This is a genomic window from Agromyces sp. NPDC127015 (assembly GCF_042725165.1).
GTDB lineage: Bacteria > Actinomycetota > Actinomycetes > Actinomycetales > Microbacteriaceae > Agromyces > Agromyces chromiiresistens.
Genome location: NZ_JBHXDI010000001.1, coordinates 674,841 through 789,455, shown reverse-complemented (window position 1 = coordinate 789,455; position 114,615 = coordinate 674,841). Strand labels below are relative to the sequence as shown.

Sequence of the window (114,615 nt, the reverse complement as noted above, 5' to 3'; positions counted from 1 at the left end):
CTCCAGGGTGACGACGGAGACCGGGCATCCCAGTCGGAAGCCGCTGTCGCTGACGATGGCCGTCAGCGTCTCGATCGCGGCGCGAACGGCCTTGCCCGCACCGCCCTCGGACCCTGCCGCCTCCACGATCAGCGTCTCGAACTGCTTCTCGGCGAGTTCGACCGCTGCGACCCCCAAGCCCTCCTTCCCGTCGGGGAAGTGGAAGTAGATCGAGCCCTTGGGGGCTGCAGCATGTTCAGTCACCGCGTTCAGGCCGGTGCCGCTATAGCCGTTGGTCTGGATGAGCTCGAGCATGGATGCTGCGAGCCGTGCCTTCGTCAGGTCTCCTTTGGATGCCATGACGTAAATAATAGACCGGTCTACATATTTTCTGCAATCGCCGAGAGAAGGCCCAGGAGTGCCGGACAGGTCGAGAGTGCTGCCAGACCGGTCGAGTCCGGCCGACCACCGCACCAGACGCACCACCATGGCGCGCTCGACCGAACACTCGGCGGACAAGCGCGAATGCCAGTCCCTCCCCTCTGTTCGAGGCAAGAAACCCTGATCATGTCGATTAAGGTAGGGCGGACGGGACTTGAACCCGTGACCGATGGATTATGAGTCCACTGCTCTGACCAGCTGAGCTACCGCCCCGCGCGCCGGATCACTCCGAGGATGCGGCCGGCGCGATGTCGGTGACCGGATCGGTCACCGGCCTCCCACGATACAGACTCTCGAACGTCGAGATGGTGCGCTGGATGTCATGCGCGGCGATGAGCCGGATCGACCCCTCTTTCAGGGCGCGGAACTCGGCCTCGGGCGCCTCCAGCACTTTCCGCAGCTTCGCCGCGAGGTCTTCGGGGCTCGACGGCTCGAACAGGTAGCCGTTCTCGCCGTCGTGCACGAGGTGCGGCAGGGCCATGGCGTTCGCGGCGACGACGGGCAGCGCCGAAGCCATCGCCTCCATCGTCACGATCGACTGCAGCTCGGCGATCGAGGGCATCGCGAGCACCGTGGCGCGGTGATACGCGTCGCGCAGCTCCTCATCGGTGACCCGACCCGTGAACGTGACGCGGTCGGCGATGCCGAGTTCCACGGCGAGGTGCTGCAGGTTCTTCAGCTGGTCGCCGCCGCCGACGATCTCGACCTTCACGTCGAGCTCTGCAGGCAGCAGCTTGGCCGCGCGCAGCAGCACGTCGATCTGCTTCTCGCCCGTCACGCGGCCGACGAAGAGGATGCGGTTCTCGGTGCGCGGCTCCCAGTTCGGCGAGTACTTGTGCGCGTCGATGCCGCACGAGATCGCGTGCACGCCCTCGAGGCCGGTGTGCTCCTCCAGGAAGCGCGCGGCCTTGCGGGTCGGCGTCGTGACCGCCTCGGCCCGCCCGAACGAACGTCGTGCCGCCCGCCAGGCGAGACCCGTCGCCCACTCCTGCCATGCCTTCGGCAGCATTGTGAACTCGAGCATGTTCTCGGGCATGAAGTGATTGGTGCCGATGATGCGGATGCCGCGCTTCTCGGCCTCGATCGAGAGCCCCCGGCCGACCACGATGTGCGACTGGAAGTGCACGACGTCGGGCTTCACCTCGTCGATGACCCGGGCGCTGTTCTGCTTGATGCGCCACGGCAGCGCGAACCGAAGCCAGTCGTGCGGGTACCAGCGCCAGCTGAGCAGGCGGTGCGCCGTGAGCTCCTGCCCCTCGTGCACCTCCTTCCAGGTGCCGTGCTTGCGGCTCGCGGCCGGCGCCATGACGTGCACCTCGTGCCCGCGCTCGACGAGCCCCGCAGCCAGGCGCTCGGCGAATCGCGCCGCACCGTTGACGTCGGGAGCGAACGTGTCGGCGCCGATCAGGATCTTGAGGGGGCGGTCGGGCGTGGCGCCAGCGGGCGTACTCGCACCGGGGGTGTCAGACACGGGTCGTGGTTCCTCACAGTTCTTGGGCAGGACGGTCGGTCCCGTCGAGTACCGCGGCGCAGGCGATGAGCGCGGCGGACTGAATCCGACCATAGTCTACGCAGCGCACCCTGACGGATGCCCGGCGGCGGGTCGGAAGTTCGGGTTGCGCGCGCCTCAGAGACGCGTCTGGGGGTGGTTCTTCGCGAGGCGGAACACGCCCCACACGGCGATCGCACCGGCGAGGACGTATACGACCATCGCCCACGGCGGCGCCTGCGAGGCCTCGCCGAGCACCGCGATGCCGATGACGACCGCGACGAGCGGGTCGACGACGGTGAGACCGGCGATGACGAGGTCGGGCGGGCCCGACGCGTAGGCGTTCTGCACGAAGTACGCGCCGAGCGCCGTCGCCGACAGCAGTCCGATGATGCAGAGCACCGTCAGCCAGCCGAACCCGCCCTGCTCGATCGCGCCGAGCACGACCTTCGCGAGCGTGGCGACGAAGCCGTAGAGCACGCCGGCCATGATCACGTAGTAGATCGCCCGGATCCGCTTTCGGAACCAGATGAACGTGACGAGTGCGACCAGGAGCACCACGAGCAGGATCAGCAGGATGATGATCAGCTGCGCGTCGGTCACGGGCTTGTCGACCGCGGTGAACGCGGCGACGCCGACGAACAGGAACACGCCGCCGACGCACATGATGATGGCGATCACCGACTTGTGATTGAGCTTCACGTGATTCACACGCGAGTTCACGATCGACGTGATCACGAGCCCGATCGCGCCGAGCGGCTGCACGACGATGATGGGCGCGAACTTGAGGCTCGCGAGCTGGAAGACGATCGCGAGCCCGAGCATGAGCGTGCCGAGCACCCACGACGGACGGGCGAGCAGCAGGCCGAGCTGCCGCAGGTCGAGCCCCTTGCCGAGCGTGTCGCTCGTGTGCGACTCGACCTTCACGACGCCCCGGTGCTGGAACTGCGCACCCAGCGAGAGGAAGACGGCGCCGATCAGCGCGAGCGGGATGCCGATGAACGTCTGAGGGTCGAGCGGGATCTGCTCCGCGAGGTCGCTCAGGTCGGGGTTCACGCAACGACCCTACCTGCTCACCGCCCGATATCCTTGCCGAATGGCCGTGCTCCCCATTCGAATCTCCGGTGATCCGGTGCTGCACTCCCCCGCGAAACCCGTCGAGACGATCGACGACGAGGTACGCCGCCTGGTGGCCGACATGTTCGAGACGATGGACGCGGCGCCCGGCGTCGGCCTCGCCGCACCGCAGGTCGGCGTCGGCCTCCGCCTCTTCACGTACGGCTGGGTCGACGAGGAGGGCAACCGCTGGCGGGGCGTCGCCATCAATCCCGAACTGCTCATCTCGCCGCCCCCTCCCGGCGACCCCGACCTCGACGAGGAGTCGGAGGGGTGCCTCTCGTTCCCCGGCGAGCGGTTCGGGCTGCGACGTGCCGATCGTGCACTGCTGCGCGCCACCGATCTCGACGGCGACGAGTTCGAGATCGACGCGCACGGATGGCTCGCCCGCATCTTCCAGCACGAGTACGACCACCTCGACGGAACCCTCTACACCGACCGGCTGTCGTACCCCGACCGCAAGATCGTGGCGAAGATCACGAAGAAGCTCGGATGGGGCCGGCCGGGCGTGTCCTGGATGCCCGGGGTCGACGATCTCGAGGGCTGAACGACGCGAGGGATGCCTCGTGCGGCATGCTGGTCGCGCACGCGGGCGTCGCCCGAGGCATCCCGTCAGGTGAACGCGCGGATGCCCGCCGCGACGGCCGCGGCGACGAACACGACGATCACGAACGGCACCCTGAGCGCGTAGAGCGCGGCCGCGACGATGAGCGCGGGGACGCGCGCGTCGACGACGATCTGCTGGCCCGCGCCGAGCGTCTGCACCGCGATGAGCGCGGCGAGGAGCGCCACCGTGAGGAGGTCGGCGATGCGCGCCGGACGCTCGCGCTCGAGGAAGCCCGCGGGCACGAGGTGCCCCGACAGCTTCAGGGCCAGGGTCGCTGCCGAGGCGATGAGGATGATGTGCCACGTGGTCATGCCGCCCGCTTCCTCGAGAAGAGGTCGAACCAGCCGACGACGACGGCGACGAGGGCCGCGACGAGCACCGGGAGCCCCGGCATGAGCACGGGGGTCGCGATCGTCGCGACCACCGCGGCGCCGACGGCGACGGCGCCGGCCTGCACCCGCTTCAGGCGCGGCCAGAGCAGGCCGAGGAACGCGGCTGCGGCCGCCGCATCGAGGCCGTAGGCGCTCGTGTCGCCGAGCGCGTCGCCGATGAGCGCGCCGAGGAAGGTCGTCAGGTTCCATCCGATGAAGATGACGATCCCCGTGACCCAGAATCCGACGCGCGCGGCGCGATCGTCGGTCTGCGCCAGCGCGACCGCCGTCGACTCGTCGATCGTGATCCACGCCGCGGCGATCGTGCGCCAGAGGCTCGAACGGTGCCCGTCGTGCGGTGCGTCGACGACCGGCTTCATGCGCATGCCGTAGACGACGTTGCGGATGCCGAGCATCGCCGCCGTCGCGATCGCCGACCCTCCGGCCGCGACGCCGCCGGAGGCGAGCACGCCCACGAGCGCGAACTGCGAGCCGCCCGTGAACATGACCAGGCTGAGGAAGCACGTCTGCCAGACGTCGAGCCCCGCGGCGACCGCGAGGGCTCCGAACGAGATGCCGTACACCGCCGTCGCGATGCCGACGGCGAAGCCGTCTCGGATCGCCCCGCGTCGAGCGGCGTCGACGGCCGCGGCAGCCGAAGCCTCCGCCCGCTCGTCCACGCCGCCTCCCGAAGAGAAGAAAGGCCGCCCGGACACCGGGCGGCCTTTCGCTTGCTCCCCCACTTGGACTCGAACCAAGAACCTATCGGTTAACAGCCGATTGCTCTGCCAATTGAGCTATGGAGGATCGCTTGTTCAGCACCGTTACTCTAGCAAACCGTCGGCCAGTCTCCCAATTCGAGGATGCCTCGGACCGGATGAAAGGGACGGGCGGGTCAGTACCCGGCATCGAGGTCGATGACCCCGTCGAATTCGCCCTCCCCGAGGAACGCGCGCACGTTGTGCTCGACGCGCTCGGCGAGCAGGGCGGGGGTCGTCGCGAGCGCGTCGGCCACGTGCGGCGTGATGAGGCAGTCGGGCGCGGACCACAGCGGGTGCCCGACCGGCAACGGCTCGGGATCGGTCACGTCGAGGCCCGCCCCGCCGAGGTGGCCCGAGGCGAGCGCGGTCACGAGCGCGTCGGTGTCGATGATCGGCCCGCGGCCGACGTTGACGACGACCGCACCGGGCGCCAGCGCCGCGAGCACGTCGGCGTCGACCAGCCCGCGGGTCTCGTCGGTGAGGGCCGCCGCCACGATGAGGACACCGGCGCCGGCCGCGACCTCGACGAGCCGATCGGTCGTCACGGTTCGCGCCGCACCCTCGAGGTCGCCGGCACGACGGCGCACGACCGACACCCGTGCCCCGAAGGGCACGAGCAGCCGCAGCAGCGCCGCGGTGATGCCGCCGGCGCCGATGACGACGACGTCCGCGCCGAACAGGCTCCGGCTCGATTCGTCGCGACGCCACTCGACGGCCCGGGCTCGCCGAGGAAGGCGTCGAAGCGCCGCGAGCGTCAGGGTCAGCGCGTGTTCGGCGACCGGTCGCGAGTAGACGCCCTTGCCGCTCGTCCAGGTGCGGCCGTCGCCGCGGACGGCCGCGAGCACGTCGGCGAATCCGTCGACCCCGGCCCACGGCAGCTGCACCCACTCGACGCCCGGCGCCCGGCGCAGCACCTCGGCCAGGTCGTCGCCGCCCGACGAGGCGCTCCACACGATGCCCCGGGTGCGCTCGTCGAGCGGCCCGACGACCCCGCCCGCGCGTTCGACGGCCGCGACGAGTTCGGGGGCCGCCTCGGGCACGACGGCGATCGACGTGCCCGAGCGGCGCGCGCCCGAGGCATCCGTCATGCCAGCGGCTCGGCCAGGTCGTCGGTGATCGCGTGACCGTCGTCGAGCGCGCCGGCCAACGCCATCACGTACGGATGCCGCGGATCGTCGAACACCTCGTCGATCGTGCCGATCGCGACGAGCTCGCCACGATCGAGCACGGCGATGCGATCCGCGGTGCTGCGCAGCACCGGCAGGTCGTGGCTGATGATCACCGCCGAGAAGGTGTGGTGGTCGCTGAGATCGCCGATGAGCTGAGCCACGACGTCGCGCACGCTGAGGTCGATGCCCGCCGTCGGCTCGTCGGCGATGAGCAGCGACGGACCGAGCACGAGCGCGCGGGCGAGTGCCACCCGCTGGCGCTGTCCGCTCGACAGCTCGAACGGGTACTTCTCGAGCATGCCGAGCGGCAGGCGCACCCCGTCGAGCATCGTCGCGACGCGCGTCGCGAGGGCCCTCCGGTTGTACCGGTGATCTCGTTCGAGGATGGGGCCGCCGATGATCTCCGCGACGCTGCGATCCGAGGGCAGCGTCGAGGAGGCGTCCTGAGCGAGATAGCCGACGTGGAACCGGAACTCCGAGACCTTGCGCTTGGGCAGGCGGCGCAGGCCGTGCCCGAGCACGGTCGCCTCGCCGCCCGTGATCACCGGCCGCACCTCGGCCGAGCGCGGCTCGAGGGCGACGCCGGAGAGCACCTTCGCGAGGGTCGACTTGCCGCTGCCCGCGCTGCCGAGGAGGCCGAGCACCTCCCCCGGCGCGACCGTCAGCGAGACGCCGTGCAACGCGACGTGCGCGGGACTCGCGCCGTGCGCCGGGTACTCGATCGACAGATCGCTCAGCACGACCGGATAGCCGTGCGCGTTGCGGTGCATCAGTCTGCCTCCCGGAGCCGGCGCAGTTCCTCTCGACGTTCGGCCTGGGCACCCGGATCGGGCACGGGCAGGGAGGCGAGCAACCGCTGCGTGTAGGGATCGCGCGGAGCGCCGAGCACCTCGGCGCCCGTCCCCTCTTCGACGAGTTCCCCACGATAGAGCACCGCGATGCGATCGGCCAGCAGGTCGACGACCGCGAGGTCGTGGCTGATGAAGAGCGACGCGAAGCCGAACTCGCGCTGCAGCTCGTCGAAGAGCTCGAGCACGCGCGCCTGCACCGAGACGTCGAGCGCGCTCGTCGGCTCGTCGGCGATGAGCAGCTCGGGTTCGAGTGCGAGCGCTCGAGCGAGGCTCGCGCGCTGGCGTTGTCCGCCCGAGAGCTCGTGCGGGTAGCGGTCGCCGTAGGCGCGCGGCAGCTGCACCGCCTCGAGCAGTTCGTCGACCCGGTGACGCGCGTCGGCCGCGTTCTGCGCGCGACCGTGCACGACGAGCGGTTCGGCCACGCACTCCGCGATCGTGAGCAGCGGGTTGAAGCTCGACGCCGGGTCCTGGAAGACGAAGCCGATGCGGCTGCGGACCTGCCGGAACTCGCGTTCGCGGATGCCGTTCATCTCGTGGCCGAGCACGCTGAGCGATCCGCCGGTGACCTTCGTCAGGCCGGCGATCGCGCGACCGATCGTCGTCTTGCCGGAGCCCGACTCGCCGACGAGGCCGAGCACCTCGCCCGGGCGGATCACGAAGTCGACGCCGTTGACCGCGCGGAACCCCTGGCGGCCGAATCGGCCCGGATACGCGATCTCGAGCCCCTTCGCCTCGACGACGGGCGTCCCCTCGGCCCAGCCCTCGGGCCGGGCCGCAGCGCGGGCCGCGGTCTTCGCGGTGCCGGTGCCGACGTACGGCACCGCCGCGAGCAGGGCCTTCGTGTAGTCGTCCTGCGGATCCGCGAACAGCTGCTCGGCGGTCGCCTGCTCGACGACCTTGCCCTGGTACATCACGGCGACGCGGTCGGCGAGGTCGGCCACGACGCCCATGTTGTGGGTGATCAGCACGATGCCCATGTCGAACTCGTCACGGCAGCGACGGAGCAGGTCGAGGATCTCGGCCTGCACGGTGACGTCGAGGGCCGTCGTCGGCTCGTCGGCCACGATGAGCCCGGGGTCGAGCACGAGCGCCATCGCGATGACGATGCGCTGCTTCTGACCGCCGGAGAACTGGTGCGGGTAGTGGTCGATGCGCGTCTCGGGGTCGGGGATGCCGACCCGGCGCAGCACGTCGATCGCCTTCGCACGCGCGTCCTTCTTCGAGATCTCGGAGTGGGCGCGCAGCCCCTCGATGATCTGCCAGCCGACCGTGTACACGGGGTTCAGCGCAGTCGACGGCTCCTGGAAGACCATGGCGACATCGGCGCCGCGGATGTCGCGGAGCTTGCGCTTCGACACCGACACGATGTCGTGCTTGCCCGTGCCGGCCTTGTTCGACAGGATCACCGCGCCGCTCGCGGTCGCCGTCTCGGGCAGCAGCCCGAGGATCGTCTTCGCGGTCACGGTCTTGCCGCTGCCGGACTCCCCGACGATTGCGAGCACCTCGCCGCGCTCGACGCTCAGCGTGACATCGTCGACCGCCTTCACGGCGCCCGCGTCGGTCGAGAACGAGACGCCGAGGCGCTCGATGCTGACGACCGTGTTCGTCGTGCTCATCGCTCGACCTCGATTCCGTGCTCGTCGAAGGTGGCTTCGTCTTCGAGTCCGCGCAGGCCGCCGGGGCCGGCGACGAGCGTGCCGCCCGGTACGACCGAGGTCTCGGCGACTTCGCCGGCGGACTGGGCGACTCGCCGACGGCCGCGCAGGCGCGGGTCGGCGAGATCGTTGAGGCTCTCGCCCACGAGCGTGATGCCGAGCACGGCGAGCACGATCGCGAGGCCGGGGAACAGGGCGGTCCACCAGATGCCGCTCGTCACGTCGGCCACGGCCTTGTTGAGGTCGTAGCCCCACTCGGCCGCTGCGGTCGGCTCGATGCCGAAGCCGAGGAAGCCGAGGCCGGCGAGCGTCAGGATCGCCTCCGAGGCGTTCAGCGTGAAGATGAGCGGCAGCGTTCGGGTCGCGTTGCGCAGCACGTGCCGGAACATGATGCGCGCGTGCGGCGCACCGAGCACCTTCGCCGACTCGACGTACGACTCGGCCTTGATGCGGACCGTCTCGGCCCTGATCACCCGGAAGTACTGCGGGATGAAGACGACGGTGATCGAGAGCGCAGCGGCGAGGATGCCACCCCAGAGGCTCGACTGACCGCCCGAGATCACGATCGAGAGCGAGATCGCGAGCAGCAGCGACGGGAAGGCGTAGATCGCGTCGCACACGACGACGAGCACTCGGTCGAACCAGCCGCCGAAGTAGCCCGAGACGAGGCCGAGCAGCACGCCGATGAACAGCGAGCACACGACGGCGACGATGATGACGAACAACGCCGTCTGGGCGCCCCAGAGCACGCGCGACAGGACGTCGAAGCCGCCCGAGGTGGTGCCCAGCAGGTGCTCGGCGGATGGCGGCTGCTGCGCGCCGAACCGGCCGTCGGGCCCACGCAGTTGCGCGAAGCCGTACGGCGAGATGACCGGTGCGAGCAGGGCCGTGAGCACGAACAGGGCCGTGATCACGAGGCCGGCGACGAGCATGCCGCGCTGCAGGCCGACGCTCTGCCGCAGCTGGTGGACGACCGGCAGGCGGTCGCGCAGGCGCCGCTTCGGCACCGCGGGAATGGAAGCCGTGGTCATCTCAGTACCTCACCCTCGGGTCGATGAAGGCTGCGATGATGTCGACGATGAAGTTCGTCAGCGCGACGATCACGGCGAGCAGCACGACGATGCCCTGCACCGCGACGAAGTCGCGCGCTTTCAGGAACTCGGCGAGCATGAAGCCCAGGCCCTTCCACTCGAAGGTCGTCTCGGTGAGCACCGCGCCGCCGAGGAGGAGCGCGATCTGCAGGCCGATGACCGTGATGATCGGGATGAGCGCCGGGCGGTACGCGTGCTTGCGCACGAGCCGGTACTCGCTCACACCGCGAGAACGCGCCGCGTCGACGTAATCGGTCGACAGGGTGCCGATGACGTTCGTGCGCACGAGCCGCAGGAAGATGCCGGCCGTCAGGAGTCCGAGCGCGATCGAGGGCAGGACGGCGTGCGCGAGCACGTCGCCGAGCACGGCCGGGTCGCCGGTCATGAGGGCGTCGATCGTGTAGAACCCGGTCGGATTCGGCAGCGTCTCGATCGCGATCGTCGCACCCGTCGAGGCGCGCCCGTTCACCGGGAGCACGCCGAGCCACACCGAGAACACGAGCTTCAGCAGGAGGCCCGAGAAGAACACGGGCGTCGCATAGCAGAGGATCGCGAAGACGCGGAGCGAGGCATCCTGCCCCTTGTCGCGGAAGTAGGCGGCGATGAGGCCGCCGGGGATGCCGATCAGGAAGGCGACGATGAGCGAGTAGAACGCGAGTTCCATCGTGGCGGCGCCGTAGGTGAAGAGCACCTCGGTGACGGGGCGGTTGTTCGTGAGCGTGGTGCCGAAGTCGCCCGTGAGCAACTGGCCGAGGTACTCGAAGTACTGCACGAAGAGCGGCCGGTCGAAGCCCGCGGCGTGGATGCGCTCGGCGAGCTGGTCGGGTGGCAGCTGCCCGCCGAACTTCGCGGTGATGGGGTCGCCGGTCGTGCGCATCAGCAGGAAGACCAGCGTCACGAGGATGAACACCGTCGGAATGATGAGCAGTGCCCGGATGATGATGTAGCGGCCGAGGCTGGGACCGCCCGAGGATCTCTTGGATCGCTTCGGTGCGGACTCGGCGCCGGTGGCGGGGGCCGTCGTCGTTGAGGTCAATGTTCGCCTATCGGGGGTGGGTCTCGAAGTCGGGTGGCCCGCTCACGCATGAGCGGGCCACCCGTTTCATCGCTGAAGCGACTCTATCCGGCGGTTCAGCCCTTGGTGAGGGGCGCGAACCGGAACTTGAACGAGCCGTCGAGGATGGCCCCGTCGATGTCGGTGCCCGTCACGACGACCTGCGCACCCTGGAGGAACGGCACGGTCGACAGGTCGGCCGCGACCTTGTTCTGGATCTCCTCGATGAGCGCGGTGCGTGCTGCCGGGTCGGGCGTCACGGCCTGCTCGAGGATGAGGTCGTTGACCTCCTGGTTGGCGTAGTGGTTGCTCAGGAAGTTCTCGATGAGGAAGAACGGCGTGAGGTAGTTGTCGGCGTCCGAGTAGTCGGGGAACCAGCCGAGCTGGTAGGCCGGGTACACATCGGCGACGCGGTCCTTCGAGTACTGCACGTACTCGGTGGACTGGAGGTCGACCTTGAACAGGCCGTCCGCCTCGAGCTGGTCCTTGATGAGCGCGTACTCGTCGCCGGAGCCGGGACCGTAGTGGTCGGTGTTGTACTGCAGGTGCAGCTCGACCGGGGTCTCGACTCCCGCCGCCTCGAGCGTCGCCTTCGCCTTCTCGGCGTCGGGGCCGCCCTGGCCGTCTCCGTAGAGGTCCTTCAGCGGCTCGATCGCGCCGGCCAGGCCCTCGGGGACGTACGAGTACAGCGGGGTGTAGGTGCCCTTGTAGACCTGCTCGCTCAGCGCGTCGCGGTCGATGAGGTCGGCGAGCGCCTGACGCACCGCGAGCGCCTTGGCCGGGTCGGCCTCGGCGGTCTTCGCACCGTACGGCTGGGTGTCGAAGTTGAAGACGATGTAGCGGATCTCACCGCCGGGGCCGTCGACGACCTTGACCTTGTCGTTGCCCTTGAGGTCGTCGATGTCGGTCGCCGAGAGGCTGCGGTAGGCGACGTCGATGCCGCCCTCCTGCACGTCGAGCTTCATGTTCGACGAGTCGGCGTAGTACTTCAGGTTGATCGTGTCGGTCGCCGCCGGGTCGAGCAGGCCCTTGTAGTTCGGGTTCTTCTCGAACGAGATCAGGTTGTTGAAGTCGTAGCTCTTGATCGCGTACGGGCCGCCGAACGCGTTCGCCGCGACGATGTCGTCGTCGCTCGTCAGCGCGTCGGCCGAGAACGACTCCTCGTCGACGATGGCGCCGGGGAAGCTCGTCAGGATCTGCGGGAAGACCTGGTCGTTCTCCGCCTTGAGGTGGAACACGACGGTGGTGTCGTCGGGCGTCTCGACCGAGTCGAGGTTGTAGAGCAGGCTCGATGCGCCGTTGGGGTCGGCGATCTTGAGCTGGCGGTCGAACGAGAACTTCACGTCGGACGACGTGAGGTCGTTGCCGTTGGCCCACTTGAGCCCCGCCGGAAGGGTGACCGTGTACTCCGTGGGCGCCGTGAACTCGGCGCTCTCGGCGAGGTCGGGCACGACGTCGGTGCTCTCGTAGTCGGTGTTCAGCAGGTACGGGAACACCTGCGTCTGCACCGCGAGCGAACCGTTGTCGTACGAGCCGGCCGGGTCGAGCGCGGTGACCTTGTCGGTGGTGCCGACGGTGATCGTGCTGCCCGAGGCGCCGTCGCCGTTGTCGCCGCCGCCGGCCGAGCAGCCGGCCAACGCGAGCGTGGCGACCGAGAGCCCGGCAGCCGCGATGAGCGCGCGGCGTCCGTTCTTGGATGCGGATGTCATATCCGTCTACCTCTTCCTGTCAGGACTGAAGCGCACCGCGGCGTCCACGGCGCGTTCTCGTATCCCAGAGTTAGCACACGGACCGGTCGCGGCGCATTGGCGGGCCTCCCTCGCCCGCAATGTTTATTGATCTGCAATCTTCCGCGCAACGGATCGGCGTGATGCCACTCAGGACGCCGGATTCCGCTGTTCCACGCGCATCGGCCGATGCATCCGCGGCACTCGGCACGACTCCACTGTTCGGGAATACCGATGCATAACCATCGGAATCTCCCATGCGTTGAAACGGTCGAATCCCTGTCGCGCGGGATCTCGTCGGTGAAAGGATCCGGGGAATCACCTAGCCGGCGGCTATGTGCCGCCTCCACACGTGATGCATGCGGGCTGCATCGTCCCGCGAGAGACACGATCTGGGAGGTTCACGTGTCACGACACCAACACCGACGCAGAATTGGGATCCGACGGGGCGGACTCGCCGTGGCCGCGGCCTTGGGCGTCATCACGCTCGCGACCGTCTCGAGCGGGGCCGCGATGGCGGCGCCGCCCGACTCGTTCGACCCAGCGGTGCTCGACCCCGTCGACCCGCAGCACTGGGAGAACATGGACGACATGACCTGGGACGACTACGTCGGCGTCCCCGGCACCGACTGGGCGAGCGACACCGAGGGGTCGGAGCGGCAGTTCAACGGCGCGATCGTGCTGCTCGACTTCGAGAACCAGCCGTTCCTCGTCACCCAGCCCGAGGGTTCGCACCCCTTCGGCGACCCGTCGGGGCTCGCGAACGGTCTCGACCGCGAGGACGTGCCGCAGTTCTACCTCGACCTGTTGAACACGCCCAATGAGCTCAACCACGGCCGCACCATCAACGACTACTGGATGGAGCAGTCGGGTGGTCGGCTCAGCGTGCAGATGGAGGCGTTCGGTCCGTACCAGCTCCCCGGCAACATCGAGGAGTACGGCCTGAACGACTCGTTCAACAAGCCGAATGCGGCGTACTGCCCGCAGGGCGAGTCGTGCGACAAGGTGCTGCGCACCGACGCGCTCGCGCTCTGGGGTGCCGACCTCGGCGTGCCGGACCCGCTCAAGGAGTTCGACCAGGTGTTCTACATCACGGCCGGGCACGACGAGTCGTCGACGTGGGAGGAGTTCGGGCAGATGCTGTTCGAGTCGCCCGAGGACGTCACCGACGACTTCGGCCCGCCGCGCGACGAGAACGGCCAGGCGCTCGACCAGAACGGGCAGCCGATGGCCAACTGGGCGAAGACCCGCTACATCCCGTGGACGTCGTGGCAGGCCGCGATCAACCACTGGCCGAACGCGAACTTCCCGTCCAACGGCCGCGCCGGCAACTCGACGCAGGCCGAGTCCTCGGGCATGGGCACCTTCGCGCACGAGTTCTCGCACATCCTCGGGATCTCCGACAACTACGGCAACCCGTACGGCACCGAGGCCGACGACGGCGGTCCGCTCCGTGACACGAGCGGCCCGTTCGACGTGCTCGCGCGCGGCTCGTTCAACGGTCCCGGCGGCACGCACGAGCGCTGGAGCGTTCCGTCGGTCGCCGGCGGCTCGCAGCCCGCGGGCGTCGCGCTGCGCAACCGCATCAAGCTCGGGATCATCGACCCGTCGAACTACCTGAACCTGCAGGAGTCCGAACTCGACGCGCTCGGTTCGGTGGTCACCGAGGTCACCTCGCGCGCGGTCATGCGGCCGGGCGAGCTCACCGGCATCAACCTCGTGTTCGACAAGCCCGACGCTGCGGCGGCCGACAACTCGACCGGCACGTGCACCCGACGGGCGCAGTTCGACTGCGACGGCGGCTCGTTCGACAACTACACCGTCGAGGTCATCGACCGGATGGGCACGGACTCGTTCCAGCCCGACCACGGCGTGATGATCGCGAAGACGAAGAACCAGGACCGCAACCCGTTCATCTGGACGGTCGACGCGAACCCGCAGAACATCGACACGGTCGACTACGTCCGCCCGGACGGCACGCCGATCATGATCACGCGTGGCGACCAGCGTCAGCTGAACGATGCGCTGTTCCATGCCGGCAACGACTCGGGCTCGGAGTACGAGTACGTCGACGAGGCCAACGGGCTGCACTTCTACATCCTGAACATGGAGCGCGACGACGACGGCATCCTGTCGTACGACGTGGCGGTGCGCTCGACGGTGAGCGCGGGCCCCCAGGCCCGCGGCGTCGATCTCGGAAAGGCGATCGTGAAGGGCGACCTCGCGTCCATGCACGGTCAGGCGCAGGCCAAGGGCGTCTCGATCGCGCAGTGCCAGGTGCCGCTGACCAACACGGGTGACGCCGTCGCCGACGCGAAGGCGAACAGCGACATCTACCGTCTCACGACGTCGATCGACGGCCGCGGCTGGTCGGTGAACACTCCGAGCAGCATCGTCTCCGCCGCCGCCGGCGAGACGATCACCGTTCCGGTCTACGCCTCCCGGGGTGCGGACGCCGCCCGTGACGCCACCGTGACGGTCACCGCGACGTCCGAGAACGACCCCTCGGTGACCGAGACGATCACCTGCGAACTCGACGCACCGGGCAACGCCCGCTGAGTCGAGCGCATCGATCGGCGGCCCGCGGAACCGGAACCCCTCGGTTCCGGTTCCGCGGGCGCACCGTCGGGGATCGTCCTCGACCGACCACGACCACGCCCGCCCGACCGCGGGCCGCAGGAGGCGACATGGCATTCCGACCGATCCCCCGCGCGACGCTGTGCGCCGCGCTCGCCCTGTCCGCCGCCGCGCTCGCCGGGTGCGCCTCCCCCGGTGACGCGGCCGGAGGCGAGGTCCAGCTCGTCGTTCGCGACGGCAGCCTTCGGGAACTCGGCGCCGTCTGCTCGGGCGCGAGGCCCTACCTCGGGTTCCACAAGGGCGCCGAGCTCGCACTCATCGACGTCGACGGCCGGGAGTCCTACCACGCGGTGCTCGGCGACGGCGAGGCGGTGAAGGTCGACGACATCGACTACGGCACCGCCCCGCGAATCCCGACCTTCTGCCGCTTCGTGCTCGATGCCGCGACTCTCGAGAGCGGCACGTACAGCGTGAGCATCGACGGCGACGTCGTCGCCGAGCACGTCGTGGACGGACCTGCGACCATGATCTTCGTGCCGGCCCTCGCGTCGGTCGACCCGTCCTCCGAAGGAGCAGAATGACGCCGCCCCGATCAGCCGCAGTGTTCACCGTCGTCGCCGCGCTCGTGCTCATGATGACCGCCTGCGCGTCAGGGCCAAGGGGCGGCGCCGACCGGCTCCCCGGGCAGCTCCCCGCCGACGCGTCGTTCGCTGCGGTCGACGGCGCCCCCGACGCGCCCGCGCTCGACGGCCGACTCGTCGACGACACCCGCGTCGACCTCGAGGCGCTCGCGGCCGGTCGACCGCTCATCGTGCAGTTCATGGCGAGTTGGTGCACGAGTTGCGCCGAGCAGCAGTCGGTGATCTCCACGATCGCCGACGAGTACGGCGACGCCATCGCGATCGTGCAGGTCTCGGGCGACCGCGACGTCGCGGAGCTCACGAGCTACCTCGATGAGCAGCAAGTCGACCAGCCCGTGATCGTCGACCCCGATCTCCAGATCTGGCGCTCCTTCGCCGTCACCGAACCGCCCATGACCGCGTTGATCGACGCGGAGGGCCACCTCGCCAAGCTCTGGCCCACGGGCGCCGACGCCGACACGATCCGCGAGCAGCTCGACGCGATCGTGCTCACCGCGGGCTGAGCGCTACTCGGCGCGAAGGGCCCGCCGCTCCTGCTCGAGCTCGACGAGCGCGCGCTGCAGTGCCGAGTACGTCGCCTGATCGGCCCGGTCGAGCCGCTGCAGGCGGCCGAGCAGCTCCGATTTCTGCCGTAGCAGCTCGCGGTCGACGAGCGCGCTGACGACGCCTTGCACATACGCCTCGAGCTCGGCGTCGCTGCGCTGCGGCACGGGCAGTACCGCGAGCTGCTGCACGACGCCGGCGAACGGCTGCGGCACCTCGGCGATGACCCGGTCGACGCGCACGACGGGGTCGGTGGAGCCGAGCACCGAGGCGATGCCGTCGCGCACGACGGCGAGCGTCGCGTCGCCGAAACGCGAGTCGACGGCATGGCGCAGCAGGTCGTCGCCCACGCGTTCGGGGAACTGCAGCATCACCTGCAGGGCGTCGCGCTCGAGCCTCGTCGACGGGTCGCGCGGCAGCGCGGTGATCGAGAACGGCCGGTCGTCGCCGTCGGTCGCGGCCACCCGGGGTGTGGATGCCTCGGCCCGCGCGGTCGCGCCGCGATCGCGGCCCGCAGCCGCGCGCACGGCGCGCGTCACCTCGCCGAGCTCCATGCCGAGCATGCGGGCGAGCTCTCGGGTGTAGCCGGGGCGGATCGACGCATCGCGGATGTCGGCGACGACCGGGGCCGCTGCGCGGAGCGCGCCGACCCGGCCCTCGACGGTCTCGAGATCGAAGCGGGCGAGCGTGTGCCGGATCACGAAGTCGAACATCGGGGTGCGCGACTCGACCAGGGCGCGCACGGCGGCGTCGCCGCGGGCGAGGCGCAGGTCGCACGGGTCGAGCCCGTCGGGGGCGACCGCGACGAAGGTCTGGGCGGCGAACCGCTGCTCTTCGGCGAACGCGCGCATGGCCGCCTTCTGCCCAGCCTCGTCGCCGTCGAACGTGAAGACGACCTCGCCGACGCCAGAGTCGTCGAGCACGCGCCGCAGCACCTTGATGTGATCGACGCCGAACGACGTGCCGCACGTCGCGATCGCGGTCGTCACCCCGGCCAGGTGGCAGGCCATCACGTCGGTGTACCCCTCGACGACGACCACCCGTTGCGACCGGGAGATCTCCCGCTTGGCGAGGTCGAGTCCGTACAGCACCTGCGCCTTGTGGTAGACCGCGGTCTCGGGGGTGTTGAGGTACTTGGGGCCCTTGTCGTCGTCGAGCAGGCGCCGCGCACCGAAGCCGACGGTCTGCCCGGTGACGTCGCGGATGGGCCAGACGAGCCGGCCGCGGAACCGGTCGTAGACGCCGCGGTCGCCCTGCGACACGAGTCCGGCCGCCGCGAGCTCCTCGGTCGAGTACCCGCGACCGCGCAGGTGGTTCGTGAGCGAGTCCCAGCTCTTCGGCGCGAACCCGACGCCGAACCGTCGGGCCGCCTCGGCGTCGAAGCCGCGCTCGCCGAGGAACCGCCGCCCGATGTCGGCCGCCGGCTCCACCAGCTGCTCGACGAAGAACTCGGCGGCCGCCTGGTTCGCGGCGAGCAGTCGCGCCCGGTTGCCGTGGTCGGCGGCGGGCCCGCCGTCTTCGTAGTGCAGTTCGAAGCCGATGCGACCGGCGAGGCGTTCGACCGCCTCGGTGAACGACACGTGATCGATCTTCTGGAGGAAGCTGTAGACGTCGCCCGACTCGCCGCAGCCGAAGCAGTGGTAGTAACCGACGCCGGGCCGCACGTTGAAGCTCGGGCTGCGCTCGTCGTGGAACGGGCAGAGGCCCTTCAGCGAACCGACGCCGGCCGACTTGAGGCTCACGTGCTCGCCGATGATGTCGGCGATGTTCGTGCGGGCCTTCACCTCTTCGACATCGCTCTGTCGAATCCGGCCCGCCATGCTCACATCCTATTCGTCCTCGGTCGTCGTGGTTCCGTCGTCGTGCGCAATCAGTGCCGCACGAGCCGTTCGTGCCAGCTCAGCGCCGACTGGTCGGTCAGGCTCGCGACCTGGTCGACGACGACGCGCCTGCGCGCCTGGTCGTCGTCGGCGGCGGCCCAGTCTTCGGCGAAGCCGGCGTCGAGATGCCGGTCACCCGTCGCGTAGAGCACGTCGGCGAGCGACGCGAGCACCTCGCGCTGCTGCACGTAGATCGGCTGCCGGGTGTTGCGCGACATCACGAACGCCGCGACGATGCCCTTCAGCACGGCGATCTCGGCCTGGATCTCGCGCGGCACGACGACGTCGGCGTCGAAGCGGATGAGGCTCGCGAGCGGGAACGCGGAGCGCGTCGCCGCCGTCGCGGCGTGCGCGAAGCGGCCGATGAGCTGGCTCGTGAGGTTCTTGAGCCGTGACTGGTCGCGCCTGCTGCCCGACCACTCGTCGAGCCAGACGTCGAGCGAGTCGAGCCGGTCGAACGCGGCGATGAGCTCGTCGTGCGGGATCGCCCCGCCGATCCACTCGTACATCGACGAGACGAGCTCGTCGTGGTCGACCCGGGCGCCGAGCGCTTCGACGTCGATGTACCCGTTGACGATGGCGTCCTCGAAGTCGTGCACGGAGTAGGCGATGTCGTCGGAGAGGTCCATCACCTGCGCCTCGATGCAGAGGCGCCGCTCGGGCGCCCCGGCGCGCAGCCACTCGAACACGGCGACGTCGTCGTGGTAGAACCCGAACTTCTGCCGCCCCGACGGGTCGGCGACGCCCGACGCCTCCGGCCACGGGTACTTGCAGCTCGCGTCGAGACTCGCCCGGGTGAGGTTGAGGCCGTAGCTTCGGCCGTCGGCGCCGAACACCTTCGGCTCGAGCCGGGTGAGCAGCCGCAGCGTCTGCGCGTTGCCCTCGAACCCGCCGATGTCGGCGGCCCAGGTGTTGAGCGCCTTCTCGCCGTTGTGCCCGAACGGAGGGTGGCCGAGGTCGTGCGCGAGGCACGCCGTGTCGACGACGTCGGGGTCGAGGCCGAGGTTGTCGGCGAGTTCGCGGCCGATCTGGGCCACCTCGAGCGAGTGGGTCAGCCGGTTGCGTGCGAAGTCGATGCCGGCCGTCGGACTCAGCACCTGGGTCTTCGCGGCGAGGCGGCGCAGGGCGCTCGAATGCAGCAGGCGCGCCCGGTCGCGCGCGAAGTCGCTGCGCCGGGAGTAGTGCTCCTCGGGCAGCATCCGCTCGCTGTCGGCGGCCTCGTAGCCGCCGAAGAGTCGCGCCGCCATCTCAGCCGCCGCTCGTGTCGAGCTCGGCGTCGACGAGGGTCACCCGATCGTGGCCCTCGAGCTCCTGCGAGGCGAGCCAGCCGTCGGGCAACGACGGGTTCTTCGGCGTGCCGGCCCGACCGCGCGGGCCCTCGGCGCCCTCGCCCGGGTACGGCATCGTCCAGTCGAGCGTGCCGAGCAGGTCGTCGAGCATCGCGAGCGACTCGACGGTCGCGAGGCGGGCGCGCAGGTCGCCGCCGACCGGGTACCCCTTGAAGTACCAGGCGACGTGCTTGCGGATGTCGCGGCAGCCGCGTTCTTCGCTGTCGAAGAAGTCGGTCAGCAGCTCGGCGTGCCGCCGGAACGTCTGCGCGACCTGCCCGAGCGACGGCCGGAAGAGCGCGTCGTCGCCGTCGGCGAGCTCGCCGCGGAAGCCCGCCGCGAGATCGCCGAAGAGCCACGGGCGACCGAGGCATCCGCGCCCCACCACGACGCCGTCGCACCCGGTCTCGTCGACCATGCGCAGGGCGTCGCCCGCCGACCAGATGTCGCCGTTGCCGAGCACGGGCACGCTCGTGACCGTCTCTTTGAGCTTCGTGATCGCCGACCAGTCGGCCTGGCCCGAGTAGAACTCGGCCGCGGTGCGCGCGTGCAGGGCGACGGCCGCGACGCCGGCGCCCTCGGCGATGCGGCCGGCCTCGAGGTAGGTCAGGTGGTCGGAGTCGATGCCCTTGCGCATCTTCACTGTGAGCGGGGTGTCGCCCGCCGCTTTCACCGCGCCTTCGACGATGTCGCGGAAGAGCCCGCTCTTCCACGGCAGGGCGGCACCGCCGCCCTTGCGGGTCACCTTCGGCACGGGGCACCCGAAGTTGAGGTCGATGTGGTCGGCCCGGTCTTCGGCGACGAGCATGGTGACCGCCTCGGCGACCGTCTTGGGATCGACGCCGTACAGCTGGATCGACCGCGGCGTCTCGGACTCGTGGTGCGTGATGAGCCGCATCGACTCGGGCGTGCGCTCGACGAGCGCGCGCGACGTGATCATCTCGGAGACGTAGAGGCCGGCGCCGAACTCGCGGCAGAGCCGCCGGAACGCGGTGTTCGTGATGCCGGCCATCGGCGCGAGCACGACGGGCACGTCGAGCTCGAGGTCGCCGATCGTGAGCGGACCGCGGGTGAGGGTGGTGGAAGACATCACCGACGATTCTCCCAGAGTTCTGCGCCGCCTCGCCCGCCGCGCCCGTGCGAGCCTAGGATTTCGAACAGACGAGCCACTGGGGAGGACGAGATGGCGGAACTCACGGGCGCCGAACGGGTGCGTGCCGACGCCGAGGCGCGCGGCCTCGAGGTCGAGATCATCGAGCGGCCCGCCGCGCGCAGCCTCGAGGAGGCGGCGGAGCTCATGGGCATCTCCCCCGGCGACATCGTGAAGTCGCTCGTCGTCAAGCGCAGCGACGGCAGCTTTCTGTTCGCGCTCGTGCCCGGCGGCCGCAAGATCAGCTGGCCGAAGCTGCGCGCCCTCGTCGGCGTCAACAAGCTGCAGCTGCCCGACGCGTCGCTCGCGCTCGCCGCGACGGGCTACGAGCGCGGCACCATCACCCCCCTCGGCTCGACCACCCCGTGGCCCGTGTACGTCGACGAGTCGGTCGCGGGCCGCCGCGTGTCGATGGGCGCCGGCGAGCACGGGCGGAGCCTCTTCGTCGATGCCGACGCCCTCATCGCCGCGTTCGATGCGACGGTCGCCGACCTCAGCGACCCCGAGTAACCGCCGTCGGCCATCGGCGGTGGCCGAACGGCGCGCACCGCGGTGGTCGAGGGGCGACGTGTGCCGAGCCCCGCCCGCGGGAATACCCCCTCCATCCGATGCGTTCGCATCCATCGTGAGTACTCCCATCAAGATCGACATCTGGTCCGACATCGCCTGCCCCTGGTGCTACATCGGCAAGCGCCACCTCGAAGCCGGCCTCGCCTCGCTCGGCGACGACGCGCCCGACGTCGAGATCGAGTACCACTCGTTCGAGCTCGCCCCCGACACGCCCGTCGACTTCGAAGGCAGCGAGGTCGACTTCCTCGCGAAGCACAAGGGCCTGCCGACCGAGCGCGTGCAGCAGATGCTGCAGCACGTCACCGGCGTCGCCGCGAACGCCGGCCTCGACTACGATTTCGACGCGCTCAAGCACACCAAGACGCTGAAGGCCCACGAGCTGCTGCACTTCGCGAAGTCGCAGGGTCGCCAGCTCGAGCTCTCCGAGATCCTCTTCAAGGCCTACTTCACCGACGGCCGCCACGTCGGCCGCGTCGACGAGCTCGTCGAGCTGGCCGCAGAAGCGGGTCTCGACGCCGACGCCGCGCGCGCGGCCCTCGAGTCGGGCCGCTACGCCGCCGACGTGCAGGCCGACATCGCCCAGGCGGGCGCCTACGGCATCAACGGCGTGCCGTTCTTCGTCTTCGAGGGCAAGTACGGCGTCTCGGGCGCACAGCCCTCCGAGGTCTTCGGCCAGGTGCTCACCCAGGTCGCGGGCGAGCGCGACGGCGCCGCCGCGTGAGCGTCGAGATCGAGGCGGATGCCACGGGAGCGGCGCCGCTCGCAGCGCCGGCGCAGGTCTTCCCGTCGGAGTCGCCTTCGGCCGAGGCATCCTCGCCCTTCACCATGGTGACCGGCGCCGCCGGGGCCATGGTCTGCGAGGGCGACGTCTGCTACGTTCCGGGGCTCTCCGCCGAGTAGTCCGAGTCGCTCGGCGCTCGTTACAGTGGTCGGATGCCGGACTCCCCCGCCGTACCGCGACGCATCCTCGTGGCCGGGGCGAGCGGCGCGGGCAAGTCGACGCTCGCACGACGCATCGCCGAGGCATCCGGTCTGCCCTACCAGGAGATCGATGCGCTGTTCCACGGTCCAGACTGGACCGCGCGGCCGAGCTTCGCCGATGACGTCGACAGGTTCACGGCTCAAGCAGCGTGGGTGACCGAGTGGCAGTACGGGCCCGTGCGCGAGCTGCTCGCCGACCGGGCGCAGGTGCTCGTCTTCCTCGACTATGCGCGTCCGCTCGTGATGCGACGGGTCATCGTGCGCACGGTGCGTCGCCGGCTGCGCCGCGAGGAGCTCTGGAACGGCAACACCGAGGGACCCTTGCGCACGTTCTTCACCGACCCCGAGCACATCGTGCGCTGGGCGTGGTCGACGCACGCCACTCGGGGCGCCCTCGTCGACGAGGCCGCAGCGCGGCGACCGCACCTCGAAGTGGTGCGCCTCCAGCGCCCGCGCGATGCCGAGGCATGGCTGGAGAAGACCTTCCGTTCTGCGCAGTAGCGATATATCGTTGAGTATCGTTCGCATGTCGCGGGAGGTCATCATGAATGGGAATCGTTCGACCGGCGGATTCGGCGGCCAGGGGTTCGGCGGAGCCGGAAACCCGGGCGCGGCGCTCTGGGAGGCGATGGAGCAGCTGCGCTCCTCGTTCGAACAGCGCCCCGGAATGAAGCGGATGTCGCGCGGCGACGTTCGCGCGGCCGTGCTGGCGCTCCTCTCCGAGCAGCCGATGCACGGCTACCAGATCATGCAGGAGATCGAGGAGCGCAGCGGCGGCTCGTGGAAGCCGAGCGCCGGTTCCGTGTACCCGACGTTGCAGCTCCTCGCCGACGAGGGCCTGATCACCGCCTCCGAGCTGCAGGGGCGCAAGACCTACTCGCTCACGGAAGCCGGCCGTGCCGAGGCGGCGGCCGCCGCCGACCGCCCGGCACCGTGGGAGTCGCCCACCGTCCACGGGGGCGCCCACCGGGCCCTCTCGAAGGCGGGTGTCGAACTCGCCGCCGCCGCCGCGCAGGTCGGCCGGAGCGGGTCGCCCGAGCAGATCCAACAGGCGGTGACGGCGCTCGACGAGACGCGGCGCCGCCTCTACGCGATCCTGGCCGAGGGCTGATCGGGTGCCGGCCGGGATGCCGTGTCCTCCGCAACGCGAGAGGATGACGGCATGACCGACGGTGCCCACCGCGCCCGCTCCCGCCGCATCCTCGGGTTCGCCGCGCGCCAGCTCGTGCAGCTCTGGTGGTACGAGCTCGTGCTGCCCAAGATCGGCCTCTCGAGCGTCGCCGATCGCACGCGCGAGCGGCGGATGCGCCGGCTGGCCGAACGGTTCCGCACGCTCGCCGTCGAACTCGGCGGACTCATGATCAAGGTCGGGCAGTTCCTCTCCTCGCGGCTCGACGTGCTGCCGCCCGAGATCACCTCCGAGCTCGAGGGCCTGCAGGACGAGGTGCCGCCCGTGCCGTTCCCGGCGATCCGCGAGCTCGCCGAGGCCGAGCTCGGGTCGCCGCTCGACCGCGTCTACGCATGGTTCGACGAGGCGCCCGTCGCGGCGGCCTCCCTCGGACAGGCGCACCGGGCGCGGCTCTCCCCCGTCGACGCTGAAGAGACCGGGCTCGACGAGGTCGTCGTGAAGGTGCAGCGTCCCGGCATCGAGCAGATCGTCGGCGTCGACCTCGCCGCGCTGCGTCGCATCGCGGGCTGGCTCCGGCGCGTACGCGTCGTCTCCGAGCACGTCGATGCGCCTGCGCTCGTCGAGGAGTTCGCGCAGACGAGCCTCGAGGAGATCGACTACCTGCACGAGGCGCAGAACGCCGAGCGCTTCGCCGAGTCGTTCGCGGGCGACCCGCGGGTCGACGCGCCCGCCGTGGTGTGGGAGCGAACCACCCGGCGCGTGCTGACCCTCGAAGATGTCACCGCGATCAAGATCAACGACGTCGAGGCGCTGCGCGCCGCCGGGATCCCTCCTGCCGAGGTGGCCCGCGTGTTCGCGGAGGTGATGTTCGACCAGGTGTTCACCCACGCCTTCGTGCACGCCGACCCGCACCCCGGCAACATCTTCGTCACTCCGCTCGCCGACGGCGACGACGGCGCGCGCGAACTCGGGGAGCGAGGCATCCCGTGGCGTCTCACCTTCGTCGACTTCGGCATGATGGCCGAGGTGCCCGCCGAGCTGCGAGCCGGGCTGCGGATGCTCGTGATCGCGGTCGCCGGACGCGACGGTCGCGCGATGATCGAGGCCGCGCACGAGATCGGAGTGCTCATGCCCTCGGCCGACACGGCCGAGCTGGAGCGGGCGCTCACGCAGCTCTTCGAGCGCTTCGGCGGTATGGGCTTCGCACAGCTCAAGCAGGTCGATCCGCGCGAGTTCCGCGACTTCGGCGTCGAGTTCGGCGACGTCGTGCGCTCGCTCCCGCTGCAGCTGCCCGAGCACCTGCTGCTGCTGATCCGCGCGATGGCACTCACCTCGGGCATGTGCAGCGGGCTCGACCCCGAGTTCAACGTCTGGGACGCGGTCGAGCCGTACGCGTCGCAGTTGCTGCAGGAGGAGGGCGGCAACCTCGTCGAGGACCTCACCGGGCAGGCACTCTCGAGCGCCCGCCTGCTCTGGGGGATGCCGCAGCGCGTCGACGCCCTCATCACGAAGGCCGACCAGGGCCGCATGTCGTTCGACACCTCGCGCCTCGAGCGACGGCTCGACCGGGTCGAGGGCGTCGCCCGCCGAGTCGTGTCGGCCGTGCTGTTCGCCGCGCTGCTCATCGGCGGGGCGCTGCTCACGGCGTCGAACCCCGCCCTCGGCACGACGCTCGTCGCGCTGTCGGTGCTGCCGCTGCTGCACGCCCTGTTCGCGGGTGTCGTCGGGCGGATCCGGCGGCGATAGCGGTCAGCCGCTGACCGTCGGCGCGTCGACCGCCCCGCCGAACCGGCGGTTGCGCCGCGCGTAGATCTCGATCGCATCCCACAGCTGGGTGCGCGAGAAGTCGGGCCACAGCGTGTCGAGGAACACCATCTCGGCGTACGCCGACTGCCAGAGCAGGAAGTTCGAGGTGCGCTGCTCCCCCGACGATCGCACGAACAGGTCGACGTCGGGCATGTCGGGCTGGTAGAGCCGCTTCGCGATCTGCTTCTCGCTCACCGCCGACGGCCGCAGCCGACCGGCAGCGACGTCATCGGCGATCCGCCGCACCGCGTCGGTGATCTCGTTGCGACCGCCGTAGTTCACGCACATGGTCAGCGTCAGCACGTCGTTGCCGGCCGTGAGCCGCTCGGCGAACTGCAGTTCCTCGATGACCGACTTCCACAGCCGCGGCTTGCGCCCGGCCCAGCGGATGCGCACCCCCCACTCGTTGAGCTGGTCGCGACGGCGGTGCAGCACGTCTCGGTTGTAGCCCATGAGGAAGCGCACCTCGTCGGGCGACCGCTTCCAGTTCTCGGTCGAGAACGCGTACACCGACAGGTGCTTCACACCCGCCTGGATCGCCCCCGCAACGACGTCGAGGAGCGCGGCCTCGCCGGCCTTGTGACCCTCGATGCGGGTGAGGCCGCGCTGGTTCGCCCAGCGCCCGTTGCCGTCCATGACGATTGCGACGTGGCCGGGCACCGCCCCCTTCGGGAACGCCGGCGGGTGGATGCCCGTCCAGTCGATCGGCCGGTAGGGCACGGCGTCGCGGTGGGTGTACGGCTTGGGACTCACGTGGTGGCCATTCCTGGTTCGGCGGGTCGGGTGGGGCGGTCGTGCGGTTCGGTCGCGTCGTGCGGGGCGACGCGAGGTGCCGGCGCGGATGCCTCGCGGCTGACGTGCGGCAACGAGCGGAGACCCCGCTCGAGATGCCACTGCGTGTACGCGGCGACGATGCCCGACGCCTGGTTGCGGTCGCGCTCGGGTGCGGCCTCGGCCACCGTCCAGTCGCCCGACAGCAGCGCCCCGAGCAGTTCGACCGTCGAGCGCGCGATGCGCGGCGTGCCGGGCGGGGCGCACTCGTCGTCGCAGACGACGCCGCCGAGCTGCACCACGACGGCGGTGTGCTCGCCGGGCCGCCCGCAGCGCGAGCAGTCGCCGAAGCTCGGCGCCCAGCCGGCGAGGGCGAGCGCGCGCAGCAGGTACGAGTCGAGGGTGAGCGCGGGGCCGTGCTCGCGCCGCGCGAGCGAGCGGAGTGCGCCGACCAGCAGCAAGTACTGCTGCAGCGAGCCCTCGGCCTCGGTGAGCTTGTCGGCCGTTTCGACCATTGCGTTCGCCGCGGTGTACGCCGCATAGTCCTGCGAGATGTCGGCCCCGTACGAGCCGAGCGACTCGGCCTGCGTCACGACGTCGAGGCTGCGACCCTCGTAGAGCTGCAGGTCGGCCACCATGAACGGCTCGAGCCTCGCGCCGAACTTCGAGCCGGTGCGGCGCACCCCCTTCGCGACGGCGCGCACCTTGCCGTGCTGCCGGGTCAGCAGGGTGACGATGCGGTCGGCCTCGCCCAGCTTGTGGGTGCGCAGCACGACGGCTTCATCTCGGTACACGGGCACACGTCGATTCTCCCATCACTGCGGGGCGCGGCATCCGTGATTCACTGTGATCGTGGAAACCGCCCAGTTCACCATTCCCCTGTGGCTCGACCTCACCGCGGTCGGGCTCGGCGGCGTGCAGGGGGCCCTGTTCGCCTCCGGCTTCCGCGGCGAACGACGCCTCGACCTGCTCGGCGTCGCGATCGTCGGCATCGTCATGGGCTTCGGCGGCGGAGCCATCAGGGACCTGCTGCTGAACGTGCCGATCGGCGCCCTCCAGAACAACTGGTACCTGGTGACCGCGGTGGCGGCGTCCCTCGTCGGCATGCTGCTCGCGGCCCCGTTGCAACGACTCAACGGCGTCATCGTCGGGCTCGACGCGATCGTGATCGGCATGTTCGGCGCGTTCGGCACGTCGAAGGCGCTCGGGCTCGGCCTGCCGCTGCTTCCCGCCGTGTTCGTGGGCGTCGCCGCCGCGGTCGGCGGCGGCATCCTGCGCGACATGCTCATGAGCCTGCCGGTGGCGATCATGCACGTCGGCTCGCTGTACGCGGTCGCCGCGGCTGCGGGATGCCTCGTGCTCGCGGTGCTCGACGTGTTCGGAGTACCGCTCTTCATCGGCGGCATCGTCTGCGTGGTCGTCACGAGCGTGATCCGTTGGCTCGCAGTGGTCTTCGACCTCTCGCTGCCCGAGCAGCGGATGCTCTACCGCCGCAAGGTCGCGACCGAGACGGGCGTGATGCCCGTCATCCACCGCTGACCGCGAGCACCGCACCCGGGCACGCCCCGGGGGTCGTTCTCGGCCGGAACCGGATGCCTCGAGGCATCCGGGCGGCGGAGAACGACCCCCGGAACGACTGGCACGGACCTCAGACGGCGGCGAGCTCGGGCTCGGGCTCGACCACGGTCGTGCGCAGCGCGCGGTTCACGGCCGAGACGACCGCCTTGAGCGATGCGGTCGAGATGTCGGCGTCGATGCCGACGCCCCACAGCACGCGCCCGGCGACCTCGAGCTCGACGTAGGCGGCCGCCTGCGCGTCGCCGCCGGCCGAGAGCGTGTGCTCGACGTAGTCGCGCAGCTTCACATCGACGCCTTCGGCGCCCAGCACGTTGAGGAACGCCGAGATCGGGCCGTTGCCGCTCGCGTCGGCGTCGACTCGCTCGTCGCCGTCGCGAAGGCCGACCCGCACGTTCACGACGCCCTCGAGGGCGCTCTCGGTGCGGAGGCCCAGCAGCTCGAACCGGCCCCACTTCTCGTCGGGACGGTCGGCCGGCGCCGGCAGGTACTCGTCGTTGAAGATGCGCCAGATGTCGTCGCTCGACACCTCGCCGCCCTCGGCATCGGTCTTCGCCTGGACGACGCCCGAGAACTCGATCTGCAGTCGGCGCGGCAGGTCGAGCGCGTGGTCGGTCTTCAGCAGGTAGGCGACGCCGCCCTTGCCCGACTGCGAGTTGACCCGGATGACGGCCTCATAGCTGCGCCCCAGGTCTTTCGGGTCGACCGGCAGGTACGGCACGGCCCATTCGAGGTCGTCGACGGCGACGCCCGTCTCAGCCGCCTTCGCCTCCATCGACTCGAAGCCCTTCTTGATCGCGTCCTGGTGCGATCCCGAGAACGCGGTGTAGACGAGATCGCCCGCCCACGGGCTGCGCTCGTGCACGCGCAGCTGGTTGCAGTACTCGGCGGTGCGCTTGATGTGGTCGAGGTCGCTGAAGTCGATCTGCGGGTCGATGCCCTGCGTGAACAGGTTGATGCCGAGTGCGACGAGGTCGACGTTGCCGGTGCGCTCGCCGTTGCCGAACAGGCACCCCTCGATGCGGTCGGCGCCCGCCATGTAGCCGAGCTCGGCCGCGGCGATCGCGGTGCCGCGGTCGTTGTGCGGGTGCAGCGACAGGATCACGTTCTCGCGGTGGGCGAGGTGCCGGCTCATCCACTCGATCGAGTCGGCGTACACGTTCGGCGTGGCCATCTCGACCGTGGCGGGCAGGTTGATGATGACCTTGCGGTCGGGGGTGGGCTCGAAGACCTCGAGCACCTGGTTGCACACGTCGACCGCGAACTCCAGCTCGGTACCCGTGTAGCTCTCGGGCGAGTACTCGTAGTAGACGGCCGTGCCGGGAATCGTGCGCTCCATCTCACGGCACTTGCGCGCGCCGTGCAGGGCGATGTCGATGATGCCCTGCTGGTCGGTGCGGAAGACGACCTCGCGCTGCAGGATGCTCGTCGAGTTGTAGAGGTGCACGATCGCCTGCTTCGCACCCGCGATCGCCTCGTAGGTGCGCTCGATCAGGTGGTCGCGCGCCTGCGTCAGCACCTGGATGGTGACGTCGTCGGGGATCGCGCCGTCGTCGATGAGCTGGCGCACGAAGTCGAAGTCGGTCTGGCTCGCGCTCGGGAAGCCGACCTCGATCTCCTTGTAGCCCATGCTCACGAGCAGCTCGAACATGATGCGCTTGCGCTCGGGGCTCATCGGGTCGATGAGCGCCTGGTTGCCGTCGCGCAGGTCGACGGCGCACCAACGGGGTGCGACCTCGATGCGCTTCGACGGCCACGTGCGGTCGGGCAGCTCGACGGAGATCTGCTCGTGGAAGGGGCGGTACCGATGGACGGGCATCGCCGAGGGCTTCTGGTTGTTCTGCATGGGGTGCTCTTCTCGCTTTTCGGATCGAATCAGCCGACGACGAACTCCGCAGCGAGGGAGGCCTGGGAACTAGGACTCGCTGCGGCAGCTAAGGAGAAGCAGGCCGTGAAGCACGCGACAAGGCTAACACCCGCGCGCCGGGCGCGCACGCGTGTGACGTCGCGCGAGCCCCGGCGGGCGTCGCCGGGCGGCGCGGCGAAGCGGGCGGATGCCTCCCCCGAGGCATCCGCCCGCCCTTCCCACCTCCTCGCGACGCCCCTATTCGACCGCGAGGGCTGCGACCGGCGACACGCGCATCGCGCGACGCGCCGGAGCGATGGACGCGGCGAGCGTGAGCACGCCCGCTGCGACGATGAGCGCGCCGATCATGACCCACGGGATGCCGGGGAAGACGAACACCGGCTGACCCTGCGCGCCGCCGAGCAGCGCCTGGGCGCCCGCCCAGCCGTACCCGAAGCCGAGCACGAGGCCCGTGAGCGTCGCAGCGACGGTGAGGGCCGCACTCTCGACGACGATCATGCGTCGCAGCTGCCGCCGGTCGAAGCCGAGCGCGCGCAGCAGGCCGAGCTCCCTGGAGCGCTGCAGCACGCTGAGCGACAGGGTGTTGACCATGCCGATCGCCGCGATGAGCGCGCTGAAGCCGATGAGCACCGTGAAGACCGCGATCGTCGCGTTCAGCATCGGCTCGATGCCGGCGAACACCTCGGGCTGCGCCTTCTGGGCGGCGAGGATCATCGCGCGGTACGACTCCATCGTGACCGAGAACGTCGTGATGAGCGTGACGCCGATGACGAGGCCGATCGTCATGCGCGAGCTGCGCTCGGGGTTGCGCACCGCGTTCTCGGCGGCGAGGCGTGCGGCGGGCGAGCGACCGAACAGACGCCCGACGAGCCGCAGCACGGGCGGCATGACGACGTCGGCGCCGAGCACGACGCCCGTGAACGACACGGCGCCGCCGACCATGCCGATGAGCACACCCTCCGGCCGGGTGAGCCCCACGACGACGCCCACCGCGAGCAGGGCCACCCCCACGACGACGAGCACCGCCGCCGTGATGTTGCGGCCGCGGCGACGGCCGACGGCCTCCTGGCTCTGCGGGTTCGCGTTGCCGATCGCCTCGGCCGGGCGCACCTTGAGCACCCGCCGCGACCCGACCCACGACGCCACCCAGGTCGTGAGGGCGACGGCGATCGCCGGCAGCACGACCGAGACGTTGAGGTAGTCGTACTCGGTCTGGGGCAGCATCCCGCTCGCGACCGCGGAACGGGCGAGGCCGTACGCCGATGCCGTGCCGAGCAGGATGCCGATCGCCGCACCCGCGAAGCCGATGACGAGCCCTTCCTTCGCGATCTGGGCGCGCTGGGCGCGTGCGCTCGAGCCGATGAGACGAAGGAGCGCGATCACGCGAGTGCGTCCCGCGACGACCGTCGCGACCGTGTTCGTGGTGACGATCGCGCTCACGTACACGGCGATGACGATGAACACCGTCGCGAGCACGCTGAGCATGAGTGCGACGGTGTCGCTCTCGCCCGTGACGTCGTCCGCCCGGATCGCCGCGGCCAGGAGGCCGGTCACCTGCAGGAGCAGCACGCCGAACGTGCCGGCGATCGTCGCGACCACGAGCGTCGGCCACTGGTCCCGGAATCGCGTGCGCATCAGGAGGCCAGTTCCATCGAGAGCATGAATGCCGAGATCTCCTCGGGCGTCGACCGGCCGGAATCGCGTACGATACGGCCGTCGGCGAGGAAGAGGATGCGGTCGGCGTGGCTCGCGGCGACCGGGTCGTGCGTCACCATCGCGATGGACTGGCCGTAGGTCGCACTCGCCGCCGCGAGGAGCCCGAGCACCTCGCGGCCGGTGCGCGAGTCGAGGTTGCCCGTGGGTTCGTCGGCGAAGACGAGATCGGGGCGCGTCGCGAGCGCCCTGGCGATCGCCACGCGCTGCTGCTGGCCGCCGGAGAGCTCGTGCGGGCGGTGCGTCAGCCGATCACCGAGGCCGAGGGTGGCGAAGAGCTCGTCGGTCCACTCCTGCTCGTCCTTCGTCGGGCGCCGGCCGTCGAGCTCGAACGGCAGCAGCACGTTGCCGCGGACGTCGAGCGTCGGCACGAGGTTGAACGACTGGAACACGAACCCGATGCGGCGACGGCGCAGCACCGTCAGGGCCGAGTCGCCGAGCTCGGTGATGTCGGTGTCGCCGAGCCAGACGCGCCCCGCGCTCGGCGAGTCGAGGCCGGCCATGATGTGCATGAGGGTCGACTTGCCGGAGCCGCTCGGCCCCATGATCGCGGTGAACTCGCCGCGACGGAGACCGAGCGAGACGTCGTCGAGGGCGGTGACGGTGCCGGCGCCCTGCCCGTAGCGCTTGACGAGGCCGGCGACGCGGGCGATGAGACCGAGGTCGGAGGGTTGGATCTGCATGTCTTCGACGCTACGGATGCCCGGGGGCTGCCTCGTCCGGCTGCAGTCGCGCCCGCGTCATCCTCGAGGATGACGTTGGCGTCAGCCCGCAGCGGGTTCGGTGAGGTCGTGCTCGTACGCGAACACCACGAGCTGCACCCGATCGCGCAGGCCGAGCTTCGCGAGGATGCGGCTGACGTGCGTCTTCACCGTCGCCTCCGACAGGAATTCGCCCGCCGCGATCTCGCTGTTCGAGAGTCCCCGCGCAGCGAGTGCGAAGATCTCGCGCTCGCGGGGCGTCAGGTCGCCCCACGCCGGCGGTGCGGGACGCAGCCCCGAGCCTGCCCCCACATGCGCGAACAGCGCCCGGGTCGCCGACGCGGCGATGACCTGGTTGCCCTGGTGCACGGTGCGGATCGCCGCCAGCAAGAACTCGGGGTCGGCGTCCTTCAGCACGAAGCCGCTCGCGCCGGCGCGGATCGCCCGTGCGGCGTTCTCGTCGAGGTCGAAGGTGGTGAGCACGAGGATGCGCGGGGCCGTGCGCCCCTCGCGATCCGCGTCGGCGAGGATGCGCTCGGTGGCGGCGATGCCGTCGGCGAGCGGCATCCGCACGTCCATGAGCACGACGTCGGGCCGTACCGATGCCGCGAGGGCGACCGCTGCGACACCGTCGCCCGCCTCGCCCGCGACCTCGAGGTCGGGCTGGGACTCGACGAGCATGCGCACGCCGGCACGGAAGAGGGCCTGGTCGTCGACGAGGGCGACGCGGATGCTCATGCGGTCCTTCCGGTTCGGGCGGGGATGCGGGCGGTGAGACGGAAGAGTCCGTCGTCGCCGGCCACCGCCTGCAGGGTACCGCCGGCGAGCTGCGCGCGTTCGCGCATCCCGGGGATGCCGTGGCGGAACGCATGCGAGTCGGGCGGCGGCACGTCGGCCCGGCGGGCGTTCACGAGTTCGACGGTCACCCCCGCGTCGTCCCACCGGAGCGCGAGCTGCACCGGCTGTGCTGGGTCGCCGTGCCGGAGCGCGTTCGTGAGGCCCTCCTGCACGATGCGGTAGACGGCGATCTGCTGCCCCGTGCCGAGCTCGGGGCGGACCCCGTGCTCGTCGAGGCGGATGTCGAGCCCGGCCGCGCGGACCTGGTCGAGCAGGACGCCGAGATCGTCGAGCACGGGTTGCGGCGACTCGGTCTCGTGATGGCGGAGTTCGGCGAGCAGGAGGCGCACGTCGCCGAGCGCGCCCCGCGCCACCCCGGCGATCGTGCCGAGCGCATCGACCGCCGACTCGGGCTTCGTGCGGGCGGCGAACCGCGCACCGTCGGCCTGCGCGATCACGACCGCGAGCGAGTGGGCGACGACGTCGTGCATGTCGCGGGCGATGCGGTTGCGCTCCTGCTCGACGACCCAGCGGTACTCGGCGAGCTCGCGCTCGCGGTTCGCCACCTCTTCTCGACGCCGCACTTCGCGCGTGTCGCGGACGGCCCGCACGAGGAGGCCGGCGGTCCACGCGAGCACGAGGACCGCGATCGACGCGACGAAGAGCACGCCGGTCAGGATCACCGTGCCGATCGTGTCCTGCGGCGCCGCGAACGTCGCCCCGTCGATGAGCGGCTTCACCCACGCGAGATAGGCGGTCGCGAGCACCGCACCGACCCCGGCCGAGCCGAGCCCGAGCCACTTCACGACGCGCCCGCCGTGCGCCGCGGTCGAGTACAGCACGCCGAGGACCGCCGCGTCGTAGAGCTGCAGGTCGCGCAGCAGCAGCATCTGGGCGAGCGCCGCGACCCACGCGATCGCGAGCGACCAGCCCGGGTCGTAGCGGCGCACCGCGAGCGCCCCGGCGAACACCACGAGGATCAGGACGTCCGAGACGCCGCCGAGCAGCGCGAACGGCAGGCACACGAGCGCGAACACGCCGGCGAGCACGATGTCGGTCGTGAGCTTCGCACGGCTGATCCTGGTGGGCACCGATCCACCGTACGCGCTCGACTGCGCCGAGAGGGGCTCAGCGGCGCGGAATCATCCTCGAGTGGTACGAGAGATGGCGCCCCGATCGCACGCCCTCCGAGGCATCCCCGCCCCGTCGCATGCTCGACTCAGAAGCCGAGGCGGCCGAGCTGCTTCGGATCGCGCTGCCAGTCCTTCGCGACCTTCACGTGGAGGGCGAGGTAGACCTTGCGCCCGAGCAGCTGCTCGATCTGCCCGCGCGCGGCCGCACCGACCTCCTTGAGCCGGGCGCCGCCCTTGCCGATGATGATGCCCTTCTGGCTGTCGCGCTCGACGAAGAGGTTCGCGTACACCTCGACGAGATCCTTGTCGTCCCGCTCGATCATGTCGTCGACCGTCACCGCGATCGAATGCGGCAGCTCGTCGGACACGCCCTCGAGCGCGGCCTCTCGCACGAACTCGGCGATGCGGTCGGTGATGTCCTCATCGGTGAGCGCCTCGGCCGGGTAGAGCGGCTGGTCGGACTCGGGCATGAGGGCGAGCAACTCGGCCACGAGCACGTCGAGCTGTTCGCCTCGCGGGGCAGAGACCGGGATGATCGCGGCCCAGTCGCGCAGCTCGGACACGGCGAGCAGCTGCTCGGCGACCTTGGCCTTCGACGTGGCGTCGGTCTTCGTCACGATTGCGACCTTCTTCGCGCGCGGGTACTGGTCGAGCTGTTCGTTGATGAATCGGTCGCCCGGGCCGATCGCCTCGTTCGCGGGCACGCAGAACGCGATCACGTCGACATCGCCGAGCGTCGACTGCACGAGGGTGTTGAGCCGCTCGCCGAGGAGGGTGCGCGGCCGGTGCAGACCCGGCGTGTCCACCAGGATGAGCTGGCCGTGCTCCCGATGCACGATGCCCCGGATCGCGCGTCGGGTCGTCTGCGGCTTGGAGCTCGTGATCGCGACCTTCTCGCCGACGAGCGCGTTCGTGAGCGTCGACTTGCCGACGTTCGGCCGGCCGACGAACGACACGAATCCGGCACGGTACTCAGTCACGATGGTTCCTCTCCACGGTCTCGCCCCCGTCGAATGCGGCGTGGGCGTCGATGAGGGCCTGGTCGGCCTCGACGAGGATCGTCGAGATGCGCTTGCGCCGCCCCTCGGTGCGCTCGGCCTCGAGGATGAGGCCCGAGACGCCGGCTCGTTCGCCGGGCTGCGGCAGCCGGCCGAGTTCTTTCGCGAGCAGCCCGCCCGCCGAGTCGACGTCCTCGTCCTCGAGGTCGAGGCCGAACAGCTCGCCGAGCTCGTCGATCGGGAGCCGGGCGTTCACCCGGTACCGGCCGTTCCCGAGGGGCTCGACCTGCGCCGCCTCACGGTCGTACTCGTCGGAGATGTCGCCCACGAGCTCCTCGATGAGGTCTTCGAGGGTCACGAGACCGGCGATGCCGCCGTACTCGTCGACGACCATCGCGAGGTGGGTCGACTCGAGCTGCATCTGCCTGAGCAGCGCGTCGGCCTTCATCGAGTCGGGCACGAAGGTCGCCGGCCGCCCGAGCTCGCCGACGGTGACCTCCTCGGCGTCGAGCGGACGCTCGAACCCGAGTCTCGCGAGATCGCGCAAATAGAGGATGCCCGTGACGTCGTCGGCGTCGCGCGCGATCACCGGGATGCGCGAGTACCCCGCCTTGAGGAAGAGCGCCATCGCGTGCGGCAGGTGCGCCGTCGCGTCGATCGTCACCATGTCGGTGCGGGGCACCATGACCTCGCGCACGACGGTGTCGTTGAACTCGAAGATCGAGTGGATGAGCTCGCGATCGCCCTCCTCGAGGACGTCGAGCTCGGCGGCCTCGTCGACCATGCTGAGCAGCTGCTCCTCGCTCGACACCCCCGCGAACCGCAGGCGCCCGGGCGTCACCCGGTTGCCGAGCGACACGAGCGCCCCCGCGAGCGGTCCGATGAGCACCCGCAGGAAGTGCACGAGCGGGGCCGTGAGCCGCAGCACCATGGGTGCGTGCGCGCGTCCGACGCTGCGCGGGCTCGCGCCGACGAGCACGAACGACGCGGCCGTCATGATGAAGGCGGCGCACAGCAGCACGAGCCAGATGTCCTCGATGAAGTAGGTGAACGCGAGCGTCACGAGCACCGCCGCGGTCGTCTCCGCGACGATGCGCACGAAGTTGACGGCGTTGACGTGCGCCCCCGTGTCGTCGGCGATCGCCAGCAGTGAGCGCCGGGCGCGCGACCCGATCGCGAGGTCGGTGAGGTCGGCCCGGCTCGAGACGCCGACGGCCGCGTCGACTGCGGCCATCAGCCCGCCGAAGGCGACGAGCACGAACGCCGCGGCGAGGAAGAGCCAGGGCAGCATGGTCAGCGGCGGCGCTCCTGCATCGAGAAGCCGACGAGGATGTCGCGCTGGATGCCGAACATCTCCTTCTCCTCGTCGGGCTCGGCGTGGTCGAAGCCGAGCAGATGCAGGATGCCGTGCGTCGTCAGCAGCAGGAGCTCGTCGAGCAGCGAGTGACCGGCGGTGCGAGCCTGCGACTCGGCCACCTGCGGGCACAGCACGACGTCGCCGAGGAGCCCGGGCGGAGTCGGCGCCTCCTCCGTGCCCGGGCGGAGCTCGTCCATCGGGAAGCTCAGCACGTCGGTCGGGCCGGGCTCGTCCATCCACTGGACGTGGAGCTGCTCCATCGCGCCCTCGTCGACGAGCACGATCGCGAGCTCGGCGTCCTGATGGACGTGCATGGCGTCGAGCGCGTAGACCGCGAGCCGCTGGATCGCGGCCTCATCGACCTCGATCGCGGATTCGTTGTTGATCTCGATGCTCAAGACGTGCCCTTTCTCGGCAGGTGGTCGCGGGGACCGGCGTGACCGCGCCGTTCGGCGCGATTCGCGAACTCGCGGGCCTCGGCGCGCTCGAAGCGCTGCGCCTGCTGCCGCTGGTCGAACTCGGTGTACGCGTCGACGATGCGTCCGACGAGGGTGTGGCGCACGACGTCGTCGCTCGTGAGGCGCGCGAAGTGGATGTCGTCGATGCGATCGAGGATGCGCGTGACGAGGCGCAGTCCGCTCGCGCCGCCGGGGAGGTCGATCTGCGTCACGTCGCCGGTGACGACCATCTTCGATCCGAACCCCAGTCGGGTGAGGAACATCTTCATCTGCTCGGGCGTCGTGTTCTGCGCCTCGTCGAGCACGACGAACGAGTCGTTCAGGGTGCGTCCGCGCATGTACGCCAGCGGGGCGACCTCGACCGTGCCCGAGGCGAGCAGCTTCGGCACGAGCTCGGGGTCCATCATCTCGTTGAGGGCGTCGTAGAGCGGCCGCAGGTAGGGGTCGATCTTGTCGGTGAGCGTTCCGGGCAGGAACCCGAGCCGCTCCCCCGCCTCGACCGCGGGGCGCGTGAGGATGATGCGATTGACCTCTTTGCGCTGCAGCGCCTGCACCGCCTTCGCCATGGCCAGGTACGTCTTGCCGGTGCCTGCGGGGCCGATGCCGAAGACGATCGTGTTCTCGTCGATCGCGTCGACGTAGGCGCGCTGGCCCTCGGTCTTCGGCCGGATGGTCTTGCCCCGGCTGGAGACGATCACCTGGCCGAGCAGGTCGGAGGGCTTCGCGTCGGGGTCGGCGTCGAGCATGCGGGCTGAGCTCCTCACTTCGGTCGGGGTCGGGTCCTGGTCGCGGCGCACCAGTTCGAGCAGCTCCTCGATCAGCCGGCGTACCCGGCGACGTTCATCGGCAGCGCCGCGGATCGCGATCTCGTTGCCGCGGACGTGCACCTCGACGCCCGGGTATTCGCGCTGGACGGAGGTCAGCAGTCGGTCCTGGGGCCCCAGCAGGCGCACCATCTGCACCCCGTCGATGCGCAGGCGCTCTTCGTCGACGCCGGTCGCCGCCCCCTCCGGCCCGGTCGGCACCGCGGACTCCGTCGACTCAGGCTCCGGCAAGCGTGCCCTCCTCGAGCCCGCCCGCGAGGACGTGCGCGTGCACGTGGAACACGGTCTGGCCGGCCGAGGCACCGGTGTTGAACACCAGGCGGAACTCGCCGTCGGCGAGGTCGCCCGCGACGTCGCGAGCCACGCCGACGAGCTCGGCCAGCAGCTCGGGGTCGCCCGCGGCGAGTTCGACCACGTCGCGGTAGTCGCCCGCCTTCGTCGTGACGATCACGTGCACCGGCGCCTGCGGTGCGATGTCGTGGAACGCGATGACGCGCTCGGACTCGGCGACGATGCGCGCCGGGATCTCGCGCGCGACGATGCGTTCGAAGACGGTCGGTTCAGCGCGCGAGTCGGTCATTCCACCATCGTAGCGAGGGATCGCTCACCACCGCCCGAGCCGGACGCTCAGCACGGCGATCGCCGCGGGACCGGCGGTCGAGGTGCGGAGCACCGATGCGCCGAGGCGCACCGTCTCGGCGCCGGCGGCGACGAGGCGGTCGAGCTCGTCGGGCGCGATGCCGCCCTCGGGCCCGACCACGAGCGCGAGGTCGCGGCCGTCGGGCTCGAGCTCGGTGAGCGCCATACGTGCGGTCGGCTCGAGCACGAGCACGCGGGTTCCGGCCAGCCGCGCGGCCAGCCCGGCCGTCGTCGTGACCTCGGTGACCTCGGGCTGCCAGGCGCGGATCGACTGCTTGACGGCCTCGCGCACGATGGTGGCCCAGCGGCGCCTGCCCTTCTCGGCCTTCGGGCCCTCCCACCGCGACACCGAACGGGCGGCGGCCCACGGCACGACGGCGTCGACGCCGAGCTCGGTCGACGCCTGCACGGCCATCTCATCGCGGTCGCCCTTCGCGAGGGCCTGCACGAGCGTGATCGCCGGGGAGGGACGCTCCTCGACGGCGACCTCGTCGGCGACGAGCACGAGCTCGCGGGGCTCGGTCGCGACGACCGAGCCACGGACGATCACCCCGCGCCCGTCGCCGATCGCGATGCGCTCGCCCGTGCGGATGCGCGCGACGGTGACGGCGTGCCGCGCCTCGTCGCCCGTGAGCCGCACCTCCGCGCCCGGGGCGAGCGCGCCGAGGTCGAGGGACTCGTCGAGGTACAGGCTGCTCATCTGCGGACTCCGCTCAGCCGAGGAACCGGTCGCGGAGCCGGGCGAACAGCCCCTGCTGGAAGTGGCTGAGCTCGGGCTCGGGCGACCGCTTCGACGCCGCGAACTGCGAGATCAGATCGCGCTCCTTCGACGACAGCTTCGTCGGCGTGACGACCTGCACGCCGATCTTGAGGTCGCCGCGGCCGTTGCCGCGGAGCTTGGTGACCCCGCGGTCCTTCACGGTCAGGATCTCGCCGCTCTGCGTGCCGGCCTTCACCTCGAGCTCGACGTCGCCGTCGAGACCGGGGATCGTCGCGTCCGTTCCGAGGATGGCGTCGGTCATCGCGACCTCGAGGGTCGCGAGCAGGTCGTCGCCGTTGCGGCTGAACACCTCGTGGTTCTTGACCTTGATCTCGAGGTAGAGGTCGCCGTTCGGTCCACCGGCGGGGCCGGCCTCGCCGGAGCCCGGCATCTGCAGGCGAACACCCGTGTCGACGCCCGCAGGGATGTCGACCGGCACCGTACGACGTGCGCGCACGCGCCCCTGGCCCTGGCAGGTGATGCAGGGCGTGGCGATGATCGTGCCGTAGCCGCGGCAGGTGCCGCACGGGCTCGAGGTCATCACGTTGCCGAGGAGCGAGCGCACCTGGCGCTGGATCTGGCCGCTGCCGTGGCAGATGTCGCACGTGACGGGCGAGGTGCCCGGCTGGCAGCACGACCCCTGGCAGGTCTCGCAGCGCACGGCCGTGTCGACCTCGATGTCGCGATGGGTGCCGAAGATCACCTCGTCGAGGCCGACCTCGACGCGGATCAGGGCGTCCTGGCCGCGCTCACGCCGCGACCGCGGGCCACGGCTCTGCTGGCCGGCACCGAAGAACGTCTCGAAGATGTCGCCGAAGCCGCCGAAGTTCTGGCCGCCGAAGCCGCCCTGGCCGCCGCCGAGGTCGTACTGCTGGCGCTGCTTGGGGTCGCTCAGCACGTCGTACGCGTGGGTCACCTCTTTGAAGCGCTCGGATGCCTCGGCGCCCGGGTTCACGTCGGGGTGGAGTTCTCGCGCGAGGCGGCGGTACGCCTTCTTGATCTCGTCGGGGGTGGCGTCGCGGGAGACGCCGAGGACCTCGTAGTGGTCGGCCACGGAGGGCTTGTCCTTTCGGTTGCGCCGGTCGGTTCGGACGGCGGCTGGTCAGTTCTCGCCGAGCGTGCGGGAGAGGTATCGGGCGACGGCGCGGACGGCCGCCATGCTGTTGGAATAGTCCATTCGGGTCGGCCCGACGACGCCGAGGCGCGAGATGTCGCGCCCGGGGATCTCGAACGCACTCGACACGATCGACGTCTCGCCGAGGCCGAACGAGGCGTTCTCTCGGCCGATGCGAACGGCGACGGCGTGCTCGTCGGTCGCCATCTCGCCGAAGAGCCTGAGCAGCACGACCTGTTCCTCGATCGCCTCGATCACCCCGAGGATCGACCCGGCGAAGTCCTGTTCGGTGCGCACGAGGTTCGCGGCACCCGCGACGACCAGCCGGTCGCTGCGCTGCTGGCGCGCCTGGTCGGCGAGCGTCGCGGCGAGCGTGTGCAGCACCGCGGCGTGGCGCCGGTCGACGACGTCGAGCTCGCCCGACAGCAGCTCCGAGGCATCCGTCATCGTGGTGCCCGCGACGAGCTCGTTGAGGCGGTGCCGGAGCGACGCGAGCGTCTCGTCGTCGACCGGTTCGGCGAGCTCGGCGAGCCGCTGCTCGACCTGGCCGGAGTCGGCGATGAGGATGCAGAGCACGCGGGAGGGTGCGAGCGCGACGAGCTCGACGTGACGCACCCGTGCACTCGAGAAGCTCGGGTACTGCACGACCGCGAGCTGCTTCGTGAGCTGGGAGATGAGGCGAACGGTGCGGGCGAGCAGTTCGTCGAGGTCGCTCGACTCGCCGAGGAAGGTCTCGATCGCCTGTCGCTGCGCCGAGCTCAGCGGACGCACGTCGGTGAGCTGGTCGACGAAGACGCGATAGCCCTTGTCGGTCGGAATGCGGCCCGACGACGTGTGCGGCGCCGCGATCAGCTCCTCCTCTTCGAGGAGTGCCATGTCGTTGCGGATGGTCGCGGCCGAGACGCCGAAGGCGTGGCGTTCGACGATCGTCTTCGAGCCGACGGGTTCGCGCGAGGCGACATAGTCCTGCACGATCGCGCGGAGCACCGCGAGACTGCGTTCGGAGACCATGGCCCTCGCTTCCTCTGCACGGCTTGGCACTCGATCGATCGGAGTGCCAATCATATCGCGACATCCCGTGACCCGGCCGTTGCCGCGGTCCCACCGGGGCGCTACCGTATGGATGTTCCGCGCGCCGCCCCCGTTCCCGCGGCCCGCGCCTCCACCCGACCGTTCCCGCCCCCGAAAGGCATGCCCATGAGCGACTCCGCACCGCCGCCCCCCGCCCCCGAGCCGCAGCCGGCCGCCCCCCTCGCCCACGACCAGGACGTGCTCTGGGGCTCGCTCGCCCAGCTCGGCGGCATCGTCGGCCCGCTGCCCTCGCTCATCATCTGGCTCGTGTTCAAGGACCGCGGCCCGTTCACGAACGTCGAGGCGAAGGAGGGCCTCAACTTCCAGATCACGGCGATCATCGCGTACGTCGCGATCGTGATCGTGAACATGGTGCTGGCCCTCGTGACCTTCGGGTTCTGGGGGTACGTCGGGTGGCTCCTGCCGACCGCGCTCTGGGTGACCGTCGTCGTGTTCTCGATCCTCGCGTACCTCAAGGCGAAGGACGGCGTGCACTACCGGTACCCCTTCGCCATCCGCCTCATCAAGTAGCCGGTTCGACGACGCATTGCCGAGCGCGCCGCGGGAACTCTTCCGCGGCGCGCTCGTCTGTGCCAGCATGACAGCGACCCGCCGCCGCCCGGCGGCCCGATCAAGGAGAGACCATGTCCGAGGGCACCCCGCCACCTCCCCCGCCCGTGAACCCCTACGAGCAGAACCAGCCGCTCAGCCCGTCCGACGAGAAGCTCTGGGCGACGCTGATCCAGATCGGCGGCATCATCTTCGGCGTCCTGCCGTCGCTGATCGGCTACCTCATCCTGAAGGACAAGGGCCCGTTCGTCCGCGGCCACGCGGCGACGGCGCTGAACTTCCAGATCACGCTGCTCATCGCCTATGTCGTCGGCTGGATCACCGCGTTCATCCTGATCGGATTCATCATCCTCGCCGCGGCGTGGATCTGCTCGATCGTCTTCGGCATCATCGCCGCGATCGCGGCGAACAAGGGCGAGCCGTACGTCTACCCGATCGCGATCAAGTTCGTCAACTGAGCTCGTCCGCACCGGTTCTCGATCCGCGCCCCGCGTCGTCGGGCGCTACTCGACCACCGGAGCGTCGAGCAGCCGCCGCACCACCGCGTCGGCGAGGAGCCGCCCCTTCCGCGTGAGCGTCAGCACGCCGGAGAGGGCGGCTCTCGCGTCGACGAGGCCGTCTGCGATGAGCCCGGCGACCGCATGACGGCCGCCGGTGTGCAGCGAGGCGAGCTCGAGCCCCTCCCGGATCCGCGTCGCGAGCAGCACGCGCTCGGTCTCGCGCGTCGGTCCGTCGAGCACTTCGCGGCCCACGGCGGGCGAGATGCCCTTCGCGAGGCGTTCGGCGTACGCCGAGGGATGCTTCGCGTTCCACCAGCGCACGCCGCCGACGTGGCTGTGCGCGCCCGGGCCGACGCCCCACCAGTCGTCGCCCCGCCAGTACCCGAGGTTGTGGCGCGACCGGTGCCGGGTGCCGCGCGCCCAGTTGCTGACCTCGTACCAGTCGTAGCCGGCCGCGGCGAGCGACTCGTCGGCGAGCTCGTACATGTCGGCCTCGAGGTCGTCCGACGGCGTCGCGAGCTCACCGCGGCGGATCTGCCGGGCGAGCTTCGTGCCGTCCTCCACGATGAGCGCGTACGCGCTCAGGTGGTCGGGGCGCTGCGCGATGGCGTGCTCGAGGCTGCGCCGCCAGTCGTCGAGCGACTCCCCCGGCGTGCCGTAGATGAGGTCGAGGCTGACGTCGAGCCCTGCGTCGCGGGCCCACTCGACGACCTGCGGCACCCGCTCGGGGTCGTGCGTGCGGTCGAGCGCCGCCAGCACGTGCGGAACCGCCGACTGCATGCCGAACGACACGCGCGTGAACCCGCCGGCCGCGAGCTCGTCGAGCTCTCGCCGTCCGACCGAGTCGGGATTCGCCTCGGTCGTGACCTCGGCGCCGGGCGCGAGGCCGAACTCGTCGCGCACGGCGCCGAGCATCTCGACGAGGTCGGCGGCGGGCAGGAGGGTGGGCGTGCCGCCGCCGAAGAACACGGTCTCGACCGGGCGGGAGGGGACTTCGGATGCCTCGAGCACGCGCCGCGACATCCTGATCTCGTCGATCGCCTGGCCCGCGTAGTCGGCCTGCCGGGCGCCGCGCAGCTCGTCGGACGTGTACGTGTTGAAGTCGCAGTACCCGCACCGCACCCGGCAGAACGGCACGTGCACGTAGACGCCGAACGCGCGGTCCGCGGCGCCCGCGGCCGCCTGGGCCGGCAGCAGGCCGTCGGCCGGAGCCGGTTCGCCGAGCGGCAGCGCCGAGCCCACGCCTACACGCCGCCGGCGGGGTGGAGCGCCCGCAGCTCCCTGCGGGTGAGCTCGCGACGACGACGACGGGTGGACGGCGAGAGCACGGCGCGCACGCCGCCCGCGGTCGCGAGGATCGAGCGGATGGTGAGCCACACCGTGTCGTCGTCGCGGTGCTCGAGGATGAACGACTCCTCGCCGGTCTCGGCGCCGTGCGCCGTCGTTCCGTAGGCGAAGCCGATCCGGTTCGGTTCGTCGATCACGTAGACGACGAGCACGGGGGTCTTCGCCGTGCCGAACCGCCGCTTGTGCTCGAGCGTCGCGGTCATGCCCGCGGCGATGTACGGGGTGCCGTCGGCGCCGAACCGGTCCTCCGTGCGGGGCGCGGGCTGGTCGGCGAGCGGGGCGCCGGTCGGGTCGAACACGATGCCGGGGTACTGGGCCCCGGTGCCGGCCGACACGTCGGCGATCGTGAACCCGGCTCCCCGTTGGATGCCCCACGTCATGAGCGCCTCGGCCGAGCGGTCGAACCGCTCCTGGCCCGAGCCGAGCCGTACCGCGTCCTCGGCGGGCCGGAGGCCCACCGGCGGGTAGCGGAGGAAATCGGGGTCGAGCGTGGCGCCGATCGCCCCGTAGGTGACCGACTGGTCGGTGAACGTGCTTCTGCGAGTCATCCGTGTTCCTTCGCGCGCGGCGGGCCGCGCGCTACTTCTTGGCGTCCTTCTTGGTCTCCGTGTCGCCCGACAGCGCCGCGATGAAGGCCTCCTGCGGGACCTCGACCCGGCCCACCATCTTCATGCGCTTCTTGCCCTCCTTCTGCTTCTCGAGGAGCTTGCGCTTGCGGGTGATGTCACCGCCGTAGCACTTGGCGAGCACGTCCTTGCGCATCGCACGGATCGACTCTCGCGCGATGATGCGCGCACCGATCGCGGCCTGGATCGGCACCTCGAACTGCTGGCGGGGAATGAGCTCGCGCAGCCGACCGGTCATGAGCACGCCGTAGGCGTAGGCCTTGTCGCGGTGCACGATCGCGCTGAAGGCGTCGACCTGCTCGCCCTGCAGCAGGATGTCGACCTTCACGAGGTCGGCCGCCTGGTCGCCGACCGGCTCGTAGTCGAGGCTCGCGTACCCGGCCGTCTTCGACTTCAGCTGGTCGAAGAAGTCGAAGACGATCTCACCGAGCGGGATGTTGTACCGGATCTCGACGCGGTCCTCGCCGAGGTACTCCATGCCGAGCAGGCTGCCGCGGCGCGACTGGCAGAGCTCCATGATCGTGCCGACGTAGTCCTTCGGGGCGAGGATCGCGGCCTTCACCATGGGCTCGCGCACCTCGGCGATCTTCGCGCCCGTCGGGAACTCGCTCGGATTCGTGACGGTGACGGTCTTCTTGTCCTCGGTCGTGACCTCGTAGACCACGCTCGGCGCCGTCGCGATGATGTCGAGCCCGAACTCGCGGCGCAGCCGCTCGGTCACGATCTCGAGGTGGAGGAGGCCGAGGAAGCCGGCGCGGAACCCGAAGCCGAGCGCGACCGACGTCTCGGGCTCGTACACGAGCGCCGCATCGGAGAGCTTCAGCTTGTCGAGCGCCTCACGCAGCTCGGGATAGTCGCTGCCGTCGATCGGGTAGAGACCCGAGAACACCATCGGGAGCGGCTCGGTGTAGCCGGCGAGCGCCTCGGCGGCGGGCTTCACCGCCGTCGTGACCGTGTCGCCGACCTTCGACTGGCGTACGTCCTTCACGCCGGTGATGAGGTAGCCGACCTCGCCGACGCCGAGGCCCTTGGTGGGCGTGGGCTCGGGCGCGGAGACGCCGATCTCGAGGATCTCGTGCGTCGCGCGGGTCGACATCATCTGGATGCGCTCGCGCGGGTTCAGCTGGCCGTCGACCATGCGCACGTAGGTGACGACGCCGCGGTAGCTGTCGTAGACCGAGTCGAAGATCATCGCACGGGGTGCTGCGTCGGCGTTGCCGACCGGCGCGGGGATGCGCTCGACGACCCGGTCGAGCAGCTCCTCGACGCCGACGCCCGTCTTTCCGGAGACCTTCAGCACGTCGTCGGGCGAGCCGCCGATGAGGTCGGCGAGCTCGCGCGCGTACTTCTCGGGCTCGGCCGCCGGAAGGTCGATCTTGTTGAGCACTGGGATGATCTCGAGGTCGTTCTCGAGCGCGAGGTAGAGGTTCGCGAGGGTCTGCGCCTCGATGCCCTGGGCGGCGTCGACGAGCAGGATCGCCCCCTCGCACGCGGCGAGCGAGCGCGAGACCTCGTACGAGAAGTCGACGTGGCCGGGGGTGTCGATCATGTTGAGCGCGTACGCACGGCTCTCGCCCGAGGCATCCTCGACCTGCCACGGCATGCGCACCGCCTGGCTCTTGATCGTGATGCCCCGCTCGCGCTCGATGTCCATGCGATCGAGGTACTGCGCCCGCATGTCGCGATCGGACACGATGCCCGTGATCTGCAGCATGCGGTCGGCAAGCGTCGACTTGCCGTGGTCGATGTGCGCGATGATGCAGAAGTTTCGGATCAACGCGGGGTCGGTGGCGGCGGGCACCGGCGGGTTCACAGCTCTCGGAGACATCCTGTCGATTCTCCCATGATTCGGCTTCCGACTTTCGACGGATGCCTCGCGGCGGGCGCCGCGGCTACGCTCGCAGCATGAGCGCGACCCTGCCGAACCCGTCGCGCGGGGCCGAATCGGCGCTGCGCCCGGTGTTCATCGCGCTTCGGCTCGGGCTGCACCTGCTCGTCGTCGGGCTCACGCTCTTCGTCATCGTGCGGGCGCTCATCTCCGACGACACCGACGAGGTGCCGATCACGGTGCTCGCGATCGCGTTCCTCGCCTGCTACGGCGCGGGGGTCGCGACGGCGCACCGGCACCTGCCGACGTGGGCGCGCGTCGTCTGGCTCGTGATGCTCCTCGCGCTCTGGGTCGCGATGTCGGCGCTCACCCCCGACGCCGCCTTCCTCGCCTTCCCGCTGTTCTTCCTCGAGCTGCACGTGCTCGCCGCGCCGATCGCTGTGCCGCTCGTCGTCGTCACCTTCGGCCTCTCGGTCTGGGGCACGGCGAGCCACCTCGGCTACGAGGTCGGCTCGATCCTCGGACCGCTGATCAGCGCGGGCGTCGCGATCGTGATCGGCCTCGGCTACCGCGCGATGGCGCAGGAGACGAGGGAGCGCCAGGCGCTCATCCTCGACCTGATCGCGACGCGCGAGGAACTCGCGGCCGCGAGCCACGAGGCCGGCACGCTCGCCGAGCGCGAGCGGCTCGCCCGCGAGATCCACGACACCCTCGCGCAGGGACTCTCGAGCATCCAGATGCTGCTGCATGCGGCCGAGCGGGACGTCTCGGACGAGAGCGTGCGTCAGAAGCTCGTGCTCGCCCGCGAGACCGCGGCCGAGAATCTCGGCGAGGCGCGCCGGTTCATCCGCGAGCTCACCCCGCCGTCGCTCGACGAGCAGACGCTGCCCGCCGCGCTCCGCCGGCTCGCCGAGGCCGTCGACGACCAGGCTCACCAGTCGGGCGCCGACACACGCGTCGAGTTCGCGACGAGCGGCGACCCGGTCGTGCTGCCGATGGCGGTCGACGCGGCGCTGCTGCGGATCGCCCAGGGCTCGCTCGCGAACGTCGTGAAGCACGCCGACGCCCGCACGTGCTCGCTCACGCTGACCTACCTCGGCGACGAGGTCGCGCTCGACATCGTCGACGACGGCATCGGCTTCGACGTCGAGGCCGTCGCCCGACGCGCCGCGGCAGCCGCCGCGGACGGCACGACGGCCGCTGCCGGCGAGTACGGCCTCCGTTCGATCCGGCGGCGCGCCGAAGAGCTCGGCGGCCGATCCGACGTCGAATCCGCGCCCGGCGAGGGCACGGCGCTGTCGATCCGCATCCCGGTGGTGCCAGCATGATCCGGCTGCTGCTCGCCGACGACCACCCGGTGGTGCGGGCGGGCATCCGCGCGATGCTCGAACGCGAGGTCGATCTCGAGGTCGTCGGCGAGGCGTCCTCGGCCGAGGACGCGGTGCGTCTCGGCCGGAAGGGCGTCGACCTCGTCCTCATGGACCTCCAGTTCCCCGGCGCGATGCAGGGTGCGGAGGCGACCCGCCGGCTGCGCGCCGAGCCCGACGGACCGAGGGTGCTCGTGCTCACCAACTACGACACCGACGCCGACATCCTCGGGGCGATCGAAGCCGGCGCGAGCGGCTACCTCCTGAAGGACGCACCGCCCGAGACGCTCATCGCGGCCGTGCGCGCCGCCGCAGAGGGCGATCGGGCGCTCGCACCGGAGCTCGCCGCGAAGCTCGACGCCTCCCGCGCCACGGGCGAGCGCCTGACGGTGCGCGAGGCCGAGGTGCTCGCGCTCGTCGCCGAGGGTCGCACCAACCGCGAGATCGGCAAGTCGCTCTTCCTCAGCGAGGCGACCGTCAAGTCGCACCTCGTGCACATCTTCACGAAGCTCGGCGTCGGCTCGCGCACCGCGGCCGTCGCCCGGGCTCGTGAGATCGGGGCGATCAGGGCGGGGTGAGCATGGTCGGCGCCCGCATCGTGCTCGTGCACGGCATCCGAACCTCGGCCACGATGTGGCGGCGGCAGGTCGCCGCGCTCACGGTGCACGGCGTCGACGTCGTCGCGGTCGACCTGCCCGGGCACGGGTCGCGCATGGCCGAGGAGTTCTCGATCGACGCCGCGATGGCGGTGATCGAGGAGGCGCTGAACCCGCCGCCGACCGATGGGACGGCTCCGGATGCCGCGCCGCCGCGTCTGCTCGTCGGCCTCAGCCTCGGCGGCTACTTGTCGATCGAGTTCGCGGCGAGGCATCCGGATCGTCTCGACGGCCTCGTCGCGGCCGCGTGCGGGACCGTGCCTCGCGGGCCAGGTCTCGCCGCCTACCGGTCGATCGCCGCGGCCATCGCCCGTCTGCCCGATCGCGGACGATGGCTGAACGACGCGACCGCCGCCCTCTTCCTCGCGCCCGACGCGCTCGCCGATGTGGTCGCAGGCGGCGTCGCACTCGACGTGATGGCCCCCGCGCTCGCGGCCGTCGGGCACCTCGATCCGGTGGCGGCGCTCGACGCCGTCCGGGTGCCGATCTGGTTCGTGAACGGACGCTACGACCACTTCCGGCTGCAGGAACGGCGGCTGCTGCGCGCGGCGCACGACGCTCGGCTCGTCGTCGTGCCCGGGGCGACCCACCTCGTGAGCCTGACCGCGGCCGACGGCTTCACCGCGGTCGTGCTCGGCGCCGTCGCCGAGCTCGAACGGCGCGCCACCGCCCGGCACCGCTGACCCGTTCGACCCGAAATGCTTGCCCTCCGCAGGCAACCGACGTAGCGTGTCGTCGGCGCATCGTTCGCATGGATAACCGATGCGCTGCAGATTCAGTGTCGAACCATGCATCGGTCAGGCAACGCCGGCCGGTGCGTCGATACGCATCAGCTGGCGGGGCCGAAAGGTGGTCCCAACGATGGTTCCCTCCCAGCTCTACCGTGCGACCGTCGTCGACACGCCCGTCAGCCCGTTCGAGGGCGGCGAGGCGCGCTACGACGCCGACAGTGCGATCGTCGTCGAAGGCGGCGTCATCCGCTTCCGCGGCGCATTCGACGAGGCATCCCGGCGGCACCCCGACGCGACGGTCGTCGACCTGCGCGACGGCGTGCTGCTTCCCGGGCTCGTCGACACGCACGTCCACTTCCCGCAGCTGCGTTCCATGGCGGGGCTCGGCCTGCCGTTGCTCGACTGGCTCGACCGGTACACCCTGCCCGAGGAGACGCGGTTCGTCGACGACGCGTACGCGCGCGAGGTCGCCCCGCAGTTCCTCAACGCGCTCGCGGCGGCCGGCACGACGAGTGCGCTCGTGTTCGGATCGCACTTCGCCGGCGCCATGCGCGAGTTCTTCGGCGCGGCGTCGTCGTCGGGCCTGCGCATCACGAGCGGGCTCGTCGTCGGCGACCGGATGCTGCTCGACGGGCTCTACACGACGCCCGAGCGAGCGCGTGAGGAAGCGGCCGCCCTCGTCGAGGCATGGCACGGCCGCGGCCGCCTGCGCTATGCAGTCACGCCGCGGTTCTCATTGTCGGCGTCCGACGACCTGCTCGCCGCGTGCAGCGACACGTTCGCCTCGCGCGACGACCTCTGGTTCACCTCGCACCTCAACGAGAACGCCGCCGAGGTCGACACGGTCGCGAGCCTCTTCCCCGACCGCCGCGACTACCTCGACACGTACGATCACCACGGGCTCGTGAACCGCCGTTCGGTCTTCGCGCACAGCGTGCACACGACGGTGCCCGAACTCGCCAGGATGGCGGAGGCGGGCGCCTCGGTCGCGCACTGCCCGACGTCGAACTCGGCGCTCGGCAGCGGGCTGTTCCCGTTGCGTCGCCATCTCGACGCCGGCGTGCGCGTCGCGCTCGGCACCGATGTCGGGGCCGGCAACGGGTTCAGCCTGTTCAAGGACGGCATCCAGGCGTACTTCATGCAGATGCTGCTCGGCCCCGACGGCGTGCAGCTCGAGCCCGCGCATCTCCTCTACCTCGCGACGCTCGCCGGAGCCGAGGCGCTCGGGCTCGAAGGTGTCGGCCATCTCGGCGTCGGCATGCAGTTCGACGCGATCCACGTGCGCCCGGCGCCGGGCTCGGCGTACGACATCGTGCTGTCGCGCTCGGAGTCGGCGGGCGACGTGCTCGCCCGCACGTTCGCGCTGGCGACCACCCATGATGTCGCTGCGACATGGGTCGGCGGCGACCTCGTGCACGCGCGCTCGTCGGTCCTCGGCGACGAGGGCGCCTCGGCCCTGACCGACCCGGTTCCGCTGCACGGGTGATGCCGGCGGTCGGATCGTCCTGCGACCCGCCCGGCAGTCCCGCTTTGGTGGGCCGCCGGGCGAACTGGTAGTGTTGTGTGTTGGCTTCCGTGTGGGTCCCACCCCGCACGAGACGCCGTGGCGGCCCCTCTACCGTTCACGGCACCTCCCGTACCCGCACGAACGAAAGAATCACACGTGGCAAACATCAAGTCGCAGATCAAGCGCATCCGCACCAACCGCAAGGCCGAAGAGCGCAACAAGGCCGTCAAGAGCGAGCTCAAGACCGTCGTGCGCGCCGCCCGCGAGGCCATCGCCTCGGGCGACAAGGACAAGGCCACCGCCGCCGTGCGCGTCGCCTCGCGCAAGCTCGACAAGGCCGTGTCGAAGGGCGTCATCCACCAGAACCAGGCCGCGAACCGCAAGTCGGCGATCGCCAAGCAGGCCGCCGCGCTCTGATTCTCAGCAGTTTCGCATGAAGGCCCCGCTTCGGCGGGGCCTTCGTCGTCTCCGGGACGGCTCGTGGCCGGCCGTGCTCACCTCATCGCCGCACTCCTTCGAAGGCCAGCCATGCGGCCCGACACCTCGACGCCCGACACTCGACGCTCGAACTCGAGTGCACTTCACGCCTCGAGTCGGGCGACGACGGCGCCCCCCGATACGCGAGGCCTCAGGCTGCTTCGGTGCGGGCTCGGAGCGACTAGCGGCGACCGCGGGCGGCGATGACGCCGACGAGGCGCTCGAGTGCGAACACGGGGTCGCGTTCGGCGCCCTTGACCGCTGCGTCGGTCGCGGCGAGGGTCTCGATCGCGACACCGAGGCCCTCATCGGTCCAGCCGACGAGGTCGCGACGCGCTCGGTCGACCTGCCACGGCGCCATGCCGAGGGATGACGCGAGCTGAGCGCCGCCGCCGCGCGAACCGGACACCTTCGCCATCGTGCGCAGCTTCATCGCGAACGCCGCGACCATCGGCACCGGGTCGGCGCCGCTGTCGAGCGCGTGCCGGAGCGCGATCAACGCCTCACCGTGGCGCCCGGCGATCGCGGCATCGGCGACGGCGAACGCGTTCGTCTCGACCCGACCGCCGTAGTAGCGGGCGACGACCGCCTCGGAGATGTCGCCGGGAGCGTCGGCGATGAGCTGCCGGCACGCGGCCGAGAGCTCGCGGAGGTCGTCACTGAACGCCCCGACGAGAGCCCGAAGGGCGCCCGGCGCGATCTTGCGGCCGGCCGCTCGGAACTCCGCCGCCGCGAAGTCCTGCTTCTCGGAGTCCTTCTTCAGCTCGGCGCAGACGATCTCGATGCCGCCGCCGGTGCCCGCCCGGATCGCGTCGAGCAGCTTCTTGCCGCGCACCCCGCTTCGATGGCGCAGAACGAGCGTCGTCGAGTCGGCCGGCTGCTCGAGGTAGGCGAGCGCATCGAGCAGGAAGTCGTCGCTCGCCTTCTCGACCGCACTCACCCGGATCAGTCGAGGTTCGCCGAAGAGCGACGGGCTCGCGAGCGTGAGCAGCTCGCCCCGCCGATACCCGTCGGCCTCGAGGTCGCTGACCTCGAGCGCGGGGTCTTCGGCCCGCAGGAAGTCGCGGAGCAGGCCGATCGCGCGTTCGGCGAGCACGTCTTCGGCACCGGTCACGAGCACGATCGGCGCAGGTCGAACGGCGTGCCAGGCGAGTTGCGGGATCGCGACCTTCGAACGCGCCGAAGCGCCACCGCGTGCTGCCACCCGTGCCTCCGTTCCGCGCTCCAGTCTACGGGCGGCCACCGACCCCACCCGCCCGTTCGCTCCAGACCGCGAAGCCGCCGGCGGTCGCGTCGACTGCGATCGATCCCATCTCGTCGGTGCGCAGCGCCGTCGTGCCGGCCAGCTCGAGCAGGTCGAGCGCCCGCTCGGTCGGGTGCCCGTAGCCGTTGTCGGCGCCGACCCCGACGAGCCCGATCGCCGCGTGCAGGCGTTCGTAGAGGCGGTCGCTCTGGTCGGACGACCCGTGGTGGGCGACCTTGACGAGGTCGACGTCGCCGATCGTGGCCGACCGCAGCATGCGATCCTGCGACTCCTCGCCGAGATCGCCGAGGAAGACGCCCCGATAGCCGGGCGAGACGAGGTCGAGCACGACGCTCGCGTCGTTGCCGGGTTGCGCCTCGGGCTGCGGCCACAGCACCCGCCAGCTCGACACGCCGAGCGTGCCGTGCACGCCGGCGGTGACCTCGACGGCCCGCGCTCCCGACACGACGAGCGGCTCGAGGACTCGTGACGAGCGATCGCCGTCGAGCGGGCCGTGCAGCACGGTGCCCGCGCGGCCGAGGATCGCCGGCGTTCCGCCCACGTGGTCGGCGTCCCAGTGGGTCAGTACGACGAGGTCGAGACGATCGACGCCGAACAGCTCGAGGCACCTGGTGAGCGCGGCCGCGTCGGGCCCGGTGTCGATGAGGGCGACGGACGTGCTCGAACGCACGAGCACGGCATCTCCCTGCCCGACGTCGCAGGCCGCGACATCCCATTGCGCGGGTCTCGTCGCGCGGGCGACGAACGGGGCACCGCCCGCCAGGCCGACCGTGATCGCGACGGTCACGACCAGCAGGCTCGCGATCGACACGCGACCGCGTCGCGACAACGGCGGCCCCATCACGAGCCGCAACGCGAGTACGGTGCACACCGCGAGGAGCACGGCGCCCGCGGCATCGGGGAGCCAGGCCAGCCTCCCGCCGGGCAGGGACGCGCCCGTGTGGGCGACGACCGCGATCCATTGCGCCGGCCACCACGCGAGCTGCATCGCCGCGAACCCCACCGAGGGCAGCACCGGCAGCAGCAGGCAGCCGATCAGTCCTGCGATGGTGCCGACGGGCGCCGCCGGTGCCGCCAGCAGGTTCGCGGGAACGCCGTAGACCGCGATCGCCGGGTCGAGCAGCACGAGCACGGGCTGGCAGGCGAGCTGCGCGGCGAGCGGCACGCCCAGCACGAATGCGAGCGGCGTCGGCATCACCCGAGCGAGCGCCGTCGAGAGCGGCGCCGCGAGCAACAGCAGGCCGGCCGTCGCGCAGACCGACAGCGCGAATCCGTAGTCGCGCGCGTACCACGGATCGACGACCAGCAGCACGACGACGGCCAGCGCGAGGGCCGCCACTCCCCCGCCGGGACGGCCGACGGCCAGCGCCGCCAGCACGACGACGGCCATGACCGCGGCACGCACGACGCTCGACTCGGGGGTCACGAGCACGACGAACGCCGCGAGGGCGACGAGCGCAACGAGCACCCGGATGCCACGGCGCAGGCCCGCCGCGGCGGCCACCGCGAACGCTGCCGCGGTGATGATGGCGCAGTTCGCGCCCGAGACGGCGGTCAGGTGACTGAGCGAACTCGCCTTCATGTCGTCGTCGAGTTCGGCGCCGACCGCGCTCGTGTCGCCGATCGCAAGTCCGGGCACGAGCGAACCGCCGTCGCCGTCGAGACGGGACGCGGCATCGGCGAACCGGGTGCGCAGCTCGCCGCTCCACGCGAGCCACGGCGGCGGCGGCTCGACGACGACGTCGCCGTCGGCATGCAGGTCGAACGCCGCGCGCTCCGCGCCGGGTGATGCGGTCGCCCGGCCGGTGAAGGCGAGCCGTGCACCGAGCTGGAGCTCGGCGGGCACGGCTTCGACGACACCGCTCACCGGGATCGCTCGGGTCGCCCGGCCGTCGACCGCGACCAGCCGGCCCTCGAAACGCAGTGAGGCCGTCGCCCGCGGACGGGGCGCGTCCCCGGTCGCGGTCGGCCCGGCGATGCCGGCCGCTGCGCCGCCACGCCCATCGACCGCCGAATGGGACGCCGCGGCCGGAGTCGCGGCACCCCCGTCGGTGGCAGGGCCCCACATCGTCATGAGCCGACGCGGCGCCGCGGTCAATTCGACGACCACCGCGATGCCCTCGCGCTCCGCCGCCGCCGTCGCGAGCGGCGACGAACTCCGCGCTCCGAGGGCGCCCGACGCGCTCGTCGCCACGAGCGCGGCGACCGCCGCGCAGACGAGCGCGGTCGCGGCGATCGGCCGCCGCGTGCGGAGCGCGACGACGAGCGCGAGGACCGCCGCCATCCAGGTCGCACCAGCCACGACCCCCGCATCGAGCCCGATGTCCGGGGAGAGCACCGCCAGCCAGGCGCCGGCCCACGCCGTGCAGGCCGGGGCGGCGAGCCGCAGACCGGGCATGGTCAGAGCGCCACGAGGTCGACGAGCCCCGAGTACACCGCATCGCCGATGCCCGCGACGTCGAGCAGCTGGTCGGTGCTCGTGAACGGTCCGTTCGCCTCGCGCCAGTCGATGATGCGCTGCGCCAGTGCCGGACCGATGCGCGGCAGCGTGTCGAGCTCGGCGACGTCGGCGGTGTTGAGGTGCACCTTGCCGTCGCCCGCGCCGCCCGACCCCGTGCCCCCGGCGGCAGCACCGTCGCCGGCGGCACCGGCGGCCGGCACCTCGCCGACCTTCGGCACCATCAGCTGCTCGCCGTCGGCGACCGCCCGAGCCAGGTTCACCCCGGCCGGGTCGGCCTCGGCCGTGAGGCCGCCGGCGGCGGCGATCGCGTCGACGACGCGCGCGCCCTCGTCGAGCTGCACGATCCCAGGACTCGCGACCGCGCCGAGCACGTGCACGAGCACGACGGGCGGTGCAGCGGTCGCGACCGTCGCGGCCGCATCACCGAAGGCACCAGCACCCGACGCACCGTTGCCCGCGAACCCGACCTCGCCCTGTTCGCCGCCGCCCGATGCCGCGAACGACATCACCGCGGCGACGACGACCGCCGCGATGAACAGCGCGACAGCGGCGCCCACGCCGAGGCGCACGCGCGGCGACGCACGCCGCGCGGACGGGTCGAGCACGGCCGACGGGTCCGGCGAGGAGTTGGGCGGCATGCCCGCACGCTATGCGCCGAGGACCGAGGACGAGCGACGATCAGCCGCCGACGTGCGAATTCGGCCGACGATCGCGCCTGTCGAGGACGAGTCGACGGCGAGCCGCGGACGAGCCCGACGAGGCGGCGTCGAACAGACGGGTCGAGCGACGCCGATCCGGGCGAGACCCCTACGCCGCGACGGCCTCGCGAGGCCACTCGCGGCCGAACCGCGCGAGGTGGTGCCACACGTACTTCACGAGCTGCGGCTCGATTCCGCCCGCGACGCGCGCACGACCGACGACCGCCGGCGTGAGCATGCCGTCGACCGCGATGCGCCGGGCGACCTCGACGGCCTCCTCGCCGCGATACTCCGGGTTGGCTTCGACGGTCTCGAGTCCGAGTCGGTAGCCGGGGTGGCGTTCGATGACGAGGCCGGCGTCCTCGGCGACGCGAAGGGTCGCCTCGTCATCGAAGCTCGGGTCGAGCACGATCGCCTCGACGTCGTCGGGCACCGAGACGCCCCCGTGCACCTGCGCCTCGATGTAGCGGTTGAGCAGTTCATCGACGACGTCGGCGTGGTAGTCGTCGAGCAGCCCCATCCGATCGGCGACCCCGAACAGCGCGGGCTCGAACGCGCTGTCGGGATACGTGAACGTCGCACGCCGCAGGGCCTCCGGCCGGAGGCGCAGGTAGGCCGAGCCGAATCGCGGCGCCGCGCCGTACGCGTCGCCGTCGAGGTTCAGCGCGCCGTAGGCCGGGCGGAGTGCCCCGTCGTGCGCGTCGTACGCGCCGGAGAACAGGCGGCTCTCCCAGTTCCAGCGGTCGCCGCCCGGAACGGCCGTCAGCCCGCCGTTGCTCGTGCCGGTGACGAACTGCGAGGCGTAGCGTCCCTCCTCCAGGATGCGCCGCAGCACGGGCTTGCCGTGAAGGTCGGAATCGGGGTGGAAGTGCAGGACGAGCCGGGCGTCGGTCGGCACCGCGCGGCCGGGCTTCGAGCGAGCGGCGACGGCGGTGAGGGCGGCGTGCCAGGGTTCGGGTCGATGGTCCATCCGTCGATTCTGGCAGGCGGTCCCGCCGCCGGGCGTCGTATGACGCCGATGCCGACAGCCCGCCCGAACCTGGCACGGCCACCGCCCGGACGGGCTGTCGAACGGTGCGATCGACGCGGTCGGCGCTACCCCCGCGTCGCGATGTTGACGAGCTTCGGCGCGCGCACGATGACGTTCACGATCTCGCGCTCCCCGATCGTGCGCACCACGGCCGCGGAGCCGCGTGCGAGCTGTTCGAGCTCCTCCGCCGAGATCTTCGGCGACACCTCGAGCCGGTCGCGCACCTTGCCGTCGACCTGCACGATCGCGGTCACCTGGTCTTCGACCAGCAGCGCCGGGTCGGCCTTGCGCCACGGCACGAGGGCGACCGTCGGCTCGTAGCCGAGTCGCTGCCACATGTCCTCCGCCGTGTAGGGCGCGAACAGGTCGAGCACGATCGCCGTCACCTCGGCCGCCTCGCGCACGGCCGCGTCGCCAGCGCCGGGACCGGAGTCGATCGCCTTCCGCGTGGCGTTCACGAGCTCCATGAGCCTCGCCACGATGACGTTGAACTTGTACGACTCGGCCAGCCCCGCAGCATCCGCGAGCAGTCGGTGCGTGACCCGGCGCAGCGCCCGGTCGCCGGTCGACCAATCGACGCCGGGCGCCGAGGTCACCTCGCCGGCGATGCGCCACGCGCGCGCCAGGAACTTCGCGGAACCCACCGGCGAGACATCCGCCCAGTCGATGTCGTCCTCCGGCGGACCGGCGAACGCGAGCGTGACCCGAAGCGCGTCGGTGCCGTGCGCCGAGAGCTCGGAGGCGAACTCGACGAGATTGCCCTTCGACTTCGACATCTTCGAGCCGTCCATGAGGACCATGCCCTGGTTCAGGAGCGAGGTGAACGGCTCGGTGAAGCTCAGGTAGCCGAGGTCGAACAGCACCTTCGTGATGAAGCGCGAGTACAGCAGGTGCAGGATCGCGTGCTCGACCCCGCCGACGTACTGGTCGACCGGCGCCCACTTCTCGGCCTGCGCCGGGTCGAACGCCTGCGTGTCGTCGTTCGCGTTCAGGTACCGCAGGTAGTACCAGGAGCTGTCGACGAAGGTGTCCATGGTGTCGGAGTCGCGCTTGGCCGGGCCGCCGCAGTTCGGGCACGCCACGTTCACCCAGTCCTCGGCTGCGCCGAGCGGGCTCGAGCCCTTCGGCTTCAGGTCGAGGCCGGCGGCCTCGGGCAGCCGCACGGGCAGCTCCGACTCGGGTACCGGCACCTCGCCGCACTCGGCGCAGTGGATGATCGGGATCGGGGTGCCCCAGAAGCGCTGGCGCGAGATCAGCCAGTCGCGCAACCGGAAGTTCTTGGCCGCGCGACCGGTGCCGCGTTCGTCGAGGATCTCGATCGCGCGACGGATCGCGTTCGACTTCGAGAGGCCGTCGAGCGGGCCCGAGTTGATGAGGCGGCCCTCGCCGGTGAGCGCGGTGCCGGTACCCGCGGGATCGAGCGGCGGCAGGTCGTCGGGCAGGTACGGGTCGCCGTGCTCGTCGAGCGGGATGACCGGGATGACGCCCGTCACCGGGGCATTGGTGTCGACCACGACGCGCACCGGCAGCCCGAAGGTGCGCGCGAAGTCGAGGTCGCGCTGGTCGTGCGCGGGCACGGCCATGATCGCGCCGTGGCCGTAGTCGGCCAGCACGTAGTCGCTCGCCCAGATCGGCAGGCGCTCGCCGTTCAGCGGGTTGACCGCGTAGCGCTCGAGGAAGACGCCCGTCTTCGGACGGTCGGTCGCGAGGCGCTCGATGTCGCTCTCGGCGCGCACCGAGTCGAGGTAGTCGTCGAAGCGCTGCTTCACCTCGGCCGACGCGCCCTCGGCGAGCTCGGCCGCGAGCGGCGAGTCGACGGCGACGACCATGAACGTGGCGCCGTACAGGGTGTCTGGACGGGTCGTGAACACGGGCACGCGCTCGGCGCGCCCTTCGATCTCGAACTCGACGTCGGCGCCGGCCGAGCGCCCGATCCAGTTCCGCTGCATCGAGACGACCTTCGACGGCCAGGTGCCCTCGAGCTGGTTGAGGTCGTCGAGCAGGCGGTCGGCGTAGTCGGTGACGCGGAAGTACCACTGGGTCAGGGCCTTCTTCGTGACGACCGCACCGCAGCGCTCGCAGTGGCCGTCGACGACCTGCTCGTTCGCGAGCACCGTCTGGTCGTTCGGGCACCAGTTGACCTGGCCCGCCTTGCGATAGGCGATGCCCTTCTCGTAGAGCTTCAGGAACAGCCACTGGTTCCACTTGTAGTACTCGGGGTCGCTCGTGTGCAGCTCTCGCGACCAGTCGAAGCTCGGCGCGTACTGGCGGAACGAGGCCTTCTGCTGGGCGATGTTCGCGTAGGTCCACTCGCGAGGGTCGGCTCCGCGCTTGATGGCCGCGTTCTCGGCCGGCAGGCCGAACGAGTCCCAGCCGATCGGGTGCAGCACGTCGAAGCCCTGGTGGCGCCAGTAGCGCGCGGCGATGTCACCGAACCCGAACGCCTCGGCGTGGCCCATGTGCAGGTCGCCCGACGGGTACGGGAACATGTCGAGCACGTACTTGCGCGGCCGCGTGTCGCCTGCCGCCCCGGCGCGGAAGGGCTCGAGCTCGTCCCACACGGGAAGCCACTTCGCCTGGATCGCGGCGAAGTCGTACGCGCCGGGCTCGGCGTTCGCGGGGTCGTGATCGTGTGCCACGTGACTCTCAATCGTGTGTCGCTCGGCGGGCGCGGCCCGCAGGTCTCGGGCGCGCCGGATCGCGGCGCACTCGGGTATCAAGACTAGTCAATCCAGGCGGGTGGATGCCTCGCCGAGGGCTGCGAGCAGGGCCCGAGCCTTGATGCGCGTCTCCTCGATCTCCTCCTCGGCGACCGACAGCGCCGTGATGCCGCCGCCCGTGCCGATCGACGCCCCGCTCGGGGCGATGACGATCGACCGGATGACCATCGCGAGGTCGGCGCCGCCGTCGACGCCGAGGTAGCCGAAGGCGCCCGAGTAGACGCCGCGCGGCCCCTGCTCGAGCTCGTGCAGGATCGTCATGGCGCTGCGCTTGGGCGCGCCGGTCATCGACCCTGCGGGGAACGCGGCGCGCACGACGTCGAGCGCGTCCACTGGCGGCACGATTCGCGCACGCACGGTCGAGACGAGCTGGTGCACGTGCCGGTACTCCTCGACCTCGAGCAGCCCCTCGACGCTCACGCTGCCGAGCTCGGCGATGCGGCCGAGGTCGTTGCGCATGAGGTCGACGATCATGAGGTTCTCGGCGCGCTCCTTGTCGCTCGCGAGGAGCTCGTCGCGGAGCGCGGCATCCCGCACCGGATCGGCGTCGCGCGGCCGGGTGCCCTTCATCGGCTTCGTCGACACGAGCCCGGACGGCTCGATGTGCAGGAACTGCTCGGGCGACGCGCTGAGCAGGGCGAACTCGCCGAACCGGAGGTAGCCGCCGTGATGGCTCGGGCTCGTCGCGCGCAGTGCGAGGTAGGTCTCGGCCGGATCGGGGTGCACGTCGAGGTCGACCCGGTTCGTGAGGCACAGCTGATAGGCGTCGCCGCGCACGATCGCCGCCTGGCACTCGTCGATGAGCCGACCGTAGGCCGCCGCGTCGTGCCGCCAGCGGGCGATGGGCGCAGCGGCAGGATGGCTCGCGCCGCCGCCCGCCCCGGGGCCGGCACCGCTGGCGGGCCCGGCCGCCGGCTCCGCCGGCATCCGTTCGAGCGCCGACGCCCACTCGTCGGCCCACGCGTCGGCGTCGGGTGATTCGATCCAGAGCAGGCGCACCTCGCGCAGGGCGTGGTCGAACAGGGTCACCCGGTCGAGGAAGAGGAACGCCGCGTCGGGGGTCTCGGCCGGCGCGGTCGGAACGCCCTCGAGGTCGGCTCCGAGCTCGTAGCCGAACCATCCGAACCAGCCGAGCGGACCGGGGGCCTGAGCCCCCGGTGCGAGCGCGACGGGCGGCTGGGCGAGCGCATCGGCGAGCAGCTCGAAGACGCGCCCGCGCCGCACGACGCCGGCATCACCGGGCGAGGCCGGGCGGGCGATCGTGACGGTGCCGGCCGAGAGGTCCACGGTGACGACGTCGCTCCCGGCATGGGCGGCACCGAGCACGCTCACTCCGCTCGACCCCTCGTCGCCCCCGTCGAGCCAGACCACGTGGTCGAGCTGCGCGAAGCGGTCGGCGAAGACCGCGCGTGGCGTGCGCCACTCCGGCAATGCGCGCGAACGCAGGCGAGGAGGCATCCACACAGCCTACGGCGCGACGCGCGTCGCCGGCTCGCGGCCGGCCTCTCCGACGAGACGGCCGCCGTCGATCGTGACGATGCGGTCCACGAGCGACGGGTCGACCGGCGTATGCGAGATGAGGACGACGGTGCGGTCGGCACCGGCCGCACCGAGGAGCTCGCGGAGCAGCGAGTCGGCTCGCTCGCGATCGACGTTCGCGGTCGGCTCGTCGAGCACGAGCACGGGGAACCCCGCGAGCATCGCTCGCGCGAGGGCGAGGCGCTGCGCCTGGCCGCCCGACACGAGCGCGCCGCGCTCGCCGACCTTCGCTCCGAGGCCGCCTCGTTCGGCGAGCCAGTCGCCGAGGCCGACCCGTGCGAGCACGTCGACGAGTTCGTCGTCGCTCGCGGTGTCGCGGGCGAAGAGCAGGTTCTGGCGAACGTCCTCGTCGAAGAGCCACGGCGACTGCTCGACGAGCCCGACGAGGCGGCGGACCTCGGACGGGTCGAGCCGCGCCGTGTCCACCCCGTCGATCAGGTACGAGCCGTCAGCGACGTCGAGGAACCGCACGAGCACGTGCGCGAGGGTCGTCTTGCCCGACCCGGAGGGTCCGCGCACGAGCACCCGCTCCCCCGGTGCGAGCTCGAGAGCGATGCCCGACAGCGCGGCACCCCGCGAGCCGGGCCATGCGGCGCCCACGGCTCGGAGCGTCAGGCGGGGCGGCCCGTCGGTCGCCGGCACGACGTCGGGCTCGAGCGGCGCGGCCGGGAGCTCGGCGGGGACCTCGTCGGGGACGGCGCTCGCGACCCGCTCGGCGCTCACCCGGGCGAGGCGCCACGCGGTCACCGCCGGCGGCAGGGCCGCGGCGATCTCGGCGATCGCGAGCGGCACGAGGCACAGCACCGCGAAGGTCGGGCCGTCGATGCGCCCCGCGGCGAGCAGCGACTGACCCGCCGTGAGGCTCGCCGCCACCGCGAAGCCGCCGATCGCCGCCATGAGCGCCGCAGCGGCGCCGGCGGCCGAGGCGTTCGCGCGCGTGTGCCGTGCGAGGCGCTCGCCGAGTCGCTCGATGCGCCGACGGCTCGCGGCGGCCGCATCGAAGGCGACGAGCATGTCGAGCGACTGCACGTGTTCGACCACTGCGGCCTGCAGCTCGCCGCGAAGGGGCGCCAGTCGCCGCTCGGCCCGGGCTGCGACCGCGCGCTGGACGAGCACCGTCGCACCGAGGCCGGCCACGAGGCATCCGGCGATCGCGAGCGCCGAGCCCGGCGAGACCAACGAGACGCCGACGACCGCCGCGACGAGGACGACCGATGCGCTCGCGACGGGCTGCACCGCGCGAAGCGGCACGTTCTGCAGTTCGTCGACGTCGCCGGTGAATCGCGCGAGGAGCTCCCCGCGTCGAAGGTCCGCGATGCCGTCGGGCGCGACCGGCAGCATGCGCTCGAAGACGCCGGTCCGGATCTCGGCGAGCTGGCGGAACGCCGCATCGTGTCCGGTCAGCCGCTCGAGATAACGGAACACCGCGCGGCCGAGCGCGAACGCGCGCACGCCCACGATCGCGAGCGACAGGTACAGCACCGGCGGCTGCTCGGCCGCGCGGGCGATGAGCCAGGCGGAACATGCGATGAGGGCCACGACCGATCCGCCGGACGCTGCGCCGAACAGCACCGACGGGAGCAGCCGGCGAAGCGGCGGGATGCTCGTGCGGAGCACGGATCGGGTGCGATCAGACATGGGCGGCCTCCGTGGAGACGACGACGTCGGCCACCGCCATGAGCTCGGGCCGATGCGTGGCGACGAGCACGATGCGCCCGGTCGCGGCGAGCCCCCGGAGCTCGGCGGCGAGCTCGGCCTCGCGGCTCGCATCCTGAGCGGACGTGGGCTCATCCAGGAGCAGCAACGGCAGGTCGCGGGCGAGCAGGCGGTGCACCGCCCGGGCGATGGCGACCCGCTGCGCCTGGCCGCCCGACAGTCCGCTGCCGCCCGGGCCGAGTCGGCGATCTGCGGGCACGTCGACGCCCGCGACCCGCAGCGCCGTGTCGAGGAACGCCGGATCGGCCGACTCGTCGCCGAGTCGCACGTTCATCTCGACGGTGCCGGCGACGAGTGTCGGCGTCTGGCCCGCCCAGGCGATGCGGTCGAACCCGTGCCCGTCGAGCTCGCGGCCCTCCAGCTCGATGACGCCCTCGTGCGGCACGAAGCCGAGCAGTGCCGCGAACAGGGTCGACTTGCCGCTGCCGCTCTCGCCGACGACGGCGGCGAGTCGTCCCGTCGGCACCGCGAACGAGCGGCCGTCGATCACGACGCGCTCGTCGCGCCGCACCGTGACCCCGGCGAGGGCCAGGCCCTCGCCGGCGGTGGAACGGCCGCGGGCTCCCGATCCGGGAGCGTGCTGGATCGGGGATGCCTCGTCGCCGGCGCCCTCGGCCGCCTCGAGGAGCTCGAACGCGTCGGCGGCCGCGGTGACCCCCGCCGCCGAGGCGTGGAACGCGGCGCCGACGTTGCGCAGCGGAAGGAAGACCTCGGGTGCGAGCACGAGCACGAAGATGCCGGCGGCGAGCGCCATGTCGCCCGAGACGAGCCGCAGCCCGATCGACACCGCGACGAGGGCGACCGAGAGGCTCGCGGCGAGCTCGAGCGTGAACCCCGAGAGGAAGGTCACGCGCAGGACCTTCATCGTGTGCTTCCGGTAGTCGTCGGTCACCGCGCGGATGCGCCCCACCTGCCGCTTTGCGCGCCCGTAGAGCAGCAGCGTCGAGAGGCCGCCGACGACTTCGAGGAAGCCCCGTGACAGCGTCGACAGGCTGTCCCACTGGCGTTGCTGCACACGCTCGGTCGCCATGCCGATGAGCGCCATGAACACGGGGGTGAGCGGCAGCACGATGACGAGCACGAGCCCCGACAGCGGGTCGGCGATCCACGCCGCGGCGATGCACGCCGGGGTCGCGACCACGGTGAGGACGAGTTGCGGGAGGTAGCGGCCGAAGTAGTCGTCGAGCGCGTCGACGCCAGGGCCCAACAGCGTCGCGATCCGTGCCGTGGGGAATCCGGCGATGCCCGCGGGGCGCCGCTCGAGGGCGGCCAGCAGGTCGGACCGGAGTTCGCCCTTCACGCGCATCGCACCGCTCGAGCCGACCACCTCCCATCCCCACGCGCCCAGGGCGCGCACCGTCGCACCGCAGACGAGCAGTGCGAGGAGGAGGCGCACCTCGTCGATCGGCATTCCGTCGATGAGCCCGGAGACGAGCCCGGCGATCGCCCAGGCGATCGCGATGATCGCGGCGGCCTGCACGACGGCGAGCGCCCCGCCCGCGACGAGGAAGCCGCGGGCGGCGCGCGAGCGCCTGACGAGCCTGGGGTCGAGTGGTTTCACGCCTGCATCGTCCTCGTCAGTGGGCGGCCGCCTCGACGTGCGCGCGGCTCACCCGCTTGCGGAAGATCCAGTACGTCCACGCCTGGTAGGCGAGCACGAGCGGCAGGAAGATCAGCGCCACCCAGCTCATGACCGTGAGCGTGTACGGCGTCGACGAGGCGTTCTCGATCGTCAGGCTGTTCGCCGGATCGTTCGACGCGGGCATCACGTCGGGGAAGAGCGACGCGAACAGCGCGAGCACTGCGGCGGCGACGGTGATCGCGAGCAGCGCGAACGCGACTCCTTCGGCACCTCGCAGGTTCGCGATCCAGCCGCCGACGAGCGCGACGGCCGCGATCCCCGCCAGGATCCAGAACCAGGGAGTGCCGAACGCGAGCCCGGTCCACAGCAGGAAGGCGGCCGCGACGACGATCGTGACGACGCCCGCGCGCGTGGCGAGCCTGCGCGCACGCGCGCGCAGGTCGCCCTCGGTCTTGAGCGAGGCGAACACCACCCCGTGCGTGAAGAACAGGAGGAGCGTCGTGAGCCCGCCGAGCAGGGCGTACGGGTTCAGCAGGTCGAACAGCGTGCCCGTGTAGTTGTGGTCGGCATCGAGCGGCACGCCCTGCACGATGTTCGCGAAGGCCACACCCCAGAGCAGCGCCGGCACCGCGGAGCCGACGACGATCATGCCGTCGAACCAGGCCTTCCACTTCGACTCGGGGCGCTGGTGGCGGTACTCGAACGAGACGCCGCGGGCAATGAGCGCGAGCAGGATGAGCAGGAGCGCCAGGTAGAACCCCGAGAACAGGGTCGCGTACCACTCGGGGAAGGCGGCGAACAGGGATGCCCCGGCGACGATGACCCACGTCTCGTTGAGGTCCCAGACCGGGCCGATGGTGTTGATGAGCACCCGTCGGTCGGTGTCGTCCCTGCCGAGGAACGGCAGCGACATGCCGATGCCGAAGTCGAAGCCGTCGAGCACGAAGTAGCCGACGAAGAGGAAGGCCACGATCCAGAACCAGAGCGTTGAGAGATCCATGTCCGTCTCCTCAGTAGACCGTTGCGGCGGGCTCGACGCGGCCCGATTCGGGGTCGGGCTCGCCGATCTCGGGCGGCCCCTGCTTGATGGCGCGGATCACGAGCCGCACCTCGACGACCGCGAGCGCGCCGTAGATGAGCGTGAACGCGACGAGCGAGATGAGGACGTCGAGCCCGGTGACGTTCGGCGAGACCGCCGACTCGGTCGGCAGCAGGCTGAACACGATCCAGGGTTGGCGACCCATCTCGGTGAAGATCCAGCCGACGATCATCGCGGCGAGCGAGAGCGGGAAGCTCCAGATCGCGATCTTCCAGACCCACTTCTGCCGAGGCATCCGGCCCTTGCGGGTGAGCCACAGGCCGACGACCGCGACGAGCACGTGCAGCATGCCGAGGCCGATCATCCATCGGAACGCCCAGTACGTGACCCAGATGATCGGCGCGTAGTCGCCGGGGCCGTAGAGGGCTTGGTAGTCGGCCTGCAGATCGTTGATGCCTTCGACGCAACCGTCGAACGTGTGCGTCGACAGCAGAGAGAGCAGGTAGGGCACCCGGATCGAGAAGAGCTCGGTCGTGCCGTCGGGGGTGCCGAGCGTGAACAGCGAGAACGACGCGTCGGCCCCGCAGACCGTGTCGTAGGTGGCTTCGGCGGCCGCCATCTTCATCGGCTGGGTCGCGACCATCGCGAGGCTCAGCTGGTCGCCGAAGAGGGTCGTCAGGATCCCCGAGCCGACCATGAGCCACAGGCCGAACTTCAGGGCCGGGCGCATCGAGTCGAGGTGCTGGTTGCGCGCGAGGTGCCACGCGCTCGCGCTGATGATGAGGCCGGCCGCGACCATGAAGCTCGCGGCGATCGTGTGCGGGAACGCGGCGAGGGCGACGGGGTTCGTCAGGAGCGCCCAGATGTCGACGAGTTCCGCGCGACCCTTCTCGGCGTTCATCTCGTACCCGACCGGGTTCTGCATGAAGGCGTTCGCGGCGATGATGAAGTAGGCCGAGACGATCGTGCCGACCGCGGTGCACCAGATGGTGGCGAGGTGGATGCCGCGGGGCAGTTTGTCCCAGCCGAAGATCCAGAGGCCGATGAACGTCGCCTCGAAGAAGAACGCGAGCAGGCCCTCGAGGGCGAGCGGTGCGCCGAAGACGTCGCCGACGAACCGCGAGTACTCCGACCAGTTCATGCCGAACTGGAACTCCTGCACGATGCCCGTCACGACGCCCATGGCGAAGTTGATGAGGAAGATCGACCCGAAGAACCGGGTCACCTGCAGGTACTGGGTCTTGCCCGTGCGGTACCACGCGGTCTGGAAGATCGCGACCGTCGTCGCGAGACCGATCGTGATCGGTACGAACAGGAAGTGATAGACGGTGGTCAACCCGAACTGCCATCGGGCGAGCAGCAACGGATCGAGCAGCTCGTTCACGGATACCCCTTTCGCGGAGTCCGAACATCTCGGTGAGATTCTTCTACAAAGCGTAAAACTTTGCTTCTACACAGCGTAGAACAATCCCGCCGACGGCGGTACTCTGGATGCATGGCGAGTCTCGGAGATCTCGAGCGCTCCGTGATGGAGGTGCTCTGGTCGAGCGACGTCGCGCTCACGGCGAATGAGCTGCGCGACGCGCTGGCCGTGCGCGGCGGCGATTCCGGCCGCACGGTGGCGACCACGACCGTGCTGACGGTGCTCTCGCGGCTCGAGCGCAAGGGCTTCGTGAGCCGCACGCGCGAGCGCCGTCCGCACCACTACCAGGCGCTGCTCTCCCGAGAAGAGCACACGGCGGAGCTCATGCACGAGGTGCTCGACCGCGCGAGCGACCGTGACGCCGCCCTCGCCCGCTTCGTCGGCACGGTGAGCGACGGCGAGGCCGCGACGCTCCGCCGGCTCCTCGACGAGCTCGCGCACCACTGACGATGCTCGCCGTCGCCGCGGTGCTCGGCGTGCTCGCCTTCGCGCTGGCCTGGCCGATCCCGGTCGCGCTCTCGCGCGCCGCCTGGCCGTCGCGATCGCCGGCTGCCGCCCTCGTGCTCTGGCAGTCGATCGCGATCGCCGGCGGACTCTCGATGATCGGCTGCCTCCTCGTCTACGGCGCGGCGCCCGCCGGCTCGCTCGTCGGCGCCTGGAACGCCCTCGTACCCGTGCTCCTCACCGGCCCGATCCCGCCGGAGTTCGACGTGCTCGAGCTCGCCGCCATCACGCTCGCCGCCGGTCTCGCCCTGCACCTCGCGCTGAACCTCGCCCTCACCGCTGTTCGCGCCGAACGCGAGCGACGGCGCCAGCACCAGCTCATCGCCCTGCTCGGCGACCCGATGCCGGGCCAACCCAGCACCCGCGTGCTCGCGCACCCGACCCCGCTCGCCTACTGCGTGCCCGGCATCCGCACGGCGACCGTGCTGACCGACGGTCTCGTCGACGCGCTGAGCCCGGCCGAGCTCGCCGCGGTGATCGCTCACGAGCGCGCCCACCTCGACCAGCTCCATCACCTCGTGCTGCTCGCCTTCCGCGCCTGGCACAGCGCACTGCCGTGGTTCCCGATCGCGAACCGCTCGGAGCGCGCCGTGATCCTCCTCGCGGAGATGCTCGCCGATGACCGGGCACGCCGCGTCGCCGGCGACGACGCGCTGCGCGGCGCCATGCTCGTCGTCGGCGCCGACGCGGGCCCGGCCGGGCTCGGCGACGACGGCGTCATCGCCGACGCCGACATGCTCGAGGCGCGTCTCGCGAGGCTCGACGGCACGACCCCGGCCCGCGACGGTCGCGGCGGCCCCGCACCCCGTCGTGCAGTGCCCGCACCCTCACGGCCGCTCGTGGTCGCGGCCTCGATCGCGCTCGTCGCGATCCCCCTACTGGCGTACGCCCTCGTCCTGACGAATACGACGCCGGTCTGACGCGCGCGCACGCCGCGATCGATACGCTCGAACGATGAACGAGATCCTCGACTGGATCCTGAACACCGTGCAATCGGTCGACCCCGTCGTCAGGACGCTCCTCGCGGGAGTCGGGATCATGCTCGAGACGAGCGTGCTGATCGGCCTGGTGGTGCCCGGCGACACCATCGTGCTCGTCGCCGCGACGGGGGTCGAGGACCTCGCGCAGTACTTCGCGCTCGCGTTCGCCGTGATCATCGGCGCACTCATCGGCGAGAGCATCGGCTTCGGCATCGGCCACTGGTTCGGCCCGCACCTGCTGCACTCGCGCCTCGGCCGGCGCATCGGCGAGGACCACTGGCATCGCGCACAGCGCTACCTCGACCGTCGAGGCGGGCCGGCGATCTTCATCTCGCGGTTCCTGCCGATCCTGCACTCGCTCATCCCGCTGACCGTGGGCATGAGCACGATGCGCTACCGCCGCTTCATCGCATGGACGCTTCCGGCGTGCGTCCTGTGGGCGTTCGCCTATGTCACCGTCGGATGGCTCGCCGCCGGCAGCTACCGGGAACTGAGCCGCCAGCTGCACTGGGCGGGCTACCTCTTCGTCGGCGTCATCGTCGTCTTCCTGGCGCTCGTGTGGCTCGCGAAGAAGCTCATCGTCCGCTCGGAGGCGAAGCACATGGAGGCGGCGGAGGCGTCCGACGACTCCGGGGCACTCGACACCGCGCCGGTGGCTCCGACCGCGTTCGCCCCTGACCGCCGGACGCACGACGACCGTGCCGACGGCGAGGGGCCGGATGCCTCGACACCCGGCCCCTCGCGTCTCGGCTCCGACCGCTGACGGCGGTCGCAGCCGCCGGTACTCAGAAGAGCGACTGCTCGGCGAGCCAGTCGCTCGCGATCTGCTCGGCCGACTCCTGGTCGTCGACGCTCTTCGCGTTGAGGGCGACGAGCTCGTCGGCAGTCAGTGCCGCGCTCACCGTGTTGATGACCTCGGCGGCCTTGTCGTCGACCTTCTCGCTGACGACGGGCACGACGTTCGACGCGAGGAACAGGCCCTCGGGGTCTTCGAGGGTCACGAGATCGCTCGTCGCGATCGCGGGGTTCGCACTGAAGATGTTGACGAGCTGCACGTCGCCGTCCTGCAGGGCCTTCAGCGTCAGCGGCCCGCCCGAGTCCTCGATCGGCGTGAACGCGACGTCGACGCCGTAGACCGACTTCAGCCCCTCCGGCCCGTACGGCCGGGTCGCGAGCTCCGAGTTGCCGCCGAGCGTCAGCGGCGTGGTCACCTTCGCGAGGTCGGCGAGGCTCGTGACGTCGTTCTGCTCGGAGAACTCCTTGGTCACGTTGTACGAGTCCTGGTCGGTCGCGGGCGACTGGTCGAGGACGCGCAGCCCTTCGGGCAGCGAGGTCTCGAGCTCGGCGTACACGTCGTCGGCCGTCGTCGCCGTGGTGTCGGGGACGTAGTACTGGAGCAGGTTGCCCGTGTACTCGGGGAAGACGTCGATGCTCCCGCTCTCGATCTCGGGCATGTAGACCTCGCGCTGGCCGATGCGCGGCTGCAGCTCGACGGTGAACCCGTTGGCTTCGAGCGCCTGAGCGTAGAGCTCGGCGATGATCTCGTTCGAGTAGTAGTCCTGCGACCCGACGACGAGCGTCTCGCCGCCGCCGTCGGTCTCGCCCGATCCGCTGTCGAGCGGATCGCTCGATGCACACCCTGCCAGGGCCACTGTCGCCCCGACCGCGACCGCCGCGAGTGCGACGAGCCGGCCTTTTCCTGCTGTGATCATGACTGGTTCCCTTCCTGGATGGGTTGCCCCACGGTCGCTCGCGACCGGGTCGGTCGTGAGCGAGGTTCGCGCGTGCGGGCGGCCCGCACGCCGGCGGGTACGACGACCCGCTGGATGATGGCGAAGCACCCGTCGACGACGAGTGCGAGGAGGATGACGAGGATCGAGCCGCCGAGCATCTCGGCGTAGTCGCGCGTCTTGAGACCCTCGAAGATGAAGCGGCCGAGCCCGAAGTTCGCGATGTATGCGGCGAGCGTCGCCGTCGCGACGATCTGCAGCGTGGCCGATCGGACGCCGCCGACGATGATCGGCATGCCGAGCGGCACCTCGACCTTGCTCACGACCTGGCGCTCGCGCATGCCCATCGCGCGTGCGGCATCGACGGTTCGGCGATCGACGCTCTCGAAACCCGAGTAGGCCCCGGCGAGCAATGGCGGCAGCGCCAGCACGACGAGCGCGATGATCGGAGCGGAGAGCCCGATGCCGAGCCACAGCCCGACGAGCGTCAGCAGACCGAGCGTCGGCAACGCGCGCAGGCCGCCGGAGACCATCACGGCGAGTTCGCGGCCGCGACCGGTGTGCCCCACGAGCCCGCCGAGCGGAAGCGCGATGAGTGCCGCGATGACGAGCACGATCGCCGAGATCACGAGGTGCTGCGCGATCCGCTCGGGAATGCTCCCGGGGCCCGTCCAGTGGGCGGGGTCGAGGATCCAGGCAACCGCTTCGAGCAGGAGGTTCACGAGGCGTCCACCTGCTCGACCCGCTCGAGGCTGCGGCGTCGTTGCGCCCGGCTCGGCCGCCACCAGGGCATGACCAGGCGCCCGATGGCCACACTCGCCCAGTCGAGCCCGATGGCGAGAGCCATCGTGACGACGATGCCGGTGATGATCTCGGCCTGGATCCCGCGTTGCAGACCGTCGGTGAACAGACTGCCGAGGCTCTGCACGCCGGTGACGGCGCCGATCGTCGCGAGGCTCACCGTGCTCACGATGACGACCCGGATGCCGGAGAGCAGCACGGGACCCGCGAGCGGGAGTTCGACGCCCCAGAACCGGCTGAACGACGCGTACCCGATCGCGGTGGCGGACTGGCGGACGTCTGGCTCGACGGCATCGAAGGCGTCGGCCGCGGTGCGAACGATCACGGCGATGCCGTAGAGGGTCAGCGCGACGACGAGGTTGATCGGCGAGGTCGTGCGCTGCCCGGTGAAGATCGGCAGCGCGATGAGCAGCGCGAGCGACGGGATCGCGTACAGCAGGCCGCACAGCGACAGCAGCACGCCGCGCGACCACCGGTACCGGTGCGCGACCCAGCCGATCGGAACGGAGATCACGAAGCTCAGTATGATCGCGGGCACCGACAATGCCAGGTGCACGAGGGTGAGCTCGCCGACCAGGTCGAGGTTCGACCAGAGCCACTTCACGAGGCGAGCACTCCCGCCGCACGCCCGTCGTCGTCGACGACCACGCGCCGACCGTCGACCTCGGTCACGTGCAGCACGCGCTTGCCCCGGTTCGCCCCGACGAAGTCGGCGACGAAGTCGTCGGCCGGGTTCGCGAGGATCTCCGCGGGTGACGCGGCCTGCGAGATGTGTCCGCCCTGCTGCATGATCACGACCTGGTCGCCGAGGAGGAAGGCCTCGTCGATGTCGTGGGTGACGAACACGACCGTCTTGCCCAGTTCGCCCTGCAGGCGGAGCAGTTCCTGCTGCAGCTCCGAACGGACGATCGGGTCGACCGCTCCGAACGGTTCGTCCATGAGGAGGATGTTCGGGTCGACCGCGAGCCCGCGGGCGACGCCGACGCGCTGCTGCTGACCGCCCGAGAGCTGGCTCGGGTACTTGTCGGCGAGCGAACGGTCGAGGCCGACGGTGTCGAGCAGTTCGAGCGCCCGCGCGTGCGCCTCGCGCTTGCGGACGCCGCGGAGGAGCGGCACGGTCGCCACGTTGTCGATCACCTTGCGATGCGGCAGCAGCCCGGAGTTCTGCATGACGTAGCCGATGCCGCGTCGCAGCACGACCGGATCGACGGTCGCGACATCCGTGCCGTCGATGAGCACCTGGCCGCCGGTCGGGTCGACCATGCGGTTGATCATGCGCAGGAGCGTGGTCTTGCCCGACCCCGACGAGCCGACCAGCACCGTCGTCTTGCGCGGCGGAATGACGATGTCGACGTCCGAGACGGCGAGCGTGCCGTCGGGGAAGCGCTTGGACACGCCGCGGAACTCGATCATGCTGGCTCAATCCCGTCGTCGGCGTTCGCTGCCATGTGCAGCTTCAAGCCAAACACCGATCGCGCCCGGAGCGCAACGGGGCGCCCCGCGAGTCGTCAGGCGGCTGTGGACGCGGAGAGGGCCCGTCCGAGGTGCTCGGCGAGGTAGTCGTGCACGAGACGCTTCGCCTCGGCGAGGTACCGCTCGTCGCCGTCGACCGATCGCTCGTACGCACGGCTGATGAGGGCGTCGCCGATCTCCATCGCCACCCCGAGGCGGAACCGCAGCTCCGCCTGGTCGCCCTCGCCGCCGAACTCGGCCTCGATGAGCCGGGCCATGCGGTGCGCGAACTCGGGCTCGACATCGCCTTCGGCGAGCTCGCGCTGCGCGGCGTGCACGACGCTGAACCCGGGCTCGCCGGCGTACATCTTGGCGCTGACGTCGAGCGCGACGTCGACGACCGTCCACCACGACTCGAGCGTCGTGCGCGCCATCTCGTCGGCGACCCGCTCGCGGAACCGGTGCACCGAGCGCTCGCGCAGCGCGTAGAGCACGGCGACGCGGTCGGGGAAGTAGCGGTACACCGTGCCGATCGAGGCGCCTGCGCGCTCGGCGACCATCTGGGTCGTCAGGCGCTCGAACCCCGATTCGTCGACGATCTCGGCGGCAGCATCGAGCAGCGCGTCGAGGCGCTGGCTGGACCGACGCTGCGTCGGCTCGGTGCGGACCGAGCGCCTCCGGCTCGGATCGGCCCCGAGGATCAGGTCGATGTTCGGCACGGAACCTCCTCAGTTGCTCGCACCACTCTACCGGGCGTCGAACGCCCGGGCGTGCACCCGCCGTTTCGCGACGTGTCCCCCGTGCATGACAGACTGAGTGGATGCCGGCGAGCTCCCCCACCCCGCACGGTTCTCGAGAGCGCCAGGTCCGGCATCGCGCCGCGCGCATCGAGGACTGGTTCCACGACGTGCGCTCCCGCGGCGCCCGTCGTCGCGGGCATGTGCCGACCGTCGTGCCGTACACGGGATACGGCTCGACCGAATGGGTGCGCGTGTTCTGCCGCGTGCTGCTGTCGAAGCCGGTGGCCGCCGACGAACGCTCGAAGCGCCGCCGCAAGCGCGGCGAACAGGGCATCCGGGGCTGGCGCAGCTTCACGAGCGTGCCGGTCGGCGACGTTCCGGTCGTCATCGACGTCGGCGGCCAGCGCATCGAGGTGCTCGCCGACCGCGGCGGCGTCGTCGACACGACCGTGCCGGCGTCGCTCGCGCCCGGCTGGCACCGCGCCACCCTCAGCACCGAGGGCGCCGAGCCCGTCGAGGCGCCGATCCGCATCGTCGGTCCCGACGTCGACTTCGGTATCATCTCCGATGTCGACGACACCGTCATGGTGACGGCGCTCCCCCGCCCGCTCGTCGCCGCTTGGAACACGTTCGTGCTCGACGAGCACGCACGCATCCCTACGCCCGGCATGGCCGTCCTGTTCGAGCGGCTCGCCCGCTCGCACCCCGGCTCCCCCGTCATCTACCTGTCGACGGGCGCGTGGAACGTCGCACCCACCCTCACGCGCTTCCTCTCGCGCAACCTGTTCCCCGCCGGCCCGCTGCTCCTGACCGACTGGGGCCCGACTCACGATCGCTGGTTCCGCAGCGGCCGCGAGCACAAGGCCGAGAATCTCCGTCGCCTCGCCGAGGAGTTCCCGAACGTGCGCTGGCTGCTCATCGGCGACGACGGCCAGCACGACGAGGAGCTCTACGCCCGCTTCGCCGCCGAGCATCCCGATCGCGTCGCCGCGATCGCGATCCGCCGGCTCTCGACCGGTGAGGCCGTGCTCGCCGGCGGACGCACCAAGGCCGAGGAGCACGGCACCGACGTGCCCTGGGTCTCGGCGAGCGACGGCTCGACGATCGCCGATCGGCTCGCCGAGGTCGGCGTCGTCTGAGCGCTCCGCTCGTCGCGCACACCTGGTCGGAGCGCTAGCGGGCGACCGCCCGGTCGCGAGACCGCCGGAACGACGCGAGTCCGCGGTTGACCTGCCGCGCCCACAAGGGCCCGCGGTAGATGAAGGCCGAGTACCCCTGCACGAGCGTCGCACCTGCGTCGAGCCGGTCCTGCACATCGGCGGCCGTCTCGACGCCGCCGACCGAGATCACGCACAGGTCGTCGGGCACGCTGCGGCGCACGACGCGCAGCACCTCGAGCGAGCGGGCGGCGAGCGGGGCACCCGACAGACCGCCGGCACCGATGGCTTCGATCGCGGATGCCTCGGTCGTGAGCCCCTCGCGGGAGATCGTCGTGTTCGTGGCGATGATGCCGTCGAGGCCGAGCCGCACGACGAGCTCGCAGATGCGCTCCACCTCCGAGTCGGCGAGGTCGGGCGCGATCTTCACGAGGAGCGGGGTGGTTCCCGCGGCCTCGCGCACGGTCTCGAGGAGCGGTGCGAGGGCGTCGAGCTCCTGCAGCCCACGGAGGCCGGGTGTGTTCGGAGAGCTCACGTTGACCACGAGGTAGTCGGCGTACGGGGCGAGCAGCTTCGCGCTGCGCACGTAGTCGCCCACGGCGTCCTCGACGGCGGTCACCCGGCTCTTGCCGATGTTGACACCGAGCACGGGCCGGTGCGAGCGGCGCGACAGCCGCGAGAGGCGACCGGCCGCAGCATCCGCCCCGCCGTTGTTGAACCCCATGCGGTTGATGAGCGCCCGGTCCTTCACCAGCCGGAAGAGGCGCGGCCGCTCGTTGCCCGGTTGCGCGATCGCCGTGATCGTGCCGACCTCGACATGCCCGAAGCCGAGCTGGCCGAGACCGATGACCGCGCGAGCGTCCTTGTCGAAACCCGCGGCCACGCCGAACGGCGACTGGAATCGGAGCCCGAGCGTCTCGACCGCGAGTGACGGGTCGGGGGCGGTGAACCGCTCGACGAGGCGTCCGAGGCCGAGCGTCGGCAGGCCCCGGATCACGCTGAACGCGAGGTGGTGCGCGTCTTCGGGGTCGAGCTTCGTGAGGAAGAGGGAGAAGAGGAGTCGATACATGCCGGATTCAGGGTACCCGTCGCGAGGCACGGCGACGTCACTCGACCGGCCGGGCGGGCAACCGGCCGTGCTCCTCGCGCAACTGCTCGATCGCCGCCTCGAAGTCGTCGAGCGACTCGAACGCCTGGTAGACGCTCGCGAAGCGCAGGTACGCCACCTCGTCGAGCTCGCGGAGCGGCGGAAGGATGGCGAGGCCGATGTCGTTCGCCTCGATCTGCGACGCACCGGTCGAACGGATCGTCTCCTCGACCTTCTGCGCGAGCACCGCGAGGTCGGAATCGGTCACCGGGCGACCCTGGCACGCCTTCTTGACGCCGAGCACGACCTTCTCGCGGCTGAACGGCTCGACGACACCCGAGCGCTTCATGACGACGAGGCTCGCCGTCTCGGTCGTCGAGAACCGACGCCCGCACTCGGGGCACTGCCTGCGGCGGCGGATCGACAGTCCGTCGTCGCTCGTGCGGGAGTCGATGACGCGCGAATCGGGGTGGCGGCAGAAGGGACAGTACATGGTGACCCCAGCCTAGCGGCGCGCGGGCGCCTCACTCCGCGTCGAAGCGCGCCGCCACGGCCTCGCCGTGAGCAGGCAGGTCCTCCTCGGTCGAGAGGGCGGCGATCACCGGGGCGACCTCGCGCAGCGCGGCCTCGTCGTAGCGCACGACCTGCTGCGGACGCAGGAAGGTCGCGGCCGACAATCCCGCCGCGAAACGGGCCTGACCGCCGGTCGGCAGCACGTGGTTGGATCCGGCTGCGTAGTCGCCGAGGCTCACCGGCGAGTAGGGGCCGATGAAGATCGCACCCGCGTTCTCGATGCAGGCGAGCACGGCGTCGGCGTCGCGGACCTGGATCTCGAGGTGCTCGGGCCCGAAGGCGTTCGCGAACGCCGCCGCCTGCTCGAGGTCGTCGACGAGGACGAGCGCCGACTGCGCGCCGGTGAGCGACTGGTGCACACGGTCGCCGTGCTTCGTCGCGGCCGATCGCGCCGCGAGCCGGTCGAGCACCCGCTCGGCGAACGCGGGCGAATCGGTCACGAGCACCGCAGCGGCGAGCTCGTCGTGCTCCGCCTGGCTGATGAGGTCGGCGGCCACGAAATCGGCGTCAGCCGCATCATCGGCGATGACGAGGATGTCGGTCGGTCCCGCTTCCGCGTCGATGCCGGTGACCCCGTGGACGACCCGTTTGGCCGCCGCGACGTAGACGTTGCCGGGCCCGGTGACGAGCTGCACCGGCTCGAGCCCGAGGGCGGGCACGCCGTACGCGAAGGCACCGATCGCGCCGGCGCCGCCCATCGCGTAGACCTCGGTGATGCCGAGCAGGGCGGCGACGCCCGCGATCGTCGGGTGCACGCGCCCGCCGAACTCCGCCTGCGGCGGCGAGGCGAGCGCGATCGATGCGACGCCGGCCGCCTGTGCGGGCACGACGTTCATGACGACGCTCGAAGGGTAGACGGCCTTGCCGCCCGGCACGTACAGGCCGACCCTGCCGACCGGTTGCCAGCGCTGCTCGATGACGGCGCCCGCACCGAGCTCGGTGCGCCGGGCGCCGGGCACCTGGGCGGAGCTCGCGGCGCGCACCCGCTCGATCGTGCGTTCGGCCGCGGCCCGGATCTCGGGCGCGAGGCCGTCGCGCGCAGCTGCGAGCTCGTCGGCGGGCACTCGCACGTACGGCGGAGTCACCCGGTCGAAGCGCTCGGCCTGCTCCAGGAGCGCCGACTCGCCATGCGCTCGGACGGCCTCGATGAGGGCGCGCGCGGGCTCGAGCGCGGCCGACACGTCGGTCGCCGCCCGGGGCACGAGCGCGAGCAGTTCGCTCGTCGATGGGCGGGTCGCGCGGAGGTCGATCGTTCGCAGCATGGTGGCTCAAGCCTACCGAGCGGCGCCCGCCGCCCGGCGGGCCGGCGTCACACGAGGCAGTTCGGGCCGAGCAGGCTCTTGAGCTCGCCGTAGAAGTCGGCGCTCACGTTCACCGGGTACGGCAGCTCGAAGACGCGTGCGGACCGCCCGCGCACGAGCTTCAGCCGCACCTCGGTATCGCCTCGATGCCGGCTCAGCACCTCGCCGAGGGCGGTGATCGTCTCGGTCGTCGCCCGCTGGTCGGGCAGCGAGATCATGACCGGGCCGCTCTCTTCGCCCTGGCCGAGGTCGGGCGTGAAGACGCTGAAGGCGTGCAGGTTCATGCCGTCGTCGCGCATGCTGACCCGGCCCCGCACCACGGCGATCGTGTCGGCCTGCAGGCCCGGTGCGAACTCCTGGTAGGCCTTGCCCATGAACATGACGGTGATCTCGCCCGAGAAGTCCTCGACCTGGATCATGCCGTACTGGTTGCCCGAGGCCTTGGCGATACGGTGCTGCACGCTCGTGACGAGGCCCGCGACGGTGACCGTGTCGCCGTCCTGCGTGGAGTCGGATCCCATGAGGTCGGTGATCGTCGTCGAGGCGTGCTTGGCGAGCGGCACCTCGAGGCCGGCCAGCGGATGGTCGGACACGTAGAGCCCGAGCATCTCGCGCTCGAAGGCGAGCTTGTCCTTCTTCGTCCATTCGGGCCGGTCGGGGACCAGCGAGGGCGCGGCCTCCTTCTCGTGCTCGTCGAAGAGGCTGTCGAAGTCGAACCCGACGTCGCCGTTCTCCTCGGCGCGCTTCTCCTTCACGGCCGACTCGACGGCGCCCTCGTGGATCTCGACGAGCGAGCGACGCGTGTGGCCGAGCGAATCGAAGGCCCCCGCCTTCACGAGCGACTCGACCGTGCGCTTGTTCGCGACGGGGATCGGCACCTTCTTCAGGAAGTCGTGGAACGACTCGAACCGCCCCTCCTTCTCACGGGCGCCGCGGATCGCGTCGACGACGTTGAAGCCGACGTTCCGCACCGCACCGAGGCCGAAGCGGATGTCGTCGCCGACGGCGGCGAAGAATCCGATCGATTCGTTCACGTCGGGCGGGAGCACCTTGATGCCCATGCGGCGGCACTCGTTGAGGTAGAGGGCGAGCTTGTCGCGGGCGTCGCCGACGCTCGTGAGGAGGGCCGCCATGTACTCGGCCGGGAAGTGGGCCTTGAGGTACGCCGTCCAGTAGCTGAGCACGCCGTACGCCGCCGAGTGGGCCTTGTTGAACGCGTAGTCGGAGAACGGCAGCAGGATCTCCCACAGCTTGCCGATCGCCTCATCGGAGTACCCGTTCGACTTCATGCCCGCCGAGAAGCCCTCGTACTGCTTGTCGAGCTCGGACTTCTTCTTCTTGCCCATCGCGCGCCGAAGGATGTCGGCCTGGCCGAGCGAGAACCCGGCGACCCGCTGGGCGATCGCCATCACCTGCTCCTGGTAGATGATGAGGCCGTAGCTCGTGTCGAGGATGTCCTTCAGCGACTCGGCGAACTCGGGGTGGATCGGCGTGATCTCCTGCAGGCCGTTCTTGCGCAGCGCGTAGTTCGTGTGCGAGTTCGCTCCCATGGGGCCCGGGCGGTAGAGCGCGATGACGGCGGAGATGTCCTCGAAGTTGTCGGGCTTCATGAGGCGCAGGAGCGAGCGCATCGGCCCGCCGTCGAGCTGGAACACCCCGAGCGTGTCGCCCCGCGAGAGGAGGGCGTAGGCCTCAGGGTCGTCGAGGGCGAGGTCTTCGAGCACCGGTCGGAAGCCGCGGTTCGCCTCGATGTTGTCGAGCGCGTCGTCGATGATCGTGAGGTTGCGCAGCCCCAGGAAGTCCATCTTGATGAGGCCGAGCGACTCGCACGCCGGGTAGTCGAACTGCGTGACGATCTGCCCGTCCTGCTCGCGCTTCATGATCGGGATGATGTCGATGAGCGGGTCGCTCGACATGATCACGCCGGCCGCGTGCACGCCCCACTGGCGCTTCAGGTTCTCGATGCCGAGCGCCGTCTCGAAGACGGTCTTGGCCTCGGGGTCGGTCTCGACGATCGCGCGGATGTCGCCCGCCTCTTTGTAGCGCGGGTGGTTCTTGTCGAAGATGCCGGTGAGCGGAATGTCCTTGCCCATGACCGCGGGCGGCATCGCCTTCGTGAGCTTCTCGCCCATCGAGAACGGGAAGCCGAGCACGCGCCCCGAGTCCTTCAGCGCCTGCTTCGCCTTGATCGTGCCGTACGTGACGATCTGCGCGACCCGCTCTTCGCCGTACTTCTCGGTCACGTACTTGATGACCTCGCCGCGACGACGCTCGTCGAAGTCGACGTCGAAGTCGGGCATCGAGACGCGGTCGGGGTTCAGGAAGCGCTCGAAGATGAGACCGTGCTGCAGCGGGTCGAGGTCGGTGATCTTCATCGCGTAGGCCGCCATCGAACCTGCGCCCGACCCTCGGCCCGGTCCGACCCGGATGCCGTGCTCCTTCGACCAGTTGATGAAGTCGGCGACGACGAGGAAGTAGCCCGGGAAACCCATCTGGCTGATCACGCCGACCTCGTAGTCGGCCTGCTTGCGCACGTCGGCCGGGATGCCGTTCGGGTACCGGAGGTGGAGGCCCTTCTCGACCTCCTTCACGAACCAGCTCTCTTCGTTCTCGCCCTCGGGCACCGGGAATCGCGGCATGTAGTTCGCGCTCGTGTTGAACTGCACGTCGCAGCGCTCGGCGATCGCGAGCGTGTTGTCGCACGCCTCGGGGTGGTCGCGGAAGATCTGTCGCATCTCGGCCGCGGTCTTCAGGTAGAAGTCGTCGGCGTCGAACTTGAACCGGTTGGGGTCGTCGAGCGTCGAGCCCGACTGCACGCACAGCAGCGCCGCGTGGCTCTTGGCGTCGTGCGCATGCGTGTAATGGAGGTCGTTCGTCGCGACGAGCGGCAGGCCCAGGTCTTTCGCGAGGCGCAGCAGGTCGGTCATGATGCGCTTCTCGATGCCGAGGCCGTGGTCCATGATCTCGCAGAAGAAGTTGTCGGCCCCGAAGATGTCGCGGAACTCGGCCGCCGCCTTGACCGCCTCGTCGTACTGTCCGAGCCTGAGGCGCGTCTGCACCTCGCCGGAGGGGCAGCCGGTCGTCGCGATGAGCCCCTTCGAGTAGGTCTGCAGGAGCTCGCGGTCCATGCGCGGCTTGAAGTAGTACCCCTCGATCGACGCGCGGCTCGAGAGGCGGAAGAGGTTGTGCATGCCCTCGGTCGTCTCCGACAGGAGGGTCATGTGCGTGTAGGCGCCCGAGCCGGAGACGTCGTCGCCGCCGCCGTTGCCCCAACGGATGCGGGTCTTGTCGCTGCGATGGGTGCCGGGCGTCAGGTACGCCTCGGTGCCGATGATCGGCTTGATGCCGGCGTCGGTCGCCTGCTTCCAGAAGTCGTAGGCGCCGAACACGTTGCCGTGGTCGGTGACCGCCACCGCCGGCATCTCGTACCCCTGGGCCGCCTTGATCAGCTCACCCACTCGAGCTGCGCCGTCGAGCATCGAGTACTCGGAATGCACGTGCAGATGGACGAATGAATCGGCGGCCACGGGGCTCCTCATCGGGGTGGATCTGGGTCGGTGCTTCGAGTGTACGGCGACCCGGTGACGCTCGTCGGCGTGTCGTTCGCGGGTCGGAGGTCAGTCGCCGCGGAGCACGTCGAGCGCGTGCGCGAGGTCGGCCGGGTAGGCGGAGGAAAACGTCGTCCACTCCCCCGTGCCCGGGTGCGTGAGCGAGAGCTCGTGCGCGTGCAGCCACTGCCGCGTGAGTCCGAGACGTGCCGAGAGCGTCGGGTCGGCACCGTACATCGCGTCGCCCGCGCAGGGGTGGCGCTGCGCCGCCATGTGCACGCGGATCTGGTGCGTTCGGCCGGTCTCGAGGTGCACCTCGAGGAGCGACGCGTACGGGAACGCCTCGATCGTCTCGTAGTGCGTGACGGCGTGCTTGCCGTCGGCGGTCACGGCGAACTTCCACTCCGACCGCGGGTGGCGCCCGACCGGCGCGTCGATCGTGCCGGCGAGCGGGTCGGGGTGCCCCTGCACGACCGTGTGGTAGATCTTCTCGACCTCGCGGTCGTGGAACTGCCGCTTGAGCTCCGTGTAGGCACGCTCGGACTTCGCCACCACCATGAGGCCGCTCGTCCCGGCATCGAGGCGGTGCACCACACCCTGTCGTTCGGGCGCGCCCGACGTCGAGATGCGGAACCCGGCCGCGGCCAGCGCGCCGACGACCGTCGGGCCGTTCCAGCCGAGCGAGGGGTGCGCGGCGACGCCCGCCGGCTTGTCGACGACGACGAGATCGTCGTCGTCGTGCACGATGCCGAGCTCGGGAACCGCGATCGGTTCGACGGCGAGGGTGCGCGGCGGCTCCCACCTCACCTCGAGCCAGCTGCCGGCGCGCAGGCGATCGGACTTGCCGACGACGACGCCGTCGAGGAGCACGCCGCCGGACTCCGCGATCTCCGCCGCCAGCGTGCGGGAGAAGCCGAGCAGCTTCGCGAGGCCGGCGTCGACCCTCGTGGCGTCGAGCCCGTCGGGCACGGGCAGCGAGCGATGTTCCATCAGGCCTCGGCGACGGCGGCCGCACGCGGCCCGTCGGCGTCGCCCGCGGCCGTCGTCTCGCCCGACGGAGCGTCGCCGTCGAGCGCGGTCGTTGCGGAGGCATCAGCCCGGTCGGTCTTCGGCGCGCGCGTCTCGCGCGTGCCGTCGAGCCCGACACCGCGGATGGTGAGGATCATGAACAGCACCATGCTCGACACGATCGCCATGTCGGCGACGTTGTAGATCGCCGGCAGCAGCCATGGCGTCGAGATGAAGTCGATCACGTGCCCGAGCCCGAAGCTCGGCTCTCGGAAGAGCCGGTCGGTCAGGTTGCCGAGCACCCCGCCGAGCAGGAGCCCGAACACGAGCGCCCACGCGACGGAGCGGATACGGCGGGAGAACCAGATGATGAACGTGATGACGGTCGCGGCGAGGATCGTGAAGATCCAGGTCATGCCGCTCGCGAGCGAGAACGCCGCGCCGGGGTTCCGCACGAACTGCCACTGGAGCACGGAGCCCAGCACCGGCACGACCTCGCCTTCGGTGAGGTTCGAGACGACGAGGAACTTGCTCAGCTGGTCGAGGCCGTACGCCGCGAGTGCGGCGCCGGCCAGGACCAGCAGGGCGGTGGTGGTGCCGACCTTCGCGGCCCGCTCAGCCGCCAAAGCCCTGGAAGGTCGGAGCAGGCTGCTCGGCGGGGGCCGAGAAGCCCTGGTTGCCCGACACCTGCACCGGGGCGGCGGTGTCGAGCTCGCGCAGCTGACCCTCGATGTAGCTCTTCAGCTTGGCGCGGTAGTCGCGTTCGAACGTGCGCAGCTCGTCGACGCGCTTCTCGAGCGCCACGCGCTCCTGGTCGAGGATGCCCATCTGCTGACGCTGCTTGGCTTCGGCCTCGGCGACGACGCGCGCCGCGGTCGCGTGACCCTCGGCGATGAGCGCATCACGCTTCTCGATGCCCTCGCGCACGTGCTCCTCGTGGAGGCGGCGGGCGAGCTGGAGCAGGTTCGTCGTCGACGTCTGCTCGTCGAGCTCGGACTGCGGCGCTGCCGGCTGCGTCGGCACGGCGACCGTGGGCGGCGGTGCGGCGGGCTCCGTGTAGACGGCGGCGGGCGCGGGAGCGGCCGGGGCCGGGGCACTCGCGGCCTCGGCGGCGCGAGCCTCGGCGGCGGCGACGCGCTGGCGAAGCTCGTCGTTCTCCTGGTTCAGCCGGCGCAGCTCGACGACCACCTCATCGAGGAAGTCGTCGACCTCGTCCTGGTCGTAGCCCTCCCGGAACTTCGTCGCCTGGAAGCGCTTGTTGACCACATCTTCCGGAGTTAGCGCCATGGCTTCCCACCCTCAAATCTGTCGAACGGTTCGATCACGTTCTGCTAACGGTAGCAAACACCGACTGCGAGTCGTGAGCCGCGTTCGACTTCACCGGTCACGCTCGCAGGAGATGCTCAGCCGACGGCGGACGCCGCGGCCAGCCACGACACGACGGTCATGGCGACGATGACGACCAGCATGGCCAGGCTCCACCCGAGATCGAGTGCGACCTGGCCGATGCGGATCGGCGGGATGACCCGGCGGAAGAACCTGACCGGCGGATCGGTGACGGAATACACGGCCTCAACCACCACGAGCCAGAACCCGCGTGGCCGCCAGGAGCGGTTGAACGTCCGCACGAGATCGAGCACGAACCGCCCCCACATCACGAAGAAGTAGATGAGCAGCAGTGCGTAGAGGACGTTCCAGACGATCGAGAGCGCGCCCACCGACGGCTACGCGTGCGTGAAGAACGACGCGTCGACGTCGCCCTCGGCGTCGCCGCTCTCGCCCGAGACGACGACGTGCGACGGCGACAGCAGGAACACCTTGCTCGTGACGCGCTCGATCTTGCCGTAGAGACCCTGCGAGAGGCCGCTGGCGAAGTCGATGAGCCGACGGGCGTCGCCGTCGGACATCTGCGAGAGGTTGATGATCACGGGGACTCCCTCGCGGAAGGACTCGGCGATCACCTGCGCGTCACGGTACTGGCGCGGGTGCACGGTCAGGATCTCGTTCATCTCCACCTGCGGGGTGCTCGGCTGTACGTGGTGCTTACGGAGCGGCGTGACTGCAGCCCCGATCTTCGGCGCCGGTGCGGGCGCCGCGTGGACGACCGGGGCGGGAGCCGCCGCTGCGGGGCCCGGCGAGGCGGCGGCGTGCGGCGCCTCCTCCTCGAGCTCCTCATCGGCGAGTCCGAGGTAGACCATGGTCTTCTTGAGCGGGTTCGACATCGATGCCTCCGTCTGTGTTCCGTCTCTTCGAGGCTAACCGGCGGTCGGCCGGTTCCCGGTGATTGCCGTTCCGATCCGGAGGTGTGTCGCACCCTCCAAGATCGCGTCGCGGAAATCGTGGCTCATCCCCATGGACAGGTCGGTCGCGTCGGGCGCGAGGCGCACGACGCGCTCGGAGAGCTCGCGGACGCGGGCGAAGGCGGGCCGTGCCGGCTCGTCGAGCGGCGCCACCGCCATCAACCCGCGCAGCACGAGGCCGGGGGTCTCGAGCACGTGCTCGACGAGCGCCTCGAGCTCCGCCGGGGCGACGCCGCCGCGGCCCGGATCATCCGTGAGGTTCACCTGCACGAAGCAGTCGACGGAGGTCTCGTCGGAGCGCAGCACGTCGACGAGCGCACGCCGGTCGATCGAGTGTATGGCCGACGCGTAGGTGCGGACCTGCCGTGCCTTCTTGCTCTGCAGCTGGCCGATGAAGTGCCAGTGCAGGCCGAGCTCCGCGAGCTCGGCGGCCTTCGCCTGGGCCTCCTGGTGGCGGTTCTCCCCCACGTCGCGCACGCCGAGGGTCGCGAGATCGCGCACGAGCGAGGCGGGCTGGAACTTCGTGACCACGATGGTCGTGATCTCGGATGCCTCGCGGCCGGCGTCGGCCGCGGCGTCCGAGATCGCCGCCTGCACGGCGGCGAGCCGGAAACCGAGCCCGCTCACGAGGCTCGCCCCCGGCCCGTCCGTGCCGCGCGCACTCGAGAAGCTCCGCTCACTTCAGGAAGTCGGGGATGTCGAGGTCGTCGTCTCCGTCGTCGAATGCCGGGTCGGTCACGATCTGGTCGGCGGTCGACGTCGACGCCTCGCCCCAATTGGCGGTCTCCACGAGTTCGTCGATGTCGATCTCCGCGATGACGTCGGCCGCTTCATCGCTCAGCGACTCGCCGAGGGCCGCCCCGCCGGCCGCGACCGGCACGCCGACCGCCGCGGCCGCCGCCGGCACGAAGTTCGAGCGGCGCGCCTCGACGGGCTTGGCATTGGGCTCACCGCCGTCGAAGCCGGCGGCGATGACGGTCACGCGCACCTCGTCGCCGAGGGTGTCGTCGATGACGGCGCCGAAGATGATGTTCGCCTCGGGGTGCACGGCCTCCTGCACGAGGCGGGCGGCGTCGTTGATCTCGAAGATGCCGAGGTTCGAGCCGCCCTGGATCGAGAGCAGCACACCGTGCGCCCCGTCGATCGACGCCTCGAGCAGCGGACTCGCGACCGCGAGTTCGGCGGCCTTGATCGCGCGGTCGGCGCCTCTCGACGAGCCGATGCCCATGAGGGCCGAGCCGGCCCCCTGCATGACCGACTTGACGTCGGCGAAGTCGAGGTTGATGAGGCCGGGCGTCGTGATCAGGTCGGTGATGCCCTGCACACCGGCGAGGAGCACCTGGTCGGCGGTCGAGAACGCCTCGAGCATCGAGATGCCCCGGTCGCTGATCTCGAGCAGACGGTCGTTCGGCACCACGATGAGGGTGTCGACCTCTTCCTTCAGGCGCGCGACGCCCTGCTCGGCCTGCGTCTGGCGCCGCTTGCCTTCGAAGCCGAAGGGCTTCGTGACGACACCGATGGTGAGCGCGCCGATCGACTTGGCGATGCGCGCGACGACCGGGGCACCCCCCGTGCCGGTGCCGCCGCCCTCGCCCGCGGTGACGAAGACCATGTCGGCGCCCGCGAGCGCCTCCTCGATCTCCTCCGCGTGGTCCTCGGCGGCGCGACGGCCGACCTCGGGGTCGGCGCCGGCGCCGAGACCCCGCGTCAGGTCGCGGCCGACGTCGAGCTTGACGTCGGCGTCGCTCATGAGCAGCGCCTGTGCGTCGGTGTTGATCGCGATGAATTCGACTCCGCGCAGGCCGAGTTCGATCATGCGGTTGACGGCGTTGACGCCGCCGCCGCCGATACCGACCACCTTGATAACGGCGAGGTAGTTCTGGTTTGTCGACATGTCCGGCCTTCCGTGCGAACTCTGAACCCTGAACCTCTAGTCGAAGGTTAAAGTTTTGCTGAGTATGCAATTCCTGAGACGACGGTAGGTCGCCGCGCGGGCGCGTCGAGCAAGGCGAGCCCGGCGTGTCGCGATCCGACCGTCGAGATGGTCGCCCGGGCCCCTCGCGAACCCTCCGGCGCCCCGCGTCAACCCGTGATCGGAGCCTCCGGCGACGAGACGTCGTAGCCGGGCACCGTGTCGGGCGGCGCCGCCTTCATGAGCGTCGCGAGCACGTCGGCCTTGAGACCGGAGTCGTTCGCGCCGCCCCAGACGACCGGCACCCCGCCCGCGAGCTCGAGCCGCACGTCGTCGGGAGTTTCCGCCGAGGCGCCGACGAGCTGGCTGCGCACCTCGGCGGGGAGGCTCCGCACGACCGCGGCGACGGCCTTGAAGCCCTCGGAGCCGACGCCCCCGTCGACCTCGATGAGCGGCTGCCCGTCGGGACGCTCGGCCGGCCGGTCGATGACGACCCCGGCCGCGTCCACGAGCTCGAGACCGCCGCCCTTCGCCTCGATGACGCCGACCGGCGTGCGCTCGACGATCCGCACCACGAGCGTGCCGGGAGGGATCGTCTCGACCGAATACGTCTCGATGAGCCGGAAGTCCGCGAGTGCCGCATGCACCTGTTCGCCCGTGATGAGGGTCAGCGGGGTGCCGAGCTGGCCGTCGAACGCGGCCGCGATCGAGTCGGCGGGGATGCGCGAGGCTCCTTCGACGCGCACCTCGCGCAACGCCATGAGCGGCGAGTACGCGCCCGCGACGATGCCGACGGTCACGGCCGCGACCGCTCCGCCCGCGATCCACCAGGTGAGCCGACGACGGCGCGACCGCTTCGTGAACCGGCGCACCTCCTGCTTCTCGTAACGCCGGCGTTCGCGCTCGGCGGCCGCGAGTGCGCGCCTGGCCGACTTCGCATCGGCCGGCCGATCGCCGGTATGGTCCGCCGTCGCGGCAGCCGGCCCGGGTTCGACCTCGGGCGCCGCGGCGCCCGGTGCTCGGACGGCACCGCCCACGGGAATCGTCACGGAAGGTTCGACCACGACGATCGGCTCGGTCGTGACGCGGTCGGCTGCGTCCCTCCCGCCGTAGCGGAGCGACGGACCGGCCGCGCCGGCGGGCGCGGGCGCTCGTACGGCGCCGAGCGGATCGGCTCCCGCCGCGGGGGCGTCCGCACCGCCCCGCGGCTCGGGCGCCGGCGTTCGCCTCGGGCGCCGCGGCGTGCGTCCGTCGAAGCCCTGCGGCCGCTTCACGCGCGGCCCGCCGTCACCCGCGCTCCCGCTCGAGCGATCCGAGCAGCTGCGGCACGATTCGGTAGACGTCACCGCAGCCGAGGGTGATGACGAAGTCGCCGTCGCGGGCGATCTTCGCCGTGTGGTCGGCGGCCGCCTGCCAGTCGGCGATGAACGCGACCTTCTCGGGATCGGCGAACCGCTCGCTCACGAGTGCGCCAGTCACCCCGGGCACCGGATCCTCGCGGGCACCGTACACGTCGAGCACGACGGTCTCGTCGGCGAACTCCTCGAGCACCTCGGCGAACTCCTTCGCGAAGGCCTGGGTGCGGCTGTAGGTGTGCGGCTGGTGCACGGCGATGATGCGTCCGTCGCCGACGACGGTGCGCGCCGCGGCCAGTGCCGCCGCGACCTCCGTCGGGTGGTGCGCGTAGTCGTCGTAGACGCTCACGCCGCCCACGGTGCCGTGGAGTTCGAAGCGGCGACCGGTGCCGGTGAAGCGGGAGATGCCCTCGAGCGCGGCGGCCGGCTCGAAGCCCAGCCCGACGAGCACGGCGAACGCGCCTGCGGCGTTGATCGCGTTGTGCTTGCCCGGGATGCGCAGCCTCGCCGCGTAGTCGACACCGTCATAGGCGATGACGAAGGCCACCGGGCCGTCGGTCTCGATCGAGTGCACCCGCACCGAGGCATCCGCCGCCTCGCCGAACGTGACGACGTTCGCGTGGCCGAGCCGCTCGTGCACGCGCTGCGCACCGGCGTCGTCGGAGGAGATCACGACGAGCTCCGAGGCGCGGTCGGCGAAGTCGACGAACGCCTGCTCGAACGCCTCGCGCGAGCCGTAGTGGTCGAGGTGGTCGGGATCGACGTTCGTGATGAGCGCGACGGCGGTGTCGTAGAGGAGGAACGAGCCGTCGGACTCGTCGGCCTCGACGACGAAGAGCTCGCCCTCGCCTGCGGACGACGAGACGCCCAGCCCGTCGATGACGCCGCCGTTCACGAAGCTCGGATCGGCCCCGAGCGCGAGGAGGCCGGTGACGATCATGCCGGTCGACGTGGTCTTGCCGTGGGCGCCGGCGACCGACACGAGGCGCTGGCCCGAGATCAGCCAGGCGAGCGCCTGCGAGCGGTGCAGCACGGGCAGCCCGCGCTCGAGGGCCAGCTGGTACTCGGGGTTGTCCTGCCAGAGCGCGCCGGTCACGACGACCGCCTCGGCGTCGCCGAGGTTCACGGCGTCGTGCCCGATCGCGATCTCGGCACCGAGCTCGCGGAGCGCGGCGATGTTCGCCGAGTCGCGCACGTCAGAGCCGGTCACCCGATGGCCGGCACCGATGAACAGGCGCGCGATGCCGCTCATGCCGGACCCCCCGATGCCGACGAAGTGCACGGCGCCGAGCTCGGCGGGGATCTGGATCGAGAGATCGGGCTTGATGGTCACGTTCGGGCGCTCTTCCTCGGTGCGGTCGGGGTCGTCGGTGCGCCGGCGGGCGCGTTCGGGGCGGGTGGTTCCGCTGCTTCCACGTTACGCGTCTCAGGCGCGGCCCGCGGCTCCCCCGCCGAGCGCGCGGTCGACGAGGGCGACCATGCGGTCGGTGCCGTCGGCGACGCCCGCCGTCGCCGCGGCCGATGCCATCGCGGCGACGCGTTCGCGGTCGGCGAGCAGCGGCACGAGCTCGGCGGCCACCCACTCGGGAAGGAACCGGGCGTCGTCGACGAGGATTCCGCCACCGGCCGCGACGACGCCCGCGGCGTTGAACCGCTGCTCGCCGTTGCCGACGGGGTACGGCACGTACACGGCGGGGATGCCGAGGGCCGAGAGCTCGCTCACGGTCGCCGCGCCCGCTCGGGATACCGCGAGGTCGGCGAGGGCGAGGGCGAGGTCCATGCGGTCGGCGTACTCGACCATCCGGTAGCCGGCGACACCGGGATCGTCGACCTCGGAAGTCGCGCCCGTGATGTGCAGCACCTGCCAGCCGGCACCGGTGATCGCCTCGGCACTGTCGACCATCGTGCGATTGATGCGACGTGCGCCGAGCGAACCACCGGTCGCGAGGAGCACGGGCTTCGACGCATCGAGTCCGAAGAACCCCGCGGCCTCGCCTCGGAGCGCAGCGCGATCGAGCGTCTCGATCTCGCGGCGGAGCGGCATGCCGACGACCTCGGCGCCGGGCAGCGGCGTGCCCTCGAACGCGACGCCGACGGCATCCGCGCGACGGGCGCCGAGCCGGTTCGCGAGGCCCGGCTTCGCGTTCGCCTCGTGCACCGCGACCGGGACGCCGGCACGTCGCGCAGCGATGTAGGCGGGAGTCGAGACGTACCCGCCGAAGCCGACGACGACGTCGACACCACGACCGGCGATGATGCCCGAGACATCCGAGATCGAACGACGGAACCGCGCCGGGAACGCGGCGGCGGCACGGTTCGGCCGCCGCGGGAAGGGGACCTTCGCGATCGTGAGCAACTCGTAGCCGCGAGCCGGCACGAGCCTCGCCTCGAGCCCCTCGGCCGTGCCGAGCACGAGCACCTCGGCGTCGGGATCGCGCTCGCGCAGGCGATCGGCGACGGCGAGCAGGGGGTTCACGTGGCCGGCGGTTCCGCCGCCGGCGAGCAGGTAGACGGTCATCGCGCGGCTCGCTCCGCCGCACGGGCCCTTCGCGCCGCCGAACGGGCGGCGAGGCGGGCGGATGCCTCGGGCGTCCGCGCGACCGACAGGACGACGCCGATCGCGACGAGGGTCGTGAGCAGGGCGGTGCCTCCCGCGGAGACGAGCGGCAGCGGGACACCGAGGACGGGGAAGACTCCGAGCACGACACCGATATTGACACAGGCCTGGCCGATCACCCACACCATGACCGCCGCCGTGGCCGCCCGGCCGAACGGCGTGCCCGCGCCGCGGAACACCCGCGCGAAGGCGATCGCGAGCAGTACGAACAGGCCGATCACGACGATCGCGCCGATGAGGCCGAGCTCCTCGCCGATGATCGCGAAGATGAAGTCGTTGTCGGCTGCCGGCAGCCACGACCACTTCGCCGCAGAGTTCCCGAGGCCGACGCCGAAGATGCCGCCGTTCGCGAGGGCGAAGGTACCGTGCTGGATCTGCCAGCAGTCGTTGACCGCGTCGCCCGTGCCGCCGGCCTCGCAGTTCGCGTCGAGGAACGAGGTGATGCGGCGCATGCGGCTCTCGCTCGAGAACGCGACGATCACGAACCCGACGACGGCGATGATGATCGGCGGCAGGAGCAACCGGAGCCGCACCCCGATGAGGAAGAGCGCGCCGAGCAGCATCGCGCCCATGATCATGACGGTGCCGAGGTCGCCGCCGAGGAGCACGAGCCCGATCGCACCGCCGCCGACGAGCAGGATCGGCAGGATACCGTGCGTGAAGTCGTCGAGCCGGTCCTGCTTCTTCGTGACCATGAGCCCGAGCCAGATGACCAGGGCGACCTTGATGAACTCCGACGGCTGGAACTGCACGGGGCCGATCGCGAGCCAGTTCGTGTTGCCGCCGACCTCGATGCCCATCGGGGTCGCCACGACGAGCAGCTGCGGGATGCAGGTGACGATGAGCGCCGGCCAGGCGACGCGCATCCAGAATCGCTCTGGCAGCCGGCTCGCGATGAGCATGGCTGGGATGCCGATGACGGCGAACACGCCCTGTCGCACCGCCTGGTCGAGGAGGCCGCCGTCTTCGAGGTACGACTCGACGAGCGAGGAGGAGAGCACCATGACGAGGCCGAGCACGACGAGGAAGAGGGTCGTGCCGAGCAGCAGGAAGTAGTCGGCCGACTCGGCGCGGAACAACCGCCCCAGGCGGATCCGCGCCGCCGAGACGCCCTGCTGGGCGGGCTCAGCCTTCTGCGGGCGGCTCGTGCGGGGCGGAGTCGCCATCCGCCTCACCTCCCAGCATCGCTCTGACCGCTTCGTGGAACCGCCGGCCGCGATCGCCGTAGTCGGCGAACTGGTCCATGGACGCCGCCGCGGGCGCGAGGAGCACGGTGTCCCCGTCCTCGGCGACCCCCGCAGCCAGTGCGACCGCATCGGGCATCACCTGCTCAGTGTCGTCGGCGACGACCTCGAAGAGCGGCAGTTGCGGCGCGTGTCGCCGGAACGCATCGACGAGCTCGGCGCGATCGCGACCGATGACGACCGCGGCGCGCAGCCGGCCGACGTGCGCTGCGACGAGCGAGTCGGCGTCGACGCCCTTGAGCAGGCCGCCCACGATCCAGACGACCCGGCCGAAGGCCTTCAGGGATGCCTCGGCGGCATGCGGATTCGTCGCCTTCGAGTCGTCGATCCAGCGGATGCCACCGGCGACGGCGACGGTCTCGATGCGGTGGGCGTCGAGCCGGAACTCGGCGAGTGCGTCGTGGATCACACCGACCGGGACCCCGTGGGAACGCGCGAGCGCGGAGGCGGCGAGGATGTTGGCGACGACGTGCGGCGCGGCCAGCCCGCGCGGCTCGAGCTCGTCGAGGGTCGTGATCTCGAGGGCGGCCGTACGCCGGTCGTCGAGGAACGCCCGATCGCACAGGATCCCGTCGACGACGCCGAAGTCGCTCGGTCCGGGCACGTCGAGCCCGAAGCCGATGGCGCGGGCGCCCTCCTCGACCTCGGCGTCCTCGACCATGCGCAGGGTCGCCTCGTCGGCGCGGTTGTAGACGCACGCGACCTTCGTGTTCTCGTAGACCTTCGCCTTCGCAGCGCGGTAGGCCTCGAACGAGCCGTGCCAGTCGAGGTGGTCGTCGGCGAGGTTGAGCACGACGCTCGCCCACGGGTGCACGGCACCGGGACCCGTGGTCGGCAACGTGTGCAGCTGGTAGCTCGACAGCTCGACGACGAGCACGTCGAAGCCCGCCGGGTCGCGCACGGCGTCGAGCACGGGCACACCGATGTTGCCGCACGGCGCCGCGCGCAGGCCGTTCGCCGCGAGGAACGTCGCAGTCATCTGGACGGTCGTGGTCTTGCCGTTGGTGCCGGTCACGAGGATCCACTCGGCCGCGTTCACCTTGTCGCGCACCCGCCAGGCCAGCTCGATGTCGCCCCATACCGCCACGCCCTCGCTCCCCGCCCATCCGAGGACGACATGGTCGGGATGGAATCCCGGTGAGGCGACCACGACGTCGGGGGCGAACGCGACGAGCTCGTCGGGCACCGCGTCGAGCGGGTGCCGCACGAGCCGCGCGCCGATGACGTCGAGGATCCGCGCGCGGTCGTCGTCGACGTCGGGGGCGAGGACGAGCACCTCGGCGCCGAGCTCCGTCAGTGTGTCGGCGACGGCGAAACCCGTCACGCCGACGCCGAGCACGGCGACACGGAGACCACGCCAGTCGGCGTTCCAGCTCGTCAGCGTGTCGAGGCGGTTCGCGGCGCGGCCCGGGTCATCCGCCGTCAACGCTGCAGCCACTCGAAGTAGAACGCGCCGACGCCGGCGGCCACGAAGAGTCCGGCGATGATCCAGAAGCGCACGACGATCGTGACCTCGGCCCAGCCCTTGAGCTCGAAGTGGTGATGGATCGGACTCATCAGGAAGATGCGCTTGCCGTGGGTGAGCTTGAAGTACGCCCGCTGCACGATCACCGAGCCCGTCTCGATGACGAAGAGGCCGCCGATGATGACGACGAGGAGCTCGGTGTGGCTGACGATCGCGAGCGCGGCGAGGGCACCGCCCAAGGCCAGCGAGCCGGTGTCGCCCATGTAGATCTTGGCGGGGTTCGTGTTCCACCAGAGGAAGCCGATGAGGCCGCCGACGATCGCGGTGGCGACGATGGCGATGTCGAGCGGATCGCGCACGTCGTAGCAGCGGTACCGGTCGTCTTCGTTCAGTCCGACGGCCGCGCACGACTGGTTGAACTGCCAGAAGCCGATGATGACGAACGAGCCGATCGCGAGGATCGAGGCGCCGCCTGCGAGGCCGTCGAGACCGTCGGTCACATTGACGCCGTTCGAGGCGCCGACGGTGATGAGGCAGCTCCAGATGACGTAGAGGAGGATGCCGATCACGGTGGGGAACACCATGAAGTCGAGCGGCAGATCGCGGATGAACGAGATCTTCGTGCTCGCGGGCGTCACGCCCATGTGGTTCGGGAACTGCAGGGCGAGCAGCGCCACGACCGTCGCGACGACCACCTGGCCACCGACCTTCGCCCAGCCGCCGAGGCCGAGCGACTGCTTCTTGCGCGTCTTCAGGAAGTCGTCGACGAATCCGACGACGCCGAGGCCCACCATCATGAGCAGCACGAGCAGGCCCGATGCGGTCGCGCCCTCACCCGTGAGCAGCGTCGCCGAAAAATAGCCGAACAGCGTGCCGAGAATGAAGATGATGCCGCCCATCGTGGGCGTGCCGCGCTTGACGTGGTGGCTCTGCGGCCCGTCGTCGCGGATGAACTGCCCCCAGCCGAGGCGGGTGAACAGCCGGATGAACAGCGGCGTCAGGAACAGCGTGAAGGCGAGCGACAACGCCCCGGCGGTCAGCAGTGCTCTCACGCGCCCCGACCTCCCCGTCGGTCGCCGAGCAGGCCGTCGGGCCGGCCAGTCCCGCTGCGGTAGTGAACTGCGCTCACGCGAACCATTCTCCCAGTCGGTCGCCGAGCAGGCAGTTCGCCTGCCCAGCCTCGCCGTGATGATGAACTGCGCTCACGCGAACCATTCTCCCAGTCGGTCGCCGAGCAGGCGGAGACCCGCCGAGTTCGACGATTTCACCAATATCGTGTCACCGGGCTGCGTGCTCGCGGTGACGAGCTCGAACGCTTCGTCGGCGGTCTCGACGAACGCCGACTCACCGTCCCACGAGCCCTCGTTGATCGCCGAGATGTGCAGGCGACGCGCGCCTTGCCCGACGACGACGAGCTGCGAGATGCCGAGCCTCACGGCGAGCAGGCCGATGCGGTCGTGCTCCTCGCCCGAGAACTCGCCGAGTTCGCTCATCTCGCCGAGCACCGCGATCGTGCGGGTACCGGGCGTCTTCACCTGGGCGAGTGTCTTGAGCGCGGCCGACATCGAGTCGGGGCTCGCGTTGTAGGCGTCGTTGATGACGGTGATGTCATCGCGGCCGCCCATGAGCTGCATGCGCCAGCGCTCGGCGAGGGTGACCTGCTCGAGGGCGGTCACGATGTCGGCGAGGCCGACGCCGAGCTGCAGGGATGCCGCAACCGCCGCCAGGGCGTTCATGACGTGGTGCTCGCCGAGCACGCCGAAGTGGACGCGGGCCTCGTCGCCACCCGGTACCGTCACCGTGAAGTCGGTGCCGCGCGCGTGCACGCGCAGGTCGGTGGCGCGCACGTCGGCGGCGTCGCCGAGTCCGAACCAGACGACGCGTGCAGCGGTCAGGCCGGCCATCGGGACGACGCGGGGGTCATCGGCGTTGAGCACGGCCACGTCGGTTTCGAGGAGGTCGGTGACCATCTCGGACTTCGCCCGCACCGTCTGCTCGATTCCGCCGAACTCGCCGGCGTGGGCGAGCCCGACCTTGAGCACGATGCCGACGTCGGGCCGCGCCATCTTCACGAGGCGCGCGATCTCGCCGACGCCGGAGGCCCCCATCTCGGCGACGAGGAACTCGGTCTCGTCGGTGAGCTCGAGCATCGTGACGGGTGCGCCGACCTCGTTGTTGTAGGACGCCCGGGCCGCGACGGTCGGTCCGATGCGCTCGAGCACCGCCCGGAGCAGGTTCTTCGTCGTCGTCTTGCCGTTCGACCCGGTGACCCCGACGATGCGGAGCCGTCCGAGCGCACGGACGCGGCGCACGACCTCGGTCGCGAGTGCGCCGAGCGCGTCGACCGAGTCGGCGACGATGACCTGCGGCACGGCGAGGTCGAGCGCGTGTTCGACGATGAGGAGCGCCGCGCCCTGTTCGGCGGCAGCGGGTGCGAAGCGGTGCCCGTCGTCGAACTCGCCTCGCTTGGCGACGAAGAGGTCGCCCGCTCCGATCTCGCGCGAGTCGGTGGTGACCGCGCCTGCGACCACCGTCAGCGGGGTCGCCTCAGTGCCGTCGAGCCGGAGTACACCGCCGGTCGCCTCGGCGACCTCGGCCAGCGTCAGGGCGATCACGACAGCCACCCCGCGTCGCGCAGGGCCTGCTTCGAGTCTTCACGTGCGGAGTACGGGATCTTGACGCCTTTCACCTCGTGGTAGTCCTCGTGTCCGGGACCCGCGTATAGGATGGCGTCGCCATCCTGCGCGAGCGCGAGCGCAGCGCGGAATGCCGCGCGGGGGTCGGGGATCTCGTGGATCTCGCGATCGGGCACCGCCTCGCGCGCACCGGCGATGAGCGCGGCCCTGATGGCCGCCGGATCCTCGTTGCGCGGGTGGAAGTCGGTGATCACGACGACGTCGGAGCCGCGGGCGGCGATCGCGCCCATCTCGGCGCGCTTCGTCGTGTCTCGGTCGCCATCGGCGCCGAACAGCATGATGACCCGGCCCTCGGTGATGCGACGGATCGCGCCGAGCGTCTGCAGGAACGCATCGGGGCTGTGGCCGTAGTCGATGTAGACGACGGGGCCGCGGTCGCCCGAGATGCGCTCAGCGCGGCCGGGGATGTAGGCGTCGATGCCGCCGTCCCGCTCGAGCACCGCGGCGATGCGGTCGAGGTCGTATCCGGCCTCGGTGAGCATGACGATCGCGAGTGCCGCGTTGGCCGCCATGTACCAGCCGAGCAGGGGCACCTTCGTCTCGATGCGGCGACCGTCGGGCCCTTCGAGGGCGAACACGGTGAACGCGGCCTGCTCGTCGAGCACGGTGACGCGCCAGTCGGCCGCGCGATCGGAGGTGGTCGTGAGCGTCGTGACGGGGATGCGCGACTCGGCCACGAGCCGGTCGCCCCACGCCGAGTCGACGGTGACGACGCCGCGGCGGGCGCGTTCGGGCTGGAACAGCTCGCGCTTCGCCTCGAAGTACTGGTCGAGGTCGGCGTAGTCGTCGAGGTGGTCGTGGCTGAGGTTGGTGAACCCCGCCACGTCGAAGACCAGCCCGTCGACGCGATGGCGGCTGAGCGCCTGCGCCGACACCTCGATCGCGACCGCTCGTACGTCGACCTCGCGCATGCGGGCGAGGAGTGCGTGCAGTTCGCTCGCCTCGGGCGTCGTCAGGGAGCTCGTGACGGCCTCGTCGCCGATGCGGCGCTCGGCCGTCGAGGTCAGGCCGGCCGTGACACCGAGCTGTCGGAGGATGCCGTAGAGCAGGTAGACGACGCTCGTCTTGCCGTTGGTGCCGGTCACGGCGAACGTCGAGGCGGGGTTCTCCTCGGTGCGGTGGATCCAGGCGGCGACCGAGCCGAGCGCCGAGCGCGCGTCGGCCGTCACGAGCACCGGCAGGCCGGCGCCCTCGGCGATGGACGCGCCGGTCTCGTCGGTGAGCAGCGCGACGGCTCCGGACTCACGCGCGGCGCCGGCGAACTGGGCGCCATGCGCGTTGCGCCCGGGCACGCCGACGTAGAGGTCGCCGGCGCGCACCGAGCCCGACGCGAGGCCGACGCCGGAGACCTCGAGGTCGCCGAGCTCGCCGCGCACCTCGAACCCGAACTCCTCGGCGAGGCCGCGGAGCGATCGAGGGCTCGGGTGCTGCGGCCGGAGGGCCGTTGGAGGCGATCCGGTCACGAACCCAACTTTCTCACCAGGTGGCTGGCAGATCGGGCGCCGGAGCGCCGGATGGAACGGTCCGATACTTCTTCAGCACCTGGCTCATCACCTTCTGGAAGACGGGCGCGGATGCGGCGGACGAGTTCATCTTAACGGGATTGTTGATGCTGACCGAAACCACGAACTCGGGATCGTCGGCCGGGGCGAAGCCCGAGACCGAGACCAGGTAGCCCGACCGGTAGCCGCCGTTGCCGTCGGCGAACTGGGCCGTACCGGTCTTCGCCGCCACCCGGTAGCCGGGAATGTTCCAGGTGTCGGCGAGCCATCCCTCGGCGTAGACCCGCTCGAGCATCTGCGAGGTCTCGTCGGCCGCCTTCTCCGAGATGACCCGCTCGCCCTTCGAGGGCGGCGCCGTCGTCTCGCCGTCGGGCGTCGTGCAGCCGTCGACGAGCTGCACGGGCATGCGCACCCCGCCGTTCGCGATCGTCTGGTAGGCGCTCGCGATCTGCACGGCCGTCGTCGTGAGGCCCTGGCCGAACATGGTCGCGTACTTCGTCTGGTTGTCCCACTCGTCGGGGTCGCCGTGCAGGTCGCCCGTCTCCTCGTTCGGGAAGCCGACCTCGGTCTGCTCGCCCAGGTGGAACTTCTTCATGTCGTCGTAGCGCTGACGGTCGGTGAGGCGCTCTCCGAACTTCGACATGCCCGTGTTCGACGACTCGATGAGCACACCGGTGAGGGTCAGCCGTTCGTCCTCGTGGAACGCACTGTCGTTGATGTCGGCGCCGTTCGACGGGTAGTACTTGTAGGGCGCGACGATCTGGTCGAGCGGCGTGGCCTTGCCCGCGTCGAGCACCGAGGCGGCGGTGATCGCCTTGAAGGTCGAACCCGGCTCGAACGGCGCCGTGAAGGTGCGCGACCCCCGGTCGTCGGCGTCGGTCGCGGACGGGTCGTTCGGGTCGACCGTCGGCACGTCGGCGACCGCGAGCAGTCGCCCGGTCTTCACCTCCATGACCGTGGCCGTCGCCCAGTCGGCACCCGTCGCGCGTCGCTGCTCCTCGAGCACGCGCTGGACGAAGAACTGGAGGTCTGCGTCGATCGTGAGCTTCAGGGTGCCGCCGTCCTTCGCCTGCTTCTGCACGATCTCGGTGCCCGGGATGGGAACCCAGTCGGATGCGCTGTGCAGGTAGCTCACCTCGCCGTCGGTGCCCGCGAGGCACTGGTCCTGCGCGAGCTCGAGCCCGGCGAGCGGCGTGCCGTCGTCGGCCTGCACGAAGCCGAGCAGGTTGCCGCCGACCGCGCCGTTCGGGTACGTGCGGCTCGGGTGCTCCTTCGGATAGACCCAGGCGATCTCGAGCGCCTTCACCGCGTCGTATGTCGCCGTGTCGACCTGCTTCGCGATGAAGGCGAAATCCGAGTCGGGGTTCTCCGCGAGCTTGGAGGTGATGATCCCCACGACCTGGTCCGTCGTCAGGCCGACCACGGGCGCGAGTTCGGCCGCAGCCGGCGTGAGACCGGCGACCAGTTCCTCCGTCGTGAGGTCGACCTCCTTCGTCGTGTCGCCCGACTCCGACGCCACGCGCTCGACGACGGCCAGCTTCGCCTGCTTCGGGGAGACCACGATGTCGTAGCGCATGACACTGTCCGCCAGGACCGTTCCGTTCGCGTCGACGATGTCGCCGCGCGCACCCCAGACCTTCACGGGCGTCGAACGGGCATCCTGCGACTGCGCGTTGAGTGCGGACGCCCGCACGACCTGGATGTCGACGAGCTTCACGACGAAGACGCCGACGAGGACCACCAGCAGTACGGCCGAGACGATGATCCTCCGCATCGGGTGCCGGGTCGTTCGCTTCATCCGGTGGTTCCTCGGCCCTTCTGGTGGTGCACGGTCGTACGGTTTCCGGCTAGTGGGTCGCCGGCGTCGGCAGCCCGTCGCTCACGGGCGGTGCTGCGGGATCCTCGGGCGTCTGCGCCCCTCCAGAGCCCGCGGCCCCCGCCGCGCCCGCGGCGGCCCGCTCGCCGCCCCCCTTCGCCTGCTTCTTCGGAGTCTCCCCCGCAGGCTCCTCGGTGACGAGCGGCACGCCGTCGATGAGCGCATTCGGGACGAGCGGCCCGGATGCCTCGGCGCCGGCGCGCGCCGGCGTCGGATCGCCGCTCACCGAACCGTCGGAGAGCTTCAGGAGCACCGGGCTCGCGTTCGGCACCATGCCGAGCGCTTCGGCGTTCGCGGCGAGATACTGCGGCGACTCCACCCGGTCGAGGTCCTCGCGGAGCTGCTGCTCCTGTCGATCGAGCTTCGTCTGCTGCATCTGGGCGTGGTCGATGTCGTAGGCGCCCTGGGTGATCGCGATCGACAGCAGCAGCTGGGCGACGACGATCGCCGCGACACCCGCGACCGCGATGATCGCGTAGGCGAGCGTCGGCTTCGCACGGCGGCCCGGCTCGGGTGCGGGGCGAAGCCACCGCCCTCGCTCGGGCGCACGCCGGGGCGCCGGCTTGGATTCGGCGGGCAGGACGTTGGCCGGCAGCGCACTCATGACGGCCTCCTCACTCGTTCTGCGGCACGCAAGCGCACCGGCTTGGCACGCGGGTTCTCCGCCTGCTCGGCTTCGGAGGCGAGCTCTGCGCCACGGACGAGGAGCTTGAACTGCGGCCGGTGCTCAGGCAGCTCCATCGGGAGACCGGCAGGGGCGGTCGAGCTCGACGCCGCCTGCAGCACGCGCTTCACGATGCGGTCCTCGAGCGACTGGTACGCGAGCACGACGATGCGACCGCCGACCGCGACGGTGTCGAGTGCAGCGGGCATCGCCCGCTCGAGGACCGAGAGCTCTTCGTTCACCTCGATGCGCAGCGCCTGGAACACCCGTTTCGCCGGGTGCCCCTGCCGCTGGACGGCGACGGGTGTCGCCGCCTGGAGCACGGCGACGAGTTCGGCCGATCGCGTGATCGGCGCCTCGGCACGCGCCCGCACGATCGCGCGGGCGTAGCGGGCGGCGAGCTTCTCCTCGCCGTAGTCGAGGAAGATGCGTCGCAGCTCCTCCTCACTCGACTCGGCGATGACATCGGCTGCCGTACGACCCTTCGTCGAGTCCATACGCATGTCGAGCGGGGCGTCCTTCGAGTAGGCGAACCCGCGCTCGGCACGATCGAGCTGGAGCGAGGAGACACCCAGGTCGAAGAGCACGCCGTGCACCTCGCTGAAGCCCTCCGAACGCACCGCGCGTGCGATGCCGTCGTACACGGTGTGCACGAACCGCGCCCGGTCGCCGTACTTCGCAAGCCGCTCGCGGGCGATGCCGAGTGCGTCGGTGTCGCGGTCGAGCCCGATCACCGTGAGCTTCGGGAAGCGCTCGAGGAATGCGGCGGTGTGCCCGCCCATGCCGAGCGTGGCGTCGACCATGACCGCGCCGTCGGCCTCGAGGGCCGGCGCGAGCAGCTCGAGCGTGCGCTCGAGCATGACCGGGGTGTGGATTCGTTCGATGTCCATGATTCCGCCTCTGCTTCCGGGCCTCGCGCCCTGATCCCCATCCGTTCGTCCTGATGCGGGGAAGTGCACCAGGCCCGGCCGGCTGGGAGTCGGGACCCGAGGATTCAGAAGAGTCCGGGGATCACCTCCTCCGCCGTCTCTGCGAAGGCCGCCTCCTGCTCGGCGAGGTAGCTCTGCCACGCCGCCTGGTCCCAGATCTCCACCCGACTGCCGGCGCCGATGACCGTGAGGTCTCGGTCGAGCCCCGCGTAGCCGCGGAGGTTGGCGGGGATGGTGACCCGGTTCTGCTTGTCGGGGGTCTCCGCGGAGGCACCCGAGAGGAAGACGCGCATGTAGTCGCGTGCCTGCTTGCTCGTCACGGGGGCTTGGCGGATCTTGTCGCTCATGCTCTCGAACTCGCGGGCGCTGAACACGTAGATGCAGCGCTCCTGCCCGCGCGTGAGCACGAGCCCGTTCGACAGCTCCTCCCGGAACTTGGCCGGAAGAATGACGCGCCCCTTCTCATCGAGCTTCGGCTCGTAGGTCCCGAGGAACATGCGCCACCCCCTTTCCTCCGGCCAGGATCCAGGTGACCCCACTTTACTCCACCTTCATCCACCAATCAACGACAAACGCTCGAATTTCGCGCGCGTCGCACAGAAGTCCCGCGGAAACACGGGGATACAGCCGGGTGGAGCGGAGTGGAGGAAATCGCACTGGAATGGCGCGAACGGGCGCGTCGCGGGCCGTGGGCGTCGTCGGCGGGCCCGCTCCCGGGGGCGCGAACCGGTCCGGAGACACGAAAAACGGGCCGATCAGGAGATCGGCCCGTTCAGGTGGTCGGAAGTGGAGGGACTAGTCGCGGCCCTCCTGGCGGCGGTCCCAGCGATCGTTCATGCGATCCATGAAGCCCGCCCCGGAGCGCGGCTTCGCACTGCTCGACGGAGACTCGGTCGGAGCTGCAGTCGCCGCACCGCGCTTGCCTGGCGTGATCGCGACGAGGACGCCCGCGAACATCAGTGCGAATCCGACGATGCCGATGATCAGGATCTGCGACGCGACGCCGCCGATCAGTGCACCGACGCCGGCGACCGCGAGGAGGACGCCCAGCACGATCGCACGGTAATTCGGGCGCCGACCGCGCACACCGCCGACGGCATGCACGAAGTCGGCATCGTTGCGGTAGAGGTTCCGCTCCATCTCCTCGAGAAGACGTTGCTCCTGCTCTGAAAGCGGCATCTCATTCCCCTCAGGCTCGGGATCGACGCATCCGAGTCCATTCTAGCCCCGCGTCGCCTCGGTAGGCTAGGCGGGTGGCTCACAGTTCCCGGCTGGTCGATCTGGTTCACGAACGCATCGAGGACTTCCTCGCCGAACGTACCTCAATTCTCCGTTCGATCAGTCCCGACCTCGACCCGCTCGACCTCTTCTCACGGCGATTTCTCAGCGGTGGCAAGCGCTTCCGCGCCCTGTTCTGCTACTGGGGGTGGGAGGCCGTGCACGGGCGCGGATTCGATCCGTTCGACGCCGACGACGAGGTCGATCTCGCACCGGTGGTCTCCGCGGCCGCCGCCCTCGAGCTGTTCCACGCTGCGGCGCTCGTGCACGACGACATCATCGACAAGTCCGACACCCGTCGCGGCGCCCCCTCGGCGCATCGCCTCTTCGAGACGCTGCACGCCGAGTCGGGCTGGGCGGGCGAGGCCGACGCGTTCGGCATCGACGCCGCGATCCTGCTCGGCGACCTGCTGCTCGGCTGGAGCGACGAACTCCTCGACGCGGGGCTCGACGCCCTGCCCGATCGTGCGGCCGCCCGAGCAGCGCGCACCGAGTTCATGCGGATGCGCACGGAGGTGACGGCCGGCCAGTACCTCGACATCCTCGAGGAGCGCGCCTGGGTGGCGCAGCCCGACGACGAGCAGCGGCTGCGTGCCGAGCGCATCATCGTGTACAAGTCGGCGAAGTACAGCATCGAGGCCCCGCTCGTCATCGGCGGGGCGATCGCCGGGGCCGATGGCGCCCAGTCGGCCGCGCTCCGCGAGTTCGGCCTGCCGCTCGGCATCGCCTACCAGTTGCGCGACGACCTGCTCGGCGTCTACGGCGACCCCGAGGTCACCGGCAAGCCGAGTGGCGACGACCTGCGCGAGGGCAAGCGGACCATGCTCGTCGCGATCGCGCGGGAGCGACTCTCGGCCGGACAGCGCCGGCTGCTCGACGAACTCCTCGGCGACCCCGATCTCGACGCCGACCAGATCCGCATGCTCCAGCGGACGATCGCGGAATGCGGGGCCGTCGACGAGCTCGAGTCGATGATCTCGGATCACGCCGCGCGAGCGGTCGCCGCGCTCGAACAGGCCCCGCTCAGCCAGGCTGCGCGTTCGGAGCTCGGCGCACTCGTGCGGACGGTGACCCGGCGATCGAGCTGACGCGCCTCAGAGGAGCGCCTGGGCGATCCGACGCACCTCCGCCTTCCGGCCGGCGCGCAGCGCGTCGATCGGGGTCGTTCCCAGGCTGTCCTCCTCCGCGAGCAACCACTCGAGCGCCTCGGCGTCACTGAACCCGACGTCGGAGAGCAGCACGGCCGTGCCGTGGATCTCGGGCAGGGGTGCATCGTCGCGCAGGAAGACCGACGGCACCTTGAGCACGCCGTCGCGACGGGCGGCCAAGAGGTGCCGGTCATCGATGAGGCGCCGGATGCGCGACGGGCTCTGCCCGAGGAGTTCGACGAGTTCGGGAACGGTCAGCCAGGTGGTCTCGGCGGCATCGGTCACGAAGCAAGACTGCCATGACGGGGGGCGAACGCGGAAGCCGGAACCGCGCACCGAGTCCGGGAACGCAGGCGGCAGCCGCGAGTCGGCGGACGCGCGGCGAGCTTCCGCACCACCGGAAACGCAGCACGAGCCCCGGCCCTCGAGCCGAGTTCTCGGACGCGCGGCGAGGTGTTTGACTCGCCTCTGCCCCTGTGCGACCGTGACGGGAGTCGGGTGCACCAGGCCGGCGAAGGGGGAACCATGGCGTACGACGTCGACGACGCCGCCGGACGCGACGACCGGCCGTCCGGTCGCGGGCGATCACGAGGCATCCGGGGGCTGCTCACCGTTCCGCTCGCCGTCGCGAGCGCCGTCGCGGTCACCCTCGGCATCGCCCAGCCCGCCGACGCGGCGCCGCAGCCCGTCAAGCGGTCGCCCAAGGCGAAGGCGCCTGCTGCGGGCGCGACACGAGCGCCCGTCGTCGCGACAGCGGAGGTGCCGCGAGAGATCGTGGTTGCCGCCGGCGACACCGTCAGCGGCATCGCGGAGCGCTACGGACTCTCGACCGCGGAGGTACTCGCGCACAACGGGCTCGGCTGGTCGAGCCTCATCTTCCCCGGACAACGACTGGCGCTGCCCGGCGGCCGGGCCTCGACGACTCCGAGCAGCCGCGAGGGGATCGCCAAGCACACCGTGGCGGCGGGCGACACCATGAGCGGCATCGCCTCGCGATACGGCGTCGGCCTCGAAGAGCTGCTCCGCGTGAACGGACTCGGCCGCCAGTCGCTCATCTTCCCCGGTGAGCAGGTCGTGCTGCCGCCGGGAGCGGCGCCGTCGCCCGGGCCGGAACCGGACGCGGCGGCGGGGACCGAGCCCGTGCCACCCGAGGAGGGCGAGGCGATGCCGTCCGCCGACGTGCACGTCGTCGTCGACGGCGACACCGTGTGGGACATCGCCGCCCGCGAGCACGTCGGCGTCGACGCGCTCGTCGAGGCGAACGGCCTCGACGAGCGGGCGACCATCCGCCTCGGCCAGCGCCTGGTGATCCCCCGCCCCGTCCCGGTGACGACGGTCGCGTCGGTCAGCGTCGTGCTCACCGACGAGATGCGCGCGAACGCCCAGCTCATCGTCGACGTCGGCCGCGAGCTCGGCGTGCCGGACCGCGCCATCGTCATCGCCCTCGCGGCGGCGGCGCAGGAGTCCGGCCTGAAGAACGTCCGCCACGGCGACCGCGACTCCCAAGGGCTCTTCCAACAGCGGCCGAGCCAGGGTTGGGGCACCTCCGAGCAGGTGCTCGACGCCCATCGTGCGGCCGCCGCCTTCTACGGCGGACCGACCGGGCCCAACGTGGGGCGCGCGCCCGGTCTCCTCGACATTCCCGGATGGGAATCGATGCCGCTCGCCGAGGCCGCACAGGCGGTGCAGCACAGTGCGCATCCCGATCACTATGCGAAGTGGGAGGCGCAGGCTCGCGCCTGGGTGGACGAACTCGGCTGAGCCGGCCGTCACCTGCGCAGGGCGCCTGAGGATCACGATGGGATTGCGATCGGCGCGTCGGCGGCGTTTGTTCGGCCTGCGGCATATGCCCTTTCGTAGACTCGAACGGTGAGCACAGCGCCCGCGGACCCGATGATCGACCGTCTGATCGACGGCCGCTATCAGGTGCGCTCGCGCATCGCCCGCGGCGGCATGGCGACCGTCTACCTGGCGACCGATCTCCGACTCGAGCGACGCGTCGCGATCAAGATCATGCACGGGCACCTGGCCGACGACAACACGTTCAAGACGCGTTTCGTGCAGGAGGCGCGTTCGGCGGCTCGGCTCGCCCACCCCAACGTCGTGAACGTCTTCGACCAGGGCCAGGACGCCGACATGGCGTACCTCGTCATGGAGTACCTGCCCGGCATCACGCTGCGCGACCTGCTCAAGGACTACAAGAAGCTCACCCCCGAGCAGACCGTCGACATCATGGACGCGGTGCTGTCGGGTCTCGCCGCCGCGCACAAGGCGGGCATCGTGCACCGCGACCTCAAGCCCGAGAACGTGCTGCTCGCCGACGACGGCCGCATCAAGCTCGGCGACTTCGGCCTCGCGCGCGCCGCGAGCGCGAACACGGCGACCGGTCAGGCCCTGCTCGGCACCATCGCCTACCTCTCCCCCGAACTCGTCACCCGCGGCGTCGCCGACGCCCGCAGCGACATCTACGCGGTCGGCATCATGATGTACGAGATGCTCACCGGCGAGCAGCCGTACGTCGGCGAGGCGCCGATGCAGATCGCCTACCAGCACGCGAATGACGAGGTGCCCGCGCCGAGCTCGCGCAACCCCGCCGTTCCGGCATCGCTCGACGAGCTCGTGCTCTGGGCGACCCGTCGCGACCCCGAGGAGCGCCCACGCGACGCACGCGAGCTGCTCGACCGGCTGCGCGAGGCCGAACCCGAGCTGCGCGCATCGCACCTGCCGATCACGACGCAGGCGACGATGGTGCTGCCGTCGGGCATGGCCGCTGCCGCGGTACCGACCGCGGAGACCAGCGTGCTCGGCGCGGCACCGGTCGTCACGGCGGTGCCGCCGTCCGACGACGAGCCCGACGACGACGCCTCGGTGCTCGCCGCGAGCGCCGCCCACCGCAAGCGCCGCGGGTACTGGATCCTCGCCCTCGTGCTGCTGCTCGCCGGACTCGCGGGCGGCACCGGCTGGTATTTCGGCGCGGGCCCCGGCGCGTACGCGAGCGTGCCGACGGTGAGCACGAAGATGTCGCCCGAGGAGGCCACGGCAGCCCTCGAGGATGCCGGCTTCATCGTCGATCCGGCGACGCGCACCGACCCCGAGATCCCGAAGGGGCAGGTCGCCGGCACCGACCCCGCTGGCGGCGAGAGCGCCCGCCGAGGTTCGACGGTCACGCTCTACGTGTCCGAGGGGCCGCAGATGCTCGACGTGCCCGATGTGGTGGGTGTCCCCCTCGATGAGGCGCGGTCCCAGCTCGCCGCGTTCACGCTGCTCGACCCGGTGAAGCAGTTCTCCGCCGAGATCGAGAACGGCTCCGTCATCGCCGCGCTGGATGCCGAAGGGGCACCGCTTCCGTCGCCGTACCCCGAGCGCGGCGACGTCACCCTCGTCGTGTCGGTCGGCGCCGTGCCGCCCGTCGAGGGCACCCCCGCCGCGGAGGCGGAGGCGAAGCTCAAGGACGCCGGGCTCGTGGTGAAGTACAAGGAGCCGGTCTTCTCCGACACGGTCGCGAAGGACAGCGTCGTCACCGCCGACTGGCTCGACGACCCCATGCGCCCCGGTTCGACCGTCGAGCTCACCGTCTCGAAGGGCCAGGACCTCGTCGCTGTGCCCGACATCGTCGGAAAGAACTGGACCGAGGCGAAGCAGCTGCTGACCGACGCCGGATTCGCGCTCGACTACAACGTGCTCGCCGACATCGCTCCCGATGCCTTCGTCGTCTCCAAGGTGACGCCCGAAGCGGGCCAGAACGCGAAACGCGGCTCGACCGTCACGGTGAACTTCCAGGGCTTCTGAGCCCGGCGGCCCCGCCGGCCGCGCAAGTGCCGCGGCATCCGCGACGCCTCGACCGCGCGTAGCCCCGCGCACCGCGACCGCGAGATGCCGGATCTCCGCGCCGGGATGGACGAGAACGGCGCACGCCCCGTGGGGCGTGCGCCGTTCTGCTGCGACCGCTCAGCGCGACGCGAGCTCCTCGGCCACGAGGAACGCGAGCTCGAGCGACTGCATGTGGTTGAGCCGCGGGTCGCAGAGCGACTCGTAGCGGGTCGCGAGGGTCGCCTCGTCGATGTGCTCCGAACCGCCGAGGCACTCGGTGACATCGTCGCCGGTGAGCTCGACGTGGATGCCGCCGGGGTGCGTGCCAGCGGCACGGTGCGCCTCGAAGAAGCCCTTCACCTCGTCGACCACGTCGTCGAAACGGCGGGTCTTGTAACCGGTGGGCGTCGTGATGCCGTTGCCGTGCATCGGGTCGGTGACCCACAGCGGGTTCGCGTCGCTCGCCTTGATCGCCTCGAGCAGTGGCGGCAGTGCCTCGCGGATCTTGCCGGCGCCCATGCGCGTGATGAAGGTGAGCCGGCCCGGCTCGCGGTTCGGGTCGAGCTTCTCGACAAGCTCGAGCATCGTCTCGGGCGTCGTCGTCGGACCGAGCTTCACGCCGATCGGGTTGCGCACGCGCGAGAGGAAGTCGACGTGGGCGCCGTCGAGCTCACGGGTGCGCTCGCCGATCCAGATGAAGTGCCCGCTCGTGACGTACGGGGTGCCCGTGCGCGAGTCGATGCGGGTCATCGGGCGCTCGTAGTCCATGAGCAGGCCCTCGTGGCCCGTGTAGAACTCGGTGTGCTTGAGCGCCTCGAAGTCGGCGCCGCAGGCGTCCATGAACTTCACGGCGCGATCGATCTCGCGGGCCATCGATTCGTACCGCGAGTTCGCCGGGTTCTGCGCGAAGCCCTGGTTCCACGAGTGCACCTGGCGCAGGTCGGCGAAACCGCCCTGCGTGAACGCGCGGATGAGGTTCAGCGTCGACGCCGCCGTGTGGTAGCCGCGGATGAGTCGGTTCGGATCGGCCGTGCGCGACTCTGGCGTGAAGTCGTAGCCGTTGACGACGTCACCCCGGTAGGCGGGCAGCGTGACGTCGCCGCGGGTCTCGGTGTCGCTCGAGCGGGGCTTCGCGAACTGGCCCGCCATGCGACCCATCTTGACGACGGGCATCGAGGCGCCGTAGGTGAGCACCACGGCCATCTGCAGCACGGTCTTCACCCGGTTGCGGATCTGGTCGGCGGTCGCGCCCGCGAAGGTCTCGGCGCAGTCGCCGCCCTGCAGCAGGAACGCCTCGCCGCGCGACGCGGCCGCGAGCCGTTCGCGCATCGTGTCGACCTCGCCCGCGAAGACCAGCGGCGGCAGCGTGGCGAGCTCGGCCGAGGCGGCGCGGGCGGCCTCCGCGTCGGGCCAGGTGGGCTGCTGCTTGATCGGCAGGTCGCGCCAATAGTCGAGCCCCGCGATCACGGAGGGATCTGCGTTGACGATGGGCTCGACGAGCTGTACCACTGGGCTGTCCTGGAGGGTGCGGGCGCCACGGCGCCGGAAAGCGGAACGGCGACGCACGTCGCGCCGCCGCCCTCCGAGCCTACCGCGATTGCGAGGCCCGCTGCTCCTTCACGCTGGAGGCGTACACGTCGACGTACTCCTGCCCGCTCAGGCCGCGCAGGGCGTACACGAGCTCGTCCGTCACGGAACGCAACACGAAGCGATCGCCCTCCAGACCCTCGAACCGGGAGAAGTCGATCGGCTCGCCGACGATGATGCCGATCCGGCGCACGCGCGGCAGTCGGGTGCCGATCGGCATGACGTGCTCGGTGCCGATCATCGCGACCGGGACGACCGGTGCGCCCGACTCGAGGACCATGCGGGCGACGCCCGTGCGCCCCCGGTAGAGCTTGCCGTCGGGGCTGCGAGTGCCCTCGGGGTAGATGCCGAGGATGCTGCCCTCTGCCAGTACCCGGAGGCCGGTGTTCAGGGATGCCTCGGACGCCTTGCCGCCCGAACGGTCGATCGGCAGCTGCCCCGCGGCCTGGAAGAACATGCGCGTCGCCCAGCCCTTGAGCCCCTTGCCGGTGAAGTACTCGCTCTTCGCGAGGAACACGACGGGGCGGTCGACGACGAGCGGCAGGAAGATCGAGTCGATGAACGAGAGGTGGTTCGAGGCGAGCACCACGGCACCCTCCTTCGGCACGTTCTCGAGCCCGACGACCCACGGCCGGAAGATCGAGAGCAGGATCGGCCCGACCACGAGGTGCTTCATGATCCAGTAGAACACCGCGCGGCTCCCTTCCCGTGAGACATCGACTCAGCTTAACGCCGGGTGGCTCAGGAGTGTTCGGCGACCCACACGCGGGCGAGGTCGGCAGCGCCGACGACGCCGGCGTCGTTCACGAGCTCGGCGATGACGAAGTCGGGCTCGGGGTGGTAGCCGCGAGCGGGCAGGTGCTCGAGATACGCCTCGCGGATGGGCTCGAGCAGCAGCTCGCCGGCGACCGCGACGCCTCCGCCGAACACGAATCGCTGCGGATCGAGCACCGCGGAGAGACTCGCGGACGCCGCTCCGAGCCAGTGGCCGAGCTGGCGGAGGGCGGCGATGGCGCCCGGGTCGCCCGCTTCGATGAGCCCGCCGACGATCGTGCCGTCGAGTGCGCCGTGCTCGGCGCGCGCCCGTGCCAGCGACTGGCCGATACCGCCCGCGTCGGCGATCTCGCCCGCCATGCGCAGGAGGGCCCGCCCCGAACCGTACTGCTCGATGCAGCCGCGCTGGCCGCACCCGCACGCGAGGCCGTCGGGCACGACCCGGAGGTGACCGAGCTCGGCGCCCGCGCCGAACCCGCCTCGGAAGAGGCGGTCGTTCGCGACGATCGCGCCGCCGACGCCCGTACCGATCGTGAGCATCACCATGTCGCTCACGAGCCGGCCGGCGCCGAAGCGGAACTCAGCCCACCCGGCGGCGTTCGCGTCGTTGTCGACGACGACGGTGCCGCCGACCTGCGCCTCGAGCTTCTCGCGCAACGGCTCGTTGCGCCAGTCGATGTTCGGGGCGTAGTAGAGGGTCGACTGCGCCGCGTCGACGAAGCCCGCCGCGGCGACGCCGACGGCCTCGATGTCGTCGGAGCCGCGGAGGCCGGCGATCATCTCGACGACGGCACGTTCGAGCGCCGGCGCGTCACCGGCGGGGGTCGGCACCCGATCGCTGCGCACGATCGCGCCGAGCTCGTCGACGACTGCGCCGGCGATCTTCGTTCCACCGATGTCGATACCGATCGCGTGCACGCTGACGCCGCCTTTCAGAGGGGGACGGGGCTGGGGTCGCGCCGGAACGGGGCCGCGCGCGCAACGACTAGAGTGTAGTAGACCCCAAAGCCGAGGTCGCGCAGGTACCCGAGCCGGGCGCGATCCACTCGGTACCGAAGGAGCTACCGTGATCGAATTCTCCACGCCCGCCGTGGTCGCGCCCGACCCTACGGCGAACACCACCGACCTGCTCGTCGACCGCCTCGCGGCGACGCCCGATTCGGTGCTGTTCTCCCGGCCCACCGCCGACGGCGGCTGGAGCCCGGTGACGACGCGCGAGTTCTACGACCAGGTCATCGCACTCGCCAAGGGCTTCGTGGCCGCCGGCATCGAGCCCGGCGACAAGATCGGCCTCATGTGCAAGACGCGCTACGAGTGGACGCTCATCGACTTCGCCGTCTGGTTCGCCGGCGCGGTGCTGGTTCCCGTCTACGAGACGAGCTCTCCCGCGCAGGTCCGCTGGAACCTGAGCGACTCGGGCGCGATCGCCGTCATCCTCGAGACGCCCGACCACTTCGCCCGCTTCGACGAGGTGCACCCCGACCTGCCGCTCATCCGCAAGAACTGGCAGATCGACCTCGGCGACCTCGACAAGATCGCCGCGGGCGGAACCGAGGTTCCCGACGATGAGATCGAGCGCCGCCGCAAGCTCGCGAACGGCGACGACATCGCGACCCTCATCTACACGTCGGGCTCGACCGGCAAGCCCAAGGGCTGCGTGCTCACCCACTCGAACTTCGTCGAACTCTCGCGCAACTCGGCCGTCGCACTCGATGAGGTCGTGCTCGACCCGAACGGCGCGTCGACGCTACTGTTCATCACGCTCGCGCACGTGTTCGCGCGCTTCATCGCGGTGCTGTGCGTGCACGCGGGCGTGCGCGTCGGCCACCAGCCCGACACGCGACAGCTCCTCCCCTCGCTCGGCAGCTTCAAGCCGACCTTCCTCCTCGCCGTGCCACGCGTGTTCGAGAAGGTCTACAACGTCTCCGAGCAGAAGGCCGAGGCCGGCGGCAAGGGCAAGATCTTCCGCACGGCCGCCGACGTCGCGGTCGCCTACTCGACGGCGAAGGAACAGGGCTCGGTGCCGCTCGGCCTGAAGCTCAAGTTCAAGCTGTTCGACGCGCTCGTGTTCTCCAAGCTGCGCGCGGCGATGGGCGGCAACGTCAAGTACGCCGTGTCGGGCTCCGCGCCGCTCGGCCCCCGACTCGGCCACTTCTACCACGCGCTCGGCATCACGATCCTCGAGGGCTACGGCCTCACCGAGACCACGGCGCCCGCGACCGTCAACCTCCCCACGAAGTCGAAGATCGGCACCGTCGGGCCGGCGCTGCCCGGCATCTCGGTGCGCCTCGCCGACGACGGCGAGATCCAGGTCAAGGGCGTGGACGTCTTCAAGGAGTACTGGAAGAACCCCGAGGCGACCGCGGAGGCGTTCGAGGACGGCTGGTTCAAGACGGGTGACATCGGCGCGTTCGACACCGAGGGATTCCTCACCATCACGGGCCGCAAGAAGGAGATCATCGTCACCGCAGGCGGCAAGAACGTGGCCCCGGCCGGCCTCGAGGATCCGATCCGTGCGAACCCGCTCGTGGGCCAGGTCGTCGTCGTCGGCGACAAGAAGCCGTTCATCGCCGCCCTCGTCACGCTCGACCCCGAGATGCTGCCCGTCTGGCTCAACAACAACGGCGAGGACGCCGGCATGTCGCTCGAGGAGGCCTCGACGAACCCGGCCGTGCTCGCCGAGGTGCAGCGCGCGATCGACGCCGCGAACGAGAACGTCTCGCGCGCCGAGTCGATCCGCAAGTTCACGATCCTCACCACCGAGCTGACCGAGGAGAGCGGGCACCTGACGCCGAAGCTCAGCATCAAGCGCAACATCATCCTCGAGGACTTCGCCCCGCACATCGAGGCGATGTACTCGGGCGCACCCGCGACCGAGGGCCACTCGATCGTCAGCTGACGCGACCTACGACGAAGCGCCCCGCGGAACCTCCGCGGGGCGCTTCGTCGTGTTCGGGCCGACCGGCACGAGGCCCCACGACGGATGCCTCGGCGCGACGTCGATCGTCAGAACCAGTCGGACTCGCGGATCTCCTTCATCGCCGCGCGACGCTCGTCGTTCTCGAGCCGGTCGAGGTAGAGCAGTCCGTCGAGGTGATCGGTCTCGTGCTGCAGCGCCTGCGCCATGAGACCGGTGCCCTCGAGCACGAGCTCGTTGCCGTCGAGGTCGATGCCGCGCACCTTCGCGTAGGGGTGGCGAGGCGTCTTGTGCCAGAGTCCGGGCACCGAGAGGCATCCCTCGTCGATGAGCTCCTTCTCACCCGACACCTCGACGATCTCGGGATTCAGGATGTACCCGACCTCGCCGTCGACGTTGTAGCTGAAGGCGCGCAGGTTCACGCCGATCTGGGATGCCGCGACGCCGGCCCGCCCGGGCAGCTTCACGCTGTCGACGAGGTCGGCGACGAGCGCGCGCACGCGATCGTCGACCTGTTCGACGGGGGCTGAGACGGTCTTGAGGACGGGGTCGCCGAACAGGCGGATGGGACGCTCTGGCAATGTTCTCCGATCAGTGCCCGCGGTCGGCGGGCAGGCCTTCCACCACGAGGGCGGCGAGTTCGCGCGCCGCATCGCGGGTGACGGGGCGCAACTGGTGCCAGTTCACGACCGAGCCGGCCGCGAGCTGGGGGTCGTACGGAATGCGCACGATCTCGCGCACACGCGACTGGAAATGAGCCTCGATCTCGTCGACCTTGACGAGGTGGGTGCCCTGCGTGGCGAGGTTGATCGCGACGACCGCGTTGCGGACGAGTTCGCCGTAGCCGTTCGCCTCGAGCCAGGTGAGCGTCTCGGAGGCGAGCCGCGCCTCGTCGACGCTGCCGCCGGAGACGATGACGATCGAGTCGGCGCGCTGCAGCGTCGCCCGCATCACCGAGTGCACGATGCCCGTGCCGCAGTCGGTCAGGACGATCGAGTAGTACCGGGCTGCGAGCCCGGCGACCACGTTGTAGTCGTTGTCGTCGAACGCCTCGGAGAGGGTCGGATCGGTGTCCGATGCGAGGATGTCGAGACGGGTCTCGTCGCGCGAGACGAATCTCGAGAAGTCGGTGTACCCACCGATCGACGAGGCCTTCGCGACCACGTCGCGCACCGTCTCGCGGGTCTGGCGGTCGACCCGCTCGGCGAGCGTGCCGCGGTCGGGGTTCGCGTCGATCGCGATGACGCGGTCGTCACGGGCGTCGGCGAGGGCCATGCCGAGGAGCGCGGTGATGGTCGTCTTGCCGACACCGCCCTTGCGGGTGAGCACGGGCACGAACCGCGCGCCGCCCTCGAAGCGCTTCTGGATGCGCTGGTTCATCGCCTTGTGCGCGCGGACCTTGGCGGAGTCGCCGAGATTCACGAGGTGCAGGGATGCCTCGTACAGGAACCGATTGAGTCCGCCTTCGGGCGCGGGCCGGGTGGTGCGGTTCACGTCGATCAGGCGATCGGGTGTCAGCGAGTCGGGCGTCTCGGGAACCTCGGTCGGCGCGCCCGGCTCGGGACTCTCGGCCATCGCGACGTCGCCACTCGCGGGCGCGATGCGGTCGAGCTCGGTGTCTCGCGCGCGCTTCGTCGCATCGGCGGCGAGCAGCGCGCTGTACGGCGACGCCTCGCGGTGCACGGCGCCTCGCCCGGCCGGGAGGCCGGTCGCGAGGATCGGGACGGACCGGGTGCCGGTGTCGGCCGACGCGATGGCGCCAGGATTCACCGACACGTCGTCGATCGCCACCGCGACCTCGTCTTCGGGCACCTCGTGCACCGGCGCCGGCGGCAGGTCGACCCTCAGGTCGAGATCGGGGCGCGCGGCGTGCGCACCGGTCGACCCCGACACCGGGATGCGGTCGACGGGGCCGGTGCGTACACCGACGCCACGTCGGCCAACCGGACCCGGATCATGCGTCTCGTCAGCCACCGATACCCCTCCTCATCAGTGCCAATCCACGCCAAGCCTAGCGTGCGCGCACGACGACGAGCAGATCACCCGCCTCCACCTGCTGGGTCTTGGGCACGGCGACGCGCTCCACGACGCCCGCGATCGGCGAGGTGATGGCCGCCTCCATCTTCATGGCCTCGATCGACGCGACGCTCTGACCCGCGGCGATCTCGGCGCCCGGCTCCACCTGAAGCGTCACCACGCCGGAGAACGGCGCGGCGATCTGACCCGGCTGCGAGGCATCCGCCTTCTCGGCCGTTCGCGTCTCGACGGTGATGCTGCGGTCGCGGACGAACACGGGGCGGAGCTGGCCGTTGAGGATCGTCATGACGGTGCGCATGCCCTTGTCGTCGGCCTCGCCGATCGCTTCGAGCCCCGCGTAGAGCCGGACGCCCTTCGCGATCTCGACCACGTGCTCGGAGCCGGCACGCAGGCCGTACAGGTAGTCGGCGGTGTCGACGACCGAGAGGTCGCCGAAGAGCTCGCGGATCTGCTCGAACTGGCGGGTCGGCGCCGGGAAGAGCAGGGCGTTCAGGGTCGCGCGACGCGTGGTGCTGTCGGCTTCGAGCGCGGCGCGCTGGTCGGCCGTGAGCTCGGTCACGCCGATGCGGATGTCGCGCCCGGCGAGCACCTTCGTGCGGAACGGCTCGGGCCAGCCGCCGGGCAGGTCGCCGAGTTCGCCCGCCATGAAGCCGATGACCGAGTCGGGCACGTCGTACTTGTCGGGATTCACGGCGAAGTCGGCGGGGTCGGCCTTGACCGCGGCGAGGTGCAGCGCGAGATCGCCGACCACCTTCGACGAGGGAGTGACCTTCGGCACCCGGCCGAGGATCTTGTCGGCGGCCGCGTACATGTCCTCGATGAGCTCGAAGTCATCGGCGAGGCCGAGGGCGATCGCCTGCTGGCGGAGGTTCGACAGCTGGCCGCCCGGGATCTCGTGGTGGTAGACGCGGCCGGTGGGGCCGGGCAGGCCCGACTCGAACGGCTTGTACAGGCGGCGGACCGCCTCCCAGTACGGCTCGAGGTCGCTCACGGCGTCGAGCGAGATGCCCGTGTCGCGCTCGGTGTGCGCGAGTGCCGCGACGAGCGACGAGGCGGAGGGCTGGCTCGTGGTGCCCGCCATCGGCGCGCTGGCCACGTCGACCGCGTCGACGCCGGCGGCGCTTGCGGCGAGGAGCGTCGCGAGCTGGCCGCCGGCGGTGTCGTGCGTGTGCAGGTGCACGGGGACGTCGAAGCGCTCGCGCAGGGCGCTGACGAGCTTCGCCGCGGCCGACGGACGGAGCAGTCCCGCCATGTCCTTGATCGCGAGCACGTGCGCACCCGCGCCGACGATGTCGTCGGCGAGCCGGAGGTAGTAGTCGAGCGTGTAGAGGTCTTCGCTCGGGTCGAGCAGGTCGCCCGTGTAGCAGAGCGCGACCTCGGCGAGGCTGTGACCCGTCTCGAGGACGGCGTCGATCGCCGGCCGCATCTGCGAGACGTCGTTCAGCGCATCGAAGATGCGGAAGATGTCGACACCGGTCGCGGCGGCCTCGCGCACGAACGCGTCGGTGACCTCGGTCGGGTACGGGGTGTAGCCGACCGTGTTGCGACCGCGGAGCAGCATCTGGATGTTGATGTTCGGCAGCGCCTCCCGCAGGGCGGCGAGGCGCTCCCACGGGTCCTCGCCGAGGAAGCGGAGGGCGACGTCGTAGGTCGCGCCGCCCCAGGCCTCGACCGACAGGAGCTCGGGGGTGAGCCGGGCGACGTACGGCGCGACCGCGACGAGGTCCTTCGTGCGAACCCGCGTCGCGAGCAGCGACTGGTGGGCGTCGCGGAAGGTGGTCTCGGTGACCGCGAGCGGCGTCTGCGCG

Annotated in this window: 104 protein-coding genes and 2 tRNA genes (2 of these 106 running past the window's edge); 26 read left to right on the top strand and 80 right to left on the bottom strand. The window is 70.8% G+C overall.

Translation table 11 applies throughout. From position 1 onward, the window contains the following. The 4 genes from ACFWGP_RS03685 to ACFWGP_RS03670 form a co-directional block, all read right to left on the bottom strand. Positions 1-294: the 5' portion of a TetR/AcrR family transcriptional regulator gene (locus ACFWGP_RS03685; protein WP_231431123.1), read on the bottom strand. 261 nt of this gene lie to the left of the window's left edge; 294 of the gene's 555 nt are visible here — the first part of the coding sequence; it begins with the start codon at positions 292-294; the stop codon falls past the left edge of the window. 265 nt (positions 295-559) lie between these two features. Next, positions 560-633: transfer RNA gene (locus tag ACFWGP_RS03680), tRNA-Ile, on the bottom strand. A 10-nt stretch (positions 634-643) separates the two neighbouring features. After that, positions 644-1,891, bottom strand: coding sequence for a glycosyltransferase (locus ACFWGP_RS03675; RefSeq protein WP_231431124.1), 1,248 nt, complete (start codon positions 1,889-1,891; stop codon positions 644-646). A 156-nt stretch (positions 1,892-2,047) separates the two neighbouring features. Next, entirely contained in the window at positions 2,048-2,965 is a 918-nt protein-coding gene (locus ACFWGP_RS03670; RefSeq protein ID WP_231431125.1) for a DMT family transporter, read from the bottom strand. A 40-nt stretch (positions 2,966-3,005) separates the two neighbouring features. On the opposite strand from ACFWGP_RS03670, the gene def (ACFWGP_RS03665) reads away from it, so the two are divergent. Then, positions 3,006-3,572 carry a peptide deformylase gene (gene def / locus ACFWGP_RS03665; protein WP_376930143.1) on the top strand — a complete coding sequence of 189 codons (567 nt, stop codon included), beginning with the start codon at positions 3,006-3,008 and terminating at the stop codon, positions 3,570-3,572. 65 nt (positions 3,573-3,637) lie between these two features. On the opposite strand, the gene ACFWGP_RS03660 is transcribed toward def (ACFWGP_RS03665), so the two are convergent. The 9 genes from ACFWGP_RS03660 to ACFWGP_RS03620 form a co-directional block, all read right to left on the bottom strand. Beyond that, positions 3,638-3,943: an AzlD domain-containing protein gene (locus tag ACFWGP_RS03660; RefSeq protein WP_231431127.1), complete on the bottom strand. Its 306-nt coding sequence runs from the start codon at positions 3,941-3,943 to the stop codon at positions 3,638-3,640. After that, a complete protein-coding gene (locus ACFWGP_RS03655) occupies positions 3,940-4,683 on the bottom strand; it encodes an AzlC family ABC transporter permease (RefSeq protein WP_376930142.1) in 744 nt (247 codons plus the stop codon). The genes ACFWGP_RS03660 and ACFWGP_RS03655 overlap by 4 nt, the downstream gene beginning before the upstream one ends. Positions 4,684-4,737: 54 nt before the next feature. Continuing rightward, positions 4,738-4,810, bottom strand: a tRNA-Asn gene (locus ACFWGP_RS03650). A gap of 88 nt (positions 4,811-4,898) precedes the next feature. Beyond that, positions 4,899-5,852, bottom strand: coding sequence for an NAD(P)-dependent oxidoreductase (locus tag ACFWGP_RS03645; protein WP_376930141.1), 954 nt, complete (start codon positions 5,850-5,852; stop codon positions 4,899-4,901). Beyond that, on the bottom strand, positions 5,849-6,703 hold the full coding sequence (locus ACFWGP_RS03640; RefSeq protein ID WP_231431129.1) for an ATP-binding cassette domain-containing protein: 855 nt from the start codon (positions 6,701-6,703) through the stop codon (positions 5,849-5,851). The genes ACFWGP_RS03645 and ACFWGP_RS03640 overlap by 4 nt, the downstream gene beginning before the upstream one ends. Further along, on the bottom strand, positions 6,703-8,400 hold the full coding sequence (locus ACFWGP_RS03635; protein WP_231431130.1) for an ABC transporter ATP-binding protein: 1,698 nt from the start codon (positions 8,398-8,400) through the stop codon (positions 6,703-6,705). The genes ACFWGP_RS03640 and ACFWGP_RS03635 overlap by 1 nt, the downstream gene beginning before the upstream one ends. Continuing rightward, a complete protein-coding gene (locus ACFWGP_RS03630) occupies positions 8,397-9,470 on the bottom strand; it encodes an ABC transporter permease (protein WP_231431131.1) in 1,074 nt (357 codons plus the stop codon). The genes ACFWGP_RS03635 and ACFWGP_RS03630 overlap by 4 nt, the downstream gene beginning before the upstream one ends. Before the next feature lies 1 nt (position 9,471). After that, entirely contained in the window at positions 9,472-10,566 is a 1,095-nt protein-coding gene (locus ACFWGP_RS03625) for an ABC transporter permease (protein WP_231431132.1), read from the bottom strand. Positions 10,567-10,661: 95 nt separating this feature from the next. Then, a complete protein-coding gene (locus ACFWGP_RS03620; protein WP_231431133.1) occupies positions 10,662-12,293 on the bottom strand; it encodes an ABC transporter substrate-binding protein in 1,632 nt (543 codons plus the stop codon). 477 nt (positions 12,294-12,770) lie between these two features. Between ACFWGP_RS03620 and ACFWGP_RS03615 the strand changes: the two genes are divergently transcribed. From ACFWGP_RS03615 to ACFWGP_RS03605, 3 genes are all read left to right on the top strand, one after another. Next, a complete protein-coding gene (locus tag ACFWGP_RS03615) occupies positions 12,771-14,870 on the top strand; it encodes a peptidase M6 (RefSeq protein ID WP_376930140.1) in 2,100 nt (699 codons plus the stop codon). A gap of 128 nt (positions 14,871-14,998) precedes the next feature. Next, a complete protein-coding gene (locus ACFWGP_RS03610) occupies positions 14,999-15,469 on the top strand; it encodes a hypothetical protein (protein WP_376930139.1) in 471 nt (156 codons plus the stop codon). After that, positions 15,466-16,032, top strand: a complete 567-nt coding sequence (locus ACFWGP_RS03605; protein WP_231431136.1) for a TlpA disulfide reductase family protein — start codon at positions 15,466-15,468, stop codon at positions 16,030-16,032. Before ACFWGP_RS03610 ends, ACFWGP_RS03605 begins: the two co-directional genes overlap by 4 nt. Before the next feature lie 3 nt (positions 16,033-16,035). Here the strand turns inward: ACFWGP_RS03605 and dnaG are convergent, their stop codons facing one another. Genes dnaG through dusB form a run of 3 tightly spaced genes read right to left on the bottom strand, consistent with a single transcriptional unit; the run spans position 16,036 to position 20,370 of the window. After that, the gene (dnaG, locus tag ACFWGP_RS03600) at positions 16,036-17,892 is read right to left on the bottom strand and encodes a DNA primase (RefSeq protein ID WP_376930138.1); all 1,857 of its coding nucleotides are present in this window, start codon (positions 17,890-17,892) and stop codon (positions 16,036-16,038) included. A 50-nt stretch (positions 17,893-17,942) separates the two neighbouring features. Next, positions 17,943-19,199 (bottom strand): deoxyguanosinetriphosphate triphosphohydrolase, encoded by a 1,257-nt coding sequence (locus ACFWGP_RS03595; RefSeq protein ID WP_231431138.1) that lies wholly within the window; start codon positions 19,197-19,199, stop codon positions 17,943-17,945. Position 19,200: 1 nt separating this feature from the next. Beyond that, positions 19,201-20,370 carry a tRNA dihydrouridine synthase DusB gene (gene dusB / locus ACFWGP_RS03590; protein WP_231431139.1) on the bottom strand — a complete coding sequence of 390 codons (1,170 nt, stop codon included), beginning with the start codon at positions 20,368-20,370 and terminating at the stop codon, positions 19,201-19,203. Between the two features lie 93 nt (positions 20,371-20,463). On the opposite strand from dusB, the gene ACFWGP_RS03585 reads away from it, so the two are divergent. The 6 genes from ACFWGP_RS03585 to ACFWGP_RS03560 all read left to right on the top strand — a co-directional run bounded on the left by ACFWGP_RS03585 (position 20,464) and on the right by ACFWGP_RS03560 (position 24,856). Next, positions 20,464-20,940 (top strand): aminoacyl-tRNA deacylase, encoded by a 477-nt coding sequence (locus tag ACFWGP_RS03585; RefSeq protein ID WP_275505857.1) that lies wholly within the window; start codon positions 20,464-20,466, stop codon positions 20,938-20,940. A gap of 115 nt (positions 20,941-21,055) precedes the next feature. Beyond that, positions 21,056-21,721, top strand: coding sequence for a DsbA family protein (locus ACFWGP_RS03580; protein WP_376930137.1), 666 nt, complete (start codon positions 21,056-21,058; stop codon positions 21,719-21,721). Continuing rightward, positions 21,718-21,900 (top strand): hypothetical protein, encoded by a 183-nt coding sequence (locus tag ACFWGP_RS03575; protein WP_376930136.1) that lies wholly within the window; start codon positions 21,718-21,720, stop codon positions 21,898-21,900. Before ACFWGP_RS03580 ends, ACFWGP_RS03575 begins: the two co-directional genes overlap by 4 nt. Before the next feature lie 33 nt (positions 21,901-21,933). Then, positions 21,934-22,482: an AAA family ATPase gene (locus tag ACFWGP_RS03570; protein ID WP_376930135.1), complete on the top strand. Its 549-nt coding sequence runs from the start codon at positions 21,934-21,936 to the stop codon at positions 22,480-22,482. Between the two features lie 43 nt (positions 22,483-22,525). Continuing rightward, entirely contained in the window at positions 22,526-23,092 is a 567-nt protein-coding gene (locus ACFWGP_RS03565) for a PadR family transcriptional regulator (protein ID WP_376930134.1), read from the top strand. A gap of 51 nt (positions 23,093-23,143) precedes the next feature. Then, positions 23,144-24,856, top strand: coding sequence for an ABC1 kinase family protein (locus ACFWGP_RS03560; RefSeq protein ID WP_376930133.1), 1,713 nt, complete (start codon positions 23,144-23,146; stop codon positions 24,854-24,856). Positions 24,857-24,859: 3 nt separating this feature from the next. On the opposite strand, the gene ACFWGP_RS03555 is transcribed toward ACFWGP_RS03560, so the two are convergent. Both ACFWGP_RS03555 and recO read right to left on the bottom strand, forming a co-directional pair. Then, a complete protein-coding gene (locus tag ACFWGP_RS03555) occupies positions 24,860-25,669 on the bottom strand; it encodes an isoprenyl transferase (protein ID WP_231431146.1) in 810 nt (269 codons plus the stop codon). After that, on the bottom strand, positions 25,666-26,487 hold the full coding sequence (recO, locus tag ACFWGP_RS03550) for a DNA repair protein RecO (RefSeq protein ID WP_231431147.1): 822 nt from the start codon (positions 26,485-26,487) through the stop codon (positions 25,666-25,668). Before recO ends, ACFWGP_RS03555 begins: the two co-directional genes overlap by 4 nt. Positions 26,488-26,539: 52 nt before the next feature. On the opposite strand from recO, the gene ACFWGP_RS03545 reads away from it, so the two are divergent. Then, on the top strand, positions 26,540-27,226 hold the full coding sequence (locus ACFWGP_RS03545) for a trimeric intracellular cation channel family protein (protein WP_231431148.1): 687 nt from the start codon (positions 26,540-26,542) through the stop codon (positions 27,224-27,226). Between the two features lie 109 nt (positions 27,227-27,335). On the opposite strand, the gene leuA is transcribed toward ACFWGP_RS03545, so the two are convergent. The 13 genes from leuA to hrcA form a co-directional block, all read right to left on the bottom strand. Beyond that, positions 27,336-29,108, bottom strand: a complete 1,773-nt coding sequence (leuA, locus tag ACFWGP_RS03540) for a 2-isopropylmalate synthase (RefSeq protein ID WP_376930132.1) — start codon at positions 29,106-29,108, stop codon at positions 27,336-27,338. Between the two features lie 258 nt (positions 29,109-29,366). Then, positions 29,367-30,764, bottom strand: a complete 1,398-nt coding sequence (locus tag ACFWGP_RS03535) for an FtsX-like permease family protein (RefSeq protein ID WP_376930131.1) — start codon at positions 30,762-30,764, stop codon at positions 29,367-29,369. Then, positions 30,764-31,525: an ABC transporter ATP-binding protein gene (locus ACFWGP_RS03530; RefSeq protein ID WP_231431151.1), complete on the bottom strand. Its 762-nt coding sequence runs from the start codon at positions 31,523-31,525 to the stop codon at positions 30,764-30,766. The genes ACFWGP_RS03535 and ACFWGP_RS03530 overlap by 1 nt, the downstream gene beginning before the upstream one ends. Positions 31,526-31,606: 81 nt before the next feature. Beyond that, positions 31,607-32,281: a response regulator transcription factor gene (locus ACFWGP_RS03525; protein ID WP_231431152.1), complete on the bottom strand. Its 675-nt coding sequence runs from the start codon at positions 32,279-32,281 to the stop codon at positions 31,607-31,609. Continuing rightward, a complete protein-coding gene (locus ACFWGP_RS03520; protein ID WP_376930130.1) occupies positions 32,278-33,471 on the bottom strand; it encodes a sensor histidine kinase in 1,194 nt (397 codons plus the stop codon). The genes ACFWGP_RS03525 and ACFWGP_RS03520 overlap by 4 nt, the downstream gene beginning before the upstream one ends. 128 nt (positions 33,472-33,599) lie before the next feature. After that, positions 33,600-34,493, bottom strand: a complete 894-nt coding sequence (era, locus tag ACFWGP_RS03515) for a GTPase Era (protein ID WP_376930129.1) — start codon at positions 34,491-34,493, stop codon at positions 33,600-33,602. Then, positions 34,486-35,802: a hemolysin family protein gene (locus ACFWGP_RS03510; RefSeq protein ID WP_376930128.1), complete on the bottom strand. Its 1,317-nt coding sequence runs from the start codon at positions 35,800-35,802 to the stop codon at positions 34,486-34,488. Before ACFWGP_RS03510 ends, era begins: the two co-directional genes overlap by 8 nt. A gap of 2 nt (positions 35,803-35,804) precedes the next feature. Then, entirely contained in the window at positions 35,805-36,266 is a 462-nt protein-coding gene (gene ybeY / locus ACFWGP_RS03505; protein WP_231431156.1) for an rRNA maturation RNase YbeY, read from the bottom strand. Then, positions 36,263-37,381, bottom strand: a complete 1,119-nt coding sequence (locus ACFWGP_RS03500; RefSeq protein WP_374201121.1) for a PhoH family protein — start codon at positions 37,379-37,381, stop codon at positions 36,263-36,265. The genes ybeY and ACFWGP_RS03500 overlap by 4 nt, the downstream gene beginning before the upstream one ends. After that, complete coding sequence (locus ACFWGP_RS03495; RefSeq protein ID WP_376930127.1) at positions 37,368-37,730, bottom strand: HIT domain-containing protein; 363 nt, start codon at positions 37,728-37,730, stop codon at positions 37,368-37,370. Before ACFWGP_RS03495 ends, ACFWGP_RS03500 begins: the two co-directional genes overlap by 14 nt. Positions 37,731-37,754: 24 nt before the next feature. Next, entirely contained in the window at positions 37,755-38,489 is a 735-nt protein-coding gene (locus ACFWGP_RS03490; RefSeq protein ID WP_376930126.1) for a 16S rRNA (uracil(1498)-N(3))-methyltransferase, read from the bottom strand. Positions 38,490-38,502: 13 nt separating this feature from the next. Continuing rightward, the gene (gene dnaJ, locus ACFWGP_RS03485) at positions 38,503-39,603 is read right to left on the bottom strand and encodes a molecular chaperone DnaJ (protein WP_231431159.1); all 1,101 of its coding nucleotides are present in this window, start codon (positions 39,601-39,603) and stop codon (positions 38,503-38,505) included. A gap of 48 nt (positions 39,604-39,651) precedes the next feature. After that, a complete protein-coding gene (hrcA, locus tag ACFWGP_RS03480) occupies positions 39,652-40,674 on the bottom strand; it encodes a heat-inducible transcriptional repressor HrcA (RefSeq protein WP_231431160.1) in 1,023 nt (340 codons plus the stop codon). A gap of 186 nt (positions 40,675-40,860) precedes the next feature. Between hrcA and ACFWGP_RS03475 the strand changes: the two genes are divergently transcribed. Both ACFWGP_RS03475 and ACFWGP_RS03470 read left to right on the top strand, forming a co-directional pair. Further along, the gene (locus ACFWGP_RS03475; RefSeq protein WP_231431161.1) at positions 40,861-41,265 is read left to right on the top strand and encodes a DUF4870 domain-containing protein; all 405 of its coding nucleotides are present in this window, start codon (positions 40,861-40,863) and stop codon (positions 41,263-41,265) included. A gap of 113 nt (positions 41,266-41,378) precedes the next feature. Then, positions 41,379-41,762: a DUF4870 domain-containing protein gene (locus ACFWGP_RS03470; protein ID WP_231431162.1), complete on the top strand. Its 384-nt coding sequence runs from the start codon at positions 41,379-41,381 to the stop codon at positions 41,760-41,762. A gap of 45 nt (positions 41,763-41,807) precedes the next feature. Here ACFWGP_RS03470 and hemW read toward each other — a convergent pair whose 3' ends face one another. From hemW to lepA, 3 genes are read right to left on the bottom strand one after another with little or no spacing between them, the layout of a single operon-like run. Next, positions 41,808-43,046 (bottom strand): radical SAM family heme chaperone HemW, encoded by a 1,239-nt coding sequence (hemW, locus tag ACFWGP_RS03465; RefSeq protein WP_231431163.1) that lies wholly within the window; start codon positions 43,044-43,046, stop codon positions 41,808-41,810. 2 nt (positions 43,047-43,048) lie between these two features. Then, positions 43,049-43,699 (bottom strand): DUF1990 family protein, encoded by a 651-nt coding sequence (locus ACFWGP_RS03460; protein WP_231431164.1) that lies wholly within the window; start codon positions 43,697-43,699, stop codon positions 43,049-43,051. Positions 43,700-43,730: 31 nt separating this feature from the next. Further along, the gene (lepA, locus tag ACFWGP_RS03455) at positions 43,731-45,605 is read right to left on the bottom strand and encodes a translation elongation factor 4 (RefSeq protein WP_231431165.1); all 1,875 of its coding nucleotides are present in this window, start codon (positions 45,603-45,605) and stop codon (positions 43,731-43,733) included. Positions 45,606-45,682: 77 nt separating this feature from the next. On the opposite strand from lepA, the gene ACFWGP_RS03450 reads away from it, so the two are divergent. The 5 genes from ACFWGP_RS03450 to rpsT all read left to right on the top strand — a co-directional run bounded on the left by ACFWGP_RS03450 (position 45,683) and on the right by rpsT (position 50,283). Next, on the top strand, positions 45,683-46,933 hold the full coding sequence (locus ACFWGP_RS03450) for a sensor histidine kinase (RefSeq protein ID WP_231431166.1): 1,251 nt from the start codon (positions 45,683-45,685) through the stop codon (positions 46,931-46,933). After that, a complete protein-coding gene (locus tag ACFWGP_RS03445; RefSeq protein ID WP_231431167.1) occupies positions 46,930-47,550 on the top strand; it encodes a response regulator transcription factor in 621 nt (206 codons plus the stop codon). Before ACFWGP_RS03450 ends, ACFWGP_RS03445 begins: the two co-directional genes overlap by 4 nt. Positions 47,551-47,552: 2 nt before the next feature. Then, entirely contained in the window at positions 47,553-48,311 is a 759-nt protein-coding gene (locus ACFWGP_RS03440) for an alpha/beta fold hydrolase (RefSeq protein ID WP_376930427.1), read from the top strand. A 178-nt stretch (positions 48,312-48,489) separates the two neighbouring features. Next, positions 48,490-49,845 (top strand): guanine deaminase, encoded by a 1,356-nt coding sequence (guaD, locus tag ACFWGP_RS03435; RefSeq protein ID WP_376930125.1) that lies wholly within the window; start codon positions 48,490-48,492, stop codon positions 49,843-49,845. Positions 49,846-50,022: 177 nt separating this feature from the next. Next, a complete protein-coding gene (rpsT, locus tag ACFWGP_RS03430; protein WP_231431170.1) occupies positions 50,023-50,283 on the top strand; it encodes a 30S ribosomal protein S20 in 261 nt (86 codons plus the stop codon). Positions 50,284-50,524: 241 nt separating this feature from the next. Here rpsT and holA read toward each other — a convergent pair whose 3' ends face one another. From holA to ACFWGP_RS03380, 10 genes are all read right to left on the bottom strand, one after another. After that, the gene (gene holA, locus ACFWGP_RS03425) at positions 50,525-51,547 is read right to left on the bottom strand and encodes a DNA polymerase III subunit delta (RefSeq protein ID WP_376930124.1); all 1,023 of its coding nucleotides are present in this window, start codon (positions 51,545-51,547) and stop codon (positions 50,525-50,527) included. A gap of 25 nt (positions 51,548-51,572) precedes the next feature. Beyond that, positions 51,573-54,005, bottom strand: a complete 2,433-nt coding sequence (locus ACFWGP_RS03420) for a ComEC/Rec2 family competence protein (protein ID WP_376930123.1) — start codon at positions 54,003-54,005, stop codon at positions 51,573-51,575. 2 nt (positions 54,006-54,007) lie between these two features. Continuing rightward, the gene (locus tag ACFWGP_RS03415; protein ID WP_376930122.1) at positions 54,008-54,706 is read right to left on the bottom strand and encodes a helix-hairpin-helix domain-containing protein; all 699 of its coding nucleotides are present in this window, start codon (positions 54,704-54,706) and stop codon (positions 54,008-54,010) included. A gap of 169 nt (positions 54,707-54,875) precedes the next feature. Further along, entirely contained in the window at positions 54,876-55,736 is an 861-nt protein-coding gene (locus tag ACFWGP_RS03410) for a DUF3626 domain-containing protein (RefSeq protein ID WP_376930121.1), read from the bottom strand. 125 nt (positions 55,737-55,861) lie between these two features. Next, a complete protein-coding gene (leuS, locus tag ACFWGP_RS03405) occupies positions 55,862-58,435 on the bottom strand; it encodes a leucine--tRNA ligase (protein WP_275505871.1) in 2,574 nt (857 codons plus the stop codon). Positions 58,436-58,522: 87 nt separating this feature from the next. Continuing rightward, positions 58,523-59,974, bottom strand: coding sequence for an anthranilate synthase component I family protein (locus ACFWGP_RS03400; protein WP_376930120.1), 1,452 nt, complete (start codon positions 59,972-59,974; stop codon positions 58,523-58,525). Between the two features lie 9 nt (positions 59,975-59,983). Continuing rightward, a complete protein-coding gene (cydC, locus tag ACFWGP_RS03395) occupies positions 59,984-61,693 on the bottom strand; it encodes a thiol reductant ABC exporter subunit CydC (RefSeq protein WP_376930119.1) in 1,710 nt (569 codons plus the stop codon). Then, complete coding sequence (gene cydD / locus ACFWGP_RS03390) at positions 61,686-63,332, bottom strand: thiol reductant ABC exporter subunit CydD (RefSeq protein ID WP_376930118.1); 1,647 nt, start codon at positions 63,330-63,332, stop codon at positions 61,686-61,688. Before cydD ends, cydC begins: the two co-directional genes overlap by 8 nt. Before the next feature lie 16 nt (positions 63,333-63,348). Then, complete coding sequence (cydB, locus tag ACFWGP_RS03385) at positions 63,349-64,353, bottom strand: cytochrome d ubiquinol oxidase subunit II (protein ID WP_231431178.1); 1,005 nt, start codon at positions 64,351-64,353, stop codon at positions 63,349-63,351. Between the two features lie 10 nt (positions 64,354-64,363). Beyond that, positions 64,364-65,776: a cytochrome ubiquinol oxidase subunit I gene (locus ACFWGP_RS03380; protein WP_376930117.1), complete on the bottom strand. Its 1,413-nt coding sequence runs from the start codon at positions 65,774-65,776 to the stop codon at positions 64,364-64,366. A gap of 111 nt (positions 65,777-65,887) precedes the next feature. Here ACFWGP_RS03380 and ACFWGP_RS03375 point away from each other — a divergent pair, with 111 nt between their 5' ends. The 3 genes from ACFWGP_RS03375 to ACFWGP_RS03365 are packed head-to-tail and all read left to right on the top strand — an operon-like array spanning position 65,888 to position 68,062. Further along, positions 65,888-66,262, top strand: a complete 375-nt coding sequence (locus tag ACFWGP_RS03375; protein ID WP_231431180.1) for a BlaI/MecI/CopY family transcriptional regulator — start codon at positions 65,888-65,890, stop codon at positions 66,260-66,262. Between the two features lie 2 nt (positions 66,263-66,264). Beyond that, on the top strand, positions 66,265-67,239 hold the full coding sequence (locus ACFWGP_RS03370) for a M56 family metallopeptidase (protein ID WP_231431181.1): 975 nt from the start codon (positions 66,265-66,267) through the stop codon (positions 67,237-67,239). A gap of 34 nt (positions 67,240-67,273) precedes the next feature. Further along, on the top strand, positions 67,274-68,062 hold the full coding sequence (locus tag ACFWGP_RS03365) for a DedA family protein (RefSeq protein WP_338029110.1): 789 nt from the start codon (positions 67,274-67,276) through the stop codon (positions 68,060-68,062). A 22-nt stretch (positions 68,063-68,084) separates the two neighbouring features. On the opposite strand, the gene ACFWGP_RS03360 is transcribed toward ACFWGP_RS03365, so the two are convergent. The 5 genes from ACFWGP_RS03360 to ACFWGP_RS03340 form a co-directional block, all read right to left on the bottom strand. Continuing rightward, positions 68,085-69,011: an ABC transporter substrate-binding protein gene (locus ACFWGP_RS03360; protein ID WP_231431182.1), complete on the bottom strand. Its 927-nt coding sequence runs from the start codon at positions 69,009-69,011 to the stop codon at positions 68,085-68,087. Then, positions 69,008-69,751, bottom strand: coding sequence for an ABC transporter permease (locus tag ACFWGP_RS03355; RefSeq protein WP_231431183.1), 744 nt, complete (start codon positions 69,749-69,751; stop codon positions 69,008-69,010). Before ACFWGP_RS03355 ends, ACFWGP_RS03360 begins: the two co-directional genes overlap by 4 nt. Then, positions 69,748-70,434 carry an ABC transporter permease gene (locus tag ACFWGP_RS03350; RefSeq protein ID WP_231431184.1) on the bottom strand — a complete coding sequence of 229 codons (687 nt, stop codon included), beginning with the start codon at positions 70,432-70,434 and terminating at the stop codon, positions 69,748-69,750. The genes ACFWGP_RS03355 and ACFWGP_RS03350 overlap by 4 nt, the downstream gene beginning before the upstream one ends. Further along, a complete protein-coding gene (locus tag ACFWGP_RS03345; protein ID WP_231431185.1) occupies positions 70,431-71,243 on the bottom strand; it encodes an ABC transporter ATP-binding protein in 813 nt (270 codons plus the stop codon). The genes ACFWGP_RS03350 and ACFWGP_RS03345 overlap by 4 nt, the downstream gene beginning before the upstream one ends. Positions 71,244-71,338: 95 nt before the next feature. Beyond that, on the bottom strand, positions 71,339-72,001 hold the full coding sequence (locus ACFWGP_RS03340; RefSeq protein ID WP_376930116.1) for a TetR family transcriptional regulator: 663 nt from the start codon (positions 71,999-72,001) through the stop codon (positions 71,339-71,341). 101 nt (positions 72,002-72,102) lie between these two features. On the opposite strand from ACFWGP_RS03340, the gene ACFWGP_RS03335 reads away from it, so the two are divergent. Next, the gene (locus ACFWGP_RS03335; RefSeq protein WP_231431187.1) at positions 72,103-73,161 is read left to right on the top strand and encodes an App1 family protein; all 1,059 of its coding nucleotides are present in this window, start codon (positions 72,103-72,105) and stop codon (positions 73,159-73,161) included. 34 nt (positions 73,162-73,195) lie between these two features. Here ACFWGP_RS03335 and ACFWGP_RS03330 read toward each other — a convergent pair whose 3' ends face one another. From ACFWGP_RS03330 to ACFWGP_RS03215, 24 genes are all read right to left on the bottom strand, one after another. Beyond that, entirely contained in the window at positions 73,196-74,248 is a 1,053-nt protein-coding gene (locus ACFWGP_RS03330) for a quinone-dependent dihydroorotate dehydrogenase (protein ID WP_376930115.1), read from the bottom strand. Positions 74,249-74,285: 37 nt separating this feature from the next. After that, positions 74,286-74,759: a transcriptional regulator NrdR gene (gene nrdR, locus ACFWGP_RS03325; RefSeq protein ID WP_231431189.1), complete on the bottom strand. Its 474-nt coding sequence runs from the start codon at positions 74,757-74,759 to the stop codon at positions 74,286-74,288. 31 nt (positions 74,760-74,790) lie between these two features. After that, the gene (gene hisD / locus ACFWGP_RS03320) at positions 74,791-76,101 is read right to left on the bottom strand and encodes a histidinol dehydrogenase (protein WP_376930114.1); all 1,311 of its coding nucleotides are present in this window, start codon (positions 76,099-76,101) and stop codon (positions 74,791-74,793) included. 47 nt (positions 76,102-76,148) lie between these two features. Then, entirely contained in the window at positions 76,149-79,679 is a 3,531-nt protein-coding gene (gene dnaE / locus ACFWGP_RS03315; protein WP_374201122.1) for a DNA polymerase III subunit alpha, read from the bottom strand. Between the two features lie 78 nt (positions 79,680-79,757). Further along, the gene (locus ACFWGP_RS03310) at positions 79,758-80,678 is read right to left on the bottom strand and encodes an RluA family pseudouridine synthase (RefSeq protein ID WP_376930113.1); all 921 of its coding nucleotides are present in this window, start codon (positions 80,676-80,678) and stop codon (positions 79,758-79,760) included. Next, positions 80,678-81,322, bottom strand: coding sequence for a signal peptidase II (gene lspA / locus ACFWGP_RS03305; protein ID WP_376930112.1), 645 nt, complete (start codon positions 81,320-81,322; stop codon positions 80,678-80,680). The genes ACFWGP_RS03310 and lspA overlap by 1 nt, the downstream gene beginning before the upstream one ends. Beyond that, entirely contained in the window at positions 81,312-81,983 is a 672-nt protein-coding gene (locus tag ACFWGP_RS03300) for a DivIVA domain-containing protein (protein WP_231431192.1), read from the bottom strand. The genes lspA and ACFWGP_RS03300 overlap by 11 nt, the downstream gene beginning before the upstream one ends. A 116-nt stretch (positions 81,984-82,099) precedes the next feature. After that, the gene (locus ACFWGP_RS03295) at positions 82,100-82,414 is read right to left on the bottom strand and encodes a YggT family protein (protein ID WP_231431193.1); all 315 of its coding nucleotides are present in this window, start codon (positions 82,412-82,414) and stop codon (positions 82,100-82,102) included. Between the two features lie 6 nt (positions 82,415-82,420). Beyond that, on the bottom strand, positions 82,421-82,918 hold the full coding sequence (locus tag ACFWGP_RS03290; RefSeq protein WP_231431194.1) for a cell division protein SepF: 498 nt from the start codon (positions 82,916-82,918) through the stop codon (positions 82,421-82,423). A gap of 33 nt (positions 82,919-82,951) precedes the next feature. After that, positions 82,952-83,623: a YggS family pyridoxal phosphate-dependent enzyme gene (locus ACFWGP_RS03285; protein ID WP_231431195.1), complete on the bottom strand. Its 672-nt coding sequence runs from the start codon at positions 83,621-83,623 to the stop codon at positions 82,952-82,954. A gap of 49 nt (positions 83,624-83,672) precedes the next feature. Beyond that, positions 83,673-84,890, bottom strand: a complete 1,218-nt coding sequence (gene ftsZ, locus ACFWGP_RS03280; RefSeq protein ID WP_231431196.1) for a cell division protein FtsZ — start codon at positions 84,888-84,890, stop codon at positions 83,673-83,675. A gap of 188 nt (positions 84,891-85,078) precedes the next feature. Beyond that, positions 85,079-86,182 carry an FtsQ-type POTRA domain-containing protein gene (locus ACFWGP_RS03275; RefSeq protein WP_231431197.1) on the bottom strand — a complete coding sequence of 368 codons (1,104 nt, stop codon included), beginning with the start codon at positions 86,180-86,182 and terminating at the stop codon, positions 85,079-85,081. 13 nt (positions 86,183-86,195) lie between these two features. Next, positions 86,196-87,596 (bottom strand): UDP-N-acetylmuramate--L-alanine ligase, encoded by a 1,401-nt coding sequence (murC, locus tag ACFWGP_RS03270; RefSeq protein WP_376930111.1) that lies wholly within the window; start codon positions 87,594-87,596, stop codon positions 86,196-86,198. 93 nt (positions 87,597-87,689) lie between these two features. Beyond that, positions 87,690-88,781 (bottom strand): undecaprenyldiphospho-muramoylpentapeptide beta-N-acetylglucosaminyltransferase, encoded by a 1,092-nt coding sequence (gene murG, locus ACFWGP_RS03265; RefSeq protein ID WP_231431199.1) that lies wholly within the window; start codon positions 88,779-88,781, stop codon positions 87,690-87,692. Further along, positions 88,778-90,046, bottom strand: coding sequence for a putative lipid II flippase FtsW (ftsW, locus tag ACFWGP_RS03260; protein ID WP_231431200.1), 1,269 nt, complete (start codon positions 90,044-90,046; stop codon positions 88,778-88,780). The genes murG and ftsW overlap by 4 nt, the downstream gene beginning before the upstream one ends. Further along, complete coding sequence (gene murD, locus ACFWGP_RS03255; RefSeq protein WP_376930110.1) at positions 90,006-91,550, bottom strand: UDP-N-acetylmuramoyl-L-alanine--D-glutamate ligase; 1,545 nt, start codon at positions 91,548-91,550, stop codon at positions 90,006-90,008. Before murD ends, ftsW begins: the two co-directional genes overlap by 41 nt. Further along, positions 91,547-92,641, bottom strand: a complete 1,095-nt coding sequence (gene mraY, locus ACFWGP_RS03250; protein WP_231431202.1) for a phospho-N-acetylmuramoyl-pentapeptide-transferase — start codon at positions 92,639-92,641, stop codon at positions 91,547-91,549. The genes murD and mraY overlap by 4 nt, the downstream gene beginning before the upstream one ends. A gap of 150 nt (positions 92,642-92,791) precedes the next feature. Further along, the gene (gene murF / locus ACFWGP_RS03245; protein WP_275505887.1) at positions 92,792-94,204 is read right to left on the bottom strand and encodes a UDP-N-acetylmuramoyl-tripeptide--D-alanyl-D-alanine ligase; all 1,413 of its coding nucleotides are present in this window, start codon (positions 94,202-94,204) and stop codon (positions 92,792-92,794) included. Next, positions 94,201-95,748: a Mur ligase family protein gene (locus tag ACFWGP_RS03240; RefSeq protein ID WP_275505888.1), complete on the bottom strand. Its 1,548-nt coding sequence runs from the start codon at positions 95,746-95,748 to the stop codon at positions 94,201-94,203. Before ACFWGP_RS03240 ends, murF begins: the two co-directional genes overlap by 4 nt. Positions 95,749-95,761: 13 nt before the next feature. After that, the gene (locus tag ACFWGP_RS03235; RefSeq protein WP_275505889.1) at positions 95,762-97,585 is read right to left on the bottom strand and encodes a penicillin-binding protein 2; all 1,824 of its coding nucleotides are present in this window, start codon (positions 97,583-97,585) and stop codon (positions 95,762-95,764) included. Positions 97,586-97,634: 49 nt separating this feature from the next. Next, entirely contained in the window at positions 97,635-98,267 is a 633-nt protein-coding gene (locus ACFWGP_RS03230) for a hypothetical protein (RefSeq protein WP_231431206.1), read from the bottom strand. Then, positions 98,264-99,217, bottom strand: a complete 954-nt coding sequence (gene rsmH / locus ACFWGP_RS03225) for a 16S rRNA (cytosine(1402)-N(4))-methyltransferase RsmH (protein ID WP_231431207.1) — start codon at positions 99,215-99,217, stop codon at positions 98,264-98,266. The genes ACFWGP_RS03230 and rsmH overlap by 4 nt, the downstream gene beginning before the upstream one ends. A gap of 104 nt (positions 99,218-99,321) precedes the next feature. After that, positions 99,322-99,753 carry a division/cell wall cluster transcriptional repressor MraZ gene (gene mraZ, locus ACFWGP_RS03220; RefSeq protein WP_275505891.1) on the bottom strand — a complete coding sequence of 144 codons (432 nt, stop codon included), beginning with the start codon at positions 99,751-99,753 and terminating at the stop codon, positions 99,322-99,324. 298 nt (positions 99,754-100,051) lie between these two features. After that, a complete protein-coding gene (locus tag ACFWGP_RS03215) occupies positions 100,052-100,435 on the bottom strand; it encodes a DUF3040 domain-containing protein (protein WP_231431209.1) in 384 nt (127 codons plus the stop codon). 74 nt (positions 100,436-100,509) lie between these two features. On the opposite strand from ACFWGP_RS03215, the gene ACFWGP_RS03210 reads away from it, so the two are divergent. Next, the gene (locus ACFWGP_RS03210; protein WP_376930109.1) at positions 100,510-101,622 is read left to right on the top strand and encodes a polyprenyl synthetase family protein; all 1,113 of its coding nucleotides are present in this window, start codon (positions 100,510-100,512) and stop codon (positions 101,620-101,622) included. A 6-nt stretch (positions 101,623-101,628) separates the two neighbouring features. Here ACFWGP_RS03210 and ACFWGP_RS03205 read toward each other — a convergent pair whose 3' ends face one another. Beyond that, a complete protein-coding gene (locus ACFWGP_RS03205; RefSeq protein ID WP_231431211.1) occupies positions 101,629-101,967 on the bottom strand; it encodes an Rv2175c family DNA-binding protein in 339 nt (112 codons plus the stop codon). 240 nt (positions 101,968-102,207) lie between these two features. On the opposite strand from ACFWGP_RS03205, the gene ACFWGP_RS03200 reads away from it, so the two are divergent. Next, the gene (locus ACFWGP_RS03200; RefSeq protein WP_376930108.1) at positions 102,208-103,443 is read left to right on the top strand and encodes a LysM peptidoglycan-binding domain-containing protein; all 1,236 of its coding nucleotides are present in this window, start codon (positions 102,208-102,210) and stop codon (positions 103,441-103,443) included. Between the two features lie 108 nt (positions 103,444-103,551). Continuing rightward, positions 103,552-105,471, top strand: a complete 1,920-nt coding sequence (gene pknB, locus ACFWGP_RS03195; protein ID WP_376930107.1) for a Stk1 family PASTA domain-containing Ser/Thr kinase — start codon at positions 103,552-103,554, stop codon at positions 105,469-105,471. Positions 105,472-105,630: 159 nt separating this feature from the next. Here pknB and ACFWGP_RS03190 read toward each other — a convergent pair whose 3' ends face one another. The 3 genes from ACFWGP_RS03190 to ACFWGP_RS03180 all read right to left on the bottom strand — a co-directional run bounded on the left by ACFWGP_RS03190 (position 105,631) and on the right by ACFWGP_RS03180 (position 108,771). Beyond that, positions 105,631-107,001: a class II 3-deoxy-7-phosphoheptulonate synthase gene (locus ACFWGP_RS03190; RefSeq protein ID WP_374201123.1), complete on the bottom strand. Its 1,371-nt coding sequence runs from the start codon at positions 106,999-107,001 to the stop codon at positions 105,631-105,633. A 79-nt stretch (positions 107,002-107,080) separates the two neighbouring features. Then, positions 107,081-107,770, bottom strand: coding sequence for a 1-acyl-sn-glycerol-3-phosphate acyltransferase (locus ACFWGP_RS03185; protein ID WP_231431214.1), 690 nt, complete (start codon positions 107,768-107,770; stop codon positions 107,081-107,083). 50 nt (positions 107,771-107,820) lie between these two features. Then, the gene (locus ACFWGP_RS03180; protein ID WP_231431215.1) at positions 107,821-108,771 is read right to left on the bottom strand and encodes an ROK family glucokinase; all 951 of its coding nucleotides are present in this window, start codon (positions 108,769-108,771) and stop codon (positions 107,821-107,823) included. A gap of 148 nt (positions 108,772-108,919) precedes the next feature. On the opposite strand from ACFWGP_RS03180, the gene ACFWGP_RS03175 reads away from it, so the two are divergent. Beyond that, positions 108,920-110,752 (top strand): AMP-dependent synthetase/ligase, encoded by a 1,833-nt coding sequence (locus tag ACFWGP_RS03175; RefSeq protein WP_376930106.1) that lies wholly within the window; start codon positions 108,920-108,922, stop codon positions 110,750-110,752. A gap of 107 nt (positions 110,753-110,859) precedes the next feature. On the opposite strand, the gene def (ACFWGP_RS03170) is transcribed toward ACFWGP_RS03175, so the two are convergent. The 3 genes in view from def (ACFWGP_RS03170) to ACFWGP_RS03160 are tightly spaced (at most 37 nt apart) and all read right to left on the bottom strand, a layout consistent with a single transcriptional unit that may run on beyond the window. Beyond that, positions 110,860-111,351 (bottom strand): peptide deformylase, encoded by a 492-nt coding sequence (def, locus tag ACFWGP_RS03170; protein WP_231431217.1) that lies wholly within the window; start codon positions 111,349-111,351, stop codon positions 110,860-110,862. 10 nt (positions 111,352-111,361) lie between these two features. After that, complete coding sequence (locus ACFWGP_RS03165) at positions 111,362-112,744, bottom strand: MinD/ParA family protein (RefSeq protein ID WP_376930105.1); 1,383 nt, start codon at positions 112,742-112,744, stop codon at positions 111,362-111,364. A gap of 37 nt (positions 112,745-112,781) precedes the next feature. Further along, positions 112,782-114,615, bottom strand: partial view of a pyruvate carboxylase gene (locus tag ACFWGP_RS03160; protein ID WP_231431218.1) — the 3' portion only. The gene runs 1,571 nt beyond the window's last position; only the last 1,834 of its 3,405 coding nucleotides appear in the window; its start codon lies off the right edge, out of view; it ends in the stop codon at positions 112,782-112,784.

Excerpts from the sequence above, each read along its gene's own strand:
- def (WP_376930143.1), top strand. The coding sequence starts at position 3,006 with ATGGCCGTGCTCCCCATTCGAATCTCCGGTGATCCGGTGCTGCACTCC.
- ACFWGP_RS03660 (WP_231431127.1), bottom strand. The coding sequence starts at position 3,943 with ATGACCACGTGGCACATCATCCTCATCGCCTCGGCAGCGACCCTGGCC.
- ACFWGP_RS03645 (WP_376930141.1), bottom strand. The coding sequence starts at position 5,852 with ATGACGGATGCCTCGGGCGCGCGCCGCTCGGGCACGTCGATCGCCGTC.
- ACFWGP_RS03640 (WP_231431129.1), bottom strand. The coding sequence starts at position 6,703 with ATGCACCGCAACGCGCACGGCTATCCGGTCGTGCTGAGCGATCTGTCG.
- ACFWGP_RS03635 (WP_231431130.1), bottom strand. The coding sequence starts at position 8,400 with ATGAGCACGACGAACACGGTCGTCAGCATCGAGCGCCTCGGCGTCTCG.
- ACFWGP_RS03630 (WP_231431131.1), bottom strand. The coding sequence starts at position 9,470 with ATGACCACGGCTTCCATTCCCGCGGTGCCGAAGCGGCGCCTGCGCGAC.
- ACFWGP_RS03620 (WP_231431133.1), bottom strand. The coding sequence starts at position 12,293 with ATGACATCCGCATCCAAGAACGGACGCCGCGCGCTCATCGCGGCTGCC.
- ACFWGP_RS03610 (WP_376930139.1), top strand. The coding sequence starts at position 14,999 with ATGGCATTCCGACCGATCCCCCGCGCGACGCTGTGCGCCGCGCTCGCC.
- ACFWGP_RS03605 (WP_231431136.1), top strand. The coding sequence starts at position 15,466 with ATGACGCCGCCCCGATCAGCCGCAGTGTTCACCGTCGTCGCCGCGCTC.
- dnaG (WP_376930138.1), bottom strand. The coding sequence starts at position 17,892 with ATGGCGGGCCGGATTCGACAGAGCGATGTCGAAGAGGTGAAGGCCCGC.
- ACFWGP_RS03595 (WP_231431138.1), bottom strand. The coding sequence starts at position 19,199 with ATGGCGGCGCGACTCTTCGGCGGCTACGAGGCCGCCGACAGCGAGCGG.
- dusB (WP_231431139.1), bottom strand. The coding sequence starts at position 20,370 with ATGTCTTCCACCACCCTCACCCGCGGTCCGCTCACGATCGGCGACCTC.
- ACFWGP_RS03585 (WP_275505857.1), top strand. The coding sequence starts at position 20,464 with ATGGCGGAACTCACGGGCGCCGAACGGGTGCGTGCCGACGCCGAGGCG.
- ACFWGP_RS03570 (WP_376930135.1), top strand. The coding sequence starts at position 21,934 with ATGCCGGACTCCCCCGCCGTACCGCGACGCATCCTCGTGGCCGGGGCG.
- ACFWGP_RS03565 (WP_376930134.1), top strand. The coding sequence starts at position 22,526 with ATGAATGGGAATCGTTCGACCGGCGGATTCGGCGGCCAGGGGTTCGGC.
- ACFWGP_RS03560 (WP_376930133.1), top strand. The coding sequence starts at position 23,144 with ATGACCGACGGTGCCCACCGCGCCCGCTCCCGCCGCATCCTCGGGTTC.
- leuA (WP_376930132.1), bottom strand. The coding sequence starts at position 29,108 with ATGCAGAACAACCAGAAGCCCTCGGCGATGCCCGTCCATCGGTACCGC.
- ACFWGP_RS03535 (WP_376930131.1), bottom strand. The coding sequence starts at position 30,764 with ATGCGCACGCGATTCCGGGACCAGTGGCCGACGCTCGTGGTCGCGACG.
- ACFWGP_RS03530 (WP_231431151.1), bottom strand. The coding sequence starts at position 31,525 with ATGCAGATCCAACCCTCCGACCTCGGTCTCATCGCCCGCGTCGCCGGC.
- ACFWGP_RS03525 (WP_231431152.1), bottom strand. The coding sequence starts at position 32,281 with ATGAGCATCCGCGTCGCCCTCGTCGACGACCAGGCCCTCTTCCGTGCC.
- ACFWGP_RS03510 (WP_376930128.1), bottom strand. The coding sequence starts at position 35,802 with ATGCTGCCCTGGCTCTTCCTCGCCGCGGCGTTCGTGCTCGTCGCCTTC.
- ACFWGP_RS03495 (WP_376930127.1), bottom strand. The coding sequence starts at position 37,730 with ATGACCGACTCGCGCGCTGAACCGACCGTCTTCGAACGCATCGTCGCG.
- ACFWGP_RS03490 (WP_376930126.1), bottom strand. The coding sequence starts at position 38,489 with ATGAGCAGCCTGTACCTCGACGAGTCCCTCGACCTCGGCGCGCTCGCC.
- hrcA (WP_231431160.1), bottom strand. The coding sequence starts at position 40,674 with ATGGTCTCCGAACGCAGTCTCGCGGTGCTCCGCGCGATCGTGCAGGAC.
- ACFWGP_RS03475 (WP_231431161.1), top strand. The coding sequence starts at position 40,861 with ATGAGCGACTCCGCACCGCCGCCCCCCGCCCCCGAGCCGCAGCCGGCC.
- ACFWGP_RS03470 (WP_231431162.1), top strand. The coding sequence starts at position 41,379 with ATGTCCGAGGGCACCCCGCCACCTCCCCCGCCCGTGAACCCCTACGAG.
- ACFWGP_RS03460 (WP_231431164.1), bottom strand. The coding sequence starts at position 43,699 with ATGACTCGCAGAAGCACGTTCACCGACCAGTCGGTCACCTACGGGGCG.
- lepA (WP_231431165.1), bottom strand. The coding sequence starts at position 45,605 with ATGTCTCCGAGAGCTGTGAACCCGCCGGTGCCCGCCGCCACCGACCCC.
- ACFWGP_RS03450 (WP_231431166.1), top strand. The coding sequence starts at position 45,683 with ATGAGCGCGACCCTGCCGAACCCGTCGCGCGGGGCCGAATCGGCGCTG.
- ACFWGP_RS03445 (WP_231431167.1), top strand. The coding sequence starts at position 46,930 with ATGATCCGGCTGCTGCTCGCCGACGACCACCCGGTGGTGCGGGCGGGC.
- ACFWGP_RS03440 (WP_376930427.1), top strand. The coding sequence starts at position 47,553 with ATGGTCGGCGCCCGCATCGTGCTCGTGCACGGCATCCGAACCTCGGCC.
- guaD (WP_376930125.1), top strand. The coding sequence starts at position 48,490 with ATGGTTCCCTCCCAGCTCTACCGTGCGACCGTCGTCGACACGCCCGTC.
- ACFWGP_RS03420 (WP_376930123.1), bottom strand. The coding sequence starts at position 54,005 with ATGCCCGGTCTGCGGCTCGCCGCCCCGGCCTGCACGGCGTGGGCCGGC.
- ACFWGP_RS03415 (WP_376930122.1), bottom strand. The coding sequence starts at position 54,706 with ATGCCGCCCAACTCCTCGCCGGACCCGTCGGCCGTGCTCGACCCGTCC.
- ACFWGP_RS03410 (WP_376930121.1), bottom strand. The coding sequence starts at position 55,736 with ATGGACCATCGACCCGAACCCTGGCACGCCGCCCTCACCGCCGTCGCC.
- ACFWGP_RS03400 (WP_376930120.1), bottom strand. The coding sequence starts at position 59,974 with ATGCCTCCTCGCCTGCGTTCGCGCGCATTGCCGGAGTGGCGCACGCCA.
- cydC (WP_376930119.1), bottom strand. The coding sequence starts at position 61,693 with ATGTCTGATCGCACCCGATCCGTGCTCCGCACGAGCATCCCGCCGCTT.
- cydB (WP_231431178.1), bottom strand. The coding sequence starts at position 64,353 with ATGGATCTCTCAACGCTCTGGTTCTGGATCGTGGCCTTCCTCTTCGTC.
- ACFWGP_RS03375 (WP_231431180.1), top strand. The coding sequence starts at position 65,888 with ATGGCGAGTCTCGGAGATCTCGAGCGCTCCGTGATGGAGGTGCTCTGG.
- ACFWGP_RS03370 (WP_231431181.1), top strand. The coding sequence starts at position 66,265 with ATGCTCGCCGTCGCCGCGGTGCTCGGCGTGCTCGCCTTCGCGCTGGCC.
- ACFWGP_RS03365 (WP_338029110.1), top strand. The coding sequence starts at position 67,274 with ATGAACGAGATCCTCGACTGGATCCTGAACACCGTGCAATCGGTCGAC.
- ACFWGP_RS03360 (WP_231431182.1), bottom strand. The coding sequence starts at position 69,011 with ATGATCACAGCAGGAAAAGGCCGGCTCGTCGCACTCGCGGCGGTCGCG.
- ACFWGP_RS03345 (WP_231431185.1), bottom strand. The coding sequence starts at position 71,243 with ATGATCGAGTTCCGCGGCGTGTCCAAGCGCTTCCCCGACGGCACGCTC.
- ACFWGP_RS03335 (WP_231431187.1), top strand. The coding sequence starts at position 72,103 with ATGCCGGCGAGCTCCCCCACCCCGCACGGTTCTCGAGAGCGCCAGGTC.
- ACFWGP_RS03330 (WP_376930115.1), bottom strand. The coding sequence starts at position 74,248 with ATGTATCGACTCCTCTTCTCCCTCTTCCTCACGAAGCTCGACCCCGAA.
- nrdR (WP_231431189.1), bottom strand. The coding sequence starts at position 74,759 with ATGTACTGTCCCTTCTGCCGCCACCCCGATTCGCGCGTCATCGACTCC.
- hisD (WP_376930114.1), bottom strand. The coding sequence starts at position 76,101 with ATGCTGCGAACGATCGACCTCCGCGCGACCCGCCCATCGACGAGCGAA.
- dnaE (WP_374201122.1), bottom strand. The coding sequence starts at position 79,679 with ATGAGGAGCCCCGTGGCCGCCGATTCATTCGTCCATCTGCACGTGCAT.
- ACFWGP_RS03310 (WP_376930113.1), bottom strand. The coding sequence starts at position 80,678 with ATGGAACATCGCTCGCTGCCCGTGCCCGACGGGCTCGACGCCACGAGG.
- ACFWGP_RS03300 (WP_231431192.1), bottom strand. The coding sequence starts at position 81,983 with ATGGCGCTAACTCCGGAAGATGTGGTCAACAAGCGCTTCCAGGCGACG.
- ACFWGP_RS03290 (WP_231431194.1), bottom strand. The coding sequence starts at position 82,918 with ATGTCGAACCCGCTCAAGAAGACCATGGTCTACCTCGGACTCGCCGAT.
- ftsZ (WP_231431196.1), bottom strand. The coding sequence starts at position 84,890 with ATGTCGACAAACCAGAACTACCTCGCCGTTATCAAGGTGGTCGGTATC.
- murG (WP_231431199.1), bottom strand. The coding sequence starts at position 88,781 with ATGACCGTCTACCTGCTCGCCGGCGGCGGAACCGCCGGCCACGTGAAC.
- ftsW (WP_231431200.1), bottom strand. The coding sequence starts at position 90,046 with ATGGCGACTCCGCCCCGCACGAGCCGCCCGCAGAAGGCTGAGCCCGCC.
- ACFWGP_RS03235 (WP_275505889.1), bottom strand. The coding sequence starts at position 97,585 with ATGAAGCGAACGACCCGGCACCCGATGCGGAGGATCATCGTCTCGGCC.
- ACFWGP_RS03230 (WP_231431206.1), bottom strand. The coding sequence starts at position 98,267 with ATGAGTGCGCTGCCGGCCAACGTCCTGCCCGCCGAATCCAAGCCGGCG.
- rsmH (WP_231431207.1), bottom strand. The coding sequence starts at position 99,217 with ATGGACATCGAACGAATCCACACCCCGGTCATGCTCGAGCGCACGCTC.
- mraZ (WP_275505891.1), bottom strand. The coding sequence starts at position 99,753 with ATGTTCCTCGGGACCTACGAGCCGAAGCTCGATGAGAAGGGGCGCGTC.
- ACFWGP_RS03215 (WP_231431209.1), bottom strand. The coding sequence starts at position 100,435 with ATGCCGCTTTCAGAGCAGGAGCAACGTCTTCTCGAGGAGATGGAGCGG.
- ACFWGP_RS03200 (WP_376930108.1), top strand. The coding sequence starts at position 102,208 with ATGGCGTACGACGTCGACGACGCCGCCGGACGCGACGACCGGCCGTCC.